This window comes from Cellulophaga sp. RHA_52 (assembly GCF_007827205.1).
GTDB classification, from domain to species: domain Bacteria; phylum Bacteroidota; class Bacteroidia; order Flavobacteriales; family Flavobacteriaceae; genus Cellulophaga; species Cellulophaga lytica.
In genome coordinates, this window is record NZ_VIRZ01000001.1 from 2,090,172 (window position 1) to 2,205,514 (window position 115,343).

A 115,343-nucleotide genomic window follows, 5' to 3' on the forward strand; every position below is an offset into this window, starting at 1 on the left:
CAATACTCTAATGTGTACAGAACAATTAAGGGAGATTTACTAGATACTTTTAATGAAAAAGGATCTGCTTATGGCAGAACTTATAACTTTAAATATTACCCAGTTCGTATAGATTTTATTTTGGCGAGCAAAGAGTTTGAAGTTATCGCACATAAAAATTATGATAATAAATTATCAGACCATTTTCCTGTAATGGCTAGTTTTAATTTAAGAATTAATAAATAAGCAGTCTACAAAATCTGCAAGCATATGTAGTAATAATGCTATGCCAAAAATTCTTGTTTTCTTAAAAAATAATAAAGAAATATATATACCCATTGCCCAATAAGTATGTAATGGATGAAAGTTAATGCTGCATCTATTGGCTTCAAAAATAGGTGTGGCAAGTAAGTGGTCTAAATCTATTAAAATAGCAGCTAAAAGTATTATAATAGCCCTTAAGCGTTGCTCTTTGTAAAAGAAATAACCAATTACAATAGGCGCTATAAAATGTATACCATAATGTAAGCAGAATCTAAGCATTTTTAAATGCTATATTATGGTTTTGTAAATAGGTCAATGCATTTGTTCCTTCATTAAACAATAAATCTAATATGCTACAGTTTTCTATAAAACCATTACGATCATTAAATACCTGAAAATAATTTTCTTGCTTAAAGTCTATTTTATTTTTAGATGATATTAAAAAGCGCCCATCTATATAGTCTTTAGGTTCTTTTTCAAAAGTAGTAGTTTTCTCTTGTGGCATATCAATTTGCAAACAATCACAAATTAGAGCAGTGGTTTCTAAATTTAGATCTAGTAAAAAGTTATGTTTTTTTTCATAAAACGGAGCAATTTCGTCTTCATAAAACTCAAAAAAAGCAGATGTTCTGTAGGCTGTTTCTAAGGTTCTCCAATGTTGTCTTTGCCAAGCATAATCATTTTCTACCCTTACATCTTTGTATTTTTGCTTGCCTTTATCTTTGCCAACGTGTTTTATAGGTATGTTTAGCATATGTTTGCCTACATCTGCAGAAATATAAGACCTATTTCTAAAGGTTTGTTTTTGGTAATTATCATTTACTTCCCAACATACATTGTTGTTTGCTATAGCAACAAAATTTGCAATATTTAAAAAATATCCAGGATGAAGTAAAACAGACATTATATTTATATGTTAAAGCAATTAAAGGTGAGTACATAAGTATATCTACATCTTCACCTTTGGTAATTTTTATTTAGTGTGTTGTTAACTGGTTTTCTTTTTCTTTTTTCTAAAATAGTCAAAAGCAAAATACGCTACTAATATTAGTAAAAAGTACTTTAAATAAGAAACTGGTTCTCCAGAGCCACCAACAGTGGTAAAAAAACGGTTCCAACGAGGTTTCCAGTTTGCAAAACCATCATTAATACCATCTATACTCATCCAAATAAATACCGGTTTACCTACAATATGGTTTTCTGGCACAAAGCCCCAGTATCTACTATCTTCAGATTGGTGTCTGTTATCACCCATCATCCAAAAATAATCTTGTTTAAAAGTATACTTATCTGCTACACTACCGTTTATAGTGATTTGGTTGCCAGCTTGTGCAAGAGTATTGCCTTCATACTCTGTTATTATTTTTTTGTAAAGCGGCAAGTTTTTAGCGTTCAAGTTAATTGTAGCACCAGCTTTAGGAATGTAAATAGGTCCTAAGTTATCTTCTGTTCCTGCTAAATTAGCATTTTGTGGAAATATTTTTGTTGATGGCTTTTTAAAGCTAAATTTAGTAACACTTTCTACAGCTGTTAATTTCTGAATCTTTTTAGCTTCTGCCTCAGTAAGGTTAAAAAGGTTCATATTTCTTACGTCTTCAGCTTTTAAATAGTTTTTTATTTTATCACTTGCAAAACTTCCTGTGTAATAGACATAAGCAGAATCTTGTTTAATTTCATCTAAACTTGTGCCTTTTTCCATTAGTTCTGGCACATTGTTTTTTTGTAAAACCTCTTTAGGTATGCGTATGGTATAGCCAGTAAAGTTTTTTCTGCCTAAAGCGTTAAGAACATTGTTGTCTAATGCATTTTTGGTAGTTACTACATGAAAAAACATCGGTTTAGCTCTATCTGGCAAAATTGTTTTTTCTCCGTTAATATGTACATAACCATCTACAACAGAGATAGTGTCGCCTGGTACGCCAACGCAACGTTTAACGTAGTTAGATTTTTTGTCTATTGGTTTTCTTACTCCCTTTTCTTTTACAAAAAATTGCCTTACTGTATCTGCTGGCCAGCTAAAAACAACAATATCATTTCTTTTTATCTTTTGAAAACCAGGTAATCTAAAATATGGTAATTGTGGTTTGTTTAAGTATGATTTTAATCCTACAATTGGTAATGTATCATGTACCATAGGAGCGGCAACTGTAGTCATAGGTGTGCGTGCCCCGTAATGAAACTTACTTACAAACAGAAAATCGCCAACTAAAAGCGTTTTTTCTAATGAAGATGTAGGGATTACGTATGGTTGTATAAAATAAGTGTGTACAAAAGTTGCAGCTACAATAGCAAACACAATAGAGCTTACCCATTCTCCCAATCCTGTAGTAGGGTGTAGGCTTCTGTCTTCTATGTATTTAACATCTAATGCGTAATTTACGTAATAAATGTAAAACCCAAGTGTTAGTATCACCAACCAAGTATCTACTAAGCTATTTTTACCATAACTTCTTATGGTTTCAACCCATATAACAGGAAACATTAAAAGGTTAATTATAGGTATAAATAGAAGTATAACCCACCATTTTGGTCTTCTAATAATTTGCATTAAAACAATAGCATTGTATACTGGTACTGCAGCTTCCCAAGCTTTTCTGCCTGCTTTTACATATAATTTCCAAGTTCCTAAAAAGTGTATTACTTGTATAATTAGGATAAAAATGATCCACTGAGTTATATTCATTTTTTTATTTTATGGTTTAAAACCTATTGTTGTTTTAAAAGTTAATATTTAAAACTAAATTATTTTTTGCAAAACCGTAAACTTACGGTCGATTTTTAACTTTTAATTAAGCTCCAGAACATCTTTCATAGAAAAAACACCAGTTTTACCTACAATCCACTCAGCAGCTATAACAGCGCCAAGAGCAAAACCTTCTCTGTTGTGTGCAGTATGTGTAATATCTATACTATCTACTTTACTGTTGTAGCTTACAGTATGTGTACCTGGTACTTCAGGTATTCTTTTTGCTACAATAGGTATATGATTTTCATCAGCGTTATTAAGTTGCCAGCCTTTGTATTTAGAGTGTTCTAATACGCCCTCAGCAAGTGTAATTGCCGTTCCGCTAGGGGCATCTAATTTTTTTGTGTGATGAATTTCTTCCATAGTAACATTGTACTGCTCTAAAGACTTCATCATTTTAGCTAAGTAGCTATTTAATTCAAAAAAGATATTAACGCCTAAGCTAAAGTTAGATGCATAAATAAAAGCACCTTGCTTTTGCTTGCATAACGTAACAGCTTCATCATACCTGTTTAACCAACCAGTAGTACCAGATATAATAGGAGTGTTATTGTTTATGCATTTTTCAATATTGCTAAAAGCTGCATCTGGTAAGCTAAAGTCTATAGCAACATCTATATTAGAAAAGTCTATTTCTTTAGTGTCTGCATCAATTTTAGCAATAATAGTATGGTTTCTATTAATGGCTATTTGTTCTATCATTTTCCCCATTCTTCCGTAACCGAACAAAGCTATATTCATACTTAAAATTTTATTTGTAGAGCAAAACCATAATTAGGATCTGCTGTAATAGTGTTGTATTCTAAATAAGGTTTAATGTTAAAGCTAAGGTTGTCATCAACATTAAACTGTCTTAAATGTGCTTTTACATTGGCTTCAATAATATTTAAAGCATAAAGTCCAATTGTAATTAGTAGTGATAAATCTCTGTCTTCTTGGTAGCGTTCTTGTGCTCTTTGTAAATCATCATCATCTAACCTTGGGTTTCCTGGGTCAATTTCTTGCCCATTAAAGGCATAAAACTCATCATCCATAAAACCAGCTTTTCTTCTTTTAAAAGCATCTCTGGTTCTGTTGTATTGCTTGTTATTAAAACTGTATGCATATACACCAGTACCTATTGCAGCGTAGACCAAAGGAACTTTCCAAACGTCTCCGTTGTAAACTTGTCCTAAACCTGGTAATATGGCAGAATAAAAAGCTGCTTTACTTGGTTCTAAAGGGTCTATTCTTTGATTTTTACTTATAAAAGCTTCATCTACAAGTACACCTTTACCTTTTAAATCTTGCGCAATAGAATCTTTCTCTTGCTTAGGTTTTTCAAGATCTTGAGACCAACCTAAAGCAACAAAAAAACTAAAAAATAGTATAGTAGTTAGGTTTTTAAGCACCAGTAATTAATTTTTTTAATCGATCAAAATCCTCTGCAGAAGTAAACGAAATTGTAATTTTTCCTTTTCCTTTTTCTGTAGCAGTTACGGCTACTTTGGTGGCTAAATGTTTTTCTATTTTAGCAGAGCCTTCTTTTACAAAATCTGGAGATTTAGTAGTTTTTTTTGCAGTAGGTTTTGCAGACTTACCACCTTCTTGGTGTTCTTTTACAGCTTTTTCAGTTTCTCTTACAGATAAATTATTGGCTACAATTTTCTCGTACAAATCTATCTGATCAGATTTTTTCTCAACATTTATTAATGCTCTACCGTGGCCCATACTAACAAAACCATCTCTAATTCCGGTTTGTATAATAGGATCTAATTTTAAAAGACGTAAATAGTTTGTTATGGTAGATCTTTTTTTACCAACACGCTCACTCATTTTTTCTTGAGTAAGTTGTATTTCGTCTATTAATCTTTGGTAGGATAATGCTATCTCTATAGGATCTAAGTCTTGCCTTTGGATATTTTCTACCAAAGCCATTTCTAAGGATTCTTGGTCGTTAGCAATTCTTATGTATGCAGGTATTGTTTCTAAACCAAGTAGTTTAGAAGCTCTAAATCTACGTTCACCAGAAACAAGTTGGTACTTGTTAAATTCTAATTTACGTACAGTAATAGGCTGTATAACACCTAGTTCTTTTATAGATGTAGAAAGTTCTACTAAAGCTTCTTCATTAAAATGAGATCTTGGCTGAAAAGGGTTAACTTCTATTAAATCTAAATCTAATTCAATTATATTACCAACAACCTTGTCTGCATTTTTATCATCAGCAGAATTAATATCATTTTCAGGATCTTTAAGTAAGGCAGATAAACCTCTACCAAGAGCCTGTTTTTTTGTTGCTTTCGCCATTATACTTTCTCCTTATTTTTTTTCATTATTTCGTTTGCCAAATTTAAGTAATTGGCAGCACCTTTACTACTGGCATCATACTTAATAATGCTTTCACCGTAACTAGGAGCTTCACTTAATCTAACATTTCTTTGTATAATAGTATCAAAAACCATTTCGGAGAAATGTTTTTTAACTTCTTCTACTACTTGGTTAGATAATCTTAATCTAGAGTCAAACATTGTAAGTAGTAAACCTTCAATATCTAATTCTGGATTATGAATTTTTTGCACACTTTTAATAGTATTTAACAATTTACCAAGTCCTTCTAATGCAAAATACTCACATTGTATTGGAATTACAACAGAGTCAGACGCTGTTAGTGCATTTAGCGTTAAAAGTCCTAAGGAAGGAGCACAATCTATAAGAATATAGTCGTACTTATCTTTAAGTTCACCAATTGCTTTGCGCATCATATACTCCCGTTGTTCCTTGTCTACTAATTCTATCTCAATTGCAACTAAGTCAATATGAGACGGAATTAAATCTACATTAGGAGATGTGGTAGGCATAATTGTTTCAGAAGCAGATTTGGTGTGCTCTAACAATTCATACGTACCAACTTCAACACTTTCAACATCTATACCTAAGCCAGAAGTTGCGTTTGCTTGGGGATCTGCATCTATTAGCAGTACTTTTTTCTCTAGTACGCCTAAAGAAGCTGCAAGATTAACAGAGGTGGTTGTTTTTCCAACTCCACCTTTTTGGTTAGCTATGGCTATTATTTTGCCCATTGTCATAGTAAGTTTAGTGAGGCTAAAAATACACTTTTTTACGACTATATAAAACCGAAGTTGTTAATAGTTTGTAAATAAAAAGCAGCTATACACAGCTGTTTTTGTTTTTATAGCGCCAAAATTACGGTTAAATATTAATTTTTTAACTCATTTTCAGCGCATTTTATTTTAAAACAAGGGCAAAAAATTATGCCATTAAAATTTCTAAAATTTGAATAGCTGCATCACTAATTTTTGTTCCAGGTCCAAAAACAGCAACAGCTCCTGCGTCAAACAAAAACTGGTAATCTTGTTTAGGCACTACACCACCAACAATTACCATTATATCTTCTCTGCCGTGTTTTTTAAGTTCTTTAATAACTGCAGGTACAAGAGTTTTATGACCAGCAGCTAATGAAGAAACACCTAATATATGTACATCATTTTCTACGGCTTGTTTGGCAGCTTCTTCTGGTGTTTGGAAAAGTGGACCTATATCTACATCAAAACCTAAGTCTGCGTAACCAGTAGCAACTACTTTTGCACCACGGTCATGACCATCTTGTCCCATTTTAGCAACCATAATTCTTGGTCTTCTTCCTTCGGTTTCAGCAAAAGCATCTGCCATTGCTAAAGCTTTTTTAAAGCTTTCATCGTTTTTAATTTCTTTAGAATACACGCCTGTAAATGATTGTATTTTTGCTTTGTGTCTGCCATAAACTTTTTCTAAAGCATCACTAATTTCTCCTAATGTTGCTCTGTGTTTAGCAGCTTCTACAGCTAAAGCTAGTAAATTTTTATTAGGTTCTTTACTAGTAGTGTTATTTTTACTTTGTTGGGCAGCTTTAGTTAAATTTTCTAAAGCTTGCGTAACTAACTTAGCATTTCTGGTTCTTTTAATTTGTGAAAGTCTCTCTACTTGTTGCTTGCGTACTTGCTCATTATCTACCTCTAAAATGTGTAAATCATCTTCGTTCTCTAATTGGTATTTATTTACACCAACAATTACATCTTCATTACTATCTATACGAGCTTGTTTTTTTGCAGCGGCTTCTTCTATTCTCATTTTAGGTATACCAGCCTCTATAGCTTTGGTCATACCCCCTAATTCTTCCACCTCTTCAATTAGTGTCCAAGCTTTTTGTGCAATTTCTTCAGTAAGTTTTTCTACATAATAACTACCAGCCCAAGGATCTACCGTTTTTGTAATTTTAGTTTCTTCTTGCAAGTAAATTTGTGTGTTACGTGCAATTCTAGCCGAAAAATCTGTTGGTAGAGCAATTGCTTCATCCAAAGCATTGGTGTGTAAACTTTGCGTACCTCCAAAGGCAGCAGCGGCAGCTTCTATTGTGGTTCTGGCAACATTGTTAAATGGGTCTTGCTCTGTTAAGCTCCAACCACTAGTTTGGCAATGTGTACGTAATGCTAAAGATTTTTGATTTTTTGGGTTAAATTGCTTTACCAGTTTAGCCCATAGCATACGGCCAGCACGTAGTTTTGCAACTTCCATAAAATGGTTCATTCCTATAGCCCAAAAGAAAGATAGGCGAGGAGCAAAACTATCTATATCCATACCAGTTTTTAGTCCGGTTTTAATATATTCTAAACCATCAGCTAAGGTATAAGCAAGTTCTATATCTGCTGTTGCACCAGCTTCTTGCATATGGTAGCCAGAGATACTTATACTGTTAAATTTAGGCATAAACTGGCTAGTGTACTCAAAAATATCTGCAATAATTTGCATAGATGGTGTAGGTGGGTAAATGTATGTATTACGCACCATAAACTCTTTTAGAATATCATTTTGTATAGTACCTGCTAATTGGTCTAACGCAACACCTTGTTCTTGTGCAGCAACAATATAAAACGCTAAAATGGGCAAAACAGCACCATTCATAGTCATAGAAACCGACATTTTATCTAGCGGAATACCACCAAATAAAATTTTCATATCCTCTACAGAGTCAATGGCAACGCCAGCTTTACCAACATCTCCAACTACACGTTCGTGGTCACTATCATACCCTCTATGCGTAGGTAAATCAAAAGCAACAGATAACCCTTTTTGGCCAGCAGCTAAATTACGTCTGTAAAAAGCATTACTCTCTTCTGCAGTAGAAAAACCAGCATATTGCCTTATTGTCCATGGTCTACGCACATACATAGTAGAGTATGGGCCCCGTAAGTTTGGAGCCAAACCAGCAGCAAAGTTTAAATGTTCTACGCCTTTTAAATCTTGTTTAGTGTATGTTTTTTTTACAGGAATACCTTCTGCAGTGTTAAAAATTGAAGTATCAGATTTTTTAGCACTGTTATCTATATTTAGTTCTAAGTGTTGTAAATCTTTTCTACTCATCTTTTAATCTGTTTTGTTCTAGGCTTTCTGCCAATCTCTTTTCAATAATTGGTTCTATTAAAGTTTTACGTGCATTTGTTTTTACAAAAGGGTATAACTCTAAGTCTTCATTAATTTTGTCTTCCTTATTTTGATATTTATTGGTACCAACCAAAACTTCTTTTTCTGTATTAAAAAGTTCTTGTTCTTTAGCGGCACTTTCTTTTATTTTTTTCTGTACTTGATGAGATTTTAAGTTTGATAAAAACCCGCCTGTTGCTTCTACAGATTTAAAAAGTTCTAACGCTTTTTCTGCTAATTGATGCGTTAGAGACTCTATATAATATGCACCATCTGCAGGGTTATTTACCACATCTAAATAACTTTCCTTTTTTAAAATAAGTAATTGGTTACGTGCAATACGTTCTCCAAACTCATTATCTTTATGGTAAATAGCATCATAAGCTAAGTTGTAAATTGTATTTGCACCACCCATACTTGCTGTCATACATTCTGTAGTTGTACGTAGCATATTTACATTATAATCGTACAACGTTTTATTTCGTTTACTAGGCAGAGCTAAAATAGTACAGTCTGCATTTGTGTTGTATTCTGCAGTTAGTGTTTTCCATAATAAACGTAAAGCTCTAAGTTTTGCTATTTCAAAAAAGTAGTTGCCAGATACGCTTACAGTAAATGTTATATTAGGAATGGTACTGTTTTTAAAATGATTTAAGTACTCATTTGCGTGTGCCATTGCATAAGCTAGCTGTTGTACCATTGTTGCGCCTGCATTTTGGTATGTGCTAACGTTTACACCTATAGTATTTTTAGTGCTGGTAATTGCAGCAATTTTATCTAGTTCTTGGTGATCTTTAGCAAGGTTGTAAAACCAGTTTCCAGAGCTAGCTAAATTACCAATAATATCTATATTGTAATGCACGGTTACAGATTGGTCTTTGGTAAATGCATCAATTTTGCTAATATATTCTGATGATAAAAACTGTAAGAAAAAATAAACCGTTCTGTTTTTAAGATCAATGTTTTTTAAAAGCACATCAATCTTAATACTATCATTTGGTATGGTAAAAATTAAATCTTCTGCACCTCTGTCTAATACATCTAAGGCTTTTTTGTTTGAAGCATTTTCATTTTGCACAAAAATAGCCTGACCAATATTCCAATCTGGAGTATTAATATTTGTAGTTTTTCCGTCTAAATCATCTATGTTATAAAACGGCTTAACTTTAATATCTTCTGGAGATTTCCAAACTAGTGTGTTGTTATAGTCAGCACCTTTTAAATCTACCTGAATTTTTTGTTTCCATTCCTTGGTAGTCACTTCAGAAAAATCATTAAATAATTTTGTTTTACTCATCTTCTTTAGTTTTTATGCTGTCTTGGTATTCTATTAAATAAATTTCTTCATCTTTCTTTTTAAGAAAGTATTGTTCACGAGCAAATTTCTCTAACTCTTTAGGGTCGCTTAGTTTTTCAATAATTTTTTTATCCCTTGCTATCTCATCCTTTAAGTATTCTTTTTGCTTTTCTAAACTTTCAATTTGGTTTTGCAATTCGTTGTGGATAAAGAGCGAGTTTGTATCAAAAAAAATCATCCAAATAACAAAAACGGTGAGTACTAGCACATACATATTTGTAGCTATACCAAACCATTTTTTATTTCTAAGCTTTTTAAATATCATCTAAAAGTTACACTAATTTTTCGTTTATAATGGTACGTACAATATCTATAGCAACTGTATTGTGTTTGTTGTTAGGTATAATAATATCTGCATACTCTTTACTAGGTTCTATAAACTCTGCATGCATTGGTTTAATAGTGCTTTGGTATTTTTCTAGAGTTTCATCTAAATTCCAGCCACGTTCATTAACATCTCTTTTTATACGTCTAATTAAGCGCTCATCAGAATCTGCGTGTACAAAAATCTTAATATCCATCATTTTTCTAATTTCAGGATCTGTCATAATTAAAATACCCTCTACAATTACTACTTTTCTAGGCTCTGTAGGCACAGTTTCTGCTGTTCTGTTACACTCTAAAAAAGAATATACAGGCTGTTGTATTGTATTACCTTGTCTTAATTCTTCTAAATGTTGCTTTAATAATTTAAAGTCTATAGAAAGCGGGTGGTCAAAATTTGTTTTTCTTCTTTCTTCTAATGGTAAATGAGAAAGATCATTGTAGTAAGAGTCTTGAGAGATTACGCATACTTCATCATCTGGTAATTCATTAATAATCTGGTTTACAACAGTTGTTTTTCCGCAACCAGTACCACCAGCTATCCCAATTATTAACATAAATTTAATTTTTTTTGTCAAAAATACAATTTTGCAATTATATATTTTTGATTATTACGTTTAGTATTGATTTTATTACGTTAAACGCACTTACTTTAACTTAAAATTTAATGTTGTTAGCCTGTTATTTTAAAGCAAGTAAGTTATTTTTGCAGGATGCAAAAAAACTCTTCAAAAAAACAGTTTGAATTTGTAGCCTTAATGGCATCGTTAATGTCTATTGTGGCTTTAGCAATAGATGCTTTGTTACCTGCAATTTCTTATATAGGAGAAGCTATAAATAGTGTTGACCCCACAAAAAATCAGATGTTAATTACAATGATATTTTTGGGTTTAGGTGTTGGTCAATTGTTTTTTGGACCGCTATCAGACAGTTATGGTAGAAAACCAATAGTGTATACAGGATTTACCATATTTACTGTAGCTAGTATTGTTTGCGTAAATGCAACATCTTTAGAGGTTATGATAGTTGGCCGTATTTTTCAAGGAATAGGGTTGTCTGCACCCAGAACTATTACAATTTCTATAATTAGAGATATGTACAAAGGAGATTATATGGCAAAAATAATGTCTTTTGTAACGGCCTTTTTTATTTTAGTTCCTGTTGTAGCGCCAGCGGTTGGAAAAACTGTATTAAATATGTACAATTGGCAAGCTATATTTTATGTGCAATTATTTTTTGCTTTAATTGTATCTATTTGGTTTTGGAAAAGACAAAAAGAAACGCTTAAGCCAGAATTTAAAATTCCGTTTACGTGGTCTATTTTTTTAGATGGATTAAAGGAGTTTGTAAAACATAAGGAAACTATTGCTTTTACATTAATATCTGGATTAATTACTGGAGCCTTTTTGGTTTATTTAAGTGCGGCTCAACATATTTTTGAAGATCAATTTAACTTGGTAAATGAGTTTCCGTATATATTTGCTGGTTTGGCAGTATCTATAGGTTCTGCAACTTTTTTAAATGGTACATTGGTATTACGCTTTGGAATGCGAAGATTAATTTTTATTGCACTGAGTTTGTTTTGTGTAATAAGTATAACATATTCTATTTTATTTTGGGGTGCAGCAAACCCACCTTTACCAATTTTAATAGGCTTTTTAGCAATACAGTTTTTTTGTTTAGGGTTTATTTGGGGTAACTCTAGATCGGTAGCAATGGAGCCTATTGGGCATATTGCAGGTGTTGGTGCTGCTATAAATGGTTTTGTGTCTACTTTAATATCTATACCAATAGCAACCCTAATAGGTAGTTATGTGCATACAACAGTATTACCTTTGTTTGTAGGTTTAGCTGTTTGTGGTAGTTTATCTCTTTTTGTATTTATGCTTATTAAAAAAACAAGAACAGCTGCTTTGTCTAAATAAGTTTTACTGCGGAATATATATTACACCACAACTAGAATCTTTTTTAGCACCAGTAACAGAGGCTAATGCATTTGGTTGCTCTAAATGACGCAATACTCCCATAAAAGCGAAAATTAATGCTTCTTTAAATTCTATTACAGTTTTAGATGTGGTATCTATTGTAAAACTAGTTCCTAATTTACTTTTTAAAGTATTCATTAAGAAGCCATTTAAAGCACCGCCTCCAGTAACTAATAATGTGTTATTTTTTTTTGTAGATGCAGCCAATAAATCATTAGAAATGCTACTACATATATGCTGTATTAAAGTGTGTAAAATATTTTCTGTTGTGTCTTTAGTATTTTCTAAAACAGGAATAATTTCTTTTTTAAACCACTCAAATCCTGTAGATTTTGGGTAATGTAGTTTGTAGTAGGTTAGGTTATTTAAAGTATAAAATAACTCCTTATTTAAAACACCACTTTTAGCGAGTTCCCCATTTTTGTCGTAAGCTAAATTTATTTTATTGGTAATATAGTTTAAGGCCATATTAGCTATGCCTATATCATAAGCTACTCTTTTATTGTTTTGTTGAAATGATACATTGCTAATACCTCCTAGGTTAAGACAAAAATCATATTCAGAAAATAAGAGCATATCGCCAATTGGCACCAACGGGGCACCTTGTCCGCCAAGGGCAACATCATTACTTCTAAAATCACAAATAGTTTTTATGCCGCAGACATTTGCCAAATGTTGTCCAGATCCAATTTGTAAAGTAAAACCCTTTTCTGGTTTATGGTGTGTAGTATGTCCGTGACTAGCGATAAAGTCTACTTGTAAATTATAGTTTTTAATAAATAAATTTACCTGTTCCCCTAGCCAAGAGCCATAAAAGTTATGCAGCTCTGTAAACTCTGGAACAGCTAAATTTATAGCATTTTTTAATTGCGCTTTAAATTGAGGCGTATAATCTACACTTTTTGTGTTTAGGATTTTAAATTCCCAATCTTTATCCTTTTTTAAAAACTGACAATACGCAAGGTCTAAACCATCTAAAGACGTGCCAGACATTAACCCTATTACGTTGTATGTATGCATAAATTAATCTATTGAAACGGATAGTTTTCCTTTAGCATTTACCTTTTCTAAAAAATGTTCTGCAGCATATTCCTGAAAAACAGGAAAGTCTTGGTATGCAACTATTATATTTTTAGCATTACTAGTATCTATTGTAGTTAGTACATAAGGGTTACCAAATACATATAGTATTACATTTTTTGTAGCCATTAAATTGGTTAATAACTGTAATTCATTATCAGAAATTCCAAAGTTATTTTTAGGTTTAATACTTGGCGGATATAAAGCTACAACTATATTTTCTTCAGTTTTTACAGCTTCTTTTATTTTAGATACTGTAGTTGTGGTTGTGTTGTAGCTAGTAAATTTTAATTCTTCTTTTATCGTATTAAAAAAAAGATTCTCTTTATTACTAGTTATCTCAATACCAGCAAATCCATCAGACTTAAAATTAGTAATCGTATTGGTGTCACCTTTAACAGCAGTTAAACTTTCTGCAGCTAATTTTGTGTTTAAACTTTTTGAAGTGTAATACTCTTTAGACGGACTAACAACAGTATTCATTGCTTTTTCTTTAAGCTGCCAAACTCTTTTAAAGCTTTCTTCAATTTGTTGCTCTGTGGCATTTTTTAAAATAGTAGCAATACCTTCTTTAGTATTTTCTGCAAAACATAGTACATCATTACCAGCATCAAAGGCAATCCACTCCAATTCTCCTTTGGTAGGGTATAGTTTAGATACACTACGCATATTTAAGGCGTCAGAAATTACTACATTATTAAAATTCATTTCTCCTCTTAAAAGTCCTTTTATTGTTTTTTTAGATAGGGTAGTAGGTGTATTTTTTTCTTCGGTTAGTGAAGGTACAGCCAAATGGCCTATCATTACGCTTTCTATTCCGTTATTTATAAGTTGCTGAAAAGGGTATAACTCATTTGCTAATAAAGCTTCTTTGGACTTATTTATTACAGGCAATCCAATGTGCGAGTCAGTAGCTGTGTCTCCGTGACCTGGAAAGTGTTTAAGACAGCTAATAATACCTTGGCTTTGCATACCATTAACAAAAGCAATGGCATTTTTAGTTACTAGTTCTTTGTTTTCTCCAAAAGACCTATAGCCAATTACCGGGTTTTTAGGATTGTTATTAATGTCTACAACAGGAGCCAAGTTCCAATGTACACCAGCATCTTTACAATCTTTAGCAATGTTTTTGCCAACTTCATATATCAGAGAATCTTTATTCTGCATTGCACCAAGTGTAATAGCATAAGGGTATTGCGGAGTATTGTCTACACGCATTGCCAATCCCCATTCTGCATCAATAGCAATTAGCAAAGGGTATTTAGCAGCTTTTTGGTATCTTTTTATTAAAGATTTTAATCTGTTTAAACTAAGTGTGTCGCTTTTATTTTGTGCGTCGTTGTTAGCAGCTGCGCTAGTTCTACTTTTAAAAAAGCAAAGCGCACCAATGTTTTGGTCTTTTATAAGTTGTTCTAGTTTTACAATTTCTTCTTCAGTGTCGTTAATATAAGCAGCAGGCATAAAAAGTTGTCCAATTTTTTCTGCTGTTGTAAGTTGTTTTGTAGCTGCTGCATAAGCTTCTATTATGTGTAAACTTTTTGGTTTTTCATTTTGGGTAATAGCTGTTTTTTTAGGTGTATTGTTGCAGCTGATAAATAAAATTAATACAAGAAAAAAAGAAATTTTGTTGGTTTTTAAGTCAAATAAAATTTTAGGGTAATTAAGCATAATGTAATAATGTAAGTTGTTATGCTAAAATAGGTTTTTTATAGGTTGATATTAAATCGACTTTTAAAAAAAACTAATTAAAAAAGATAAAAAGGGTTAAATTTGATAAAAATTTAGAATAACAACCACACATAATACATGTTAGACTACACTAAAGTTACCGAAACTTCATCAAACTATACAGATTTAGAATTAATGAATACTAGTACCATTTTAACTAGTATGAATAATGAAGACAAAAAAATTGCAGATGCTGTTGCATTATGTATTCCTGAGATTACAAAACTGGTAGATGCATTAACAGAACGCTTTAATAAGGGAGGGCGTTTATTTTATATAGGTGCAGGAACTAGTGGAAGGTTGGGTATTTTAGATGCTTCTGAAATACCGCCAACTTTTGGATTGCCACACACTAAAGTTATAGGTATAATAGCGGGTGGCGACACAGCAATTAGATTGCCGGTAGAAAATGCAGAGGATAATAAAGAGCAAGCTTGGAAAGATTTACAAGCTTACGGCATTAACCAGAATGATACCGTTGTGGGTATTGCGGCGTCTGGTACAACACCTTATGTAATAGGAGGCGTAACAAGAGCTAAGGAAAACGGATTGTTAACAGCTTGTATTACTAATAACCCAGGCTCACCACTAACAAAAGCTGTAGAAATTGCAATTGCGGTTATGGTAGGTCCTGAGTTTGTAACTGGTAGTACACGTATGAAAAGTGGAACATCACAAAAATTGGTGCTTAATATGATTTCTACAGCATTAATGATAAAAATAGGTAGGGTTAAAGGAAACAAAATGGTAAATATGCAGCTTAGTAATGATAAGTTGGTAGACCGTGGAGCTCGTTATGTAGTTGAAGAGTTAAATATTCCTTATACAGAAGCTGAAACTTTACTTAAAAAGTACGGATCAGTAAAAAAAGCAGTAGAGTCTTATAAAAAATAATCATTTATAATTTATTTTTTAAAGTTATAAATGAAAAAGGTGCATTTGCATTACGTTTTATAATTTTAGTAGCAATACATCAAAAAAAACAATAAGTTTAAAAACACAGTAACACATTATAAATATATGGGTTACTGTGTTTTTTGTTTTACTTATGTTGTAAATAAAACAAAATATAGTGGTTTAGGTTCTTTGTTTTTTAGGTTGTAAAGTTAAAAAATGTTCTTATTTTTGTAGTTAATTACTTACTGTTTAAAGTTGTGTTATATGGCGTTAACTGTTGTATAATGTACTTTTATAGATTAAATACATAAAATAGGACACTATTTTACATTTTTTGACGTTAATATAGACCTAAGAGTTATAATGATTTAAAAATACAGTTTTTACAAAATTACTCTAAAGTTTATAGCAATTCCCCAAGTTGCCATAATCTTTACAAAAATTGACTTAACCTATGCAACCAAGTAAAAGAAAACTTGCGTTATGTGCTATGCTATTAGTTTTTGGCTTTATAGTATGCACTACCGCTATTGCTAATCCTAAAGTATACGGCTTTATAACAGACGTAATTACTTTTGACGATGCTTTATTTAAAGCATTAACATTGGAGGAGAAAAAAGAAACTCCTGCCAAAGAAAAAGTTAACCTCATATCACCAACAAAGAAAAAAACGGTTAAAGCCAATACGTTGGCAACGCCTGTAATGTTTGCAACTATTATTAATGGAGCAAACGAAGAGAGTACTTGTCCGGATGATGGTAGTACACTTGCAAAATTTTTCTTGTGTGGTACAGGAGATGATAGAACAGTATCATTAAGTACTTCAGGTAGTACTTATGTATGGCAAAAATTGGGGTCTGGTTGTTCATTTGTTGGTTCAGATGATTGTCCTACATACAACAGTGCTTGTAGTGGAGATTGGGTAACAGTAGGTAATGATCCTACGTATTTGTTAGACGCCAGTAATACAGGTGTAGAAGGTGAATATAGAGTGCGCGTAGACTCTGGTGTTTACTATCACTTTAGAGTAACATCTAACCCTTTAGACCCTCAAATTACATCAAAAAATATTATATGTGGTAACCCAGGAAATATAGAGGTTACTAATGTGCCAGCAGGATATGAATATAGTTTAAATTCTGCTTCAGGGCCTTTTCAAGATAGCCCTTCTTTTGATATTACAACACCTGGTAACTACCAAGTGTTTGCTCAGTTAAAAAATGCACCAGCTACTTCTTGTATTTTTCCATCAGAAATAGTAACAATTACTGAGGAGTCTATGACAGTAGATGTTACAAAAACAGATATTATTTGTAGTGGAGAAAAAGGAAATATTGGTGTGTCAGTTTCTGGAGCTACTGGTTTTTACAGTTACAGACTTTTAAAAAATGGTGTAACATTAGATACTTTTGGACCTAGTGCAAATACAAGTCATACTTTTAACAACTTAGGATCAGGAACATATTCTGTTCAGGTAGAAACTAACGACTGTGATGTAACTGTAACAGAAATTGCAGGAGACCCTATTACTATTGGTAATGGTTTAGCGCCTATAGAGGCTACAGCTTTTGCAACCGACAGTTTTGGTTGTGGCGCAACAAGTGTAGATGTTACTTTAGATGTGTCTGGAGGAACCTCTCCTTACCGTTATAGTTTAGATGGCGGAACAACTTATAGTACAACTTTTGCTAGTTCGGTTGTTTTTGCTGTTAGCTCTGCAGGTACCTATAATATTTTGGTAGAAGATGTTAATGGTTGTACAAAAGACGCTGCTGTAGAAGTACAAAATATACCACCTCCTGTATTTAATGTAACAGCAGAAGATGCCAATTGTGGTGGCGCAAATAATGGAAGGTTAACAATTAATGTAACAAATAGTAATGGGTATGCTTTAGAATATAGTAATGATAATGGTGTAACTTTTCAAAACAGTAATGTATTTTCTAGTTTGGCTCCAGGATCTTATGATGTTGTAGTAAGGTATCAACAAGATACTTTTGTGTGTACAACAGCACCAGTATCAGAAAGTATAGGAACTCCTTCATCAATATCATCATCTACATCAATAACAGCACAACCAAGTTGTGGAAATGAAAATGGAGGAGAAATTACATTTACACCTGCAACTGGTGGTACAGGCCCTTATGAGTATAGTATAGGTTCTGGTTTTGTAACTGGTACTACTGTTTTTCCTGGTTTATCTCAGGGAAGTACATATACACCACAAGTTAGAGATGCTAACGGTTGTGTAGAGACGCTACCAGATGTAACTTTTGCAGCATTAAACAAGCCTACAGATATAGATTTTACGGTATCTAGCATAGACTGTGGAACTGGTACAGCAACTGTTAGTTTAGCAGTAATAGGTGGTGGAACAATAACAGATTATGAAATTATTGCACCAAGCTCTGTATCTAATGGGACAAATAATGTTTTTACAGGTTTAGGAATAGGAAGTTACACTTTTAGAGTAACAGATGCAGGCGGATGTTCTTACACAGAAAGTTTTGCTATTAATGATATTAGTTCTATAAAAGTTACTGCACAATTACAAGACAACGTTACTTGTGTGGGAGATTCTGATGGTCGTGGACGCTTTGTTGTAGATGGTTTTGCATCTACTTATCGTTATCAAATAGATGCAAATCCTGTGGTAACAGGTCAATCAGACAACTTTATAAGTGTTAGTGGTTTAGCTGCGGGTAGTTATACAATAACGGTTACAGATGAAGAAACTAATTGTGTAGAGACTGCAACACTTACTATTAGTGAGCCATCTGCACCATTAACAATGGCACCTACACTTACACCAATGAGTTGTGCTAATAATAATAGAGGTTCTATTACTGCAAACGCCACTGGTGGTTGGGGTAGTTATAGCTATACTTTAGAAAGACCAGGAGCTTTGTCTGATATAGGTCCAAGAAATAATTCTAATTTCACAGGCTTAAGTCAAGAAGGAGATTATGTTTTAATAGTTGAAGACAGTGAAGGATGCTCTACAAGTTATAACTTTACATTAACAGCATTAAGTTCACCAACATTAACGATAGATACTAGCGCGTCAGATTTTTGTTTTGATAGTATAGATGCGGCAACTATAAATGTAACAGCTTCTGGAGGTGATGGTAATTATGAATATAGAGTAAATGGTGGTGCTTGGTTTGCAGGTACTGCAAATGAATCTATACCTGCACCAGGTCCAGGTAGCTACCAAATACAAGTTAGAGACGGTAATGGTTGTACAGATTTAGTAGGCAGAAATATTAGACCAGAAATGACTACAACTGTAGCCATACAAAAAGAGTTAACGTGTAGTTTAGTTCCAGGAGACGGAGATGCAGAAATAAGAGTAAATGTATCTAGCGGAAACACACCATATCAAACTTATGAGGTAAGTTTTAATGGATCAGCATATAGTCCTGCTGTAGGTTTTACAGGTTCTTCATTTGTTTATACAGCAGCTGTAGATGGTACATATCAGTTTAGAATAACAGATAATGAAACTTGTACGGTAGAAACAAACGTAATTACACTTAGTCCTACAGAGACTATTGCGGCAACGGCTAATGTAACAGATCCTACTTGTGGAGACGATGCTACAGGTAGTGTGGAGTTGGTTCCAGATACTACGGTTGGTGTTCCTCCTTATCAATATAGTTCAGATAATGTAACATTTACAAACCAACCTGTATTTAGTAACTTATCTCCTGGTAGTTATACATACTACGTAAGAGATAGTAGAGGTTGTGATGTAGCAGTTCCTTTTACAGTTGGTCCTGCAACACCTGGAGTAGATGCTACAGTAGATTTTGTAGGTCCTACTTGCGGTGTAACACCTGCAGACGGAGAAATAAATGTAACAGCAGTGTCTAACGGTACAGCTCCTTACACTTATACTTTATTAGATACAGCAGGTAATGTATTAGCAACTGTAGGTCCTACGGCAGCAACTACAGCAAATTTCCCCGGTTTAGCAGAAGGAGATTATGTAGTAGAAACTAGAGATGCTAGCACTTGTGAAGATAGAGATGTAATTAATTTAAGGCAAAATAATTTAACTATAACACCAATTCCAACAATAGGTCCAGATTGTTCTACGGCTTTTACTTTTCTTGTAGATATTGCAGGTGGTACAGCACCTTATTTAATTGGTTTGGTAGGAGAAACATTGGTGTCTCCTAATGTAGATGCAGATACGCATGATTTTACAGGGCAGGTTGAGTATGGAATAACATATTTTGTAGAGGTTTTAGATGCAGCTGGTTGTACTCATATTCAGCAAATAGATCCTATTCCTACATTAAACCCATTAACAGTAGATGCAACATCATCTGCGGCTTCTTGTGCCACTCCAGATGATGCAGATGTAGATTACACAGTAGACGGTTTACCTAATGGTTCAGATATTATAATTAGTTTAACAGATACAGATACTGGAGCTATAATTAGTGGTCCAACTACAGTAAATAATGTGACTTTTCCTTATACAGGTACTTTTACAAACTTACCTATAGGAAATTATCAGGTAATAGTTACAGAAGATACTGGTGTTGCAAATTATTGTAATGCAAGTGCCTTGGTTTCAATAACAAATGATAACCCAACACCAGTTGTGGAGCGTAATACAAATGCAACCTGTTTAAATCCAAACGGACAATTAGTTTTACGTGGAGTAGGTGGGTCACCAGCATATAATTTTGGAGTAGTGCCAACAGGAGATCCTGCGCCAACTCTTACAACAAATAATATATACGATTTACCTCCTGGAACTTATGATGTTTATATAGAAGATAGTAAAGGTTGTACGTCTTTATTAGCTGGTGTAGTAATAGCTACGGATCCAGCCTTGGCAGATCCATTAGTAGATGTAACTAACCAATGTTTTGCTGTAGCAAATTATACTATAGATGTTACTTCGCCTTTAACAACACCAGGCGGACCAGAAACTACGTTTCAATATGATATTGGTAATGGTTTTCAAGATAGTCCAAACTTTACAGTACCTAATGCAGGTACATATACTGTAACGGTTCGTGATGGTAATGGTTGTACAAGTAGTACGGTTGTAGAAGTGTTTGATTTCTTCTCAATATCTGCAAGTGCATCATCACAACCATCATGTAATAATGCAGACGGTATAGTAGAAGTAGAAACTACAGGTGGTAGTGGTAATTTTAGGTATGAATTAGATGATGGCACAACCACTACAACTCATGAACCAACAGACACAGATCCTGAAATTTTTACAGGTTTAGCTCCTGGTAGCTATACTATAACAGTAACAGATTTAGATTCTAATACAACTCCATTATGTTCAGATATTACCACGGTAGAAATTATTACTGTAAATACACCTGTAATTGATACTACTGTTGTAGAAAATGTTTCTTGTAACGGAGCAGATGATGGTAGTATTACCGTAGAGTTAGACCCTGCTTCTGCTACAGATGCACCATTTACATATAATATTTATGTAGGTACTAGCACAACACCATTACAATCTATAGAAGATGCAACTTTTGAAAACCTTGAACCTGGAACTTACCAAGTAGAGGTAGTTTCGGAAAGAGGTTGTGCTGTAAGGTCTGGAAATATTGTTGTTAGTGAGCCAACTGTTTTAGAGGTTACTCCAGTAGCACCAGATTTTACATGTAATCCTTCTGCAAACTCATTTAGTACAACAACTATTACTATTTATACAGATGATAACGGAGATGGTACAGGAACTGATACAGGTAATGGTGACTATAGCTACAGTTTAAATGATGGAACTCCTTTTTATGATGGTACTAACTTTCAATCTTCTAATACTTTTGAAATTATAGATAGAGGAGTAGACCAAACTATAGATGTTATTGTAAGAGACGGTAAGGGCTGTGAAACAACAGAGACTATTACAATAGCTACGCCAACAGACTTAACTTTTAACTTTAATATGTTAAATCCTATTACTTGTGATGCCACAGGTTCTGGAGCCTCGGCAGGTCAATTAGAAATTATTGTAGACCAAGGTCCAGGTAATTATGAAGTACAAGTGTTACCATTAGGATCTCAGCCAGCTCAATTTTCTAGCGGATCAGATCGTGTTGTTTGGGATGTTACTGTACCAGGAGATTATATTTTTGCAGTAAGAGATATAGATAGTGGTACCTGTTTGTTTGTAACACCAACAGCTACAGTGCCAGATTTTAATGTTATAAATGCCGTAATTAATGAAGTTAAACCTGTTTCTTGCTTTGGAGTAAGTGATGGTGAAATAAGTATAGAGGTAAACGATTATAATGGAGCTTATAATTATGAGGTATTTTTAGTAGATAATACAGGAACAGAAGTTACTACAGGTGTTACAGGATCTTTTGATACTACAGCACCGATAGCAACACCAGAAATTATTACGGGCTTACCTGCAGGTAACTTAATTGTTAGGGTAGAAGCTTTAGAATCTCCTTTTTGTGATACAGCTAGTAATACTGCGCCAGTTAGGTCTCCAGACAGAGCATTAACCACTATGGCAGAGCAAACAGCTTACGTTACTTGTCAGGTTCCAGGATTAGGAGAAATTACAGCAACATCAGACGGTGGTTGGGGTACTTATGAGTATCAGTTAGAAAAAGAAACAGCAACACCAGGCACATATACTGTAGAGGTAGCTTATGGCTCTTCTCCAATATTTAGTAACCTATCTGAAGGAAATTATAGAGTAAGCAGTAGAGATGCTGGTGGTTGTATTGTTTTTGATGATATTACACTGAGTTTACCAGTTGCTATTAATGCAGATATAGAAATTGTACAACCATTACTTTGTCCTGGAGCAAATGATGGTGTAATTAGAGCTTTTAACGTAACAGGAGGTGAAGATTTAGATGGTGATGGTGAAGAGTATTTATTTCAATTAAATAGGTTAGATAGTTCTGGTGCAATTACAAATACAAGTGGACTACAAGAATCTGCTACCTTTCCTAATTTACCTTCGGGGTATTATACAATTACTGTTTTTGACGGTTGGGATTGTAGCTTTACTACGCCACAAATTTATATTGTAGACCCAGAACCTGTAGAGGCAGAGTTAGTAGAAATTACACCTCCTGGTTGTGGAGACTTAGGAAGAATAGGACTTAGTGTTACAAACCCAGTTGCTGGTATGGAGTATTTTTACAGAAGATCTGGAACAACAGACGCTTTTGTAAGCTTTGGAGGTCCAGATGTTACATCTGTTACCATTACTATTCCAGATATTGACGCAGACCCAGGACCATTTCAATATGATGTTCAAAATGGAAATGGTTGTCCAGAACAGCAATCTAATGAAGTTGGTTTAGATAAAGCACTTCCTTTAGTTGTGGCATTAGATTTAGTAGATGCAGAAATTAAATGTCAGGGTGAAGCAACAGCTATAGTAAGGTCTGAAGCTTTTGGAGGAATAGGAAACTACAATTATACACTAGTTAATAACGATTTAGGTGGTGTGCCAACAGCACCAACTGCAGCAGACATTGTTAGACCAGAGCAGTCTTCTGGAGTATTTAGAAACTTAAGTCCTGGTACATACTATGTATATGCAACTAGTGGAGGATGTTCTGCAATATCTGATATTATTGAAATAGAACCAAAAATACCATTAGAGGTTATTATGTCTGAGGCAAACCCAGTAAGTTGTACAGGAGATTTTGATGGTAGTATTAGAATTGAAGCAAGAGGAGGTACAGGCCAAATTAAGTTCTCTATATCAGATACTTTAAGTGAGTTTTTTGTAGGTGATGAAGATCCAAACACAATTACTTTTGAAGACTTAGCACCAGGTACATATTCTGTTTTAATACAAGATGAGGTTGGTTGTAGTATTTTAAGAGAAATAACAGTTGAAGAACCAGAGGTATTAGTTGTTGCAGATGTAGATACTACACCAGAGTTGTGTATTAATGCTGCAGATGGTACAGCTACACTTTCTATATCTGGGGGAACACCTTTTGTAGACCCAGTTACTGGAGATGAGTATTATGAGACAAGTTTGAACTCTGCAGATCCAGCTGATTTTGTAAGAAACGATGATTTATTCTTTGATAATTTAGCAGGAGGCGAAACTTATGTTGTCTTTATTAGAGATGCTAATTTGTGTGATACTAACGCTGTAATTAATATAGATTATGGTGTAGATTTAACAGCAACACCAATAATAGAGTATGGTTGTAGTGGTATATTCCCTTTTAGTACAGTTACTATAGATATGGCAGATAGCAGTGTAATGTCTAATTTAATGTTTTCTTTAGATGTAGATGATATTGCAATGGCAACTACACAAAATGTCTTTGGAGATTTAGAGCCAGATACAATGCATACGGTATATATTTACCACAGTAATGGTTGTTCTACTTCTGTAGACTTTACTTTAGATGCTTATGATCCGTTAACTCTTTCAGCAATAAAAACAGGACCTAATGAAATAACTGCTTTAGCGCAGGGCGGATATGGAGGTTATACTTACTTTTTCCAAGGAAACTCTCAAGGAGATAATTCAATTTATCAGCTAAATGAAGATGAAACTGTTACCGTACGTGTAGAAGATGCACAAGGTTGTGTAGCTGAGGTTAAGTTAGAGTTTGAGTTTACTGGTAAAATAGACATACCTAATTTCTTTACACCTAATGGAGATAATGAAAATGATAGATGGGCACCTAAAAACAGAGAGTTTTTTCCAGACATAGAAATTATCATTTATGATAGGTATGGTAGAGTTGTAGCAAGGTTAGATGATGTTACATCTTGGGATGGTACTTATGAAGGTAACGAAGTGCCAACAGGAGATTATTGGTATGTAGTTAATGCTAATGATAAGGAGAAACAACGTTATGTTGGTCACTTTACACTATACAGATAGTAAAAAAAAGGCGCTTTTTAGCGCCTTTTTTAGTTAATAGAATCAAAAGTATTGGGTAATTTTGTACCTAAAGTTACTTACTGGTATGAATGAGGAGAGATTAAATACGGCATCACACGCAATAGGTGCTGTTTTTGGGTTAGTTGGTTTATTTGTGTTATTGTATTTTAATACTAATAAAACTACGTTTGCTTTTTTTAGCTTGGTAGTATATGCAGTGTCAGTAATAATGTTGTATACCGCATCAACTTTATACCACGCAGCTACAACAAAGGCTTTAAAAGAAAAATACAGAATTCTAGATCACAGTAGTATCTATGTTCTAATAGCAGGCACTTATACACCAGTGGCTCTAATAACGTTAGAGAATGGTAATGGCTGGCTTATTTTTTGGGTAGTTTGGGGTATAGCCATTGTGGGCATTATTCTAAAACTATTTTTTACAGGTAGGTTTGAGGCTTTGTCATTATTACTTTATTTAGCAATGGGTTGGCTTATAGTTTTAGACTATTCTAGTTTAGTTGCAAACGTAAGTTCGTTGGCGTTAAACTTATTGTTTTTAGGAGGAGTATTTTATACAGTAGGAATTGTATTTTACGCAATACGCAAAATACCTTACAATCATTTTATTTGGCACCTGTTTGTTTTGGCAGGTAGTGTGGCACACTTTTTCTTTATATTAACGCTAATTTAGTCTGTTTTATCCTTTAATAATGTCGCTATAATCTTCAAAAAAAGCTTCAAACTTTTGCATATTTTCATTTAAGAAAACCATTGTCTCTTGCCAAGTGTTTTTGTTGTGTATGCTAACATTTTCTTTAATCACATAAATTCTAGAAATTTCTTTTTTGTTATCTAAAATGTAAGCGTCTGTAAAAATAGCATCAGGTAAAAAATCTGTAGTAATAATAGATTTTAAGGAAGATAAATTTTCCCAAGTATCTATCTGCTTTTCTAAATCATTATGCTCTAAATCTAAAGTTACCATTGCAGTTTTTTTATCAAAATAAAACTTAAAAGATAAATTTTTAATTCCTGTATTGTAAAGTGTCCATTTCCTAGGAAACGATTTTCCAAAAGAAATCCAGAACTCTTCACGCAATTTTTTAGACTCTTCTCTACTAAACATATCTTAGATAAAATAAGCAATAGCTATACCAAAAATAATAACTAATAACTTTCTTAAGTTAAACTTATGACCTTCTGAGCTTTCAAACAAAATAACTGTAGAAATATGTAGTAAAACTCCAATAACCAATGCTGTAATTTGTATATGGTACGTCTTTAAAAAAGTTAAATTGGAACTTAATAAACTACCTAATGGTGTCATAAACGCAAATAGCGTAATAAATAATACTGCCTGTGCTAGTTTAATTTTAGAATTAAGTAAAAAAATACTTAAAATTATAGCAATAGGAATTTTATGAACCAATATGCCATACACAAAGTTATGATTGTGGTGGTGTCCTAACGGCATACCTTCTAATAATGAATGTATAGATAAACTAATAAAAAGCATCCAAGGTAAATTAACACTATCTATATTAAGGTGCACGTGACCGTGTTCTGCTCCCTTAGAGAAAAACTCTAAAAATATTTGCAACAAAATACCAAGCATTATAAATACACCAACTTGTTTAGGGTCTCCGTGTTCGTATACCTCAGGAAAAAGTTCAAAAACTGTTATAGCTAATAAAAAAGCCCCACTAAAAGCAAGTAGTAACTTAAATATTTCTTTATTTTTTGGTTTGGTAACGTAGACAAAAATAAAACTAAGCAATACCCCAAGAATAGGTAATATATAAATCATAAATAAATTGGTGTTACACAATTTTGCAGACAAAATGTAATAAGGGGCAAAATTAATGTATTTTTGCGTATTCTTTAAGATACCTATGGATAATTATAAAATGATAGCCAAAACCTTATTTGGTTTTGAAGAGATTTTAGCAAAAGAACTACGCAATTTAGGCGCAGTAAATGTAAAAGAAGGCGTACGTTGTGTCTTTTTTGAAGGAGATAAAGGTTTTATGTACAAAGCAAATTTATGCTTGCGTACAGCTATTAAAATTATAAAACCTGTAACTTCTTTTAAGGTGTATAATGAGCAAGATTTATACAGGAAAATGTATGCTATAGATTGGGGAGAGTTTTTAACTACAGATACTACTTTTGCTATAGATACTACCATTAAGTCTGATATGTTTACGCACTCCTTATACGTGTCTCAAAAAGTTAAAGATGCCATTGTAGATAAATTTAGAGATACAGAAGGCGAAAGACCTAATGTAGATGTTAAATTCCCAGATGTACGTTTTAATATACATATACAGAATGATACTTGTAATGTAGCTTTAGATTCATCAGGTAGATCTTTGCACCAACGTGGTTACAGAACAGCAACCAATATTGCGCCAATAAATGAAGTTTTAGCAGCTGGTTGTTTGTTATTAAGCGGTTGGGATGGTCAGTGCGATTTTATAGATCCTATGTGTGGTAGTGGTACTTTTTTAACTGAAGCTGCTATGATTGCTTGTAATATACCAGCTAACATAAATAGAAAAGAGTTTGCTTTTGAAAAATGGTCTGATTTTGACGAAGATTTGTTTGATAAAATTGTAGACAGTAGCTTAAATAAAACAAGAGATTTTCATTTTAAAATAAAGGGGTTTGATAAAGCACCTTCTGCTGTACGTAAAGCTCAAGATAATGTAGAAAATGCTAATTTAGATGATTATATAACTGTTGAGCGTAAAAACTTTTTTGATACAGAAAAAGAGGTAGACGGTCATTTACATATGGTGTTTAACCCGCCTTATGGGGAACGACTAAATATAGAAATGGAAGAATTTTATGCAAGTATAGGAGACACGTTAAAGCAAAAATACCCAGGTACAGATGCTTGGTTTATAACTTCTAATCTTGAAGCATTAAAACACGTAGGTCTACGTCCGTCTAGAAAAATAAAAGTGTTTAACAGTCACTTAGAATCTAGGCTTGTGAAATATGTAATGTATGAGGGAAGTAAAAAGGCTAAGTTTAATAAAGATAGGGAGTAACCTACTAAAATGTAATATTAGTAAAAGGGAGCAATAAACACTGTTTATTGCTCCCTTTTACTAATAAAAAAGACTGTTTTAGTTACTATCTTTTAGGTTTTGGGCCTTCTTCAGGTTTTGGCTTTTCTTGCTCTTCTAAAGGTTCTTTTTTCTTCTTTTTAGCTCTTTTATATAAAGGTATTAAATAGCTTAAACTGTAATTATATCCTGTGCCAAAATTACTACCTTCTGTTGTTTTATTAAATCCTGGTATCCAGATATTTGCAAAACCATCTGCTGTTTTGTTACTTAGTAAATACCCCAAACGAACACTAGCACCCAAATATAAATTTTTAAATATCTCTACTTTAGTACCTAAAACAAACTCTAACCAAGATGCATTTAAACCATCAAACTCAGATAAGTTTTCTGTGCCAGGTAAAAAATCATCTTGCCAATACCTATTACTATCGTAAATTTGGTAACTGTTTATTTTGTGTTTAAATGTGCTATACGCGTATCTACCACCAATGTATATAGAATTGTTCATACCATACCAATTATCATATACATTTAAATCTACACCTAATTTTAAGTAACTACCCGTAGTGGTAAAATTAAAATTGTCCTCATCTCTGGTATTTTCTTCGTTACCAAGTTCTGCTGCAACGTATAGGTTTTGAGATAATCTATAATCCCCTGTAATTTCTAAACCCTTGTAATCTTCTCTGTAGAAATTCTGGGCAAGCCTATTTAAGTCAACACCCAAACGTATACCGTATGGTTGCTCATAAACAAGCGTATCCTTTTTGTTTAAGTCAATGGTTTTACTCTGCGCAAAGCCATTAAAAACAAAACTAAAAATACAAATACTAGTGATAAATTTTAACATGTGTTACGGCTATGTTTTCTACTGTGGTTTTTACTACTTCTACGTTTTTAATCCAATTTTCTGCATCTTCAGTAAGTGTACTAGTTAATTCATTGTAATGAATAACATAACCGCAGGCTCTAGAAATATAAACTTCATTGGTTGCATAATTAAATGTTACGGTATCTGTATTACCAGTTTCGTCTCCATCTTCATTATCAGCAGAGTTAGAAATTAAATTATAGGTTGTGGTGGTTTCATTTGCACGCAAAGGAACACTAACGGTTGTTAAGTCAGTCCTGTCTACAACTGTGTCTACAGTGGTATCTTGACCTTCACCAACAACTCTAAGTTTAGTAACTGCTTTTTCAGTTTCTTCTTCAGCTTCAAAATCATAAAAATTTACAATTAACAAAGCAGTGTCACCATCTACGCAAATATCATCTTTTTCACAAGATGTAAAGCCTGTAAACAGAAGAATTGCAGCTAATAGTCCTATTTTTTTCATCAATATATAGTTTGATTTCTTTTTAATTTGGAACAATTATTATGCCCTCTTTTTCAAAAGTACAACATTTTCTACGTGATGCGTTTGCGGAAACATATCTACAGCTTGCAGTCTAGTAATTTCATACATATCATTCATTAACTCCAAATCTCTTGCTTGTGTAGCACTGTTGCAACTTACGTAAACCACTTTGTTAGGGGCAATAGCTAAAATTTGCTCAACTACATCTTTGTGCATACCTTCTCTTGGTGGATCTGTAATAATTACGTCTGGTGTACCGTTTTTAGCAATAAACTCTGGATTAAAAATCTTTTTCATGTCACCAGCATAAAAAACAGTATTATCTATTTTATTATGCTTAGCATTTGCTTTAGCATCTTCAATAGCTTCTGGTACAGCCTCTATACCAACAACCTTTTTAGCTTTTTTAGAGACAAATTGAGCAATAGTTCCTGTACCAGTATATAAATCATATACTAGTTCATCACCGCTAAGTTCTGCAAAATCTCTAGTAATTTTATACAACTCATATGCTTGTTCTGAGTTAGTTTGATAAAAAGACTTTGGGTTTATTTTAAATTGAAGACCTTCCATTTCTTCAAAAATATGATCTCTACCAGCAAAACAAACAATGTCTTGATCGTAAATAGTATCATTTTGTTTTTGATTAATTACATACAATAAGGCAGTAATTTCTGGGAAAGTAGTAGCCAAGTGATTTAAAAGTGCTTCTCTATTTTCTTTATGATCATCAAAAAACTGAATAAGTACCATAATTTCTCCCGTAGAAGAAGTACGTATCATTAAGGTACGTAATTCACCAGTGTGGTGTCTAGGGTTAAAAAATGTCATATTATTTTTGGTAGCAAACTCCTTGGTCTCTAACCTAATTGCGTTAGATGGATCTGCTTGTAAATGACATTTTTTAATATCTAGAATTTTATCCCACATTCCAGGAATATGAAACCCTAAAGCATTACGGTCTTCAATTTCCTTATCTGATTTTACTTCATCTAATGTTAACCATCTGCTATCAGAAAAAGAAAACTCCATTTTATTGCGATAAAAATATTGTTTTTCTGACCCTAAAATAGGAGTAATGGCAGGTAATTGTAAGTGTCCAATTCTGGTTAAATTATTTTCTACCTCTTTTTGCTTGTAAAACAATTGATGCTCATAGCCCATATGTTGCCACTTGCAACCACCACAAACGCCAAAATGTTCGCACTGTGGTTCTGTTCTTTTATCAGATAAGGTATGGTAATTTATAGCAGTACCTTCAAAATAAGCCTTTCTTTTTTTTGTGGTTTGTACATCTACAACATCACCAGGCACGGCGTTGTTTAAAAAAATTACACGTCCGTCAGGAGCTTTTCCTATAGTTTTTCCTTTTGCACCAGCATCTACTACTTCTACATTCTCAAAAACTACTCTTTTTGTTTTTCTTCGCATAGCGCAAAAATAGTAGAATTATTTGTTATCTAAATACTTGCTTATTATTAATTATGAATAAAATTGAGGCTAAATTTAGTTTGATAATTTTAATGTTATTTTGATAAATTATAAATTATAGAGGAATTAATTATTAATGTCTTAAATTTTTTATGCTCCAATAGCAATTTGTAATTTGCAAAATATTAAAAAATAAGGTTGATTTCTCTCCTTTAAGCAGGAATCGTTTAAGTTTTATATTTAAAAGAATTAGATTATGTCAATTATTCAAGGATCGGCATCTGCAGACGCAATTGCATTAGAAGAAAAGCACGGAGCTCACAATTACCACCCTTTACCTGTTGTATTAAGCAAAGGAGAAGGTGTGTATGTGTGGGATGTGGAAGGTAAGAAATATTACGATTTTTTATCTGCTTATTCTGCAGTAAATCAAGGTCATTGTCACCCAAAAATTGTAGGTGCAATGGTAAACCAAGCACAAACATTAACACTTACCTCTAGAGCATTTTATAATGATATGCTAGGTAAGTTTGAAAAATTTGCAACAGAAACATTTAACTACGATAAGTTATTACCAATGAATACAGGTGCAGAAGCTGTAGAAACTGCACTAAAATTATGTAGAAAATGGGCATATGAAGTAAAAGGTATTCCTGAGAATGAAGCAGAGATTATTGTTTGTGAAAACAACTTTCACGGACGTACAACCACTATAATTTCATTTTCTAACGACCCTGTTGCTCGTAAAAACTTTGGCCCATACACTAGTGGTTTTATTAAAATTGAATATGATAATTTAGTTGCTCTTGAGGCTGCTCTAGAAAACAACAAAAACGTTGCAGGCTTTTTAGTAGAACCAATACAGGGTGAAGCTGGAGTTTATGTGCCAAGTGAAGGGTATTTAGCAGCAGCTAAAGCTTTGTGTAAAAAACACAATGTTTTATTTATAGCAGACGAAGTACAAACGGGTATTGCACGTACAGGTCGTTTATTAGCTACATGTGGTAATTGTACTTGTGCAGATAAAAATTGCTCTGGAACTCCTGAGGTTAAAGCAGACATTTTAATACTAGGGAAAGCATTGTCTGGTGGTTCTTATCCAGTTTCTGGTGTTTTGGCTAATAATGATATTATGAACGTTATTACTCCTGGTAACCACGGTAGTACATTTGGTGGTAACCCTGTAGCAGCTGCAATTGGTATTGCTGCTTTAGAGGTTGTTAGAGATGAAAAACTGGCAGAAAACGCTCAGATTTTAGGTGAGTTGTTTAGAGAAGAATTAGGGAAATTTATAGAAACTAGCGATTTAGTTACGTTGGTAAGAGGTAAGGGCTTATTAAATGCTATTATAATTAATGATACAGAAGATAGTTCTACTGCTTGGGATATTTGTATGGCATTAAAAGAAAATGGTTTACTAGCTAAGCCAACACATGGTAACATTATTAGGTTTGCACCACCATTGGTAATGACTAAAGAACAGTTGTTAGAGTGTGTTGCTATTATTACAAAAACTTTAAGCGAGTTTAAAAAGTAATAGTCACTTTTAAATAATAAAATAGAATTAAAGCACGGCTTTTTCTGTGATGGTTAACGTCATAGAAGCCGTGCTTAATTTTGCGTTAACACCAATAGGAAACGTAAAATTTGCAGGTATATGGCCAAACGACATACCATAAACTGCTGGTATATTAAGTGGTTGTAGTCTATCTGTAATTACTTCTTTTAAAGTAAATGTTTTTGTTTTTTTAGATGTCTCACAACCAGCAAAAACACCCAATACTAGTCCTGCTGCATTTTTAAAAGTTTTACCTTCTATTAATTGCGTTAACATACGGTCTATACGGTAAGGAGATTCTTCTACATCTTCAATACACACAATTTTATTAGTAAAATCTATTTCATGTGGTGTACCAATTAAGGCATTAATTAAAGTTAAGCTACCACCAACCAAAACACCTTTAGCATTGCCTGGTGTAATAACATATCTATTGTATTCTGTATTTTCTTTTTGCTCTTCAGTTAAGTCAGAATTATGAATTACAACACTTTTTTTAGGGTTAATAACCAGTTGTTCTAGCATAGAAATTCCGTATTCATTATCTAGTGTAGTGCCAACAGGTCCGTGAAAACCAACCAAGCCAGTTTCTATATAAAAACCGTTTAGTAAGGTTGTAATATCACTAAAACCAATAAAAACCTTAGGGTTATTTTTAATGATTTTATAATCTATCAATTGCATAATGCGTGTGCATCCATAACCGCCACGCGCACATAATATACCATCTATATTCGGGTTTGCAAACATTTCATTAAGGTCTGCGGCTCTTTCTGCATCTGTATTACTAAAATATCCGTAATTACCAACAATACGTTCTGTGTGGTATGGTATAAACCCCATTTTGCGTAGTGTAGTTTTAGCATGTTCTAATCCTTCTGAAGAAACCGCATATCCAGGTGCAACTAAACCAATTGTATCTCCCTTTTTTAACTGTTTTCCTTTTAGTAAATTGTTATTTTTAGGAATATAGCTAGTATTACTAATGGTAATAGGTAGCAAGCTTGTTGCAGCAGTACCTAATGCAGTTGCAATAAATTTTCTTCGTTTAAGCATAGTAGCGTAGTCTAATTTTAGAACTAATATACACTTTTTAAGGTTTTACAGCAGAACTATCTTTTTTTGTTCTTTTTAACTGGCGTTTAATTTTTTTTATCGCAGATTCAATAGATTTTTCTGGTTCTATAATATTATATTCTCCCCAAAAATTAGGGTCTGAAAATCCAACAGCTTCATCACCTAGAATAATAGACATTTTAACTTTGTTTTTACCTTTAGGTAAAACATTACTTGTGTTTTTCTCCCAATCTGTAACTGCCATTTCACAACTCATACTATAAACTGAGTTAAATAAACGGCTATCCCAATCAATTTTAAATTCTAAAATAGCGCTACTGTAGCTGTAATACCATTTGTTATTTTTTTCTCTGTAATCTACCCGGTAAGCAACATCTGTTGGCCATACTTTAGCTCTATTAGGCTTTTTGCGCACAAAAAGTTTAGCAGCCTTTTGTTTGTCTATAATATTTAAAGAATAAATAGCACTGGTAAGTATTTTTTTCTCTGCATCTATATATAATTTTCCTTTGTATAGCGGTTGGTTGGTATTGCTATTTTGTTTAAAACTGATAACGTAAATTAACTTGTTGTTTATACGGGTAGTGTGGTCAAAACTAAAATCATAAAAGGGTAAAACATCTAAGCCAAAAATATATTGCGGATACTTCATTACATCAACATATAATGCATTAAATGGGCCACCTTGTAATTTTAAAGCAAGGGTATCCATTTTAGAGTAGTTGGTGCTTTTCCTTGTTTTGTAGAGCTCAACAACATCTTTACGAGAGTTAGAGTATGGAGCTTTATAAATGTTAACTACAGCTTCAGAAAGCGATATGTTTTTTCTTCTTTTTTTAATGCTTTCTCTATAAAAAGCTGTCATTACTGTAGGGTCTTCAAAATAATTTTCACCTCTTTTTTTTAGGGTTTCTAAAACCAATGCTTTTGGATCTTTAGGAGCAGAAATATTTATTTCGCTTAGAGCAGTAACTGTTATGTCTAAAAATATTTTATTGTTGCCAGATTTTTTTAATGTCTTTAAGTCTATTTTTTTTGTTTTATATCCTAAAAAAGAGACAACCAAATCACCTGTAGATATTTCATTAGGAACTTTTAAAGAAAACTTACCTTCAGCATTACTAATACTACTAATATTAGAGCCGGCTATAGATAAAGTAGCAAAAACAAGAGGTTTTTTAGAGTCGCTATCTAAAATTTCTCCTTTATATTGATTAAATTCCTGAGCGTTTACAGTTGGTAATCCTAAAAAAAGAAACATAAAACAGAAAAGAAAAGAGTAAAAGACCGACAATTTTATGGGTTTAGTATGTGCGAGTATCATAGCAATAGTTTTTTAAGTGAGTTAGTTATATACAATCAGAGTCTTTTAAATATACGTTTTTTTAACATATATTAAGGTTTTTTTAGCAATGATTTATCATAATCTATGTCTAAAATAAGAGGGAAACTTACAAATGAATGCTTAGTTTTATCGTTTTTTTACACAGTTTTTTATATATAATAGATAAGCAAAGAGTTTTATCTTTGCATACATATAATCGTATTTATGAAAGTCAGCAATATTCCGTACCACAAAACAGGTTACTTCTCTAGTTTAATGTGCGATTATTTAGAAGAGAAGAAAGAGTTACAATCTTTTTACAACAGATTTCCCAACTTAGAGAATTTTAAATTACAGATTGAAGAAAAGTCTAAAAATTTTCCTGATAGAAATAGAGAGGTACTAGCAAATGCATTAGTTAACCAGTATGCAAACATTACTACATCAGAAAAAACTAAAACAAATATATCTTTATTAAAAGAACAAAATACATTTACGGTAGTAACTGGTCACCAGCTAAATTTGTTTACTGGCCCCTTGTATTTCTTATATAAAATAATATCTACAATTAATTTAACCGAGGAGTTAAAAAGGACGTATCCAGAACAAAATTTTGTTCCTGTGTATTGGATGGCAACAGAGGATCATGATTTTGATGAAATTAACTACTTTAACTTTAAGGGGAAAAAGATACAGTGGAATAAAAATGCATCTGGCGGAGTAGGAAGGTTAAATACAGAAGGTTTAGACCAAGTGTTTAATGCTTTTTCTAGTACTATTGGTGGAGGTAAAACAGCAGAAGAGTTAAAAACTTTATTTACAGAAGCTTATTTAAGCCACACTAATTTAACAGCAGCAACACGGTATTTAGCAAATGAACTTTTTACCAGCTACGGTTTAGTTATTGTAGACGGAGATGATAAGGAGTTAAAAAAAATGCAAATACCTTATGTTAAAGAAGACCTTTTAAACCATACAGGATTTTCTAAGGTAGAAGAAACAAATGCAAGACTTAGTGCAGTTTCTGATAATTATAAAATACAGGTAAACCCAAGAGAAATTAATTATTTTTATTTGGTTGATGATGTAAGAGAACGAATTATAAAAAAAGATGATTTATACCTTGTTAATAATACAGAAATAACATTTACTGAAGAAGCTATTTTAAAAGAGCTAAACGAGTTTCCAGAGCGTTTTTCTCCAAATGTTGTTGGTAGGCCACTTTTTCAAGAAATTATATTGCCAAACCTTTGTTACATAGGTGGCGGCGGAGAATTGGCATATTGGTTAGAACTTAAGACATATTTTGATAGTCAGAATGTAACTTTTCCAATGTTATTGCTGCGTAATTCTGCTTTGCTAATAACAGAAAAGCAATCAGAAAAACTAAATAAACTAAACGTAAGTATTGAAGACTTGTTTTTAAAACAAAATAGTTTAGTAAATAAAAAAATAAGAGAAATATCTAACATAGATATAGATTTTACACCTCAAAAAAAACACCTAGAAGAGCAGTTTAAGCAGTTGTACACGCTTGCAGAGCAAACAGATAAAACTTTTTTAGGAGCAGTAAAGGCTCAAGAAGTAAAACAAAAAAAAGGATTACAAGCTTTAGAAGATAGGTTGTTGCAAGCACAAAAACGCAAGTTAAAAGACCACGTTATACGTTTAACAGATATTCAAAATCAGCTTTTTCCTAACAAGTCTTTACAAGAAAGAAATCAAAACTTTTCTGAGCCCTACTTAGAGTTTGGACCAAGTTTAATTTCTAATTTAATAGCAACTTTAAAGCCTTTAGACGGCAACTTTTTAATATTAGAATTATAAATTAAATGCACAAGATAGATTTAGGTTTAGTAGAAATGACAATGGATGTAATGAAATACGCCATTGATAGAATATCTGCAACTGAACGAGGAGTAGGAAAACCAGTTAAAGCTAAAGAATTAAAGGACTTGGTTGGTGAAACTATTACTAATAAAGGTATAGGCGGTGAAAATGCATTTAATTTATGGAAGAAACATTTGGCTAATGCAAATGTACAAATAGACCATCCTAGGCATTTAGCGTTTGTACCAGCATCACCAACTAGAGCGGCTGTAATGTTTGATTTGGTTACTTCTGCATCTAGTATACACGGAGCTTACTGGATGGAAGGTGCAGGTGGTATTTTTTGTGAAAACGAGGCAATGAAATGGATTGTTTCTTTAACAGGTATGCCAGAAGGCGCTTTTGGTGTTTTTACAAGTGGTGGTACGGCAGCAAACTTATCTGCATTGGTTACAGCAAGAGAGCATTTTAGAGAAAAAGAAGAAAACAGAGGAAAAAAAGGCTTAATTATAGCATCAATTGGTGCACACTCGTCTGTAAAGGCAATGGCCAAAGTTATAGACGTAGATATTCTTTTAGTAGATTCTGAAGAAAGTTTACATCAATCAGAATTAGAAGAAACAATTGCTGGTTTATCTGTAGAAGAGCGTAACAGACTATTTGCAGTAGTTGCAACTGGAGGCACAACAAATGCTGGTATTATAGATGATTTAAGTGGTATAGCTAACGTATGTAAAAAAGAAAACTTATGGTATCACGTAGATGCAGCTTATGGTGGTGGTGCTTTAGTTGCAGATTCTGTTAGGCATTTGTTTAATGGTATAGAGCAAGCAGATAGTATTACTATAGATCCACATAAATGGATGTTTTCTCCGTATGATTGTGGAGCAGTACTTTATAAAGATATGCAGTTGGCTAAAAATGCACACTCACAACAAGGGTCTTACTTAGATATTTTTAAGGATGAAGGAGCTCATGGTTTTAATCCAACAGACTACCAAATACAGCTAACACGTAGAGTAAGAGGACTTCCTTTATGGTTTTCATTGGCTATGCACGGTACAGATAGGTATAAAGAAGCAGTAGAACGCGGATTAGAACTTGCGCAAATTGCGGGTAAAATGATAGAAGCACACCCAGATTTAGAATTGGTAAGAGAGCCAAGCTTGTCTTGTGTGTTGTACAGAAGAAAAGGTTGGCAACCAGAAGATTATACGCATTGGACTTATGAAAACCATAAAAAAGGGTTTGCCTTGGTAACACCAACTAAATATAAATTAGGCAATACTTATGAAACTGTTTCTAGGTTTTGTTTTATTAATCCGGATACTACAGAAAAAGACATTGAACAAATCTTAAAAACAATGGAGTAAAATTTCAATAGTTTCGTTTAGCTTTTTTATAATTAAATATTACTTTTGCGCATGCAACATGACAAGGTATTAATTTTAGACTTCGGATCGCAGTATACACAACTTATTGCGCGTAGAGTTAGAGAGCTTAACATCTATTCCGAGATTCATCCATTCAACAAAATTCCAACAAACTTAGAAGAGTACAAGGCGGTTATCTTATCAGGTAGTCCTATGTCTGTACGTTCAGATGATGCTTTTCATCCTGACTTAAAAGGTATTAGAGGAGAAAAACCAATGCTAGCAGTGTGTTATGGCGCACAATACTTAGCACATTTTTCTGGTGGCGAGGTAGCCCCTTCTAACACAAGAGAATACGGTAGAGCAAACTTAAGTTTTGTAAAAGAAAATGAAACTTTTCTTAAAAACATAAGCGCAGGTAGCCAAGTTTGGATGAGTCATAGTGATACTATTAAATCTCTACCAACAAACGGAACATTGCTTGCAAGTACGCATGATGTACAAAATGCAGCATATAAAATAGAAGGTGAAACTACATATGCAATACAATTTCATCCAGAGGTTTACCACTCTACAGATGGTAAACAATTATTAGAAAACTTTTTGGTAGACATAGCAAATGTTAATCCAGATTGGACACCTAATGCTTTTGTAGAAGAAACAGTAGAAGCGCTACAGCAAAAAATTGGAGATGATAAGGTTGTTTTAGGTTTATCTGGAGGGGTAGATTCTTCTGTAGCAGCAATGTTATTGCATAAAGCCATAGGAAAAAACTTATACTGTATATTTGTAAATAACGGTTTATTACGTAAAAATGAGTTTACAGATGTATTAGAGCAGTACAAAGGTATGGGCTTAAATGTAAAAGGTGTAGACGCTTCGGCACGCTTTTTGGATGCATTAGCTGGGTTAAGCGATCCAGAACAAAAGCGCAAAGCTATTGGTCGTGTATTTATAGAGGTTTTTGATGATGAAGCTCATCAAATACAAGGAGTAAGCTGGTTAGCACAAGGTACAATTTATCCAGATGTTATAGAAAGTGTTTCTGCAACAGGAGGGCCAAGTGCAACAATAAAAAGTCACCATAATGTAGGAGGCTTGCCAGATTTTATGAAACTTAAAATAGTAGAACCATTAAAAGCTTTGTTTAAAGATGAAGTAAGGAGAGTAGGAGCCTCTATGGGTATGGCAAAAGACCTTTTAGGGCGTCATCCTTTTCCTGGACCTGGACTTGCAATTCGTATTTTAGGTGATATAACACCAGAAAAAGTAGCTATTTTACAAGAGGTAGATGCTGTATTTATAGGAGAACTTAAAAAAAGTGGCCTATATGATAAGGTTTGGCAGGCCGGAGCCATACTTTTACCCGTAAATAGTGTAGGAGTTATGGGAGATGAGCGTACCTATGAAAAATGTGTAGCTTTACGTGCAGTAGAAAGTACAGACGGAATGACAGCAGATTGGGTAAACTTACCATATGAGTTTTTACAAAAAGTGTCTAACAATATAATAAATAAAGTAAAAGGTGTAAATAGAGTAGTTTATGATATTAGTTCTAAACCGCCTGCAACAATAGAATGGGAATAATTATGAATAGTAAATTTTTTAAAACAGTTCTTTCTTTTTTGTTAATTCTTTTGGTTACAGCCAATTCTTATGCTCAAAAGTATAAGACACACCCTGTTAAAAGAGGAGAATCTTTAGAGAGTATATCTAAAACATATAACGTATCTATAGAGGATATTTTGGTCTATAATAAAGAGATTAAAAAGGGGCAAAAACTGACTCCTAATACTATATTAATTGTTCCGTTAGATAAAAAAATGGCAGATGTAACGGCTTCTTTGTCAGGTGATAAACCTGTAACGGTTACTCAGGTTAAGCAAGAGAAACCAATTCGTTTTATAGAACATAAAGCTAAGAAACGAGAAACTTTATACAGTCTTGCTAAACAGTACAATGTTACAGAAGATGACATTAAAAGATATAACAAACAATTATATGCAGAGCAATTAAAAAAAGGAACTGTTTTAAAAATACCTGTTTATAAAAAAGAGGTTGTAGATACTTCTGTAACTACAACAACTAATTCTGTTTCTGAGGTTTACGAAGATACTCCTTATAAGTTTACAGATTATAAAGTTAAAAAAAGAGAAACATTATATGGTATTTCTAAACAATTTAAAGTTTCTCAGGATCAGATAAAAAAGTACAATACAAGTTTGTATTCTGATGATGTAAAGAAAGGGATGATATTAAGAATTCCTCACTTTAAAAAGGTAGAAATTAAAGAGGTTGTTTTAAAGTCTTATATAGTAAAAGCTAAGGAAACACGCTGGAGTATAGCAAATAAGTATGGTATTACTGTAGATAGCTTGTTGCTACTAAATCCAGATTTACCAAAATCTTCTAATTATTTAGCAGAAGGGCAAGAGCTTAAAATACCAGAGAGAAATATAGTTGTTAGAGATAGCTTGGTTAAAACTGGTTCAGAAAAAGTGCCAGATTTTATAACCTATACTGTACCTGCAAAAATGAATTTTTATAGGTTAGAAAAGGCTTATGGTGTTACAGAAGAAAAAATAAAAGAGATTAATCCTCTAGTAAAGGAAAAAGGGCTTCAAGAAGGAATGAATATAAAAATTCCAACTTTAAAAGGTCAGTCTTCGTCAGATACACAAGTTGTAAATTCAGAAAACTTTATATTTTACGTAGTTCGTCAGGGGCAAGGAGAAATGTCTTTGTCTAGAGATTTAGGAGTATCATTTAGTGAGCTAATAGCATTTAATCCAGCTTTAAAAGATGGTATTAAATCTGGTATGGTTTTAAAGCTACCAAAATCTAGAAGTACCAACTTTACAGTTAAAAACTCTTTAATTTTACCAAAAATTAATTTAGTAGATAGTATAAATGTTGCGGTAAGACCAAAAGTTATGGTTTTATTACCTTTTAGATTAGACAAAATAGATGTAAATAATTCCTCTATAGCTAAAAAGGATATTGATAAAAGACTCGACACTAAAATTAGTTTAGGTTTTTACTCTGGTATGCAATTGGCATTAGAAACAATTAAGAAAAAAGGAGTTTCTGTAGATGTTACTGCCTTTGACACACAGTCTACTAAAAGTGTAGATAGAGTTAAAGAAATTTTAGCACAAGAAAATATTGCGAATTATGGAGCTATTATTGGTCCTTTAGATCCGCAATCTATACAAGAGGTAGCTAAAAAAACTGCAGGTTTACAAATACCTGTTGTGTCTCCTAACTTAACAGAGCAACAAATAGGATTTGGTAATACGTTTTACACTTTGCCATCTAATGAGGTTTTAAGAGCTAAAATTTTAGACTATGTTTCTAGTATTTATACCAATCAGAATATAGTAATTATAGCAGACTCTAAACATAAGGAAGCCTCTGATGCTATTATGGCAAAGTTTCCTAAAGCCAAAAAGGTTAGCTTAATTAAAGACTTAACTATTAATATAAATAAGTTAAAATATTTATTGTCTAAAAAGGTAGATAATTTTGTTTTTGTAGAGACTAGTAATTTGGCACTTTCTAAGCACGCCACATCTGTTGTAAACTCTTTAAATGCTAAGGATACAAAAGTTAGAATGTTTACCACAGACCTAAATAAAGCTTTTGATAGAGATGATGTAGATAACTTACTTTTATCTAATTTAAACTTTACATACCCATCTGTAAATAAAGAAATTACTGATGAAGAGTTTAATAAAATGTACAGATTTAAATTTGGAGCAAATCCAGATAAATACGCAGCAAGAGGTTTTGATATTATGTATGATGTATTGTTAAAACTAGCTTATAAAAATGATTTGTTTGAGGTATCTAAAATAGTAGGAGAAACAGAGTATATTGCTAATAAGTTTAATTATGTAAACAAGCAAAATGCAGGGTTTACTAATACAGCTGTTTATATTATGCAGTATAATGATATGAAAATTGAAGAAGTAGAAAAAGTAGTACCTAAAGTATAATTGGTATGTCTTTCTTTAAAAAAATAGTTTTTTTACTATGTATGTTTTTAGTTGCTAAAGGCATTGCACAAACTGAAGAAACTATTGTTTGGAGACCAAATTTAAGACTAAATTGGTCTAATTTTAAAGATAAAGCATCAATTAATAATAGAGCGGCAGCTATAACAGCTAGTGGTATCACTTATAAGTATACCACATATTTTGATAAAAAAAAGGGCAATAGATTCACATATGAAGTTGTTGCCCTTTTTTACCCAAATAAATCTTGGTATAAACCAGAGTTATGTACAGATATCACCTTAAGTCATGAGCAATTACATTTTGATATTGCAGAGATTTACGCGCGTAAAATGAGACTTAGCTTAAGTAAAATTAAACCTTCTAAACATACCAGAAATCAGGTGAAAGATATTTATGCCGCTATTAATAAAGAATTAAATACTTATCAGGATTTGTATGACTCAGAAACAAATTACTCTAGAGATATAGAAAAACAGCTTTTATGGCAAACAAAAGTTAAAAAACAACTTCAGTTAAAATAATTTAGATAATAAAAAAGCGACACCCAGTGTCGCTTTTTTATTTTTATCTTATTGCTTAGCTAATGTAATTACCAATGTCCCTTTAGTGTCTAAATCTACACCTCCAGTTGTTACAATCCTATTTACTTCGGTTTGTATAACAAGAGTTTCATCAGTTAAGCTAATTACTCTATAAGTTCCGTTTACAGTGTCATTAGCGTCAAGTTTTAGAGTGTCATTTTCTAATGACCAATCACCAGAACTTAGCGGACTTTCAGATGTTATGGTTTCTGTATAATCAGTTCCTAAAAACGAAAAATTAATTACAGTGGTGTATTCACCTGTGCTAATAATTGTATTAGGGTTTTCTGTAAATGTAGCTGTAGAGTTTTCGTTAGTAGAATTTGCTGTATATTCTAGCGGATAGGTTTGGTTGTTAACAACAGTAGTGGCTGTACCATTATCAATAGTAGCACTCACCAATACCCAAGTACCAAGCAAAGGAGATTTTACTTCTGCTTCATCTGCAATTAATGGGTTTGTGCCTGCATTTACTTCATCAATATTAATTATTCCGTCAGCATCACAGTCTAAGTTGTTCCAAGTTTCACTAGTGTCAACTGTTTGACTAGCGAGTAAAAAAGAGCAGTTACTTAAAGGGTCTGTACTATTGATTAGTTCTGTGCCATCAATTACACCATCCCCATCTGTATCAACAATTAAAGGATTTGTTTTATTTGCTTTTTCTTCTCCATCCGTTATTCCATCATTATCTGTATCCTCGTTATTTGGATCTGTACCATCTATTTTTTCATCTCCATCATTTACGCCATCATTATCCGTATCAGGAATTAATGGATTTGTTGAGTCTGTTTTTTCTTCTCCGTCACTTACACCGTCGTTATCAGAATCAGCATTAGTAGGATCTGTTCCATCTTTATTCTCGTCTTCATCCGTAACACCATCATTGTCTGTGTCTAATTCAGAATTGTTTGAGTCAGTGTTTTCACTTTGTTCAATTAAATTAAACAATTCTTGACTATCTTTGTCACAAGAATTTAAAATTATTAATAATAAGAATAGGGGAATTAAATTTTTCATAGTTGTTCTGGTTAATTGTTTTTCAATTTGTAAATATACTAATGAATTTGCCTTTTTTTAATGTAAGTTGTTGAACTTCTTTTAAATGTACGTTTAGAATTTACTTTTAGACTTTTTAATTATGTTAAAAAACGATAACCAAAAACTTATAGAATTGGCTCATTACAGAATGCCATTTGGTAAATACAAAGGAAGGTATTTGGTAAACCTACCAGAACCATATTTGATATGGTTTAATCAAAAGGGTTTTCCTGACGGAAAACTAGGTGTTTTGTTAAAATCTATGTTAGAAATTAAAATAAACGGATTGGAAGATATCATTCTAAAAATTCAGAAAGATTTTCCTAAAGAATAGACTGCTTTTGTAATAGCAATTTGCTATTTTTGCTTGCGTTAAGAAAACAACCTAACGCTACATGGCAAACACTAAGTACATATTTGTAACCGGAGGGGTTACATCATCTCTAGGAAAAGGAATTATAGCAGCATCTTTGGCTAAATTATTACAAGCTAGAGGTTACAGAACTACCATTCAAAAATTGGATCCTTACATTAATGTAGATCCAGGAACATTAAACCCTTATGAACACGGAGAATGCTACGTTACTGACGATGGTGCAGAAACGGATTTAGACCTTGGGCATTATGAACGTTTTTTAAACGTAAGAACTTCACAAGCTAATAATGTTACTACTGGTAGAATTTACCAAAGTGTTATAGAAAAAGAACGTAGAGGAGAGTTTTTAGGTAAAACAGTACAAGTAGTTCCTCATATTACCAATGAAATTAAAGAACGTATACAAATACTTGGTAAAAGCGGAGATTACGATATTGTAATAACAGAAATTGGTGGTACTGTTGGTGATATAGAATCTTTGCCATACATAGAAGCAGTTAGGCAATTACTATGGGAGCTAGGAGATAATAATGGTATTGTAATACATTTAACATTAGTACCATACTTGTCTGCTGCTGGAGAATTAAAAACTAAACCAACTCAGCACTCTGTTAAAACATTAATGGAAAGTGGTATTAAGGCAGATATTTTAGTTTGTAGAACAGAACACCAAATCTCTGATGAAATAAAGCATAAGTTAGCATTGTTTTGTAATGTAAAAAGAGAGGCGGTAATACAATCTATAGACGCATCTACTATTTATGATGTGCCTTTACTAATGCAACAAGAAGGTTTAGATACTGTTGTTTTAGAACGATTAGCATTGTCTGATACAGAAAAGCCAGATTTAACTACCTGGAATCAGTTTTTAGAACGTCATAAAAATCCAAAAAATCAAGTTACAATTGGTTTAATTGGTAAGTATGTAGAATTGCAAGATTCTTATAAATCAATTTTAGAAGCTTTTATACACGCAGGAGCAGAAAATGAGGTAAAAGTTGAAGTAAAATCTATACACTCTGAGCATATTTTAGGTAAAAATATGGCAGAAGAATTAAAGGGGTTAGATGGTATTTTAGTAGCACCTGGTTTTGGGGAAAGAGGTATAGAAGGTAAAATTGAAGCTGTACAATATGCAAGAGAAAACAAAATACCATTTTTAGGTATATGTTTAGGTATGCAAATGGCAGTTATAGAGTTTTCTAGAAATGTTTTAGGGTTAGCAGACGCTAATTCTAAAGAAATGGATGAAAAAACACCAAACCCTGTTATTAACTTAATGGAAGAGCAAAAAACTGTAGTTAACAAAGGTGGTACTATGCGTTTAGGTACTTGGGCTTGCCATTTAGAAGATAATAGCCTTGTTAAAAATGTGTATAGTGGTAAGGCAGATATATCTGAACGTCACAGACACAGGTATGAGTTTAATAATAAATACAAAGACCAAATAACAGCTGCTGGCTTACAAGCTTCTGGTATTAATAAAGATACAGGTCTTGTAGAAATTGTAGAGCTGCCTAAAGATATTCACCCTTGGTTTATTGGTGTACAATATCACCCAGAATATAAAAGTACAGTTGCAAATCCTCATCCTTTATTTGTTGGCTTTGTAAAAGCTGCTCTTGAGCATAAAAAACAATAAAAAAGTGCCACTTTGGCATAAAGTGTACATTTGGACATATATTTGCAAATTGTAATTTATTATTAACATAACTAGATTTATAGTGTTTGCTATAAAATCTTTGACATATTAGAATGGAAGAAAAGAAATTTGATGCAAAAACCTTAATTGGGTTTTTACTAATTTTTGGATTGTTTGTTTTATGGTTTAATACCACACAACCAACTGCCGAGGAACTAGAAGCACAGAAAAAAGAACAACAAAAAACTGAAGCTGCCACAGTAGATAACAAGCAAGAAAAAGAAACTACTGCTCAAGAACCAGTTTTAAATTTATCAGATTCTACAGCGGTTGCTAATTACAAAAGTAAAATAGGAGCTTTTGGGTATACACCAGCTTCAGAAGGAACAACTGTTTTAGAAAACAATGTTCTTTATTTAAGAATTAGTAACAAAGGAGGACAAATTGTAGAGGCAAAGATGAAAAACTTTGTTACTTATGATTCACTTCCTGTACACTTAGTAAAAGACAATAACGCAAGTTTTGGATTAACTTTTTCTACATCAGATAATAGAGTTTTAGATACAAAAGATCTATATTTTGAACCGTCAATCTCTAAAAATGGTGATAATACCGTGCTTTCTATGAAAGCTAAAGTATCTGCTACAGACTTTTTAGAATACAGATATGAGATTAAACCAGATGAGTACTTGTTAGATTTTAATATTCGTTCTCAAGGTTTAAACGGAGTATTAAACAGCGCTGCACCAATTGCTTTAGTCTGGAAGCAAAAAGGAATTAGACACAGTAAAAGTGCTACATATGAAAATAGATATACCCGTTTAACATACAACCATGATGATGGTAATATTAGTAAATTATCAGAAAGCAGTGATGATGAAGAAGAAGAGGTAGATGTTAAATGGTTGTCTTACAGGCAACATTTCTTTAGCTCTATATTAGCTACAGATAAACATTTTGAAACAGCTAAATTAAGTTCTGTAAACTTAGTTGAAGATGATACACCAGAAACAAAATTTACTAAAGAGAATACAGCTGTATTACCTTTAAAAGCAGATGCCGGTGAACTATCTTATAATATGAACCTGTATTATGGGCCAACAGATATTAAAGAACTATCTAAATACAAAGAGCTAGGTTTAGAGGACTCTATACCTTACGGTTGGGGAATATTTGGTTTTATAAATAGATATGTGTTTACGCCAGCTTATACTTTTTTAAGTAGCTTTTTACCTTACGGTATTGCAATTATTGTAATGACAATTTTGGTGCGTTTATTAATGTCGCCAGTAACCTACAAGTCGTACTTATCACAAGCAAAAATGAAGGTTTTAAAGCCAGAGATTGCAGAATTAGGAGAGAAGTACAAAGACAATCCAATGAAAAAGCAACAAGAAACTATGAAGCTTTATAATAAAGCAGGGGCAAGCCCAATGAGTGGTTGTTTACCAGCTTTATTACAATTGCCAGTTTTTTATGCCTTGTTTATGTTTTTTCCAACCTCTTTTGCGTTGCGTCAAAAACCATTTTTATGGGCAGACGATTTATCATCTTATGATATTATAGCAGAATTACCATTTCACATTCCATTGTACGGGGATCACGTTAGTTTATTTCCAATATTAGCATCTATTGCCATCTTCTTTTATATGATGATGACATCTGGACAAAATATGCAACAGCAGCCAGGTATGCCTAATATGAAATTTATTCTTTACCTATCTCCATTAATGATGTTAATATTCTTTAATAGTTACGCAAGTGGACTTAGTTTGTACTACTTTGTATCTAACTTAATTACAATATTTATTATGTTGGCAATTAAGAAGTTTATTATAGATGAAGATAAAATACACGCTAAAATTCAGGAAAATAAAAAGAAACCTAAGAAAGAAAATAAGTTTCAGAAGAAAATGCGTGAAATGATGGAGCAAGCAGAAGAGCAAAAAAAGAATAGATAATAGTCTTTTTTAAATTATATTAAAAATCCTGCTTCAGTTTTGAAGCAGGATTTTTTTGTTATGTATTCTTTAAATAAAAAAAAGCTCCTATTTCTAGGAGCTTTGAGCACTAAGTAGGTTAAACTTAGTAACATTTGGGACTCCAAAGATGCAACCTATTAAAAGGTTAAAAAATGTTTAGTTGTAAAAGCTGCATTTTTGTATGTTAAGCAGAGTCATTTTGTTGTTAAGTTTTCGACTAAGTTTTTAGTCCGTTTTTAATCGGTTTTAAATATCGATAAACGGTATATTTCTTTATGAAAAATTAAAGATTTATGGGTGTTAATAGAAATACAAAGCATTTTAGATTTTTGTATTTTTGCAATTCAGATTATAAAAAATGAAAAAAGTAGTAGTAGGACTTTCAGGAGGTGTAGATTCTAGCGTTACAGCTTATCTTTTAAAAGAACAAGGTTATGATGTTATAGGGCTTTTTATGAAAAATTGGCACGATGATTCTGTTACCATTTCTAATGAATGTCCTTGGTTAGAGGATAGTAATGATGCACTAATAGTTGCAGAGAAATTAGGTATTCCTTTTCAAACAGTAGATTTAAGTGCAGAATATAAAGAACGCATTGTAGACTATATGTTTAATGAGTATGAAAAAGGAAGAACACCAAATCCAGATGTACTTTGTAACAGAGAAATTAAGTTTGATGTGTTTATGAAGATTGCAATGCAATTAGGTGCAGATTATGTAGCTACAGGACATTACTGTAGAAAAACTTCTTTTATAAATGAAGAGGGTAAAGAAATACATCAACTTTTAGCTGGTAAAGATGGCAATAAAGATCAATCGTATTTTTTATGTCAACTTTCACAAGAACAACTGTCTAAAACGTTGTTTCCTATTGGAGATTTACTAAAGCCAGAAGTACGAAAAATTGCAGCAGCTAATGATTTAATTACAGCAGATAAAAAAGACTCTCAAGGACTTTGTTTTATAGGTAAAGTGCGTTTGCCAGATTTTCTTCAGCAAAAACTAAAACCAAAACAAGGTGTAATTGTAGAGGTTTCATCTTCATTAGAACAATACAACAATGCAATACCAGAATTTGCAACCAAAGAAGATGAATTGGCTTTTTACGCAACAAAACCAGTTTATAATTTAAATGATGGTAAAGTTGTAGGAGAACACCAAGGTGCACATTACTTTACCAAAGGACAACGTAAAGGTTTAGCTGTTGGTGGTACCAAGGAACCTTTGTTTGTTATAGAGACAGATGTAGATGAAAATATAATATATACAGGGCAAGGTAAAAAGCATCCTGGGTTATACCGTAAAACACTTTTTGTATCTAATGAAGAGTTACATTGGGTACGTACAGATATGGCTTTAGAGGTAGATGAAACTATGGAGGTTATGGCACGTATACGTTACAGGCAAGCTTTACAAAAAGCAACATTGTATAAAGTAGATACTGGATTGTATGTAGATTTTAAAGAAGAGCAGTCTGCAATGACAGAAGGTCAATTTGTTGCTTGGCATATTGGTGATGAGCTAATAGGCTCTGGGGTAATATCATAATTATAAAAGTTGAAAAAAATAAATATGCAAAACAGAATAACATCATTATTTAATATTGAATATCCTATAATACAAGCAGGAATGATATGGGCTAGTGGTTGGAAATTAGCTTCAGCTGTTTCTAATGCTGGTGGCTTAGGAATAATTGGTGCGGGTTCTATGTACCCAGATGTTTTAAAAGAGCATATTTTAAAATGCCAAAAAGCTACAGATAAACCTTTTGCCGTTAATGTGCCAATGTTATACCCTAACGTAGAAGAAATAATGAAAATTATTGTAGACCTAGGTGTTAAAATAGTTTTTACTTCTGCTGGTAATCCTAAAACTTGGACAAGCTTTTTAAAAGAAAATGGTGTTACGGTAGTGCACGTTGTTAGTAGTTTAAAATTTGCATTAAAGTCTGAGGCAGCCGGAGTAGATGCTGTTGTTGCAGAGGGTTTTGAGGCAGGCGGACATAACGGTAGAGATGAAACTACTACTTTAGCCTTAATACCAGCAGTTAAAGAGCAGCTAAAAATACCATTAATTGCTGCTGGTGGTATTGCAACGGGTAAAGCAATGTTAGCGGTTATGATTTTAGGTGCAGATGCAGTGCAAATTGGAAGCAGATTTGTGGCTAGTGAAGAGGCTTCATCTCATCAACTATTTAAAGAAAAAGTTGTAGATGCTAAAGAAGGAGATACTCAATTAACTTTAAAAGAATTGGCCCCAGTACGTTTATTAAAAAACAAATTTTTTAATGAGGTGCAAAATGCATATAGTAAAGGAGCTACACCAGAAGATTTAAAAACCTTGTTAGGTAGGGCAAGAGCTAAAAGAGGAATGTTTGAAGGTGATATGGAAGATGGCGAGTTAGAAATAGGCCAGGTTGCTGCTATTATACATAAAATTATGCCTGCAGCTGACATTGTAAAAGAAATAGTAACCGAGTTTAACTTGGCAAAAACACAAATGGCTAACTTGTAATTAATAGTGTAAAGATTTAAAATAGATAAAGGCATCTAGTAGTCTACTACCATACCAAGAAAAATATTCGCCGTCTACCAACTCAACAGTTGTAGATGGCATTATTTTTTTTATTTCATCTATATGATTTCTTTTAAAAGGATACGGCTCAGATGATAATAAAATAGAGTCTGGTTTTAATTCTTTTAAAGCTTCTAAGGTTGTTTCTGGATACCGTAAGCTATCACTAAAAACATTATCATAGTTATTAAGTGTAAGCATATGATTTATAAAAGTATTTTTGCCTGCAGCCATATATGGTTCTTTCCAAATTAAGTAAGCTACTTTTTTACGTGGTTTGTCTTTTATAAAATCTTTAAAGGTATTTGCTTCATTTCTTATAGTGCTAACAATTTTTGTGGCACTAAACATTTTATTAAAAATTGTGCCATATTGCATTATTAGCTCTAAAGAATCTTCTAAATCATTAATATTAGATACGTGTACAGGGTAAAGTTTTTCTAGCGCTTCTACAATTTCTTTTGTGTTTTCTTCTTTATTACACAAAATTATGTCTGGTTTTGCAGCTTCAATTTTAGCTAAAGATATTTTTTTTGTGCCGCCAACCACTTTTTTAGACATGCGTAAGTGTTTAGGGTGTACACAAAATTTAGTTACCCCAACAATATATTCTTCTAGACCTAAATCTACCAATAATTCTGTTTGTGAGGGAACTAAAGAAACAATACGTAATGGCTTTTTAGGGCAATTAATTTGCCTTCCCATTTGGTCTATAATCTGTTGCATAAAAGCAAATATACCTTAAAAATTAGGGGATGTCATTATATATCATCAGGAAACAAGAAAAAGCTTTTAAGTATGTCTTTAAGTCCGTCTGGTGTTAGTGGTTTACTTTTAAAATCGTTAATTTGTGTAAAGCTTAAGGCTCTTTCTTTATCATCAGGATTTAATGATGTTGTAAGCATTACTATAACGGTTTCTGCCATTTGGTTTTCTTCAAGCTTTTTGTATTCTTGTAAAAACTCCCACCCATTCATTATAGGCATATTAATATCTAATAAAATTAAACTAGGCTGTGGATATTTACCATCAGTCTCTGTTTTTAGATAATTTATTGCTTCTTCACCATTGGTTTTTACAATGATATTATCTGTACAGTTAACTTTTTTAATGACCATTTTATGCAAAAAATTAGTTGCATCATCATCATCTATTAACAATATACTTTTTAGCTTGTTCATTTTTGTTTTTTAATAGTAAATTTAAATTCGCTTCCCTTATTAGGTTCAGATATTACCCATATTCTGCCTTCATGCATTAATACAATTTTTAAGCAATGAGCAAGTCCTATTCCTACACCATCATAAATGTCTTTAGAATGTAAGCGTTGAAACATAGAAAATATTTTATCCTGATGCTTTTTTTCTATGCCAATGCCATTATCTTTTACACTAAACTCCCAATATTCTCCAATATCTTTTCCTTGTATTTCTACTACAGGTGCGTTTCCTTTTTTTTGAAACTTAATTGCATTGCCAATTAAATTTTGAAAAAGAATACGTAATTCTGTTTTTTGCCCATAAATTTTCGGTAACTTTTTATGTTTAATAGTGGCATTTATATCGTTTAAATTAGGCTGTATTTCTGCAATAATATTTTTTACAAGTTTGTTGGTTTTTACTTTGGTAACATTATTTTTTACTCCAATTCTAGAGTAATCAAAAACGGCTTTAATAAGTAGGCTCATTCTTGTGGTAGCTTGTCTAATAAAATTAAGATAGGTTTTGCCATTTTCGTCTAACTTATCTGCATATTCTTCTTTAAACAGTTGTGTAAAATTTAGTAATGTACGTAGTGGTTCTTGTAAATCATGAGAAGCAATAAATGCAAACTGTTCTAGTTCTTTATTTTTTTGACTAACAACATAATGGGCATTTTTTAAGGCTGTAACTCTTATTTGTTCTTTTTTGTGGGCCGAAATGTAATCTAGCATAATACCAATAAAAGGTATAGCGTAGGATATTGCCTTTAAGGTGTGTGCAATGTTAAAATTAGAATCATGTAAATTCTCAGATCCAAAGGCCATATACATTTGTGTAGCAATTGCGGGTATCATACTCCATAAGAGTGTGTTAGAAAAAACACTATTTTCTTTTTTATTTAACTTCGGAAATAAGTAAATAGCCATAAATAAGAAAAGAATAAGCGAAATTAAATCATACGGTCTTGTTACAAAACTGTTATGAAATGTTGTAATTGGTAAGGACTTGCTAGATGCTACAAAGTACATAGTTAAATATGCTAAAAGCACAAAAAATAAGGATACTAGTAAAACAAAACGTCTTCCTCTTTTAGGAATCATTCTTTTTTCTTTTATAAGAAAAATGCTTGCTCCAATAATTAAAATAACACTATTAAAAATTCTTGAGAGCGCCCAAGTAAAGGGTAAAAAGTTATCGTTAGTAGATGCAGAGTCTATTATATTTACAGCAGCTAATGCATGAAAACCATCAATAAAACCAGCACAAAGTAGTGCGGCACCAATTATAGGAGTTGTAGGGTTGTTGGTTATTCTGTATTGTATAAAGGCTAAAATTGCAGTAGATACAGCAATACAAATAGCTGTCCATTCTAAAATTAAGTGAGTAAAAGTACCTCTTAAATGAGTTAAAATTAAATTTTGAGACGCATCATCCAAGACAACTTTATCTCCACTGGCATCTAAAACTACGTTTATACTTCCAAAATTAACTCCAGCTAGCTGAAGAATAAAAGGAATAATACATATAACCAGTAGTGTTACAACTAAAGTTTTAGAGAACTTTAGTTCTTTTGTTATGGGGGGAGTTTTCATATGTAAATAAATACCTACACTAAAAATAAGTAATAATAGTAAGGTATTAAGTGTTTTTATAACTTATTTTTTTATTAAATAAGTTTAGCGGTTATAATTCTTTAATATAATTATTAACTATTTCTAAAGCTTTTTCAGCCTCATCATTATGTACATATAAATCTTGCTCTCCAGGTATAGCTGAAGCAAAACCAGCTAGTCTTCCTGATTCTGACTCATCTTTAACAACGCCTTCAATATTTATTTGTAGCAGCTTTTCTAAAATAGCCTTTACGTTAAATTGGTTTCCGCTATATATTTTTTTGTAGTTAGTTTTTAACATAGGTTTTAGTTCAGGTTTAAAATATATAATATACGGAAAAATAAAGAATTTTTATTTTAAAACCTGTCTTTGTAGTATTTTTTTTAGACCAAACTTGTAAGTGTTTCTTTTACAGTGGTCTGTTTTGTAATATAAGAGGTGCTAGGCAATGTTTTTAGACTAATTGTCTACTATTTTAGGAAGTATAAAGCATTTGTAAATAACATTTTATTATAAAAGTCCTCTCGCCTTAATTTCTAAATATTTATTAATAGTATTAATTGTTAGTTCCTCTGGCTTGGTAAGTATAGTTTGTATGCCATATTGCTGCAGTTCTTTCTGCATTAATTTTTTATCCATACTAAATTTTTCTGCAATAGTTTTGTGGTAAATACCTTGTAAGTCATCAGCACTAGTATTTATGAGTTCTTCTAGCTCGGTATTTTCAAAAAACACAACAACTAAAACGTGCTTTTTGGCAATGGCAAGTAAAAAAGGTAGTTGCCTACGCATAGCTGTAATGTGCTCAAAATTTGTGTAAAGCAGTAATAAACTTCTGTGATTTACTTTTCTTTTAATATGCGCGTAAAGCAATCCAAAATCTGAGTCTGTGTACTCTGTAGAAATATTGTAAAGCTTTTCTAGGATAGAGTTTAAATAAGTTGGTTTTTGTACAGCAGGTAAAAAAGTCTCTATGTTTTTAGAGAATGATATCATCCCAGTTTTATCATTTTTTTTAAGAGCTACATTAGAAAATGCGAGTGTACTATTTATAGCATAATCTAACAGTTTTAGACCATTAAATGGCATTTTCATTACTCTGCCAGTGTCTATAACAGAATAAATTGGTTGCGATTTTTCATCTTGGTATTGGTTTACCATTAACTGGTTACTTTTTGCTGTTGCTTTCCAATTTATGGTTCTAAAGTCGTCTCCTGGAACGTACTCTTTAATTTGTTCAAACTCTTGGGTATGTCCAATACGTCTAATTTTTTTCATTCCAAATTCAGATAATTTATTGCTAATAGCTAAAAAATCATATTTCTGCATTTGTATAATAGACGGGTAAACAGGTACCATTTGGTTTTTTAAATACAAGAACCTACGTTTTACTATGCGTAGGGGAGTAGAGGCATAAATATTTAAATTACCAAAATAATATTCTCCACGTTCTACAGGTCTAACTGTATATTCAAAAATTTTAGGTTCTTTTTTAGTAAGTATGGTGTTGTATTTAAAATCTCTTTTTTGAAATTGAATAGGTAATTCCTCTACTACAGTGATACCAGTTTTAAAATCGTATGTGCTTATAAATTCCATAACAATAGGGTTATGGTCACTGTTTGATAATTTTTGAGGCAAGCTTCTGCTGGCTTTTACACTGTTTTTTGTAGCGTAAAGTAAAACAATATCAAACAAAAACATTGCTAACAAAACCATAGTACAAATCCACGCAATAGGGTATAGCCATTTGTACCAGTATGATGTCATAAACATTGCTGCTAGTATGGCTAGGTACCAAAAAAAGGTATTGTGTATGTAAAACGATTTTAAAAAGCGCATGTAGTATTATCTAGGTATTTCTACAGATTCAATTATCATATGCACAACACTTTCTGTTGTCATACCTTCCATTTCGCGTTCTGGAGTTAAAATTACTCTGTGGTTTAGCACAGGCTCTAACGCCTTTTTTACATCTTCTGGAGTAACAAAATCTCTACCGTTAATAGCAGCAAAAGCTTTAGCGGCGTTTAAGGTAGCTAAAGAGGCTCTAGGAGAACCACCAAGGTATAGGTGTGGGTGGTTACGAGTTTTTGAAATTATCTCTGCTATGTAACGCAGAATTTTAGCTTCTACAATTACATCTTGTATGTTTTTTTTATACTCTTTAAGTTTATTAGGAGAAAGTATATCATTAATTAATGTTTGTGGCTTAGCTCCTTTACGTTCATGATGAGTTGTAATTATTTTTATTTCTTCTTCTAAGTTTGGGTACTCTACTTTTATTTTAAACAAAAAACGGTCTAATTGTGCCTCTGGTAATGCGTATGTGCCTTCTTGTTCTATAGGGTTTTGGGTAGCTAAAACCATAAACGGAGCTTCCATTTTGTATGTTTTACCATCCATAGTAACTTGTGTTTCTTCCATAATTTCAAACAAAGCGGCTTGTGTTTTAGCAGGAGCTCTGTTTATTTCATCAATTAAAATAATGTTAGAGAAAATGGGCCCTTTTTTAAATTCAAACTCAGAAGATTTAACGTTAAAAATAGAAGTACCTAAAATATCACTAGGCATAAGATCTGGAGTAAACTGTATACGACTAAAATCTGTTTTTAAAGTTTTAGCAAATAATTTAGCAGTAACTGTTTTTGCAATCCCAGGGACACCTTCAATTAACACGTGGCCATCTACTAAAAGTGAAACAATTAACAACTCTACAAAACGGTCTTGACCAATAATTACTTTAGCCAGCTCTTGTTTAATACCTGTTACGGCATTTTTTAAATCTTCTAGAGGTATTCTATTATCAAAATTGATATCGTTATTTGCTTCCATTTGCTTTGTCTTTAAATTGTTCTATTTTTTTATCTAATGCTAACAGCTCGTCATTAGTTATGCTGTGTTTATTCATAAGATTATCTAAAAAAAGAAATAAATTTTTAATTTCTTCCTTTGTATGAAAACTTCTGGCAGAGACTGTATTGTAAAAATCATCATTCTTTTCTAAAGTATTTACATGAAATTTAGATCGTACAAAATCCATAAAAAAGTTAATCTTATGTTCTGCAATTTCTTTTTGCCTGTTTTTTTGATAATACATATCTGCTATGGTACGTGTAAACGCCAAAGTCTGATTTTTTAAAGGGGTAACCACAGGTATAGCTCGTTGTTTTCTTTTTCCTTCAAAAAACACATAAAATAAAGCACCAATTAGGGCTATGTAATAGGCCCATTTTAATTCTTTAGCACTTAAAAATATGCGCATTGGTGAAGTGTAAAATGTTTTGCCCGTTTTATGATGATTATCTACATACACATTTTTAGTAGTATCTATATAAGCCAATAAAGAAGATGTAAAGTCTGTATTATTTTTATTCTCTAAAATGAAATAATTGGTAAATGCATAAGGGAAATGATTTAAAATAACAGTTCCGTCACCGTAATTCTGCTTTATAATATTTGCATTTTTTATAGATATGGTTTCAAAATTATCTATAACTCCTAATACTTTGGTATTTAATGTGTCTATTTTAGAAAAATAAGTTACATCAGATTTTTTACTAAACACTATAGGTTTATCACTTTTTAAAGAAGGATTAACCAACTGCATATAAAAGTGATGATTTATATCATTTGTATAAAGTGTTTTAGAGCTAAAATTAAGCTCATCTTTTAAAGCGTGACTAAAACTAGAGCCAGCTAAGTATAGTGTATTTCCTTTGGCGGTCCACTCTAAAAGTTTTTTAACTTCACTTTTGTCTATATCTAGGGTGTTGTTTATTAAAACATAAGTGCCAGAAATATTGTTGTTTTTATTTAAAAAAATATAAGGAGGTTCTTGCACTGCGGTTATTTTATCACCTAATCTTTTTTCTAAAATATCATTAAAAACCTTTGTTCCAAATGGTATTTTATGGTGTGTAGTAAAAGAAGGAAACCAATTAACTTCTTTTGGTTTATTGTATTCCAAAGCTAAGTAAGTAACAAATGTTACTACTAAAATTATTATATATGATTTTCCTTTTTTTATCACTTTTTGGTAATACTATTTTGTAGTTTAATAAACTCAGCAGCTGCTTTATTGTATTTTGTTTCGTCTATTGCAAAATCTCCATACCAAATATAATCATATAACCTAGTTATAGTTACAAAAGGTTTAGCGTAAGTAGAGTTGCTTAATTCTTTTTGGTAATCGTCATTAGTTTTTTGTAATTGCCAGTCTATAAGATCTTTTTCACTCATTATTTTTAAGATATACAAGTAGTAATATCTAATTGCTAACCTGTAGTTTTTATCTTCTAATGCATTTTTTATTAACTGCTGAATATCTTCATTTTTTATAATGTTTTCTTCTTCAGATAAGGTAACAGCACTCTTGTTCTTTTTAGATAAGCTTATGCTGTTCATATTTGTTTTTAAAAAGAATAGTACAGCAACTACAATTAAAATAACCAGTAGTAAATATGGTAATAGACCTAAAAAAGCAGACAAATAGCCAACAGCTTTTTCACCTCCAAATAGCCATTGAAAAAAGCGCAACCAGTAAGAGTATAACCAAGTTTTAAATTTTTCCCACCAAGAGTTATCTGCTTTTTCTAAGGTGTAATTATAGCTAGAGTCATCTTTATAGGATTGTAAGTCTTCTTCTGTAATTTTCTGTACAGGCATAGAAGCATCATCATACTCTACATTGGTAGAGTCTTGAAAACTGTACGCAGATATAGAAAAAGTAATGCAAATAAGTAAAGAAAAAAGAAGCTTTTGCATATTAAAGATTGGTAGAATTACCTAAATTTTGAATACGCTCCATTGTTCCAGTTAAATTTTTTCTTTCGTTTAAATCAAAATATATAAAAGCGCCAGCAACAACAGTTATAATACTTAATAGGTATTGAAATAAAGCCGTTATAGTATTTATGGCTATTCCTATTGGGTCTATTAAAGTGTCTCCCATATTACTAGGATCTATTTCTGCAGAAAACACACCCATTTTTGCATACATATAAATTGCAGACGGTACACTAAATGCGTAACCTGCTACGGCAACAACAATACCAACAACAAGCATAGTGGCAAATGTTATCCACCAATAATCTTTAATTAAACTAAAACTATAGCTAAAAGCATCACCAACAGGTTTTTTATTAAAAATTAAAATACTAAAAGATAGGGTTAGTGGTACATACAAATATATTCCAGGTATTAAACAAAGCATTAAACCAAGACCCACACAAATACCTACTAAAAATGCTAATCCTATAAACTTCCAAAAAGTACTATATACTTCAGATTTTATCTGATCAAAATTAATAACTCCGTTGTTTTCTACATAATTTTTTATATAGTGTAAGGTAACGGACTGTGCCATTGCATAAGCTGCTCCCATAGATAAAATAAATACCAATGCTGCAACAAAAACCATTAAAACGTTAGTTACTTCATTAGAGCTTTCAATATTAAAATTCATTAGTCCTCCCACGGTATAAGCATAAAAGGCATTGCAAATTAAAAATATGACTAAATAAGGACCGGCTATTTTAAAAAAGGTATTAAAAAATGGTTTTAACTGAGTTCTTAAAAAAGCAAAAGTATCTCCCAGAATCTCACCTAAGTCTCTTTTCTTTTTAAACTCTACATAATTATTGTTCTGCATGGTTGGTTTTTTTGTGTAATAAATAAGGGTAAATAACGTAATAATATAAAATTAAAGCTAACGAGCTTGTAATAATTAATATTGCAAGCCAGTCTGGCATTTCTGTATGTCTGGTTACAAAGCCTTCTAAAAAGCCAGCAATGATAAAGAATGGTACTGTAGATAACATTATTTTTAATCCGTTTACAGTGCCTCGTTTAAAAGATTCTAACCTTGTATATGTCCCAGGAAAAAGAATTCCTTTAGCTAAAACAAGTCCGGCGCAACCAGCAATTATAATTACAGATATCTCTATAGTCCCGTGTATCCAAATGGTACGTGCAGACTCCCATAGCAGGCCTTTTTCATAAAACATATATTGGAAACTGCCTAACATAATGCCATTTTGCATCATAATAAACAAAGAACCTATACCAAGTAAAATACCATAAATAAAAGCCATTATAGCTACTTTTATATTGTTAATAGTAATGCCTAAAAACATTTTAAATTCAGTTTGTTGTTTGTAAACAGCCATAGGGTCATCATTAGCAATATTTTCTAAAGTCATATTTACATATCCATCACCTAAAAATGACCTAACAAAATCACCATCATTAGCTGCAGAGAAAACTCCTACTGCGCAAAAAAATGTAAAAACAAGAAATGCAATTAGCAATTCACGACGATTGTGATAAAATAATGTAGGAAATTCTGTTTTCCAAAAGCTGATTATTCTGTTTTTTGGTTCTTTTTTTGTCTTATATATCTTTTGATGCGCCTCTGAAGCCAAAGAATTTAAAAAAAAAGCAGTGTTGCTACCAGGGTAAAAAGTCTTAGCATAGCTAAGGTGATCGGTAATTTCAATATACAAATCAGACAATTTGTTTGGGTCAATTTCCGTTTTCTTTGCCAGGACACTTTCAAAAGTAGTCCATTTGTCTTTATTTTGCTTTACAAAGGCAGCTTCGCGCATTGGCTTTTAAGATTTGTACCAAAGAAACTAAAATATGAACGAAATTCAAATAGAAACTGCTCAAAATATTAGCATTCATCAAAATGCTGCACATTTGGGTGATAGGATGCTAGCCTATATTATAGATAGCATTGTTATTTTTGTTTATACGTTATTAATGATTCTTTTACTGGTATATATGAACATTACTTTTGAAGATATGTGGCATTTGTATTTAATTGTAACATTGCCAGCTTTCTTCTATTATTTGTTGTTAGAGTATTTTATGAATGGCTCTACAGTTGGTAAAAAAATAATGTCTATAAGAGTTGTAAAACTAGATGGCTCTACACCAAATTTTTCTAGTTATTTTATACGTTGGATTATGCGTATTGTAGATGTGGTAATGTCTTCAGGAGGTGTTGCGGTACTTACAATATTGTTAAGAGGTAACGGACAGCGATTGGGAGATATAGCAGCAGGGACTACAGTAATTACTGAAAAGAAAAAGGTAAAGCTGCAAGATACTATGGTAGCTAACTTACCAGATACTTATAGACCTAGTTACCCACAAGTAACCGTTTTTAAAGATGCAGAAATGCAAACCATTAAAGAGCTGTTTAACTCTGCAAAACGCAATGGAGACCATAATGTTATTGTTTCATTATCAAAAAAAATAAAAGAAGTAACCAATATAACAACCCAAGAGAAGCCTATAGATTTTGTAGCAACTGTTATAAAAGATTACATTTACTACACACAAGAATTATAGCGTATGTTTTATTTGGTTATAGATATTTTAGGAACCATAGCGTTTGCAATATCTGGTGTGTTGGTAGCAATGGATAAAAAACTAGATCCTTTTGGAGTTTTTATAGTTGCTTTTGTAACAGCGGTAGGTGGTGGTACTTTAAGAGATTTATTATTAGGTAATACACCAGTTACATGGTTATTACAACCCATTTATATTTACACTATTTTAATAACAGTTGTGTTGTCTATATTGTTTAGGAAGCAATTAAAATACTTAAGAACATCTTTATTTTTGTTTGATACTATTGGTATTGGTCTGTACACATTAGCAGGTGTAGAAAAAGGTTTAGACGCAGATTTATTACCCGTAATGTGTATTGTAGTAGGTACAATAACAGCTTGTTTTGGAGGTGTTATAAGAGATATTTTGTGTAATGAAATACCTGTAATATTTAGAAAAGAGGTATACGCCACGGCTTGTATAATAGGGGCAAGCAGTTACTTTTTTTTAATAAAGTTACCCATAAAACCCAACTACATTTATGTAGTTTGCATTTTAATTGTAATAACGGTGCGTTTGTTGGCTGTTAAGTTTAAAATTGCCTTACCAACAATATACCCTCCGGTAGAAAGCAAAAAGTAGTTACTTTACAACCTCGGCTTTAATAATAAAAATGTTTTGCTTAGGCCAATCGCCTTCATCTACAGGTTGTCTGTTAATTAAATCTACCACATCCATACCTTTTATAACTTTTCCAAAAGGAGTATAATCTTTATCTAAATGGTAAGACCCAGGCTTTGTAACAACAATAAAAAACTCATAAGGAGAAGCTAACTTATGTGGGTTGTCATTTTCACTACTAGGCATAGATATAACACCTCTATGGTGTTTGTGTCCTTTTTTTGTATCTGGAGGCAATAAATACCTGCCAATTTCACCTCTTTTTTTAGCGGTTTTTCTGTTGTCAGCATTACCGCCTTGAATAATAAAATTTTTAACTACTCTGTGAAAATAGGTGTCGTTAAAATATCCTTTTTTAGTTAGGTAAATAAAATTTGCCTTGTGGTAGGGTACATTATCAAAAAGTTGTAATGTAAAACTACCAAGGTTGGTTGTAATTTTTACTTTATCTTCTTTTAATGTTTTGTTGTATTCATAAAAAAAAGGAATAGCATTTTCTTCTGTAAGTACAAATTTTTCTTCTTTTTTAGTAACTTTAGAACTGTCTACTGCAACAGTATCATTTTTAACTTTAGTCTGTTTAACTTTTTGTTTGGGTTTGGGTGTATTGTTGCAACCAGTAGTTAAAATTAATAGTAATAGTATAGCGTAAGATAGTATCTTTGTATTCATGAATTTTGATGATTTTACCAAAAGAATTTCAAAAATAAAGAATCTTCCATTATTAGGTGAAGAATCTCATAACAAAATGGCTCCGTCTATTAGAATTGATGAGCTAAGTAGAATGAAAAACCAACGCGATAAAGCACGTAAGGCAGCTGTTATGGCATTATTTTATCCTACAAAGGAAAATAGTACTAATTTGCTGTTAATGTTACGTAAAACCTATAAGGGTGTACATTCCAATCAGGTTGGTTTTCCTGGAGGGAAAGTAGAGAAAGAAGATGAGAATTTGTTGCATACTGCTTTAAGAGAAACTTATGAAGAAGTTGGTGTGCCTCAAAATAAAGTTCAGGTTATGGGCAAATTGTCTTCAATTTATATACCTCCAAGTAATTTTGAAGTTCAGCCTTACATTGGTGTGTATCCTAACCCTACGCCTTTTGTAATACAGGAGTCAGAGGTAGAGCATTTGGTAGAGGTTTCTCTACTAGATTTTATGGATGATAGTAAAATTAGTACTCAAAATTTAACAACTTCTTATGCTAAAAATATTGATGTACCTGCTTTTAAATTAAATGGTTACGTGGTTTGGGGAGCAACTGCAATGATTATGAGTGAACTTAAAGAGCTACTAAAACAATTGTTATAATTATATAAATTTGTAGATTTGGCAACACAACAATAATTATGGGTTTATTTAAAAAGAATCCTTTTGGGCATATACTATTTTTAAAAAAATGGTTAATACGCGTTGCGGCAGTAATAACACACCGCAGGTACAAAGGGTTTAATAAATTAGAAATAGAAGGATCACAAATACTTAGAGATTTGCCAGATAAAGGCGTGCTTTTTGTGTCTAATCATCAAACTTATTTTGCAGATGTGGTAGCAATGTTCCATGTTTTTAATGCTAGTTTAAGCGGTAGAGAAGATTCTATTAGAAACATAGGTTACATTTGGAAACCAAAGCTTAATATGTATTATGTAGCTGCTGCAGAAACAATGAAAAAAAGTCTTTTAACTAAGATTTTGGCTTATGCAGGTTCTATTAGTATACAGCGTACTTGGCGTGCAGACGGGCAAGATGTAAAAAGGCAAGTAAAAATGAGTGATATATCTAACATTGGTACTGCTTTAGAAGATGGTTGGGTTATTACTTTTCCGCAAGGAACAACCACACCTTGGAAACCTTTACGTAAAGGAACGGCGCATATTATAAAAAAATATAAGCCAATAGTTGTGCCAGTAGTAATAGATGGCTTTAGACGTTCTTTTGATAAAAAAGGTTTACGTATTAAGAAAAAAGGTATTTTACAATCTATGGTTATAAAAGAACCTTTAGATATAGATTATGAAAACGACTCTTTTGAGTCTATTATAGATAGGTTAGGACACGCTATAGAGCAAGATCCGTCTTTCTTAAAAGTAATCTCTAAGGCAGATTTAAAAGCTTTGGAAGAAGAAAACGAACTTAGAAAGTGGAAGTTAGATTAGTTTTAGCATTTAACCTCTTTAGAAAAAACAAAAACCATCTGTAAAATTCAGATGGTTTTTTTTTGGTTATAAAAAGGGCAGTTTGGTTTAAATTTCCATTTTCTTTAGTTCAAAGTAATTTCTATTAAGCTTTTTAAGTAATAATCCATATAGTAAAAAGTAGATTAATGCAAAAAGTACGGTTGTTACTAGTGCAACCACAATAAAAGTAATTACCATTATAGATTTAAACTTCTCTGGAGATATACCTTGTGGTAACTCTTGGTTGTATACAGTAGTAAGCATATTTGGGTCAAAATAAACAGTAAAAGCTTGTGCAAGCATTGTAAATAATAACATTCCTAAGCTAAATATTATATAGTACTTTACAGTTTTTCTTGTGCGTATAATGTTTTTCATTAATGTTTTAGAGTCGTCTAAAACAGATATTTCCTTGTATCTTTTGTAAAACTGAAAAATAAAATAAAAAATACATGTGTATTGTATAAAAGTTACAACCATAAAAAATGTGCCGTAGGCATTGCCGTAGTACATTTTTGATACGTGCTCTCTTGTGCTAGGAAAAATAAAAAGTATATTAGGTAGTAAAAACTCTAAAATACTAATTATAAATATCCACTTTACGATAGAAGAAGATCTCTTCCATATCATTTTGTAAATATCATTGTAAGACAATTTAGGAAGCTCATCTCCCTTTTTTTGCCAATCTTTTTTTAAGATATCCAATTCATCCATATATATTAAGGATTTAAAATGGTTTTTAATTTTTTCTTTATTCTATTCATCTTTACTCTGGCATTAACCTCAGAAATACCTAGTGTTTCAGATATTTCCGCATAGTCTTTATCCTCTAGGTAAAGAAACACTAATGCTTTGTCTATGTCTCCTAGCTGCTTTACTGCTTTGTACATTAATTTTAGTTGTAATTCTTCTGTTTCATCATATTCATCGGCCTTAATTTTAAAAATTACAGACTCATAACTTTGTGTACTTACTTTTCTTTTAGATTTTCTGTATAATGTAATTGCAGTATTTAACGCAACTCTGTACATCCAGGTACTAAACTTAGAGTCACCTCTAAATTTAGGGTACGCTTTCCATAACTGTATTGTTATTTCCTGAAACAAATCATTATGAGCATCTTTATCATTAGTGTATAGTGTACAAACCTTGTGAACAATATTTTGGTTGTTCTCTAGTTCTGTTACAAAAGCATGTTCTAATTCTTTACTCACTTTTTAAGTAGATAGTTGTAGCCTGTTAGTAGTTGTAATTTTGTATTTGTTACAAATAAATTTAAAATTATTTTCTAGGATGGTAGTTTTCAATAACTTGGCTTAAGTGTTTTCTATCTATATGTACGTATACTTCAGTTGTTGTAATACTTTCGTGACCTAACATTTGTTGTATAGCTCTTAAATCTGCTCCGTTTTCTAAAAGATGTGTTGCAAATGAGTGGCGTAGTGTATGCGGACTAATTGTTTTTTTTAACCCAATGGTTTCTGCAAGTTGTTTAATAATTGTAAAAATCATTGCACGGGTTAATTGCCTACCTCTTCTGTTTAAAAATAAAATATCTTCAAACCCTTTTTTTATGTTTAGATGATTTCTTATTTCATCCTTATATATATTAATGTACTTTTTATTAATGTTGCTAATAGGAACAAAACGTTGTTTATCTCCCTTTCCTGTAACTCTTATAAAGTCTTCTTTAAAAAATAAGTCAGATAGTCTTAAGTTGGTAAGCTCAGATACACGTAGACCGCAACCATACAATGTTTCTAACATAGCTCTATTGCGTTCACCTTCTGGTTTACTTAGGTCAATTGCATCTATTAAATTGTTAATTTCCTCAACAGACAGTGTATCTGGCAGCTTTCTTCCAATTTTTGGAGCTTCTATTAAATCCATAGGATTGTCTGCTCTGTAATCTTCAAAAATTAAATAATTAAAAAAACTTTTTAGGCCAGATATAATTCTAGCTTGCGACCTAGGGTTAATACTAGCAGAAATTTCATAAATAAATTGCTGTGTAGTTTCCTTTGATATAGAAATAGGAGATTCGGTGATGTTTTTTTTGTTTAAAAATGTAATTAATTTTTCAACATCTAAAACGTAATTCGTAATAGAATTCTCCATTAACCCTCTTTCAATTTTTAGAAAGTGTTGATAATCAGTTAATCCCTGTCTCCATTTCATATAGGTTAAAATTAAGTTAATAATTTGGATAAAAAAAGAGTTTTAAAACCCCTATTTTTTATGTTTCTTACTCATCACAAATACTTACATTTACACAACAAAAATTGTAAGTAAACAAAATTAACAAACTATGTTTACTGCATAATTATAAACTAAAAATTAAAATTATTTTTATGAAAAAGTTATTTATTGTAGCTATCACAGCTCTAGGATTTACTTTTGCTGCACAAGCACAAGATGCAGCTACTTCTACTAACGGTGGTCAAACTGCTCAAGGTAAATGGTTAATTGAAGCTAATACTGGTTTTGGTGGTCAAGCCGGGACTCAAGCGGCTAGTACTTCTTTTGGTTTAACATCTGTAGATGGTGAAACTGCTTGGTCTTTAGGTGCTGAAGGTGGTTACTTTGTTGCTGATGATTTAGCGGTAAAAGTTGGTTTAGGTTACCAAGACTTAGGGGATGATGGAAGTGCATTTTCTTATAAAGTTGGTGCTAAATATTACATCGCTAGTATGATTCCTGTACAAGTTGATTATACAGGTACGAGTATTAAAGATGTAGATGAAAATCCTAGCTTTTTAGGTTTACAAGGTGGTTATGCTATTTTCTTAGGTGAAAATGTTAGTATTGAGCCAGGTTTACGTTATAACATTGCTTTAAACGATGACTCATTTTCTAATGAAGATGTTTTCCAATTAAACATAGGTTTCGCTTTACATTTCTAAGCAAAAACTCACTAATAGTATTAAAAGCTGTCTAATATTTTAGGCAGCTTTTTTATTTATAATCTAATTTTGTTAATTAAATCTTAATTTAATGCTAATACTACAATACTTGTAAGTAGGTTAAAATATTTGTTTATGTTTACGGTATAATTATAAACTAAAAATTAAAAATTAAAATTATTATTTATGAAAAAGTTATTTATTGTAGCTATCGCAGCTTTAGGATTTACTTTTGGAGCACAAGCTCAAGAAGGTTTTGGAGCAGGTGTTAATTTAGGTATTCCAATGGGAGATTTAGATGATTTTTATGGCTTTAATGCAGGTGTTGATATACAGTATTTAGGTGCTGTTTCAGAAACTTTTTATGCCGGGGGTACTATTGGGTATTCTCACTATTTTGGTAAAACTTATGATGCAGGTCCTGGTATTGAAATAGAGCAAGAAGATATTCAGTTTTTGCCAATTGCTGCAGTAGCTAAATTTATGATTACAGAAGATTTTTCTGTAGGTACAGATTTAGGTTATGCTCTTGGTCTTAAGGAAGATGTAGATGGTGGTTTTTATTACCGTCCTAAATTAGGTTATAGAATAGCAGATTCAATTGAGCTTAACTTATCATATGCTGGTATTAGTTTAGAAGATGATATAAATGCATCTACTTTTAACATAGGATTTATGTTTCAGTTGTAAAAATAACTGATATAGAATATTTAAAAGGAAGCCAATTGGCTTCCTTTTTTTATGCGTAATATTTAGTATTTTTACCATATGAAAATACTTATAATCAATGGGCCAAACCTAAATCTTTTAGGTAAAAGAGAGCCAACAATATATGGTAAGACAACGTTTGTAGATTATTTTGCTAAGCTACAACTTAACTTTAAAAATGTTGAGCTTAGTTATTACCAGTCTAATATAGAAGGTGAACTTATATCTAAAATACAAGAAGTTGGTTTTTCTTATGATGGTATTGTACTAAATGCAGCTGCTTACACGCATACATCTATTGGTATTGGAGATGCAATAAAAGCTATAGAAACCCCAGTTGTAGAGGTGCACATCTCTAATACATTTGGGCGTGAAGAATTTCGTCATCAATCTTATATATCTCCTGTTGCTAAAGGCGTAATACTTGGTTTTGGCTTACAGAGTTATGACTTGGCTATACAGAGTTTTTTAGCTACAAAATAAAGTATCTATAATGCATAAAACATATTTTAACTGGAGTAGTGGTAAAGACTCTGCCTTGGCATTGTATAAGATGCAACAGTCTAATGCGTATAAAGTAGATAGACTTGTAACTTCTGTAAACTCTACATTTAATAGGGTATCTATGCACGGTTTGCGTTTACCGCTTTTAGAGGCGCAAGCAAAAGCAATTGGTTTGCCTTTACAGACCATTATGTTAAATGCAGATGTGTCTATGTCTAGTTATAATGAGGTTATGAAAACCACAATGCAAGGTTTAATTCTTAAAGGTTATACACACGCAGTTTTTGGTGATATTTTTTTAGAAGATTTAAAAAAGTATAGAGAAGACAAACTCAAAGAAGTTGGAGTAAAAGGTGTTTTTCCGCTATGGAAACAAGACACAAAAGTGTTGCTTAAAGAATTGGTGCAATTGGGTTTTAAAGCAATTACAGTTTGTGTTAATGCTAAATTGTTAGATGAGTCTTTTGTTGGTAGAGAGGTAGATGAAAGTTTTTTTAATGATTTACCAGAGAATGTAGATCCTTGCGGAGAAAACGGAGAGTTTCATACGTTTGTGTATGATGGACCTATTTTTAAGCAACCTGTGAGTTTTACAGTAGGCGAGAAAGTTAAAAAAGGATATGCGCCAACGACTAACAAAGATGACAATTGCTTTAAAAAAGATGAAGATACTACTTGGGATACTTCCTTTTGGTATTGTGATCTTCTTCCTAATAAGTAAAAAAAAGCCCTACGCTTTTAATGCTTTAGGGCTAAAATATTTTTCTTCAATATAAAATGTTCCAAAGGGTAGTAATGACGCTATAAATAAGATAGCGTACCTTTTAATTCCCCATTTTAGATGTCTGCATACAAAAAATGCTAATATGGCATAAGCTATAAATAGTACACCGTGTGCATTACCAATATAAATGTTAGGGGCTTTAATATCTGCCATATATTTTAAAGGCATACCAACACCAAATAATAATAGGTAGGATATTCCTTCTAGTATGGCAATAAGTCTAAATGCTTTAATCATATTTTTAAATTTAAAAAAGCCTAAAACCTAATTGTAAAAAACGCTTAGACTTTAGGCAATTTATGTATAAGTTTAGTTAACTATTACAAGTGTATAACCTCGTCATAAGCGTCTGCTACGGCTTCCATAACAGCTTCACTCATTGTTGGGTGCGGGTGTATCGCTTTTAGTATTTCATGACCAGTAGTTTCTAGTTTACGTGCAACAACTGCTTCTGCAATCATATCTGTAACACCAGCGCCAATCATATGGCAACCTAACCACTCACCGTATTTAGCATCAAAAATAACTTTTACAAAACCATCTGGAGTGCCAGAGGCTTTTGCTTTTCCACTAGCAGAGAATGGGAATTTACCTATTTTTAAGTCAAATCCTTTTTCTTTTGCTTGTTTTTCTGTTAAACCAACAGAGGCAACCTCAGGAATACAGTATGTACAACCAGGAATGTTACCATAATCTATAGGTTCTACGTGCATACCTGCTATTTTTTCTACACAAAGAATACCTTCTGCAGAAGCAACGTGTGCTAAAGCTGGTCCTGGAGTAACGTCTCCAATTGCGTAGTAACCAGGTATGTTAGTTTGGTAATAATCATTTACCATAATTTTGTCTCTGTCTGTAGCAATACCAACGTTTTCTAAACCAATGTTTTCTATGTTAGTTTTAATACCTACAGCAGATAAAACAACATCTGCTTGTATAATTTCTTCTCCTTTGCTTGTTTTTACGTAAACACTAACTCCGTTGCCAGAAGTATCTACTTTAGTAACCTCTGAAGAAGTTTTAACTTTAATGCCAGCTTTTTTAAAGCTACGCTCTAATTGTTTAGAGATATCTTGGTCTTCTACAGGTACTACATTAGGTAAATATTCTACAACTGTAACCTCTGTACCTATAGAGTTGTAAAAGTATGCAAACTCCATACCTATTGCACCACTACCAACTACTACCATTTTTTTAGGTTGTTCAGGTAAAGACATTGCTTCTCTATATCCTATAATTTTTTTACCGTCTTGCGGTAAACTTGGTAACTCTCTACTACGTGCGCCAGTTGCAACAACAATGTGGTCTGCGCTATATTCGGTTTCTTTACCATCTGCATCTTTAACAGCTATTTTTTTACCAGCTTTTAAAGTACCGTAACCTTTTATGACTTCAATTTTGTTTTTCTTCATTAAAAATTGAACTCCTTTACTCATCCCTTCAGCAACACCACGACTACGCTTAATAATGGCTCCAAAATCTTTATCAACATTTTCAGCATTCAAACCATAGTCACCAGCGTGTTTTAAATACTCAAAAACCTGAGCAGATTTAATTAATGCTTTGGTAGGGATACAACCCCAATTTAGACATACACCGCCTAAACTTTCTTTTTCTACAATAGCTGTTTTTAAACCTAATTGTGAAGCTCTAATAGCAGTTACATAACCACCTGGTCCACTACCTAAAACAATAACATCAAAATTGCTCATATATATACTTTTTTTTGTCTCAAATTTTAATCTCACAAATGTACAAAACCAATTAGCAATTAGCAATTACCAAAATCTATAAATATGAATAATAACATATTGCTAACTTTTTAGTACTTATCTTTATATTTTATACATAAAAACAAACACTATTTAATGATGAAAACAACAAAATTTGCTTTTTTACTGCCATTTTTAATGTTTGCAGCAATTGTGCAATCACAGTCTAATGACGTAAAAATACAAGTAGATAAGCTTACGCCGCAAATGTATATGTTAACAGGGCAAGGTGGTAACATAGGTGTTTTTGTTGGAGAAGAATATGTGTTAATGATAGATGACCAGTTTAGTAGGTTAAGCACAAAAATAAAGCAGGCAATAAAAAGCATTACAACTAAACCAATTGTATACTTGCTTAATACGCATATGCACGGAGACCACACTGGTGGCAATGCTAATTTTAACAACCAAACAACTACTATAATTGCACATCAAAAAGTTAGAGAACGATTGGTAAATGAGAATGAAAAGGCATTTTTGTCTAAAAAAATAGATTCTGTTACCGCACATAAGAAATTACCAGAAATTACATTTTCTGATACAATGTTGTTATATGATGCAGATGAAACTATAATGGCTATTCATGTGCATAACGCACATACAGATGGCGATGCGCAAATTTATTTTAGTAAAAATAATGTATTGCATATGGGAGATACCTATTTTTCTGGTAAATACCCTTATATAGATTTAAACCGTGGTGGTAGTGTAGGAGGTTATATAAATGCATTAAAGAAAGCGGCTATTTTAGCTAATGAAGACACAAAAATTATACCTGGTCACGGAAAATTATCAAATAAAAAAGAGTTAGAAAGTTATATTTTAATGTTAGAAACCATTTATGTTAATGTGAAGAAAGAAATTGGCGCAGGTAAAAGCCTAGAGCAAGTAATAGCTAATAAGCAAATTACTGCTAATTATGATGCTACTTATGCGTGGAGTTTTATATCTGCAGAAAAAATTAGAGAAACATTTTATAAAAGCTTAATGAATAAGTAGTGGTTATTTCCCAAACATTTTTTTGTTAAACTCTTCAGATTTTCCTGCAGGTATAGATAGTGATTGCCATTTTTTACCTTTTAACATTCTGCCAACATATGCAATTTGGGCAATGTGGCCAGCATAGTGTGCTAATTGTCTGCTAACTGCTGCCATTACAGAATGCTCTACAGCTCTAATTTTAATTTTAGTATTAAAATTGTCTTCGTTTATATTATCTATTGCAGTAAATAAGCAATCCCAACCCTTGTTCCAGTGTAGCAGCATTTCTTCCTTATTTTGGTATGGAGCAACAAACTCAGATTCTCTATTTCGCCATTCTTTTTCTCCGTCTTCTGTAAAAAAGTTTGTCCACCTGCTGAGCATATTACCTACCATATGTTTTACAATTATAGCTATACTATTGTCTGCTTCACCATAAGTCCAATGCAAGTCTTCATTGGTAAGCTGGTCAAATGTTTTTTCTGCCATTGTTTTGTTTCGGTTAAACTCAAACAACATACTTTCTTTATAGTCATCAACAAAACTCATTCTTATTTTTTTAAAGACGGATTAAAATTTAAACTAGCAGAATTTATGCAGTAACGTTGCCCAGTAGTTTCTTGTGGGCCATCATCAAAAACGTGACCTAAATGTCCGCCACAATTAGCACAAACGGTTTCTACTCTTGTCATACCATGACTAGTGTCTTTTATGTATTCAATAGCGCCTTCTACTGCTTCATCAAAAGAAGGCCAGCCACAACCGCTTTCAAATTTATGATCCGCTTCAAAAAGTTTAGCATTACAGCCTTTGCAATTGTAGCTTCCATCTTTAAAATGAAGATTAAATTCGCCGGTGTGTGGGTATTCTGTTCCTTTGTTTCTTAAAACGTTGTAAGACTGTTCAGGAAGCAGAGCTTTCCATTCTTCTTCGGTTTTTTCTACTGTATATTTTTTACTCATTATTTTGTAGGTGTAAATTTTAAAGCAGCGCCATTAATACAGTGTCTTTCTCCTGTTGTTTTTGGTCCGTCGTTAAAAACGTGACCTAAATGTCCGCCACAAACAGCGCAATGTTCCTCAGTGCGCTTGTATCCAATTTTATAATCAACATCAAAAGCTACATTGCCTTCTATTGTTCTATCAAAACTTGGCCATCCCGTACCAGATTTAAATTTATGTTCGCTTTTAAATAAAGGTGTATTGCATGCAGCACAACTATAAATTCCTTTTTCTTTAATATTTAATAGTTCGCTAGAAAAAGCACGTTCTGTACCTGCTTTACGCAATACGTTATATTGTAATGGAGTTAATTGAGCTTTCCATTCTGCATCTGTTTTTTCAACTTTAGCTAAAGTTTGTTTTTTTGTGGCTTCCTTTGTTTTTTGCGAGTTTCCTTTGCAACTTAAAAATAGGGCTACTACACTTAAAATTAGTAATTTCTTATACATCATCTTTATATTTTAAGGTTATTCAAATTTAGTCGATTTTAAACGCAATTCCTATCAAATTTAAGACATAAAAAAAGCCTCTACTTTTAAAAGCAGAGGCTAGTTATATTGTGTAGTATTTTTACTATAAAGAAACGTGTATGATATTTTCTTCTTTAGTATCTAAAATGCCCATAACGTCATTAATATTTCCGGTATCTAGTTTACCATTTACAGCTTCTGCAGGTAAAATAGCAACTCTAAATATTTGGTTTGCCGTGTCTGCAGTGTTTAGGGTACCTAAATCAAAGTCCGATTCTAAAAAGAACCTAGCATCTGCAAAAGTATGATCGTAATTATAAATTAAAGTACCTTGGTCTAACAATCTAGTTTGAGGCATTAAACGCCAAACGTCTATAGGTTGTCCGTCCGTTCCATCTACTTGTTCCCATAAAATATACACTAAAACAACGTCAGATTCAAAAACTTCAACAGTGTTAGGGAATTCAAAGGTTAATTCATAATTATTTTCATCAGAGAAAGTTCCGCTAACTTCATATATATTTCCTGTAATGTTTACACCATCTAATCCATCTACACCGTCAATTCCATCAGACCCGCTACAAGCCGTTAAAATTATTGCAAATATTGCTGCTACTGCTAAGGTAATTTTTTTCATAATATATAATTTGTTTCGTTTTTCTTTTTTTTGAATGATTCAAAAAGCGTTCCAAATTTAAAATTAGAGAATTTATTTTGTAATTAAACTAAACAATTGAGATATTATCTATGATATTATTAAGACATAGAATATTTTTGTATTTTTAAAAACACACTAAACACATTACTATTATGAGAAAAATATTTTTAGTATTAACTATTTTTATAGCGGTTTCTGCTTGTAAAACAAATCCGTTTACAGGTAAAAAAACATTGAATATGTATCCTAACAGTTCAATATTTCCTACTGCTTTTGCGGAATATGATCAGTTTTTAACAGAAAACAAAACAATAACAGGTACTAGCGAGGCAAAAATGATAACTTCTGTTGGGCAACGTATAGCCTCTGCTGCAGAACGTTGGTTAACGGCAAACGGCTATCCGGGTTATTTAAAAGATTATAAATGGGAATATAATTTGGTAGATGATGCAACTGTAAACGCTTGGTGTATGCCAGGTGGTAAAATTGTTTTTTACACAGGTATTTTACCAATTTGTCAAGATGAAACAGGTATAGCTGTTGTAATGGGGCATGAGGTAGCACATGCGTTAGCTGATCATGGGGCGCAGCGTATGTCTGCAGGACAGCTACAACAAATTGGAGCAGTTGCCGGTAATGTTTTAATTAAGGACGAAGGAACAAAAAATACATTTAACCAAGCATATGGCATAGGGTCCCAAGTAGGGGTAATGTTACCTTTTAGTAGAGGTCATGAAACTGAAGCAGACCGTATTGGATTGCAAATTATGGCTATTGCTGGTTATAACCCAGATGAAGCAGCAGAGCTTTGGAAAAGAATGAAAGCAAATAGTGGAGGACAGTCTCAGCCAGAATTTATGAGTACGCACCCATCTAACGACACAAGAATAAATAACTTAACACAATGGGCACCTGCAGCTAAGGAAGAAGCCAAAAAATTTGGAGTAACTTCTTTTAAGTAACATTGGCGTAAAAGTAAAATTCATTAATAATTGTATATTAGAGCTGTTCAAAACTAAATTTGAACAGCTCTAATTTTTTTATTTATGACCAGTATTGCATTAGTAAAAGGAAGCAAAAAACTTTTAAACGCCTGGGCCTTTTATGATTGGGCAAACTCTGTTTACAGTTTAGTTATAGCATCTGCAATATTTCCTATTTTTTATGGAGCCCTATTTAGGGCTGCTAACATAGAAAAAGTAACCGTATTTGGCGGCGAAATTGCCAGGGCTCCTTTAATTAGTTATACCACATCATTAGCGTTTGTTTTTATAGCTATTATTACACCTTTAATTTCTGGAGTAGCAGATTATTTAGGAAATAAAAGGATGTTTATGAAGTTCTTTTGCTATTTAGGAGGTGTGTCTTGTATTGGTTTGTATTGGTTTTCATTAGAAAATATATACTTTGGTTTGGTTTGTTTTTTTATGGGGTTGGTTGGTTTTTGGGTAAGTTTTGCTATAAACAATTCTTATTTGCCAGATGTTGCGCATCCAGAACAAATGGATGCTATTAGTGCCAAAGGTTTTTCTATGGGGTATGCGGGTAGTGTTTTGCTATTACTTTTTAATTTACTTATGGTAATGAGGCCAGAAATTTTTGGTATTGAGACAGATACTAATGGTATTGCAGAACTTAAAGCAATGAAGTATTCTTTTGTTACTGTTGGTATTTGGTGGATAATTTTTAGTCAATATACATTTTATTATTTACCAAAAGGTAATAAGCAAGAAGGTGACCGCAGTAATGTAATCTTAAATGGTTTTAAAGAATTAAAAGGAGTTTGGGGGCAACTTGGAAGTCAGGTTAAATTAAAGCGTTATTTAATAGCTTTTTTTGTGTATAGTATGGCTGTGCAAACAGTAATGCTAATTGCTACTTATTTTGGAGAAGAAGAAATTGCTTGGGGGACAGATAAAGAGCGTACAACAGGCTTAATAGTTAGTATTTTAGTGATACAAATAGTTGCCATTCTTGGTGCATTAGTAACAGCAGCAGCATCTAAAAAGTTTGGAAATGTAAAAACACTTGCAGTAGTAAATATATTATGGGTAGTAATATGTGTTTATGCCTTTTTTATGGTAACACCTATAGATTTTTATATTGGTGCAGGCTGTGTAGGTTTGGTTATGGGTGGTATACAAGCATTATCTAGGTCTACTTACTCTAAGTTTTTACCAAATACTAAAGATACTACGTCTTTTTTTAGTTTTTATGATGTTGCCGAAAAAATTGGAATTGTAATTGGTACTTTTTTATACGGTTTTGTGGCGCAAGTTACAGGTAGTATGCGTAATGCTATTGTGTTTTTAGCAATATTTTTTATTGCAGGGGTTGTATTGCTTTTACGTGTAAATAAGAAGTAATCAATACAGTAGTATTTGTAATAAAAAAAAAGAGAGGTTGTAAATAGCACCTCTCTTTTTTTTGTTTATAGTTTTTTATCCTTTAGAAACACCACCAGAACCAGAGGTTTTACTTTCTATTTTTTTAGGATTACCTCTGTATTTAATATCTCCAGAACCAGATACTCTAGCGTCTATAGTTTCTTTTGCAGTTACCTTAATATCTGCAGAACCAGATACTAATGCTTTTACATAGTCTGCTTCTAAATCATATGCAGAGATGTCTCCAGAACCAGAAACTCTAACTGTAAAGTCGGTAGCAGAGCCACTAAGATTTATGTCTCCAGATCCAGACATACTAGCTTTTAGTTCTTTTGTTTTAACTTTTAGGTTTATGTCTCCTGAGCCAGATATACTAGTTTCAAAAGTATTACTTACTAATGTTGTTTTGCCAATAATATCTCCAGAGCCAGATAATGTGGCTTCATTAATATGTTCTACAGGTACGGTAACTAATAATTTACTGTTTCTAGATGGAGATAAATTCATCCCTTTTTCAGCTTTAATCACAAGTTTACCATTCTTAACTTCGGTTTTAATGTGGCTTATAATATTTTCATCTCCGTGAAGTGTAATTTTTCCTTCTTTACCATCTACAAGTTCTACATCAAAAAAACCAGATACAGATATTACTTCATAATCACCTACATTTCTAGAGTCTGTAATAATGTTTCCGTTTCCTTTAACGCGTTTGCCCCATTGTGCATTTGCTGTAATTGCTATAGATAAAGCTAAGCTAAGTGTTAGTATTTTTTTCATAGTATGTGTTCTTGTTAATTTTTATGTATTGATATGCTTCCGTACTCGGTAGTTATGTTTACAAAGTTATTGCTGTTTTCTGATCCGCAAGAGCCTTTATAATTTTTTTGTGAGTTTTTAACTTCTTTTAAACTTAGGTTGCAATTGTCTACACCACTAATTCCTCCGTATGAAGATTTTAGGTTAAACTTAAAATTATAATTGTTATTGTACCCAACCTTAACACCTGTGTAATCTGCATTTATTATTACGTTGCCACAGTTTTCTGTAAGTTCAGAAATTTTTATAGAACCATAATCTGCATCTAAAGTGACGTTTCCGTTTACTTTACCAAGTTTTATACTAATGTAATCTCCACTACCTTTTATATTTTTAGCTTGGTTTACAGATATGCTACCATAATCACTAGTGTAGTCTATGTCTTGCGCGTTAATTATAGATGCGCTAGTATAGTCTGTGTTTAATATTAAGTTGCCTGCTTTAGTAATAGTAAAACCAGAATAGTCTGCATTAATTTTGGCGCTGTTAACGTAATCTATTTCAGATTTAGAGGTGTAATCAAAATTTAAGTTGTTGTTGCGTCCTCTTAATTCACCAATATCTAGCCTACCATAATCACAGTTTATGGTTGCGTGGCCATCAATCCTATCTAAAGTAATAGAACCATAATCATTAGTTAAGTCTATGTTATTTTTAACAGGTAGTTTAATAGTGTAGTTAATTTGCATATTAACGTTGTTGCTATTTCCCCAGCCCCAACTGCTGCTTTTGGCTATGTTGGTTTTAGCAGAAACGGTACTGCTAGACCCTTCAAAATTTACGGTAATATTGTCTAGTTTACGCTGAACTTTTTCTTCGTTATTACCACTAGTTTTAATATGTACTTCTATTTCTATACGGTTTTGATCCCATGAAGTAATATTAAGGTTGCCGTATTTGTTGTTAACTTTTAGTAATGCATTAGCATTAACAGTAAAGTTTTTTTTAATGGTTTTTTCTTTTGTGTATTTGCCTTTGTCATTATTGGCAGTACTTAGAAAAGGAATGGTAAGTAAGAGTAAAGTTATAATCTTATAGTGTAAAGTTTTCATCATTATAGTTCTTTAAATTTTTAATAGTATCAATTTGTTCCATAACATCTTTTACAAGATCTATTCTGGTTTGGTAATTGGTTATTATGGCGCTTAGTATAAGTTTTGTGTTGCCGCCGTTTACAAGGTTTTGTTCTAGTTTTTTATAGTCATTTTCTAATTTAGTTAACTGTAAAAGAGTATCATCTATAATTTTTTTAGTACTAGGAGATGTTTCTTTTTTTAATTCATTTACCTGATTATTAATTAAACTTGCAAAGTAAAACTTGGTTTCAGTTATTTCTGGGGCTATTTCTGCAATTTGCTCGTTAGTAGTTTGCTTTTGGTAAAAATATGAGAAACCTATTGCACATAAAAAAGCTATAGATGCTGCAATAGCAAATGGTCTCCAAGAGCGTTTATTATGTCTTTTGTTACTAGTGTTAAGCTTCTCTATAAAATTAGCAGTGTGTGTGGTACTAGGTTCTTGAGTGTCAAAACTACCTTTTAACTCTTTAAATAAATTATCTATATCTATATTGTTTTTCATATGCAAGCGCTAGTTAATTGTTTACGCAAACTTTCTTTAGCTCTAGAAATTGTAGTTCTACAATTTGCATAGCTAATATTCATTATTTCACTTATTTCTTCATAGTCATACCCTTCAATTAAATGTAAGGTCAAAGAAATTCTATAATTGTCTTTCAATTGTTTCATGGCGTCCATCACTTTTTGAGCCTTCAATTGTGTTTCACCATTATCTATTGTACTACTATCATTATCTTTGACCCTGTACATTATGTCGTCTAAAGCAACTTCTGTGTTTTTTTGTTGCTTTCTGTATTGGTAAATACTATTGTTAATTACTATTCGTTTTAACCAAGCCCCAAAAGCTACTTCACCTTTATAGGTATGTAATTTTGTAAAGGCACTTAAAAACGATTCTTGCATTATATCCTCTGCTTCAGCGCTGTGTTTTACAATTCGGTATGCAGTATTGTGCATTGCTTTATAATACCTATTATAAATCTCTAGTTGTGCACTTTGCTTACCTTCTTTGCATTGTAGCAATAAAGTATTGATATGTTCTTTTTGTTGGCTCAAAAAAATGTATGGTTTGTTTTATAGATGATAGATTAATTTAATTGTTACAATTTTTTTTAATTCTGTTTGGTATTGGCATAAGAATTGACTTTATATAGACAATTAAACTACTGCACAAGCTACGTAATATGGGCTTTTGCAATGTATTTATAAAAATAACTAAATTTAAATAATAGATTTCTGTTTTTATTTTATGACAGAATGACTGAAATATAATTATGCGAGATTCAGAATTTGACAATTTGGCGCTACAAGGTATTAATGAAGAAGCAGAGCTTATACCATTATTAACACCTGAAGACGAGGAGGAAATGAGCAAAGAACAATTGCCAGAAATGTTACCTATTTTACCATTACGTAATACGGTACTTTTTCCGGGTGTTGTGGTGCCAATTACGGCAGGCAGAGATGCTTCTATACACTTAATTAAAGACGCTAATGAAGGGTCTAAGGTTATTGGTGTAGTTGCACAAAAAGATGAGCAAACAGAAAACCCAGGAATAGATGATATACACACTTTAGGTACTGTTGCCAGGATATTACGTGTTTTAAAAATGCCAGATGGTAATACAACAGTAATTATACAAGGTAAAAAAAGATTTGAGGTTGCAGAAGTGTTAACAGAAAAGCCTTATATGACAGCAACTGTACGTGAGGCTAGTGAGGTTAGGGCAGAGGAAGATACGCCAGAGTTTAAAGCCATTATAGAGTCTATTAAAGATATGGCTTTAAAGGTAATATCAGAGAGTCCTAACATACCTAGTGAGGCTTCTTTTGCTATAAAAAATATAGAAAGTAACTCATTTTTAATAAACTTTGTTTCATCTAACTTAAGACTGCCGGTTAAAGATAAACAAGAGTTGTTAGCGATAGAGAATTTAAAGGAAAGAGCTTTGGCTACCTTAAAATTTATGAATGTTGAAATGCAGAAACTGCAACTTAAAAACGACATTCAATCTAAGGTGCGTACAGATATGGACCGCCAACAACGAGAGTACTTTTTGCACCAACAAATGAGAACCATACAAGAAGAATTGGGTGGTGGCGCTACTGCAGAAGATGAACTAACAGAACTTAGAGAAAAGGCAAAAGACAAAAAGTTTACCAAAAAAGAAAGAGAGTACTTTAATAAAGAACTAAGTAAAATGCAGCGTATGAATCCGCAAGTAGCGGAATATGCAATACAGCGTAATTACTTAGACTTTTTTGTGAGTTTGCCATGGGGTGAATATTCTACTGATAAGTTTGATTTAAAAGCGGCTCAAAAAATATTAGACAGAGACCATTATGGCTTAGAAGATGTAAAAAAGAGAATTATAGAGTATTTAGCAGTGTTAAAACTGCGTAATGATATGAAATCTCCAATTTTATGTTTATACGGACCTCCTGGTACGGGTAAAACATCTTTAGGTAAATCTATTGCGGAGGCTTTAGGTAGAAGCTATGTTAGAATGTCTTTAGGAGGCTTAAGAGATGAGTCTGAAATTAGAGGTCATCGTAAAACTTATATTGGTGCAATGCCAGGTAGAGTTTTAAAAAATATTAAAAAAGCAGAGCACTCTAATCCTGTTTTTGTTTTAGATGAAATAGATAAGTTATCTAACAGTCATCAAGGAGACCCTTCTTCTGCTATGTTAGAGGTTTTAGATCCTGAACAAAACAATGAGTTTTATGACAATTTCTTAGAAGTTGGGTATGACCTGTCTAAAGTAATGTTTATTGCTACAGCTAATAATTTAGGAGCAATACAGCCTGCTTTAAGAGATCGTATGGAAATTATTAACGTATCTGGTTATACTATTGAAGAAAAGGTAGAGATAGCTAAAAGGCACTTGTTACCTAAGCAGTTAAAAGAACACGGTTTAAAGCCTAAAGATTTAAAAATTGGCAAAGCACAATTAGAGAAAATTGTAGAAGGTTATACAAGAGAATCTGGTGTGCGTACTCTAGATAAACAAATAGCTAAAATGGTGCGTTATGCAGCAAAATCTATAGCTACAGAAGAAGAGTATGAGGTTAAAGTAACTAATGAAATTGTAGAAAAAGTTCTTGGACCTGCTAGGTTAGAAAGAGATAAGTACGAGAATAATGATGTTGCAGGTGTTGTAACTGGTTTAGCTTGGACAAGTGTAGGTGGAGATATTTTATTTATAGAGTCTATTTTATCTAAAGGTAAAGGCGCTATGAATATTACTGGTAACCTAGGTAAAGTAATGAAAGAATCTGCAACCATAGCTTTAGAGTACATAAAATCTAATGCAGATTATTTTGGTATTAAAGACGATATTTTTGACAAGTACAATGTTCATATACACGTGCCAGAAGGTGCCACACCAAAAGATGGTCCTAGTGCAGGTGTAACAATGTTAACCTCATTGGTATCATTATTTACACAGCGTAAAGTTAAAAAGAGCTTGGCAATGACAGGTGAAATTACACTACGTGGTAAAGTGTTGCCAGTTGGTGGTATAAAAGAGAAAATATTAGCGGCTAAAAGAGCAAGAATTAAAGAAATAATTTTGTGTGAAGATAACCGTAAAGATATTTTAGAAATAAAAGAAGAATATTTAAAGGGGCTTACTTTTCATTACGTAACAGATATGAGTCAGGTTATAGATATTGCTGTTACAAACCAAAAAGTAAAAAATCCTAAAAAAATCTAGATTACAAAAGGCTATTTAATTATATTTAAATAGCCTTTATTTAAGTACATTATTATGAAAAAAATAACAATAGCTATAGACGGGTATTCCTCTACAGGAAAAAGTACTATTGCTAAACAACTGGCAAAAGCTCTTGGCTATGTGTATGTAGATACAGGCGCAATGTACAGAGCTGTAACTTTATTCGCCATAAGAAAAGGTTTTGTGTCAGAAACCAGTGAAGATTTTGAATCACTTATAGCTGCATTACCTAGTATTAGCTTAAAGTTTGTGCATAATGAAGATTTAGGCTTTTCAGAAATGTATTTAAATGATGAAAATGTAGAAAAAGAAATAAGAACGTTAGAGGTGTCTAAACAAGTTAGTAAAGTTGCAGCTGTAAAAGAAGTACGTACTAAACTTGTAGAAATGCAAAAGGCAATGGGTAAAGAAAAGGGCATTGTTATGGACGGCAGAGATATTGGATCTGTTGTTTTTCCGGATGCAGAATTTAAGGTTTTTATGACGGCTTCTCCAGAAACCAGGGCGCATAGGCGCTATAAAGAATTGTTAGATAGGGGAGACGATGTTACTTATGATGAGGTTTTAAAAAATGTTAGAAGCAGAGATTATATAGATTCTAATCGAAAAGAATCACCATTAATTTTAGCAGAAGATGCCATTGAGTTTGACAATAGTGATATGGGACTTATAGAACAGTTTGAGCGTATGCATAATTACGCATTGCGCATTATAGAAAAACAATAATATAAAAAAACGGCAATCTAAATTTAGATTGCCGTTTTCTTTTAAAACCACTGTATTTTATAAATTTGGTATTACCAAAACTTGGTCAGGGTGTATAACGTCAGGATTTTTTAGAAGATTAGTATTTGCTTCAAAAATCTGTTTGTATTTCATAGGATCACCATAATAGTGCTTTGCAATTTTACTTAAAGATTCGCCACCTTGTACAGTATGTCTGTGGTAAACAGATTCATCAGCAACAGTAATGTTAGCTTTAACATCTGCAGGACTATCACCACCAATTTCTTTAATTTTATCCCAAATTAGGTTTTTTTCGTACTGTGTAGCAGCCTGCCCTTTAATTTTTAAAACGCCACTTTCTTCAGTCACATCTCCGTCTTTAATGGCTAATTTTTCACCAAGGTCTAAAACAGACTGGTATTTCGCTTTTACGCTCATAATGTTTATTATTTATAGTTAATTAATAATGCCTAATATAGTAAATATTACATCAATTTTAAAGTAAAAAACTTAAAAAAGCAATCCGTTTTTGTAATTGCCTGAAAATTAGTTAAAAAGAGTGTTTGTTTTACTAGAGAATAAGTTGTATTTTTGCAGCCCTTTTTAACGGTAGTATAAGAGGAAAAGGGATTAATTAAAACTTATATAACATCTTTTGTAGTGGTAGTATAACTCTTATAACGCTGCAAAATACAAATTTTAATCAGCAAATGGCTGAAGAGAAAAACAACGCCCAAGTAGAGGAATCTACACAGGCACCAGAAGTAAAAACTGCAACACCTAAGCAAGATCCAAAAGAATTTTTGGCAAGTTTTGATTGGGATAAGTACGAAGAAGGAATTGAGCGCGTAGACGATTCTAAATTAGAAGAGTTTGAAGCAATGGTTGCTGAGAACTTCGTAGATACTGCAGATGAAGAAGTAGTTACAGGTAAAGTTGTTCATTTAACTGAGCGTGAAGCTATTATTGATATTAACGCTAAATCTGAAGGTGTTATATCATTAAACGAATTCCGTTACAATCCAGATCTTAAAGTTGGTGACAACGTTGAGGTTTTAATTGATATTCGTGAAGACAAAAGCGGGCAATTAGTATTATCTCACAGAAAAGCTAGAACAATTAAGGCTTGGGACAGAGTTAATAATGCTTGTGAAAAAGAAGAAATCGTTAATGGTTTTGTGAAGTGCAGAACTAAAGGTGGTATGATCGTAGATGTATTTGGAATTGAAGCATTCTTGCCAGGTTCTCAAATAGACGTGAAGCCAATTAGAGATTACGATCAGTATGTTGGTAAAAACATGGAATTCAAGGTTGTTAAAATTAACCAAGAATTTAAGAACGTAGTTGTTTCTCATAAAGCTTTAATTGAAGCTGATATTGAAGAGCAGAAGAAAGAAATTATTGGTCAATTAGAAAAAGGACAAGTATTAGAAGGTGTTGTTAAAAACATTACTTCATACGGTGTGTTTATTGACCTTGGTGGTGTAGATGGTTTAATCCACATTACAGATCTTTCTTGGTCTAGAATTAACCACCCTAATGAGGTAGTTGAGTTAGATCAGAAAATGAATGTTGTAATTTTAGATTTTGATGATAACAAATCTAGAATTCAATTAGGTCTTAAGCAGTTAGAGAAGCACCCATGGGAAGCGCTTAGCGAAGACATGAAAGTTGGTGACAAAGTTAAAGGTAAAGTAGTTGTTATAGCAGATTACGGTGCGTTTATTGAAGTTGCTGAAGGTGTTGAAGGTTTAGTACACGTTTCTGAAATGTCTTGGTCTACTCACTTACGTTCAGCTCAAGATTTTGTAAAAGTTGGTGATGAGATTGAAGCTCAAATCTTAACTTTAGATCGTGATGACCGTAAAATGTCTCTAGGTATTAAGCAATTAACTCCAGACCCTTGGACTGATATTACTTCTAAATACCCAGTACACTCTAGACACAAAGGTATAGTACGTAACTTTACTAACTTTGGTGTGTTTGTAGAAATGGAAGAAGGTATAGATGGTTTAATTTATATTTCTGACCTTTCTTGGACTAAGAAAATTAAGCACCCATCTGAATTTGTAACAGTAGGTGAAACTTTAGAAGTAGAGGTATTAGAGTTAGATGTTGATGCACGTAAACTTAGCTTAGGTCACAAACAAACTACAGAAAACCCTTGGGATAAATATGAAACTGAATTTGCTTTAGACTCTGTTCACAAAGGAACTGTTGATGAAATTGTAGACAAAGGAGCAATTGTTAACTTTAACGAAGATATTGCAGCATTTGTACCTACTCGTCACTTAGAAAAAGAAGACGGTAAGAAAATTGCTAAAGGTGAAGAAGCAGAATTTAAAATCATTGAATTCAACAAAGAATTTAAGAGAGTTGTTGCTAGTCACACTGCAATCTTTAGAGAAGAAGAGCAACGTAATGTAAAAGCAGCTGTTAAAAGACAATCTGCTGCAGCTGATGAAGCTAAACCAACTTTAGGTGATGCTAACGAGGCTTTACAAGCGTTAAAAGATAAAATGGATGCTGCAAACAAAAAGTAAGCAAACATTTTAATAAATTTAAAAAGGTCTAAACGTAAGTTTAGACCTTTTTTTATGCTTTTTTAGAACATAAATTATTGATAATGTATAACGTAAACACCATCAACCTAAAAAAATAAAAGAATAGTTAAAATAAGAGTTTACTTTATTTAACTAGTTTACATATAAATTCCTATTTTTGTAAAACAAAAGCCTCGGTATCCTAACCTATGAGTAAAAAAGTACTACTTTCCTCAAAAGAAATCCAAATCATATTACATAGATTGGCTTGTCAGTTATTAGAAAATCATACAGATTTTAAAGACACCGTTTTAATTGGTTTGCAGCCTCGTGGTACCTATTTAGCAAAAAGACTAACAACTATTTTAACACAAGAATATGGTGTTAAAGAAATAAACTTAGGCTCGCTAGATATTACATTTTATAGGGATGATTTTAGAAGAGGAGAAAAAACTTTAGAGGCAAGTAAAACCCACATTAACTTTTTAGTAGAAGATAAAAAAGTGGTTTTTATTGATGATGTACTTTATACAGGACGCAGCATTAGATCTGCTTTAACAGCAATACAATCTTTTGGTAGACCTGCAGAAATAGAATTACTAACCTTAATAGACCGCAGATTTAGTAGACATTTACCAATACAACCTAATTATAGAGGTAGGCAGGTAGATGCTATTAATGAGGAAAAGGTACAAGTACTTTGGCAAGAGAATGACGGGCAAGACATTGTCTATTTAATAAATGAATAAAACAACGAAAATGAGCGAGTTGAGTGTTAATCACTTATTAGGAATAAAATATCTTAACAAAAACGATATTAATCTCATTTTTGAAACCGCAGACCATTTTAAAGAAGTAATTAATAGATCTATAAAAAAAGTACCTTCTTTAAGAGATATTACTATAGCAAACATTTTTTTTGAAAATAGTACAAGAACAAAGCTTTCTTTTGAGTTAGCAGAAAAAAGATTGTCAGCAGATGTTATAAACTTTTCGGCATCACAATCATCTGTAAAAAAAGGAGAAACGTTAATAGATACTGTAAACAATATACTATCTATGAAAGTAGATATGGTTGTTATGAGGCACCCAAACCCAGGTGCAGGTGTGTTTTTATCTAAACACGTTAAAGCAGCTATAGTTAATGCCGGAGACGGAGCTCATGAGCACCCAACACAAGCATTATTAGATTCTTACTCTATAAGAGAAAAATTAGGAGATGTAGGAGGTAAAAACGTTGTAATTGTTGGTGATATTTTACACTCTAGAGTAGCTTTGTCTAATATACTTGCTCTAAAATTACAGGGGGCAAATGTAAAAGTATGCGGTCCAAAAACATTAATTCCAAAACACATAGAGTCTTTAGGTGTAACGGTAGAAACAGATTTGAGAAAAGCACTAAATTGGTGTGACGTTGCAAATATGCTGCGCGTACAAAATGAGCGTATGGATATTAGTTATTTCCCTTCTACTAGAGAATATACCCAGCAATTTGGAGTAAACAAAGCTTTGTTGCAAAGTTTAGATAAAGAAATAGTAATAATGCACCCAGGGCCAATAAACCGTGGTGTAGAAATTACTAGTGATGTTGCAGACTCTAATCAATCTATAATCTTAGATCAGGTAGAAAATGGTGTAGCTGTGCGTATGGCTGTACTTTACTTGCTTGCATCTAAAATAAAATAATTTACTATGGTTTTTGATAAAGATGGTACAACAACAATTGTAGACCAGGAGAATATCTCTTTGGCTAAATTTTTAGAAAATTTAAACAACGCTTACGAGAAAATAAAAAACGATAATATTATTGTAAATCTTTTTTCGTTTACAGCATTAACAAGTTCAGACGTGTTAGAGTTTTTAGACTTGTCTAATACACACAGAGGCTCTAATAAATCTTTTGTGTTGGTTACTAATAAAGTTTCTTATGATGATGTTCCAGAAGAAATATGTGTGGTGCCAACCATTAAAGAAGCAAGAGATATTATAGAAATGGAAGAAATTGAACGTGACTTAGGCATTTAATTTTCAATTTTACATTGTATTGTAAGTAAATTTATTTGCCATACAGTTAACTTATCAATTACAACTAATTTGCAATTAACAGTACTAGGTTGCCACGCAGCCACGCCACGCACACTAGCAAATCCTACATCACAAACATTAGAGATTAAAGGGCATTTATTTTTAATAGATTGTGGAGAAGGTACACAAGTGCAACTTAGAAAAAGTAAGCTTAAATTTTCTAGAATTAAGCATATTTTTATTTCTCACTTACACGGAGATCATTTTTTTGGACTTCCGGGCTTGGTGTCTACCTTTAGGTTGTTGGGCAGAGAAAAAGAATTGCACGTTTACGGTCCTAAAGGTATAAAAGAAGCAATTACTATTTTATTAAAACTTGGGGATTCCTGGACAAATTACCCGTTATATTTTCACGAGTTAACGAGTAAAGAATCTACCGTAGTTTTTGAAGATGATAAAGTAAAAGTATCTACCATACCTTTAAACCACAGAATTTATACAAACGGTTTTTTGTTTCAAGAAAAAGAAGCAGAGCGTAAATTAAATATAGAAGCAGTAGCTTCTTATGAAATAGATAAGTGTTATTATCAGAAAATTAAAAACGGAAAAGATATTATTCTAGATAGTGGTGCAATTGTGCCTAATAAGGAACTTACTTTTAATCCGCCTAAGCCTAAAAGTTATGCATTTTGTAGTGATACTGTTTTTGAGCCAAGTATTGTGCCTATTATAAAAGGAGTAGATGCATTGTATCATGAAGCTACTTTTTTAGACTCTGAAGCAGAACTAGCAACAAAAACAAAACATTCTACAGCTAAACAAGCGGCAACAATAGCAAAGCAAGCAAATGTTGGTGCTTTGGTTTTGGGGCATTATTCTACACGTTACAAATCTACGAACTTATTTAAACAAGAGGCAGAAGAAGTTTTTACTCCAGTGTTATTAGGAGAAGATGGTAAGGCATTCGATTTTTAAGACTCTTTACTGTTATCAATTTTTTAAGTTTTATCTTTGCCGGCTTTTTAGAGTATAAATAGGTGTAAATTTATGTTGTAATAACACAACTAACATATTGTATTATACTGTAAAAGCTAATAATAAATCTTATATGGAGAAGTTAAGAGGGGTGCTATATGTTCTTATAGGTGCGGCTAGTTATGGTGTGTTGGCAACGTTTGTTAAAAAGGCTAATTTAGAAGGTTTTAGTACTAGCGGATTAAATACATTACAGTATTTAATAGGTTTTGTAGGGGTAGCACTATTGGCATTACTTAGTAAAAAGAATCGTGCAGTTACAAAAACTAAAGAAAATAAAAACGGGAAGCTTAAGCTCGTACTTTTTGGTACAGCTGCAGGTTTAACAAGTTATTTTTATTACTTAAGCCTTAATTATATTCCGGTTTCTGTAGCTATTATTTTTCTTATGCAAGCCATTTGGATGGGTGTTGTTTTAGAAATGATTTTAAGTAAAAAAGTAGATAAGCTTAAACTGTTTGGAAGTTTATTAGTGATTGTAGGTACTTTATTTGCCGTTAATGTTTTTAATGAAAGCAAGGCTATAGATCCAACAGGTTTTGTTTTAGGTGTAATGGCAAGTATGTGTTATACTGCTACATTATATGCATCTAACACTATAGCTGTAAGTTTACCTAATATGGTTAGGAGTAAGTATTTGGTTTTAGGTGGTTTGTTAATTGTATTACTTATTTGGAATACAGATTTACTAACAGAATTTGATTATGCAAGTTGGAGTTTTTGGAAATACGGATTGTTTTTAGGTTTTTTTGGTGCAGTATTGCCGCCAATAGCGTTTAACAAAGGGTTTCCAATTACAGGAATAGGTTTAGGTAGTATTTTAACCTCATTAGAAATACCTGTTTCTATTTTAACAGCTAGTATAATTTTAGGAGAAGAAATTAAAGGTGTACAATGGTTTGGGGTATTTATAATTATAGTATCTGTAGCAGTTATTAATTATAAGAGTATTTTAAACGATATTAAAAACACTAAAAACCAGTCTGCTTCTGCTTAAATAATTGCTAAATTTGTAGTGATAAAATTGTAATTGTTAAAAGTAGAAAAAGTATAATTTTTACAATTTAATATTAGAAATTACACTATGAAAAAGGATTTAGGAGACTACAGAAAATCATACCAAAAAAGCGAACTGTTAGAGAGTGGTATATCAGACAACCCTATAGAGCTGTTTCAAAAATGGTTTTACGAGGTAGAAGCTACAGATGGTGTAGAGGAACCTAATGCTATGACAATTTCTACCATAGGATTAGATGGTTTTCCTAAAAGCAGAGTAGTATTGCTAAAAAAATACACCCATGAAGGTTTTATTTTTTATACAAACTATAATAGTGAAAAAGGAAAAGCAATAGCTAGTAATCCTAATATGTGCATCTCTTTTTTTTGGCCAAATTTAGAAAGGCAAGTTATTATAAAAGGAAAAGCAGAAAAAATAGCAGAAAACTTATCTGATGGTTATTTTGAATCTAGACCAGATGGTAGCAAGCTTGGCGCCATAGTGTCAGACCAAAGTACAGTTATACCTTCTAGAGCATATTTAGAGCATAAATTAAAAAGCTTAGAAGAGGAATATAATGGTAAAGAAATAGAAAGACCAAAACACTGGGGAGGATATATTGTAAAGCCTGTTTCTGTAGAATTTTGGCAGGGAAGACCAAATAGGTTACATGACAGAATAAGATATGAGTTGCAAGAAGATTACAATTGGAAGATAGAAAGACTTGCACCATAAATGGTCTAGAAGTAATTTGTATATTTGCACCCCAATAAAAAATGCTGTAATTAATTAAGGATGAAGAAGAAAGTAGCTTTTTACACACTAGGTTGTAAACTAAACTTTTCAGAAACTTCTACCATTGCACGTAGCTTTGTAGATGAAGGTTTTGATAGGGTAGATTTTGCAGAAGCTGCAGATATGTATGTTATTAATACGTGTTCTGTAACAGAAAATGCAGATAAAAGATTTAAATCTATTGTAAAACAAGCTCAAAAGAAGAATCCAGATGCATTTGTTGCGGCAGTTGGTTGTTATGCACAATTAAAGCCAGAAGAATTGGCGGCGGTAGACGGTGTAGATTTGGTTTTAGGTGCAACAGAAAAATTTAAAATTACAGATTACATAAACGATTTGTCTAAAAATGATTTTGGAGAAGTACATTCTTGTGAAATTGAAGATGCAGATTTTTATGTAGGTAGTTATGCAATAGGAGATAGGACACGTGCATTTTTAAAGGTACAAGATGGTTGTGATTACAAATGTACCTATTGTACAATTCCGCTTGCTAGAGGAATTTCTAGAAGTGATACATTAGAAAATGTATTAAAAAATGCAGCAGAAATATCTGCAAAAAATATTAAAGAAATTGTACTTACCGGTGTAAATATTGGCGATTATGGTAAAGGTGAGTTTGGCAATAAAAAACACCAACATACTTTTTTAGATTTAGTTAAAGCTTTAGATACCGTAAACGGTATACATAGACTTAGAATATCTTCAATAGAACCAAATTTATTAAAGAATGAGACTATAGATTTTGTGTCTAAAAGCAATTCTTTTGTTCCGCATTTTCATATTCCGTTACAGAGTGGTAGTGATACTATTTTAAAATTAATGCGCCGTAGATATTTAACCAATTTATACATAGATCGTGTTGCTAAAATTAAAGAAGTTATGCCGCACGCATGTATTGGTGTAGATGTTATTGTTGGTTTTCCAGGAGAAACAGACGAGCATTTTTTAGAAACATATCACTTTTTAAATGAATTAAACATATCTTATTTACATGTTTTTACTTATTCTGAAAGAGATAATACGGTTGCTGCAGAAATGGATAATGTAGTGCCTAAAAACGTTAGGGCTAAGCGTAGTAAAATGTTAAGGGGTTTATCTGTTAAAAAGCGTAGAGCTTTTTATGAAAGTCAGCTTGGTAGCACCAGAACTGTTTTGTTTGAGAGCGAAAACAAAGAAGGTTATATTAATGGTTTTACAGAAAATTATGTAAAAGTAAAAGCGCCTTGGAACCCAGAGTTGGTAAATACGTTACATACAATAACGTTAACAGAAATAGACGAAGATGGTTTAGTACGTTTTGATTTTGTAAAAACTGAAGTTGTGGTGTAATTAAGAGAAGGAGTGAAGTACGTAATTATTAAAAAATAAAAAAAGGTGCTTTAAAGCAGAACAACTTTTAAAGCACCTTTTAATTTTTTTAGATACGTATACCAATAGGTAACATTTCTTTGTAGAGTCTTTTGTTTCTTCTTAAAAAGCTAGCAACATCTGGGCTAGTAGGTACTACTCGCATATTCTTTTCTTGAATATCGTTTAAAACAGCTTTAATAAAGTCTTCTTTAAATTCTGTTTCAATTATTTCCTCAGGAATAATTAGTTTTGTTAAAAACACTTTACGTTCTTGTGAAGAGTATTCTAATTTAGCTAAATGCCCATTAACTCTAGTTTCATACTGACGTAAAAAACTATTGTCCTTAATTTCTACTGCATTCATATAGTATATGGTTTTAAATTGAAGTTAAAATATGCGCTATTGTGTTCTAAAATAACGATATTTAGTATCGTGAAATCATTATATATTTTAAAAAATAAAATGATGACAACCTAACAAAGTTACGTTAAAAATACGTAAAAACCTAGTTTTCAATTTACTAAAGATTTAGTTGTTATAATATATGCTTAATGTTTACTTAATGCCCGGTATGGCGGCCAACCCATCAATATTTAAAAATATTAAATTACCAGAAGATACATTTCATCAGCATTTATTATCTTGGTTTATACCCAGTAAAGGGATGAGTTTAGAAGAGTACGCTATAAAAATGTGTACTAAAATTACTGAAGCTAACGTTGTATTAATAGGTGTGTCTTTTGGAGGTGTTTTGGTGCAGGAGATGGCCAAGCACATAAAAGTTAATAAGGTCATAATTATATCTAGCGTAAAAACAAAGTATGAGCTTCCAAGGCGTATGCGTTTAGCAAAATATACTAAAGCCTATAAATTACTGCCAACAGGTTTGGTAACCAATATGGAAGTATTAGCAAAATATGCTTTTGGTGAGACAGTAACAAAGCGACTAGAATTATATGAAGAGTATTTATCTGTTAATGATAAGTATTATATAGATTGGTCTTTGGAGCAAATAATAAATTGGAATCAGGAAAAAAGTGATCCAAATTTAATACACATTCATGGAGATAGCGATCCTGTTTTTCCAATAAAACACATAAAAAACTGTGTAACAGTGCCAAAAGGAACTCATATAATGATAATAAATAGGTTTAAATGGTTTAATGAGCATTTGCCACAAATAATTTTAGAATAGAATAGGTATTTTAATACCTTTGATAACAATTGAATTAAAAAGAAATAGATAGAAGATGAAAGTAGTTAAAAGTATATTGATGTTTTTTGGAGTAGTTTTTGTTGCTGGTGCTTTAATGTTTGCAGTGCAAAGCAGTGCTGTAATACCACAAGAAACGGATGAAAACACAGAGGAGGTGTCTCCAGAAAACGCATACAAAATTACATCTATAGAAATTCCGGAAGATTTAAATTTTGCAGGAGAACCTGTACCACTTACAGACCCTGAGGTTATGGAGCGTATAGATCGTGAGTTTTTGGTAAATACTTACTGGCAATCTAATGCTTTGTTATTAATGAAAAGAGCAAACAAATACTTTCCTATTATAGAACCAATTTTAGCTAAAAACGGAGTTCCGGATGATTTTAAATACCTAGCGGTTGCAGAAAGCGGATTGCAAAATGTAGTATCACCAGCAGGTGCAACTGGGTTTTGGCAAATTATGAGAGCTACTGGAAAAGAATACGGTTTAGAGGTTAATAGTAATGTAGATGAGCGTTACCATATACAAAAATCTACAGAGGTTGCTTGTAGATACTTAAAAAAGTACAAAGAAAAATTTGGTAACTGGACGTTAGCTGCGGCTTCTTACAATGCAGGAGCAGGGGCTATAAATAAGTATTTAACGCAACAAAAAGTAGACTCTTATTACGATTTGCTTTTAGGACAAGAAACAGGTAGATACCTTTTTAGAATTATGGCTATAAAAGAAATATTATCTGCACCAGAAAAATATGGTTTTGAAATTTCTGAAGAAGACATGTATAAAGCAGTACCTAGCTTTACGGTAGATTTAGATGTTCCTGTAGCTAATTTTGCAGATTTTGCTAATGAGTATGAAATTAACTACAAAATTTTAAAAAGACATAACCCTTGGTTAAGGGAGCCACATTTAAATAACAACTCTAGAAAAAAATATACTATAGAGATTCCTAATAAAGGATATTATAAAGTAGATTAAATTATTTATTATTAAATTAAAAAGCCCTTTAAACAATGTTTAAAGGGCTTTTTAATTTAATGTGTATTGTTAAAGTAAATTAGATTTTCTTCATTTGTTGCTTCATCATTTTTATTTGATCTGCAAGCATACCTTGTTTGTCTAACTTTTTAGCTTCGTTTAAAAGCATTGTAGCTTCTCTTTTACGTCTTTTTTGCATAGCAATACCTGCTAAGCTCAACTTAGCCATAGCAACGTCATAATCCATTGTTAAGCCTAATTTTAAAGCTTTTTTAAAGTACTTTTCTGCTTGTGTTAAATTTGTTTGCGAAAAAATAATACCATGCAAATAATTGTAATAGCCTTGTTGCTTAACAGTTAAAGCACTTTCTGGATTTTTTATTTTAGTTAACCATTTTTGAGTTCCAGCAAGATCTTGCTTTCTCATTCTTAAAAAGGCAAGTAAAATAATTTCATTTCTAAAATAAAGAAATACAAATACAAGAGAAAATAAGATAAGGGCAATACCATTACCTATGTTGCCTTCTATAAATTGATATACTGCGTATGCTATTATTAAGGCTGCTATACCTATTTTAATGTTTTTGTTGAACATATTGTTATTATTCTATTGTTTTATAAATAATTGTTGATGTAATTGTTGTTGGTATTTTTTGGTCACCTAGCATTGGTATTGTAGAGTTACCATCAGATGTGCCTGTAACTTCCATAGTGTTAATAAAACCAGTTTTAGCATTAGCTGTTACTTTAGTGGTTTGCGTACCTGTTAAATCCATATTAGCATTTGCATCTTTAACGGTCATTACAACATCTGCAGTACAGCTTAGAGTTGTTGTGTTGGCATCTTGCGCATCTAGCGTCCATTTGTTTTTGGTATTTAACTTTCCAGAGTATTCATTTTCCCAAGTATCACCAACAGCAACTTTGTTTGCAGCGTTAGGGTAAATGTATGTCATTTGTTTAAAGCTATTGGCTAAACCTTCTGTTCCGTATTCTTTTCCTAAAGAAGTTTTTATGGTAGCTAAAGTAGTTGCATCTGTAATACCAGAAGCATCCATCATTTTAGTTACTAATTTGTCTCCGCCATCAACATTTGTAATATTACCGTTACTAGCCAATGTGATTTTTACAGGAACATTTAAAATAGAATTAAACATTGTAGACTGTATGTCTCCTTCTTTAACTTCTTTAGCTTTTACATCCATTAAAACCCCTTGTAGGTTAGATGTCATTTTCATATTAAGATCTGTAAAAGACATTTCAATACTATAGGCACCATCTTTTTTTTCTAAAACTTTCATCTTATACTCGCCTGTAATATCATTGGTAAGCTCGTGAGACATACCTTGCATTTCTTGGGTAATAACTTGTTTAGCATTTTGTTGCACAATAAAAACATCGCCAACAGAAAGTTTGTACTCTAATTTAGTTTGTGCATTAATGCTTGTTAAACACAGTAAAACCGAAGCAAGGAAGAATAATTTTTTCATTTAAAAATAGTGTTATAAATTTGCAAACGCAAAAGTACTAAAAACAAACTAAAATATTTTATTAATTAGGTTTGCTATTGAAAAAACTCTTTGTATATTTGCGCCCAGCTTTTATAAAGCTAATTATTTAAGATTATATATTACACTATTATAAAGATATTCTATTATGCCGAAAAGAACGTTTCAACCATCAAAAAGAAAAAGAAAGAACAAACACGGTTTTAGAGAGCGTATGGCTTCTGTAAACGGAAGAAAAGTTCTAGCTAGAAGAAGAGCTAAAGGAAGAAAAAAACTTACTGTATCTTCTGAATTGAGACATAAGAAATAATGATTATATTTATCATAAAATAATTAAGGTGTTACTTTTTTAAAGTAACACCTTTTTTTTGACTATATCGTAGCAAAAAAAATAAATTACACCCAACACAGTAAAAATTAGTTATAATGCCAAAAAGAGAAGACATTAAATCTATTTTAATAATAGGTTCTGGACCAATAGTTATAGGACAAGCGTGCGAGTTTGATTATTCTGGATCACAAGCACTGCGCTCTTTACGTGAAGATGGAATTGAAACAATCTTAATTAATAGCAACCCTGCTACAATTATGACAGATCCTACAATGGCGGATCATATTTATTTAAAGCCATTAAATACCAAATCTATTATAGAAATCTTAAAAAAGCACCCTAACATAGATGCTGTTTTGCCAACAATGGGTGGGCAAACAGCGTTAAACTTATGTATAGAAGCAGATGAAAAAGGAATTTGGGAAGATTTTAAAGTAGAAATTATTGGTGTAGATATAGACGCCATTAATATTACAGAAGATCGTGAAAAGTTTAGAGAGTTAATGCTTAAAATTGGTGTTGGTATGGCGCCACAAGCAACAGCAACATCTTTTTTAAAGGGTAAAGAAATTGCTCAAGAATTTGGTTTTCCGCTTGTAATTAGAGCTTCTTACACATTGGGTGGGGCAGGAGCATCTATCGTTTACAAACCAGAAGATTTTGATGAATTACTTAGTAGAGGGTTAGAAATTTCTCCTATACACGAGGTAATGATAGATAAAGCTTTATTAGGTTGGAAAGAATATGAACTAGAGCTTTTAAGAGATAAAAATGACAATGTTGTAATTATCTGTACTATAGAAAATATGGATCCAATGGGGATACATACAGGAGATAGTATTACGGTTGCACCAGCAATGACACTTTCTGATTCTACTTTTCAGAGAATGAGAGATATGGCAATTAAAATGATGCGTAGCATTGGTGATTTTGCCGGTGGATGTAACGTACAGTTTGCTGTTAGTCCAGATGAAAAAGAAGATATTATAGCCATAGAAATTAACCCTAGAGTATCTAGATCTTCTGCATTAGCTTCTAAAGCTACTGGTTACCCTATAGCAAAAATAGCGTCTAAATTAGCAATTGGTTACCATTTAGATGAGTTAGATAATCAAATTACAAAATCTACTTCTGCTTTATTTGAGCCAACTTTAGATTATGTAATTGTAAAAATACCACGTTGGAACTTTGATAAGTTTGAGGGGTCTGACAGAACTTTAGGTTTACAGATGAAGTCTGTAGGTGAGGTTATGGGTATAGGACGTTCTTTTCAAGAAGCATTGCATAAAGCAACACAGTCTTTAGAAATTAAACGTAATGGTTTAGGTGCAGATGGTAAAGGCTATACTAACTACGATCAAATTATACAAAAACTAACTGTACCAAGTTGGGATAGAGTTTTTGTAATTTATGATGCTATACAATTGGGTATACCGTTAAGCAGAATTCATGAGATAACTAAAATAGATATGTGGTTCCTACGTCAGTATGAAGAATTACATAATTTAGAAAAAGAGATTTCTAAATATACAGTAGAAAGCTTACCACGTGAGTTATTATTAGAAGCTAAACAAAAAGGTTTTGCAGACAGGCAAATAGCGCATATGCTAGACTGCTATGAGAGTGAAGTTCATAAAAAGCGTTCTGCCCAAGGTATAAACAGAGTATTTAAATTGGTAGATACTTGTGCAGCAGAATTTAAAGCTATGACACCGTATTACTATTCTACTTTTGAAGCAGAAATAGAAACTGCAGACGGTAAACGCTATGTACAAAATGATAGTGTTGTTACCGATAAAAAGAAAATTGTAGTATTAGGTTCTGGACCAAACAGAATAGGACAAGGTATAGAGTTTGATTATTGTTGTGTGCACGGTGTTTTAGCAGCGTCTGAATGTGGATACGAGACTATTATGATTAACTGTAACCCAGAAACGGTTTCTACAGATTTTGATACGGCAGATAAGTTATATTTTGAACCTGTTTTTTGGGAACATATTTATGATATTATTCAGCATGAAAAACCAGAAGGTGTAATTGTACAACTAGGTGGGCAAACAGCATTAAAACTTGCTGAAAAACTATCTAAATACGGTATAAAAATTATAGGTACTAGTTTTGAGTCTTTAGATTTAGCTGAAGATAGAGGTAATTTTTCTAAAATGTTATTAGAGAATAATATACCTTTTCCTAAATATGGTATTGCAGAAACGGCAGATGAGGCATTAACACTTGCAGATGAGTTAGATTTTCCTTTGTTAGTTAGACCTTCTTATGTATTAGGAGGGCAAGGGATGAAAATTGTAATTAACAAGCAAGAGCTAGAAGAGCACGTTGTAGACTTATTACGTAAAATACCTAATAACAAATTATTATTAGATCATTATTTAGATGGTGCAATAGAAGCAGAAGCAGATGCAATTTGTGATGGTGAAGATGTTTACATAATTGGTATTATGGAGCATATAGAGCCTTGTGGTGTGCACTCTGGTGATTCTAACGCAACATTGCCTCCTTTTAACTTAGGAGAGTTTGTAATGCAGCAAATTAAAGATCATACAAAAAAAATAGCCTTAGCATTAAATACAGTAGGTTTAATAAACATACAATTTGCTATTAAAGATGATATGGTTTATATTATTGAAGCAAACCCAAGAGCCTCTAGAACAGTACCTTTTATAGCAAAAGCCTACAAAGAGCCTTACGTAAATTATGCAACTAAGGTAATGCTAGGAGAGAAAAAAGTAAAAGACTTTAATTTTAATCCACAGTTAGAAGGTTTTGCTATTAAACAACCAGTATTCTCATTTAATAAATTCCCTAATGTAAATAAAAACTTAGGACCAGAAATGAAGAGTACAGGAGAAAGTATTTTGTTTATAGATAGTTTAAAAGATGATGATTTTTATAACTTATATGCAAGACGTAAAATGTATTTAAGCAAATAAAAATATTACATACAGTAAAAAATCCCTATTAGAACATTTTCTAATAGGGATTTTTTTATGGAATAAAAAGAAACCCCAAGAGGGAGAGAAAAATTCTCTTCCCTAAGTGGGGTTAGTGTAACGTGATTGTAACTGTTTGTTTTTTAATTGTGTAAAGGAAGTATGTTGTAGATTGATTTTTCTCCTTTTGTTATTGTTTTAGCCAGTTTTTGAAAATTTTCTTTCTCAAGATCATCAGGGTTCCATGCGTTACGTCCTTTTTCAAAATCACTATAATAAGTATCCCAGTCTTTGTATTTTTCCTTAGCTAGTGTTAATGTATTAGCCAAAATACTTAAGCATTCTTCTTTGGTTAAATAATCTGCAGCATACCCCATACTTACATTATTTGCAATTCTGGCATAATCCCATGATTTGTACTTGTATTCTCTAGTTTTAAGTTCTTCTGTAGTTTTTAATAAAGACTCTTTAGAATTAATGTCCCAAGCACTTTCTAGTATTCTTATAGCACCAGAGCTGTCAGACTTATCAAAAGGGAAAACAAAAATTTCACTATAAGCAGAAACCAATTCACTGTTACTAGTGTAACCTGCATTAGTCATCATAGTTTCTACATCACTTAAGCCGCCATAACCGTTAATAAAGTATATGCCTCCAAGCATAAAACTACTTAAGGTATCATCTTTTAAGTTCTTAGAGTCTGAGCAAGAAACGGTACTTAAAACTGCAATAAAACATAAAGAAAGCAATTTTAAGGATTTCATTATTTTCATAATTATAGGTTTTTATTAATATAATAGTGTTCTTTTATTATATGGGCTAAGGTATAACCTAGTTGTAAGCTTTATTAGAGCGGATGTATATCTGCTTTAAGTTAATATATATTCGTCTATAAACGTTATTGTTTTTGTGTGGTTTATTTTTATTTACGTGTAGTTCTGGTATATATTGTAGTAGTACTATTGGTTAAGTAAGCGCTCTACAAAATCGTTTTTACGTCGTGCAGAAACGGGTATTTTTTCACCAGATTTTAGAAAAATATAACCGTTTTTATCATACTTGTCTACAAAACTTAAGTTTACAACATAGGATTGATGTGTACGCATAAAGTTTTTTTCTGGAAACTGATTTTCAAATTCTTTTATAGGTTTAGATGCTATGTAAGATTTGCCATCATTTAAATAAAAAGTAGTGTAACCTTTGTCTGATTTGCAATGTGTTAAAAATTTAAATTCTATTACCTGTAGTCCTTCTTGTAAGCGTAAAACTAGTTTTTCTTTTTTTCGATCTATCATTTCAGACTTTACAACTTGCAATTGTTCTTGCGCAACTTCAATTTTGGTCTCTATAGCTTTATCAATAGCAGCCTCTAGCTCTTCAATATCTACAGGTTTTAAAATGTAATCTACAGCTCCGTTTTTTAGAGCCTGTAAGGCATATTGCTCATAGGCAGTAATAAAAATTACATTATATTTTAAATTGGTAGTTTGTTCTAAAAAATCAAAGGCGTTGCCATCTAGTAAATTAATATCTAAAAAAATTAAATCTGGTTTACAAGCATTGGCAACAACCACAGCTTCTTTTACAGACTCACATTCACCTAGTATTGATATTTCTTTATTTAAGGACGTTATCATTGCTAATAGTCCTTTTCTAATATATAATTCGTCTTCTACAATTAAAGCTTTAAGCATCTTCTTGTTCTATTTTATATGGTAAAGTAAGTGTTACAATTGTACCTTGTTCATTAAACTCAGACCTGTCTTGTATAGTTAAACCAGTTTCTACATGCAACTCTTTAGACATTATTTTTAATCGTTCTGCTGTAATTTGTGTAGAAACAGATTTTTTAGATTTTTTGCCGCTTTTAGACGCATAAATACCAAGGCCATTATCTTTTATGATGCAAATAAGTTTGTTATCTGTAAAGTTAATTTGATGTTCAATTTCTGCGTTTTCAAAATTAGTATTAAATCCGTGTTCAATAGCGTTTTCTACAAAGGGCTGCATTAGCATTGGAGGCACAGAAATACTAGATGTATCTATATTTTCATCAACTTTTAATAGATATTTAAAGCTATTTTCTCTACTCATATTTTGTAAGTCTATATAATTTTGTAGAGCTTGTAGTTCTTCTTTTAAAGGCACAAGTTTTTCTCTTGAGTTTTCTAAAATTATACGTAGTAGTTTAGAGAATTTTGATAAATAAATTATGGATTTTTTATCTTCCTTATTTAAAATCATTCCCTGTATTACAGACAAGCTGTTAAATATAAAATGAGGAGTCATTTGTGAACGCAGCAGTCGTTGTTCTGTTTGTATTTGTACGTGTGCAGTTATAATGTTACGGTATTTAAAAATAAATAATACAGCCAGTAGTATTACAATAAGTACAACAAGTAAAAAAGCACCCCAAATTTTCTGTTTTTCAGCAAGAGCTAGCCTGTTATCTATAATTTTAACTTGCTTTTTTAAGGTAGTTTCTCTGCTATTTGCAAACTCTAATTGTTTTGATGATGTTTCTAAAGCCTTTATTTTTTCACTTATTTTTTGCTTAAAAATAGCTTCATTTACAGCTTCAATAGTATCTATATACTCTGCAGCCTCATCTAGTTTTTGCTGATTTTTATAGAGTAAAAAGTAGTTGCTATAAATATTTTTTTTATTGTAAAGTGTAGCGTTTTCATTTTTTGCTAAAGAACTAATAGCAGAATCTAAATAAATTTTAGCTTTTTTGTATTTCTCTTGTTTTAAATAGGCAAAACCAATGTTAGAATAGTTTACATTATTATCTCTGTTAGAAATTTGCATTGTTTTTTTTAAGTATGTAATTGCCTCATCCCATTTTTCTAACCCCATTAAAGTTAAAGCATAGTTGTTTGTAAAAAGAGGAAGTTTTCTGTACTTAGGTAGTGTAATTTTGTTGTAAGTTTCATGTGCTTTTTTGTACTCATAATTATGGTAGTACATCATTCCCCATTTAAAACAAAGCTTTTGAAATTCAATAGAATCTTTTTTTCTAAAAACAGGAGCTACTTTTTCACAATATTCAATACCTTTAGTAATATCATTAAGATCTATAAGGTTTTCTGCCATTAAGTTAAAAGCTCTAACCAGGTTGGTTGTATCTTTTAAGCGCATAGCTTCCTCTGTCATTTTATTAGAAAAAACCAATCCGTTAGAGTATTGCCTGGTTCTACCGTAGGATTTAGTTATATAAAATAACTCTTCTAAACTTAATTCTGTTAATTCACTTTTTTTGGTAAGTGTATCAATAACAGCCTCAAAATCTCTAGCCTCAAAAAGTTCTTTTGGAGATTGTTGAGCTTTTAAACCCGTGTATATAAGGGAGCACAACAAAAATGTGATAATAAACTTTAACTTCTTCATAAATAGGTAGGCTATTACTTTTTCTTTAAGTGATAAAAATAGAATTAATTTTTAGATACCTTTAGATTAATTATGGTGTTTTTGGTTTGATGTTTAATTAATTATAAACTTCTTGGTCTATAACACTTTTTTTATAAGCTTTAAAAGCAAAAAAGATAAATACTAGCGTAATTAGACTACCTAGAATAAGACTGTTTGTAGCTCCTAAAGACTCAGAAATTGATATAAGTATTCTTTTTAAACCTCTTCTAGAGCCAGATACAGTTACATTTTCACCAGCTTCTGGTTTTAGTGCACTATCATATAAAGCAAAAGTTAATAATGCAGCTACCAAACTGTATAAGGAAGGTTTTATCCAAGCTTTGGTTTTTTTCTGAACTTTGTTTTTAGAAAAGTTTGTTTTAGATACTAGTGTGTTTAATATATTTTGGTATTCTTCATCTGTTTTAAAATCTAAGTATGCTTTTTCATTTTTACCCTTTTCTGTAAAAAATACCTGAAAACCTAAATCTTCCTTAAACGGAACTATTTTTTGAATAGCAGTATACTCAAAAGTATGTTGTGTATTAAGTAATCCTTTTTTATCAGAATCTAATTCGGTATTAAAAGCTTCAAGCGTTTTATAATCCTCATCAGACAATCTAACTTTAGAGTCTGTAAGTAGAATGTTTTTAATGTATGTAGCCTTTGTATTAATTATAAACTGTTGCATTAAACTAAATTTTTCAATTTAAGTTAAATGTATTGTTTACTACCTACTTACAATAGTACCAGTATATATTTGGAGGGTTTTAATATATATATGTAATTACTTTATAGCAATTTTTACGTTTTCTTTTTCTAAAGAATCTAAAAAATCTTCTACTTTAAAGTTTGATGACTCAAACGTGTTACTTCTTTTAAAGGCTTGTTCTTTACGTCTAATACTGCGCGCAAACCTACGTATGCCTTGTTTGTCTTCTACCAATAAGCCAGGTACAACAAGACTTTTACCGTGTGCATCCTTAGCAACCATTGTAAAGTATGATGAGTTACAATGTTTTTTTACACCTGTAGTAATATTTTCAGATTCAACCCTTACGCCAACGACCATAGATGTTCTTCCTGTATAGTTTATAGATGCTTTTAAGGTTACCAGTTCACCAACTTCTATAGGATTTAAAAAGTCTACCCTGTTTACAGATGCAGTTACACAGTAGCTCCTAGAGTGTTTAGATGCGCAAGCAAATGCAATTTGGTCCATTAGGTTTAAAATGTAGCCACCATGTACTTTACCACCAAAATTAGAGTGAGATGGTAACATTAATTCTGTAATAGAAACTTTAGATTCACTTGCTGTTTTAAATGTACTCATAATTTAATTTCTTATGTGTGGAGATTGTTCTTTAGTAACCTCTGTAATAAAATATTTAGTATCTCCTAACCAAGCAAAAGTAGCATAACGCTCTACATAAGTAACCTTTACGTAGTTACCTTGGTAATCTTTAAGCTTTTCTATAATATCCTTGTCTTTGTCTAAAACCGAAAAAGAAAATATTTGTGCGCCAGAAATACCTTGACTAATTTCTCCTTCCCAAGTTTTAATAACCACACCTTTATGACTAAATTTAATAAGTTCTCCAGACCTATAACCTTCACTAATTGGTACGTAGTAAATAAATGCATAAATAGCAGTAAATACTGCAACAATAATTAATAATGTAATTGCTAAAGCTTTTTTCATTAGTAGTAGTTATATGGTTGTTAATTGTTTAGTTTTAATTGTCGTTATGGTTGTCTATAGCACGTTTTAAAATAGGTTCTGGAATAGATTTTTTAGCTTTTGCACCCATTTTTTTAAGCTTTTCTATAGATGTAATAATGTTTCCACGGCCTTCTACCAACTTGTTCATAGCCCCTTTATACTCATTTTTAGCTTCATCCATTTTTTTACCAACCTTGGTTAAGTCGCCAACAAAACCCTCAAACTTATCATATAACGCGCCAGCTTGCCTAGCAATTTCTATGGCATTACGTTGTTGTTTCTCATTATTCCACATAGTATCTATAGTACGCAATGTGGCTAGTAAAGTAGCAGGTGTAACAATAACTATGTTTTGCTCAAAAGCCTTATTATATAAATTGTTGTCATTGTTTATTGCAACAGCAAAAGCAGGCTCTATAGGTACAAAAAGCAACACAAAATCCGGACTCTCCATTTCGTATAAATCTTCATACTTTTTGGCAGACAATTGGTCTACGTGCTTACGTAAAGATACTATATGTTCTTTTAAAAATTGTTCTTTTTCTGTTTCATCATCAGCATTTACAAAACGCTCATAGGCAGTTAATGATACTTTAGAATCTACCACCATTTTTTTGTTATCTGGTAAATTTATAATAACATCTGGCAGTACTCTAGAGCCATCTTCTCTGGTAAAACTCTGTTGTACACTGTATTCTCTGTCTTTTTCTAAGCCAGATTTTTCTAATACACGTTCTAATACCAATTCTCCCCAATTCCCTTGCATTTTACTATCGCCTTTTAAAGCTTTGGTTAAGTTTTCTGCCTCTTGGGTAATTTTAAGGTTTTGACTTTGTAGGTTTAATAGCTGTTCTTTTAAGGCAGAATGTATACTGATGTTTTCTTTTTGACTTTCATCAACTTTTTTCTCGAACAACAGAATTTTTTCTTGCAATGGATGCAAAATGTTTTTAATATTTATTTGATTTTGTTCTGTAAACTTAGTACTCTTTTCATCTAAAATTTTATTTGCTAAGTTTTCAAATTCTTTTGTAAATTTTTCCTGAAGCTGTTCTACCTCTTGCTTTTGCTCTGTATTTTTAAGCTGAAGATTTTCTATGTCTGCTTGGTACCTAGTAATTTGGTTTCCTAAGTGCTCTTTTTCTTCACGCAATGCATTTTTTTCATCCTCTAAAGACAAAATTTTATTTTCTAAAGCAGTAAGGTTTTGGTTTAAAATAGATTCTCTTTCTAATATAGCACTTTGGCTAGATTTAGTTTTTAGGTTCTGAATGTAATTTCCTAAAAAATAACCAGCAACAAGGCATATTACAGCAACTAAAAAGTAAATTAAAAAATCGGTCATAATGTAAATAGTGTCTATAAAAAAGTAAAGATAAACGTTTTGTTTGTTGTTTTCTTTAAAGCCTAATAGAAGTAATTAACATCTAATAAATAATATTATATTTTATACTTAAACAACCTTAAAACTAGCACTTTTTGCATCAAAAATAATAGTGTCTTTAGGGAAAAGGGCATCAAATTTATTAGTGGCTATTAAGTTTTGTGGTGTGCCAAAATGACTTTCGTTTTTATCTAGAATTAAAATTTTATCACACAATTGTAAAGCAACTTCAATTTCATGAGTGGTAAACAAAATAGTTTTTTGGGTTTTGTGGGCTATGTTTTTTAATAGTTTTAAAATAGTTGCCTTGTGGTATAAATCTAGGTGAGATGTTGGTTCGTCTAACAAAATAATAGAAGTGTCTTGTGCCAAGGCCCTTGCAATCATTACTTTTTGTAATTGTCCGTCACTAAGTTCGTAACATTTTTTATGTTGTAACTCTTCAATTTGCACCAAAGAAATGGCTTCTGTAATTTTATCTTTATCTGTAGTTGTAAGCGTACCAATCCAATTGGTGTATGGCTGTCTTCCTAGGGCAATAACTTCTAAAACAGTTAAGTTTTTAGAAGCTATTTTTTCTGTTAACACAACACTTATTTTAGCAGCTAATTGTCCTGGTTTGTAGTCGTTAATTTCAATAGCATCAATACTAATAGTACCACTAAGTTTAGGTTGTACATTACCCAAAGTACGTAGTAAAGTAGATTTTCCTATGCCGTTTACGCCAACAATAGCCGTTAACTCTCCTTTTTGTAAAGCAAAATTAATATCCTTAGAAATAACATTTTGTTGTTTTTTAGAGCTGTAACCAACACTTAGGTTTGTTACTTGTAGGGCTATATGTTGTTGTTCTTTTTTGATGTTTTTTACAATTTATAAATTTAAAATACCATTTTCTTTTTACGTACTAAAAGCCATATTACTACAGGAGCACCAATAATAGAGGTAATAGCGTTTATAGGTAATACATAGGCGCTAGATGGTAATTGTGCAATAGTATCGCACAGGAGCATTAAAATAGCACCGTATAACAGTACTGCGGGTATTAGTATTTTGTGGTTTGTAGTATTAAATACTTGTCTGGTTAAATGTGGAACAGCCAAACCTATAAAAGCAATAGGACCTGCAAAAGCAGTAATACCACCAGCTAACAAACCTGTAGCTACAATAATTAAAAAGCGCTGTTTTTTTATGTCTACACCAAGGCTACGCGCATAGTTTTCTCCTAATAAAAAAGCATTTAAAGATTTTATAGTAAAGATGCTTATAAAAATTCCTATACCAACTATTGTTCCTAACAAACCTAATTGGGACCACGATAAATTACCAAGACTACCAAAAGACCAATAAATATACTGTTGTAGTTGCTCTGCGTCTGTAAAGTATGATAATACACTAACAATAGCAGCAGTAATGCTGCCAAACATTAAGCCAATTATTAAAAGAGCCATAGTGTCTTTTACTTTAGCAGCAACAACAAGTACAGATAATAATACTAAAAAACTACCAGTGCTAGACGCTATAGCTAAAGTTACATTATTTACAACGCCAAATGTAAAAACACCAGATAATACTGAGGCTCCCATAATTAAAATTGCAGCACCCAAGCTAGCACCAGAGCTAATACCCAAAACAAAAGGTCCCGCAAGCGGATTCCTAAAAAGAGTTTGCATTAATAAGCCACTTAAAGCCAACCCACTACCTGTAAGTATAGCAGTTAAAGCTTTTGGTATTCTATAATTTTTAATAATATACCTCCAAGATTCTTTTTCTAAATCTCCACCAAAAATTACACTTAATGTATCTGTAAATGGTATGGTTACAGAGCCCAAACTTATACTAACACAAAAGCATATTACCAGTATTGCTAGTAATACTATAAAAGCTAAAGTATATTTTTTTTGATTTGGCACGTTATTGTAAAGGTTTAAAAAATGTAGTTTGGTAATTAGGCAAAACCTCAGGATGAAAAATAGAAATAAGGTCTTTTAAAACCAAATCTGGTCTGTTGGGAGCAAGCTCAAAAAACAATACTCCGCCAGTTTCTCCTTTAACTAACGTAATGGTGTATATTTTTTTATTCTTATACGCATCAAACTGGGTGTAATGCTGGCTAGACTCTGCAACTTCTTTATAACTAGAGTTGCTAGATGGCGATATCCAAAAATCGGCTTTGCCAGCTTTATCAAAAACACTTTCTATACTTAAACCAACACCACCAGTTTCTTGCAAATCACTCCATAAATAATTAGCGTTTGCATCTTTTAAAAATTGAGCCATCCAGCTTTTTCCGCCAGCTACGTGCCATAAATCTTTATATAAACCGCCAGTTAAAACGCTAGGTCTATTGGTTGCTTTTTTAGCTAAAGCTTTAGCATTATTATAATCTGTTTCAATAGTTTTAAAAATTGAATCGGCTTTAGCCTCAGCGTTAAAAAACGGAGCAAAAAACTTAATCCATTCTGCTTTGCCAAGTGGAGTTTCTTCTGTCCAATCACCATTAAAAACAACAGGAATATTAGAGCGTTGTAAGGTGCTGTATGTTTTATTGTTATTGTCTATGCCAAAACCAACTACCACATCTGGATTTAAAGCAATAACCATTTCTGTGTTTAAAGATTCGTTTACGCCTAATTCTTCAATTTTACCTTCATTAATCAATGTTCTGGCATTAGTAGAAGAAATATAGTCTGTGTTAGGAAAACCTACTAATTTATCTAAAACACCAAGAGATTCTAATGCAGGTATATGCGTAGTAGATGTAGCCACTAGTTTTTTAATAGGAACGGTTACAATAGCATCATAATCGTTTTTATTTAAGGTAATTGTTGCTGCCTTATCTTTAGGAATTAAAGCATAAGTAAAAGCAGATTCTGCATTTGGCCAAGGAGATGTGATTTTTAAAATTGTAATACCATTTGCTTGCTTAGTTATGCTAAAACCTTTGGCATAATTAAGCTTTATGTTACTTTCTTTTTGTGTGGTGTTAGGTAAAGGTTTTTGAGCCTTTTCTTTACAAGCAGCTAATAGTATAAAACAACTTAAAAATATGGATTTTAAAATTTTCATTGGCTATAAATTAAAGTCCAAAAGTAGTGTAATTTAAATTTGAATAAAAAAATTGAGTAAAAAGGATTACTTTTGCGCCGAATTTTGGTTCTGCTATGTAGCGTAGTAAGATTAAAAGGGAATTTGGTGAAAATCCAAAACTGTTCCCGCAACTGTAAGCTTAGTTTACCAAGGGTAAATGCTTTTTGTAACTACAGATCCACTGTCTAATATTAATGATGGGAAGGAAAGCAAAAAGACGCAAGTCAGGAGACCTGCCATATTCATTACCAGTTTATATAAAAATCCTCGGGTTAAGGATGTTTAAATTATTATAATGAATAAAAAATATTTGTTTTCTGTACTGTGTTTTTTCACAGTCTTATTTTCTTTTGCTCAAAAAAAGGACAGTACTGTTGTTTTAGACGAAGTTATTTTAACAGATGCTAAATTATCTCAGTTTTCTGTAGGTAATAAAAAGCAGGTGTTAAAGGATTCTGTTATAAGTAAGACCAATTCTTTTACAGACTTACTAAGGTATAATAGTACAATTTACTTTAAAGAAAATGGTTACGGTATGGTTTCTTCGCCATCTTTTAGAGGAACAAATGCGCAACAAACAGCAGTTATTTGGAACGGAATAAATATAAATTCACAGCTAAACGGCCAAACAGATTTTAATACCATAGTAACTTCTAATTATAACAATGTTACTATAAAAAGTGGTGGTGGTAGTGTGCAATATGGTAGTGGTGCCATAGGCGGTAGTATTCATTTAAATAATTCATTTAGTTTTAAAGAGCATCTAGATAATGAGTTACGAATTGGTTATGGAAGTTTTGATACACAAAGTACTAATTACAAACTTTCTTTAGGCTCTAAAAAACTATCATTAGATTTTGGTGTAAATTATAATTCATCTAATAACGATTATAAATACTTAGGAACAGACCAAAAAAATGAAAATGGAGCTTATGAAAACGGAAATGTAGATCTTAGTTTTGGGTATTTAATTTCAGATAATAATATTTTAAAACTATACCATAACACGTATTTGGGCTCTCGAGATTTCTCTGGAACGTTATTAGCAAAATCTAATGAAAATTACAAGAATACCAATGTAAGAACAATGTTAGAGTGGAGTAATTTTAACGATAAAAAAGTTAGTCGTTTAAAATTAGCACATCTTTATGAAAAATATAAATACTTTGCTAATAAAGATAGGCCAGAATATGCTTTTGGTTATGCAAACTCTTATTTGTTTAATTATGACTATAAGTATACGTTTTCTAGTGTTGTGTTAAACGCCATTATAGATAATAATTATACAGATGTAATTGGTAGAAATATAGAAAAATCTAATAGAAATATTACGTCTGTATCTATTTTAATGCAACACCAATTAACTAAAAAACTAAAATATAGTTTTAATGTTAGAAAGGATTATACAAGTGATTTTTCAAGTCCGTTTTTGTTTGTTTTTAACGGAGAGTATAACGTATCTAATTTATATAATATAACACTAAGCGCATCTAAAAATTATAGAATACCAACTTTTAACGATATGTATTGGCAAGGAGCAGGTAATAAAGATTTAGTGCCCGAAACTTCTGAGCAAATAGAAATTGGTAATTACTTTAATTTAAAAAATGTTCGTTTTAACGTCCTAGGGTATTACACAAAACTATCAGAAATGATACAATGGAGACCTATTTCAGGTGAAGGTTGGATACCTGTTAACGTAAAAGATGTTACACAGTATGGAGCAGAAGCAGAAGTAGCAGTAACAAAGGACATAGGACAAAGTAAATTAGTGTGGTTAACTAATTACGCATATACAAAATCTATAGACGATAGTAACGACAAACAGTTAATGTATGTTCCTTTACACAAGATAACATCTAACCTGGCTTTTAGTTATAAAAAAGCTGAAACTTACATACAGTTATTAAGAAACGATTTGGTATACACAACTACAGATAATAGCATTGAGTTACCTGGGTATACTGTGGCAAATTTAGGAATGAGTTATGATGTTGTAAAAACAGCTAAGAATACTACTTCTTTAGAGGTAAGAATTAATAATTTATTTAATAAAGAATATCAGAACACGGCATTTAGACCTATGCCAAATAGAAGCATAACAGTACAACTAACAACTAAATTTTAATATTATGAATATGAAAGGTAAAATAGCATCTTTACTAGCTTTAGGGGTTTTAATTATTTCTTGTGAGAGTGATGATAACTCAGTAGATCTACCAAAAGGAGAATATGACAATGGAATTTTAATAACAAACGAAGGAGCTTTTTCTGGAGGTACGGGTACTGTTGATTATATTTCTGATGATTACTCAGTTACAGAGTCAAGTATCTATAATAAAGTTAATAATGAAAACTTAGGTACAATAGTACAATCCATAGGTTTTAATGGTGAGGAAGCATATATTGTAGCAAACGTTTCTAATAAAATTTCAATTGTAAATAGAAATACGTTTGAGAAATTAGGTGAAATAACCACAGGTCTTAATAACCCACGTTATTTTGCGGTTTCAAATGGTAAAGGATATGTTACTAACTGGGGTGATACTGCAGATGAAAATGATGATTATATTGCAATTATTAACTTAAGTAGTTTTGCTATAGAAGGTACTATTCCTGTAGTGTTGGGACCAGAAAAGCTTTTGGCGCAAAATAATATTTTATATGTAGCGCATTCTGGAGCTTACGGAACAAACAATAAAGTTTCTGTAATAAATACTATTAATGATGAAGTTTCCAGAACTATAGACGTAGGAGATGTGCCAAACTCTATGCAAATAGAGGATGGTTATCTTTGGGTGTTAGCTAGTGGAAAACCAAGTTACTTAGGAGAAGAAACAGGAGGTGTTTTATCTAAAATTAGTTTAAGAGATTATGCTGATATAATTAATTATAATTTTGGAGTAACTGAGCACCCTGGATCTTTAGGTATAGATGATGAAGAGTTTTATTATGGTCTAGGAGGAGCTATATATAAAATGAATATAGAGGATACAGAGCTGCCAACTACTGCTTATATTGAAAATATTAGTTACTACAATATGACTATTTATGATGATAAAATGTATGTAACAGATGCTAAAGATTATGCAAGTAATGGGTCTGTATCTATATATGATTTAGAAACTAAAGAGTTAGAACAAACATTTGATGTAGGCCTTATACCAGGAGGAGTTTATTTTAATTAAGAACATCACAATTACACATAAAAAAAGAGCTTGCTGTTTAGCAAGCTCTTTTATTTTTAAAGCAATGATAAAACCTAAACTATTTACTAGTAGGCTTAATATCATTTGGCATAATATACATTTCAGAACTAAATTTAGGGAATTTAACACCTTCTGTAACATTGGTAGCGTTTGCATCTTTTTGTAAGTCGAACTTACCAGCAGTACCAAGCATATCATCTAAAGCAGCACGTAATAATACTTCATTAGTATCACCAAAAGGTTTTATATTTTTGTAGTATTCATATTCTTTAACTTCTACATCAGGTACAAAACCATTTGTATAATCACTTTCATTATTAGCATTATAAATTTGGAAAACAATTGGCTGCATGCCTACAGTGTGTTTTGTACTTCTGTTATCTAAATCTGTATATGGTTCTGTGTTAGAATTACCTGGTGCATCTACAACAGTAATAGAACCTTCATTTTTACCAGTTGTTTTTTCTCCAATAACCTTAACATTAATGTAAGGTCTTAATCCATTTATAATCATTTCACTAGCAGAAGCTGTTCTTTCTGTGCCTAAAACATAAAGTCTAGTTATGCCTGTTAATCTATTCATATCAGTTGCTCCAGAATATGCTCCTGTTGTTTTGTCATATAAAAAAACATCTTCAAAAAACGGATAAACACTGCTATTGTTGGCATCTCTTTTTGCGTTGTATTTTAACTCGGCAAAAACTTCACCACTAACTGTATTTGTTTCTGCAGTAGCTTCACCATAAATCATACTAGCCAATAAAGCAGAAGATAAAACAGAGCCACCACCATTGTATCTAAAATCTAAAATAAGTTCATTAACCCCAGCAGCTTTTAATTCTCCAAAAGCATCGTTTAATTCTCCGTTGTACGTACCACGGAAACCTTCGTAAACAAGGTATCCAATTTTACGGCCTCCTTCTTCTATAACGCTTGTATGGTGAACAGGGTTTATAGATAAAGTTGCAGCTGTAAGTGATTTTTCTTCAGTTTGTGTTAAAGCATCTGTTTCCGAAACGGTTGCTAAACCTAACGTTACACTTTCTTGAGTGTATAGTTTATTAACAATAAGATAATTATCAATAGTCATTACCTCACCATCAACTTTAGAGATGATATCACCTCTTTTTAATCCAGCTGCTTCTGCAGGTGAACCTGCAGCAACAGAGCCTATAACTTGTACAACATTATCAGTTGCACCAACTCTTACTAAAGGCCCTCTAGTAATACCGTAAGTAGTACTAATACCATTAAAACTCGCTAGCTGCTCATCTACATCCTCTATAAACCAAGAGAAATCATCTACTACGTCTGGTTTGTATATTAAAGAGTTAAACAGAGCTTCTTCAGTAGTTTTTGCATCACCAGTTATTTTAATACTGTTTAAATATGTATAAAAAGAATCTTGGTCATCATCTTTTGTATCTGCTAGGTTTGGAACGTCTTCTTGCCAAAAATACCAATGGTTTAATCCTTTCCAGATAAATTCGTTTATTTCATTGTTAAGTGTTACTGCTTGTGGTGTTTCTCCGCCGCCATCATCATCATTTTTATCACAGGATGTTAAAAATAAAAACAACCCAGATAATAGAATTACTGTTTTTTTCATAATAGTTATTTATTTAGTGTAAGAACATAGCTAGTCGCAACTATTGTTCCATAATTTTACACATATATTAAGTATGTGTTACATACGTTATATATAGTGTGTCGGTTTACAATGCTGTAAATTACTGACAACTTTTACAAAAAAAAATTTTTTTGTAACAAAAATCATTCTATGTCGTCTTGCTTATATAAACCTAGTAATAGTGTTTGTAACAACAACCAAACTAAAAAATGAAACAATCAGAATTTCTAAATGTGGTAATGCCTTTTAAGGATAAACTGTTTAGACTAGCCAAAAGATTACTAGTCTCTACAGAGGAGGCAGAGGATGCCACCCAGGAAATACTGTTAAAATTGTGGTCTAAAAATGACCGTATGAAGGGATACGCAAATGTTGAAGCTTTTGCTATGACAATGACAAAAAACTTTTGTTTAGACAGGTTAAAATCTAAACAAGCTAGTAATTTAAAATTGGTGCATAGTAATTATACAGACAGTAATGCATCTTTACAACGACAAGTAGAAGCGCAAGACAGTGTTAATTGGGTAGAGAAAATAATGGAGAGTTTGCCAGAACAACAAAAAATGGCACTGCAACTAAGAGATGTAGAGCAGTACAGTTTTGAAGAAATTGGCAAATTACTAGAGATGACACCTGCAGCAGTTAGAGTTGCATTGTCAAGAGCAAGAAAAACAGTGAGACAAAAATTAATGGAAAAACATAATTATGGAATTGCATAATATAGAAAAATTATTAGAAAAGTATTTTGAAGCTACCACTACGGTTGCCGAAGAAGAAACATTAAAAGCCTATTTTTTACAGGGTGATGTTGCTCCGCATTTACAAGAGTACACAACAATGTTTACTTATTTTTCTAACGCCAAAGAAGAAACTTTTACCAAGCAGGTACCATTAAAACCTAGAAAAAGAAATTATAAATGGTTATCCGTAGCAGCAGTAGCAGTTTTAGTATTAGGCATATATTTTGGTAATGATTACCGTGAGCAAAAAGAAGCTGAATACGTTTTACAAGAAACTGAAAAAGCATTTAGCCTTATAGCTCAAAACTTAAACAAAGGCACCGAAAAACTGGTTTACCTTAACAAATTTGAAGAAGCAACAAACAAGATTTACAAAACAAATTAAAATTAAATTATGAAAAAATTATTAATCATAGCAGTACTTACTGCGCTACCATTTACAGGATTTTCACAGTCAATTTTTGACAAGTTCGAGGATTTAGATAACGTATCATCTGTTATTGTAAATAAAAGTATGTTTAATCTACTAACTAAGATAGATGTAGACGTAGACGATAAAGACACACAAGACTTTATAGATATAGGAAAAAGTATAAGCAGCTTAAAAGTTTTTATTACTGAAGATAAAGCTATTGGAGCAGATATGCTTACCACAATGAAATCTTACTTAAAAACAGCATCTTTAGAAGAGCTAATGCGTGTAAAAGATAAAGATGCTAATATTAAATTTTATATTAAAAGTGGTAAAGATGAAGACCACGTAAGCGAACTTTTAATGTTTGTAAGTGATGTAAAAGGCGCTAAAATTGACAATCGTAAAATAGAAACTGTTTTAGTATCTATTACAGGAGATATAGATTTAAACAAAATAGGTTCATTAACAAGTAAAATGGGCTTGCCAGAACAATTAAACGAAGTTAAAAAGTAACAACACATATTTCTATCAAGGTTAATAACTAACCTTGATAGTTATTAATAAATAAAAATCATCAATATGAAAAACGGAATAAAATACATAACAGCAGCATTAATTTTGTTGGTTACGTTAGGCTCTTGCTCTTCTAGTCAAAGCCTGCAAGAGTATTACGTAGATAGCAGCGAAAATGATAATTTTTTATCTTTTGATGTTCCTACAAGTATATTAAATATAGCATCTGCAAATTTATCTCCAGAGGAAAAAAAAGCAGTAGAGTCTATAAAAAAAGTGAACGTTTTGGCATTTAATAAAACTACAGATAATGTAGATTCTTATAAAGTAGAAAAAACAAAAGTAAATGCTATTTTAGGGAATAAAAAATACACGCAGTTAATGAAAATTAACTCTAAAATGGCAAAAGGTGTAGTTAAATTTACTGGTGAAGAAGATGCTATAGACGAGGTAATTGTTTATGGTTATAAAGATGATAAAGGTTTTGCATTAATCCGTGTTATAGGAGATGACATGAACCCTGCATACTTAGGTAAATTTATAAGTGCAATGGAAAAATCTGACGTAGATGAAGGAGCACTAAAAAAGATAGGAGATCTAATAGGAAGCTAGTTTTCTAGATTTTTATTTGTTACAAGCCTGTTTAACTATGTTAAGCAGGCTTTTTTTGTTATGAAATGGTAAAATGTTAACAACTGTTAATGTGTTTTAAATTTTTTATAAAATACATTTTATATATTGTACCCAACATTAACTATTTAAACATTAACAATTATGGAGAATCCAGAAAAATGGATGAATTTGGCAATCGAGAAAATAATGGATTATGGCCCAAAAATTATTATGGCTATAATTATTTATCTTGTTGGAGCGTGGCTTATTAAAAAACTTATTGGAGTTGCAAGAAAAGTAATGGCAAAAGGCAATTATGATGAGTCATTACAGAAGTTTTTATTAAACCTTGTAAACTGGGGATTAAAAATATTTTTAATCATTACAGTTATTTCTACTTTAGGAGTAGAGACTACAAGTTTAGCAGCTGTTATTGCAGCCGCAGGTTTAGCTATTGGTTTAGCATTACAAGGCTCTTTAGGTAACTTTGCAGGAGGCGTTTTAATTATGATTTTTAAACCTTACAAAATTGGAGACTTAGTAGAGGCTCAAGGCGTATTAGGTTCTGTAAAAGAAATTGAAATTTTTACAACTAAATTAATTACACCACAAAACAAATTAGCAATAGTACCTAACGGTGCAATGGCAAATGGTAACATTATTAATTATACAGCAGAAGGTAAAATGAGAGTAGATACTACTGTTGGTATTGGTTATGGAGAAGATATGAAAAAAGCAAAACAAGTGCTTTTAGAAATGTTACAAGCCAACCCTAAAGTATTAAAAGACCCTGCACCATCTGTAAATGTAGAAGAGTTAGCAGATAGTTCTGTAAACTTAGCGGTGCGTCCTTTTTGTAAGCCAGAAGATTATTGGGATGTTTATTTTGCAACCATTGAAGGTTCTAAATTAGCGTTAGACAATGCTAAAATTGAAATTCCTTATCCACACGAGGTACAAATTAATAAATAAGACAACCTGTTTTTTTATATAAAGACCGCTATATGCGGTCTTTTTTTTTGTTCAATTTTAAACAAACAAAAACAGTACATAACGTTATCAACAATTAATAGTAATCGTTAATAATAAGTTAATATTAGACAAGTAATTATAATATCTTTTAAATGTAGTTTTATCGCCAACAAACCTATATAAAAAATGATGAAAAATTACCTTAAAGTATTAATTTCCATAGGAATGCTGCTTTTAACGGCCATAGGCTATTGTCAAGTGCCAGCATACTACAACGGAACAGATGTTACACAAACAGGTGGTAACTTAAAAACCGACTTATCTAACTTGGTTACAACAACACAAACAACTGTACTAAGTTATACACCAGGCGTTTGGGACGCTTTAAAACAAACAGATTTAGATCCGGCAAACTCTAATAATGTA

General features: G+C 32.0%; 110 protein-coding genes and 1 riboswitch (2 of these 111 cut by a window edge). Of the genes, 50 read left to right on the forward strand and 60 right to left on the reverse strand.

Features of this window, described 5'->3' with window-relative positions; all coding sequences use genetic code 11:
- Nucleotides 1-225 carry the final stretch of an endonuclease/exonuclease/phosphatase family protein gene (locus JM80_RS09220; protein WP_235183523.1) on the forward strand. 627 nt of this gene lie to the left of the window's left edge, so only the last 225 of its 852 coding nucleotides appear in the window; its start codon lies off the left edge, out of view; it ends in the stop codon at nucleotides 223-225.
- Here the strand turns inward: JM80_RS09220 and JM80_RS09225 are convergent.
- The 11 genes from JM80_RS09225 to udk all read right to left on the reverse strand — a co-directional run bounded on the left by JM80_RS09225 (nucleotide 208) and on the right by udk (nucleotide 10,687).
- Entirely contained in the window at nucleotides 208-522 is a 315-nt protein-coding gene (locus JM80_RS09225; RefSeq protein ID WP_013619836.1) for a DUF6122 family protein, read from the reverse strand. The genes JM80_RS09220 and JM80_RS09225 overlap by 18 nt on opposite strands.
- Nucleotides 515-1,147 carry a WbqC family protein gene (locus tag JM80_RS09230; protein ID WP_013619835.1) on the reverse strand — a complete coding sequence of 211 codons (633 nt, stop codon included), beginning with the start codon at nucleotides 1,145-1,147 and terminating at the stop codon, nucleotides 515-517. The genes JM80_RS09225 and JM80_RS09230 overlap by 8 nt, the downstream gene beginning before the upstream one ends.
- Before the next feature lie 84 nt (nucleotides 1,148-1,231).
- The gene (gene lepB / locus JM80_RS09235) at nucleotides 1,232-2,926 is read right to left on the reverse strand and encodes a signal peptidase I (RefSeq protein ID WP_038504496.1); all 1,695 of its coding nucleotides are present in this window, start codon (nucleotides 2,924-2,926) and stop codon (nucleotides 1,232-1,234) included.
- Between the two features lie 102 nt (nucleotides 2,927-3,028).
- Nucleotides 3,029-3,730, reverse strand: coding sequence for a 4-hydroxy-tetrahydrodipicolinate reductase (gene dapB, locus JM80_RS09240; protein WP_144709839.1), 702 nt, complete (start codon nucleotides 3,728-3,730; stop codon nucleotides 3,029-3,031).
- Nucleotides 3,731-3,732: 2 nt separating this feature from the next.
- Nucleotides 3,733-4,380, reverse strand: a complete 648-nt coding sequence (locus JM80_RS09245; RefSeq protein ID WP_013619832.1) for a DUF5683 domain-containing protein — start codon at nucleotides 4,378-4,380, stop codon at nucleotides 3,733-3,735.
- On the reverse strand, nucleotides 4,373-5,278 hold the full coding sequence (locus JM80_RS09250) for a ParB/RepB/Spo0J family partition protein (RefSeq protein WP_013619831.1): 906 nt from the start codon (nucleotides 5,276-5,278) through the stop codon (nucleotides 4,373-4,375). Before JM80_RS09250 ends, JM80_RS09245 begins: the two co-directional genes overlap by 8 nt.
- Entirely contained in the window at nucleotides 5,278-6,051 is a 774-nt protein-coding gene (locus tag JM80_RS09255; RefSeq protein ID WP_034644607.1) for a ParA family protein, read from the reverse strand. Before JM80_RS09255 ends, JM80_RS09250 begins: the two co-directional genes overlap by 1 nt.
- 190 nt (nucleotides 6,052-6,241) lie before the next feature.
- The gene (scpA, locus tag JM80_RS09260; protein ID WP_144709841.1) at nucleotides 6,242-8,389 is read right to left on the reverse strand and encodes a methylmalonyl-CoA mutase; all 2,148 of its coding nucleotides are present in this window, start codon (nucleotides 8,387-8,389) and stop codon (nucleotides 6,242-6,244) included.
- Entirely contained in the window at nucleotides 8,382-9,746 is a 1,365-nt protein-coding gene (locus JM80_RS09265; RefSeq protein ID WP_144709843.1) for a methylmalonyl-CoA mutase subunit beta, read from the reverse strand. The genes scpA and JM80_RS09265 overlap by 8 nt, the downstream gene beginning before the upstream one ends.
- Nucleotides 9,739-10,071 carry a septum formation initiator family protein gene (locus JM80_RS09270; RefSeq protein ID WP_013619827.1) on the reverse strand — a complete coding sequence of 111 codons (333 nt, stop codon included), beginning with the start codon at nucleotides 10,069-10,071 and terminating at the stop codon, nucleotides 9,739-9,741. The genes JM80_RS09265 and JM80_RS09270 overlap by 8 nt, the downstream gene beginning before the upstream one ends.
- Nucleotides 10,072-10,078: 7 nt before the next feature.
- Entirely contained in the window at nucleotides 10,079-10,687 is a 609-nt protein-coding gene (gene udk, locus JM80_RS09275; RefSeq protein ID WP_013619826.1) for a uridine kinase, read from the reverse strand.
- A 126-nt stretch (nucleotides 10,688-10,813) separates the two neighbouring features.
- On the opposite strand from udk, the gene JM80_RS09280 reads away from it, so the two are divergent.
- Nucleotides 10,814-12,055: a multidrug effflux MFS transporter gene (locus JM80_RS09280; RefSeq protein ID WP_255436850.1), complete on the forward strand. Its 1,242-nt coding sequence runs from the start codon at nucleotides 10,814-10,816 to the stop codon at nucleotides 12,053-12,055.
- Between the two features lie 3 nt (nucleotides 12,056-12,058).
- Here the strand turns inward: JM80_RS09280 and JM80_RS09285 are convergent, their stop codons facing one another.
- Together JM80_RS09285 and JM80_RS09290 are read right to left on the reverse strand one after the other, a co-directional pair.
- A complete protein-coding gene (locus JM80_RS09285) occupies nucleotides 12,059-13,135 on the reverse strand; it encodes an anhydro-N-acetylmuramic acid kinase (protein ID WP_144709847.1) in 1,077 nt (358 codons plus the stop codon).
- A gap of 3 nt (nucleotides 13,136-13,138) precedes the next feature.
- Nucleotides 13,139-14,863 (reverse strand): glycoside hydrolase family 3 protein, encoded by a 1,725-nt coding sequence (locus JM80_RS09290; protein ID WP_144709849.1) that lies wholly within the window; start codon nucleotides 14,861-14,863, stop codon nucleotides 13,139-13,141.
- A gap of 138 nt (nucleotides 14,864-15,001) precedes the next feature.
- Between JM80_RS09290 and murQ the strand changes: the two genes are divergently transcribed.
- The 3 genes from murQ to JM80_RS09305 all read left to right on the forward strand — a co-directional run bounded on the left by murQ (nucleotide 15,002) and on the right by JM80_RS09305 (nucleotide 25,392).
- Nucleotides 15,002-15,817: an N-acetylmuramic acid 6-phosphate etherase gene (murQ, locus tag JM80_RS09295; protein ID WP_013619822.1), complete on the forward strand. Its 816-nt coding sequence runs from the start codon at nucleotides 15,002-15,004 to the stop codon at nucleotides 15,815-15,817.
- Nucleotides 15,818-16,274: 457 nt separating this feature from the next.
- Nucleotides 16,275-24,698: a T9SS type B sorting domain-containing protein gene (locus JM80_RS09300; protein ID WP_144709851.1), complete on the forward strand. Its 8,424-nt coding sequence runs from the start codon at nucleotides 16,275-16,277 to the stop codon at nucleotides 24,696-24,698.
- A gap of 85 nt (nucleotides 24,699-24,783) precedes the next feature.
- The gene (locus JM80_RS09305; RefSeq protein ID WP_013619820.1) at nucleotides 24,784-25,392 is read left to right on the forward strand and encodes a hemolysin III family protein; all 609 of its coding nucleotides are present in this window, start codon (nucleotides 24,784-24,786) and stop codon (nucleotides 25,390-25,392) included.
- Nucleotides 25,393-25,398: 6 nt separating this feature from the next.
- Here JM80_RS09305 and JM80_RS09310 read toward each other — a convergent pair whose 3' ends face one another.
- Nucleotides 25,399-25,827 carry a DUF4268 domain-containing protein gene (locus JM80_RS09310; RefSeq protein ID WP_144709853.1) on the reverse strand — a complete coding sequence of 143 codons (429 nt, stop codon included), beginning with the start codon at nucleotides 25,825-25,827 and terminating at the stop codon, nucleotides 25,399-25,401.
- 3 nt (nucleotides 25,828-25,830) lie between these two features.
- Nucleotides 25,831-26,508, reverse strand: a complete 678-nt coding sequence (locus JM80_RS09315; protein ID WP_013619818.1) for a ZIP family metal transporter — start codon at nucleotides 26,506-26,508, stop codon at nucleotides 25,831-25,833.
- Between the two features lie 85 nt (nucleotides 26,509-26,593).
- Here JM80_RS09315 and JM80_RS09320 point away from each other — a divergent pair, with 85 nt between their 5' ends.
- Nucleotides 26,594-27,757: a class I SAM-dependent RNA methyltransferase gene (locus JM80_RS09320; protein WP_141103694.1), complete on the forward strand. Its 1,164-nt coding sequence runs from the start codon at nucleotides 26,594-26,596 to the stop codon at nucleotides 27,755-27,757.
- An 85-nt stretch (nucleotides 27,758-27,842) separates the two neighbouring features.
- Here JM80_RS09320 and JM80_RS09325 read toward each other — a convergent pair whose 3' ends face one another.
- From JM80_RS09325 to rlmD, 3 genes are read right to left on the reverse strand one after another with little or no spacing between them, the layout of a single operon-like run.
- Nucleotides 27,843-28,628, reverse strand: a complete 786-nt coding sequence (locus tag JM80_RS09325; RefSeq protein WP_144709854.1) for a DUF6048 family protein — start codon at nucleotides 28,626-28,628, stop codon at nucleotides 27,843-27,845.
- Nucleotides 28,609-29,115 (reverse strand): DUF6452 family protein, encoded by a 507-nt coding sequence (locus JM80_RS09330; RefSeq protein ID WP_144709855.1) that lies wholly within the window; start codon nucleotides 29,113-29,115, stop codon nucleotides 28,609-28,611. The genes JM80_RS09325 and JM80_RS09330 overlap by 20 nt, the downstream gene beginning before the upstream one ends.
- 39 nt (nucleotides 29,116-29,154) lie before the next feature.
- Nucleotides 29,155-30,567 (reverse strand): 23S rRNA (uracil(1939)-C(5))-methyltransferase RlmD, encoded by a 1,413-nt coding sequence (rlmD, locus tag JM80_RS09335; RefSeq protein ID WP_034644573.1) that lies wholly within the window; start codon nucleotides 30,565-30,567, stop codon nucleotides 29,155-29,157.
- A gap of 256 nt (nucleotides 30,568-30,823) precedes the next feature.
- Here rlmD and rocD point away from each other — a divergent pair, with 256 nt between their 5' ends.
- A complete protein-coding gene (rocD, locus tag JM80_RS09340) occupies nucleotides 30,824-32,104 on the forward strand; it encodes an ornithine--oxo-acid transaminase (RefSeq protein WP_144709857.1) in 1,281 nt (426 codons plus the stop codon).
- 27 nt (nucleotides 32,105-32,131) lie between these two features.
- Here rocD and JM80_RS09345 read toward each other — a convergent pair whose 3' ends face one another.
- Nucleotides 32,132-33,181, reverse strand: a complete 1,050-nt coding sequence (locus tag JM80_RS09345; protein ID WP_144709859.1) for an LD-carboxypeptidase — start codon at nucleotides 33,179-33,181, stop codon at nucleotides 32,132-32,134.
- 37 nt (nucleotides 33,182-33,218) lie between these two features.
- Nucleotides 33,219-34,463 (reverse strand): carboxypeptidase-like regulatory domain-containing protein, encoded by a 1,245-nt coding sequence (locus tag JM80_RS09350; protein ID WP_255436742.1) that lies wholly within the window; start codon nucleotides 34,461-34,463, stop codon nucleotides 33,219-33,221.
- Between the two features lie 288 nt (nucleotides 34,464-34,751).
- On the opposite strand from JM80_RS09350, the gene bshC reads away from it, so the two are divergent.
- Genes bshC through JM80_RS09375 form a run of 5 tightly spaced genes read left to right on the forward strand, consistent with a single transcriptional unit; the run spans nucleotide 34,752 to nucleotide 42,269 of the window.
- Nucleotides 34,752-36,353 carry a bacillithiol biosynthesis cysteine-adding enzyme BshC gene (gene bshC, locus JM80_RS09355; protein WP_144709863.1) on the forward strand — a complete coding sequence of 534 codons (1,602 nt, stop codon included), beginning with the start codon at nucleotides 34,752-34,754 and terminating at the stop codon, nucleotides 36,351-36,353.
- A 5-nt stretch (nucleotides 36,354-36,358) separates the two neighbouring features.
- Nucleotides 36,359-37,729, forward strand: coding sequence for an aminotransferase class V-fold PLP-dependent enzyme (locus JM80_RS09360; protein WP_034644569.1), 1,371 nt, complete (start codon nucleotides 36,359-36,361; stop codon nucleotides 37,727-37,729).
- A 51-nt stretch (nucleotides 37,730-37,780) separates the two neighbouring features.
- Nucleotides 37,781-39,316: a glutamine-hydrolyzing GMP synthase gene (gene guaA, locus JM80_RS09365; protein WP_034644568.1), complete on the forward strand. Its 1,536-nt coding sequence runs from the start codon at nucleotides 37,781-37,783 to the stop codon at nucleotides 39,314-39,316.
- Between the two features lie 2 nt (nucleotides 39,317-39,318).
- Nucleotides 39,319-41,727, forward strand: coding sequence for a LysM peptidoglycan-binding domain-containing protein (locus JM80_RS09370; RefSeq protein ID WP_186439764.1), 2,409 nt, complete (start codon nucleotides 39,319-39,321; stop codon nucleotides 41,725-41,727).
- A 5-nt stretch (nucleotides 41,728-41,732) separates the two neighbouring features.
- Nucleotides 41,733-42,269: a DUF922 domain-containing protein gene (locus JM80_RS09375; RefSeq protein ID WP_144709867.1), complete on the forward strand. Its 537-nt coding sequence runs from the start codon at nucleotides 41,733-41,735 to the stop codon at nucleotides 42,267-42,269.
- 48 nt (nucleotides 42,270-42,317) lie between these two features.
- On the opposite strand, the gene JM80_RS09380 is transcribed toward JM80_RS09375, so the two are convergent.
- A complete protein-coding gene (locus tag JM80_RS09380) occupies nucleotides 42,318-43,349 on the reverse strand; it encodes a lipocalin family protein (RefSeq protein WP_144709869.1) in 1,032 nt (343 codons plus the stop codon).
- Between the two features lie 121 nt (nucleotides 43,350-43,470).
- On the opposite strand from JM80_RS09380, the gene JM80_RS09385 reads away from it, so the two are divergent.
- The 5 genes from JM80_RS09385 to JM80_RS09405 all read left to right on the forward strand — a co-directional run bounded on the left by JM80_RS09385 (nucleotide 43,471) and on the right by JM80_RS09405 (nucleotide 49,885).
- A complete protein-coding gene (locus JM80_RS09385; protein WP_144709871.1) occupies nucleotides 43,471-43,704 on the forward strand; it encodes a DUF3820 family protein in 234 nt (77 codons plus the stop codon).
- Between the two features lie 61 nt (nucleotides 43,705-43,765).
- A complete protein-coding gene (locus JM80_RS09390; protein ID WP_013619803.1) occupies nucleotides 43,766-45,388 on the forward strand; it encodes a CTP synthase in 1,623 nt (540 codons plus the stop codon).
- Between the two features lie 113 nt (nucleotides 45,389-45,501).
- Complete coding sequence (yidC, locus tag JM80_RS09395; RefSeq protein ID WP_144709872.1) at nucleotides 45,502-47,349, forward strand: membrane protein insertase YidC; 1,848 nt, start codon at nucleotides 45,502-45,504, stop codon at nucleotides 47,347-47,349.
- Nucleotides 47,350-47,728: 379 nt separating this feature from the next.
- Nucleotides 47,729-48,919, forward strand: a complete 1,191-nt coding sequence (mnmA, locus tag JM80_RS09400) for a tRNA 2-thiouridine(34) synthase MnmA (protein ID WP_075694233.1) — start codon at nucleotides 47,729-47,731, stop codon at nucleotides 48,917-48,919.
- Between the two features lie 24 nt (nucleotides 48,920-48,943).
- Nucleotides 48,944-49,885: a nitronate monooxygenase family protein gene (locus JM80_RS09405; protein ID WP_034644565.1), complete on the forward strand. Its 942-nt coding sequence runs from the start codon at nucleotides 48,944-48,946 to the stop codon at nucleotides 49,883-49,885.
- On the opposite strand, the gene JM80_RS09410 is transcribed toward JM80_RS09405, so the two are convergent.
- The 10 genes from JM80_RS09410 to JM80_RS09455 all read right to left on the reverse strand — a co-directional run bounded on the left by JM80_RS09410 (nucleotide 49,886) and on the right by JM80_RS09455 (nucleotide 59,369).
- The gene (locus JM80_RS09410) at nucleotides 49,886-50,671 is read right to left on the reverse strand and encodes an ABC transporter substrate-binding protein (protein WP_034644564.1); all 786 of its coding nucleotides are present in this window, start codon (nucleotides 50,669-50,671) and stop codon (nucleotides 49,886-49,888) included.
- A gap of 35 nt (nucleotides 50,672-50,706) precedes the next feature.
- A complete protein-coding gene (locus tag JM80_RS09415; RefSeq protein WP_013619798.1) occupies nucleotides 50,707-51,126 on the reverse strand; it encodes a response regulator in 420 nt (139 codons plus the stop codon).
- Nucleotides 51,123-52,739, reverse strand: coding sequence for an ATP-binding protein (locus JM80_RS09420; protein WP_013619797.1), 1,617 nt, complete (start codon nucleotides 52,737-52,739; stop codon nucleotides 51,123-51,125). The genes JM80_RS09415 and JM80_RS09420 overlap by 4 nt, the downstream gene beginning before the upstream one ends.
- Before the next feature lie 91 nt (nucleotides 52,740-52,830).
- Nucleotides 52,831-53,061, reverse strand: a complete 231-nt coding sequence (locus tag JM80_RS09425) for a putative signal transducing protein (RefSeq protein WP_013619796.1) — start codon at nucleotides 53,059-53,061, stop codon at nucleotides 52,831-52,833.
- Nucleotides 53,062-53,271: 210 nt separating this feature from the next.
- A complete protein-coding gene (locus JM80_RS09430) occupies nucleotides 53,272-54,603 on the reverse strand; it encodes a DUF58 domain-containing protein (RefSeq protein WP_034644563.1) in 1,332 nt (443 codons plus the stop codon).
- Nucleotides 54,604-54,609: 6 nt separating this feature from the next.
- On the reverse strand, nucleotides 54,610-55,596 hold the full coding sequence (locus tag JM80_RS09435) for a MoxR family ATPase (protein WP_144709874.1): 987 nt from the start codon (nucleotides 55,594-55,596) through the stop codon (nucleotides 54,610-54,612).
- Nucleotides 55,583-56,794 (reverse strand): DUF4350 domain-containing protein, encoded by a 1,212-nt coding sequence (locus JM80_RS09440; protein ID WP_144709876.1) that lies wholly within the window; start codon nucleotides 56,792-56,794, stop codon nucleotides 55,583-55,585. Before JM80_RS09440 ends, JM80_RS09435 begins: the two co-directional genes overlap by 14 nt.
- On the reverse strand, nucleotides 56,791-57,528 hold the full coding sequence (locus JM80_RS09445) for a DUF4129 domain-containing protein (protein ID WP_013619792.1): 738 nt from the start codon (nucleotides 57,526-57,528) through the stop codon (nucleotides 56,791-56,793). Before JM80_RS09445 ends, JM80_RS09440 begins: the two co-directional genes overlap by 4 nt.
- Nucleotide 57,529: 1 nt before the next feature.
- Nucleotides 57,530-58,414, reverse strand: coding sequence for a hypothetical protein (locus JM80_RS09450; RefSeq protein ID WP_013619791.1), 885 nt, complete (start codon nucleotides 58,412-58,414; stop codon nucleotides 57,530-57,532).
- Nucleotides 58,401-59,369: a stage II sporulation protein M gene (locus JM80_RS09455; protein ID WP_144709878.1), complete on the reverse strand. Its 969-nt coding sequence runs from the start codon at nucleotides 59,367-59,369 to the stop codon at nucleotides 58,401-58,403. Before JM80_RS09455 ends, JM80_RS09450 begins: the two co-directional genes overlap by 14 nt.
- 34 nt (nucleotides 59,370-59,403) lie before the next feature.
- Here JM80_RS09455 and JM80_RS09460 point away from each other — a divergent pair, with 34 nt between their 5' ends.
- Nucleotides 59,404-60,120, forward strand: coding sequence for an RDD family protein (locus tag JM80_RS09460; RefSeq protein WP_089118081.1), 717 nt, complete (start codon nucleotides 59,404-59,406; stop codon nucleotides 60,118-60,120).
- Between the two features lie 3 nt (nucleotides 60,121-60,123).
- Nucleotides 60,124-60,744, forward strand: a complete 621-nt coding sequence (locus JM80_RS09465) for a trimeric intracellular cation channel family protein (RefSeq protein ID WP_013619788.1) — start codon at nucleotides 60,124-60,126, stop codon at nucleotides 60,742-60,744.
- Here the strand turns inward: JM80_RS09465 and JM80_RS09470 are convergent, their stop codons facing one another.
- Nucleotides 60,745-61,455: a peptidylprolyl isomerase gene (locus JM80_RS09470; protein ID WP_013619787.1), complete on the reverse strand. Its 711-nt coding sequence runs from the start codon at nucleotides 61,453-61,455 to the stop codon at nucleotides 60,745-60,747. It abuts the gene before it with no gap.
- Here JM80_RS09470 and JM80_RS09475 point away from each other — a divergent pair.
- Both JM80_RS09475 and JM80_RS09480 read left to right on the forward strand, forming a co-directional pair.
- On the forward strand, nucleotides 61,454-62,095 hold the full coding sequence (locus JM80_RS09475; RefSeq protein WP_034644558.1) for a CoA pyrophosphatase: 642 nt from the start codon (nucleotides 61,454-61,456) through the stop codon (nucleotides 62,093-62,095). The genes JM80_RS09470 and JM80_RS09475 overlap by 2 nt on opposite strands.
- Nucleotides 62,096-62,133: 38 nt before the next feature.
- Entirely contained in the window at nucleotides 62,134-62,940 is an 807-nt protein-coding gene (locus JM80_RS09480) for a 1-acyl-sn-glycerol-3-phosphate acyltransferase (RefSeq protein WP_013619785.1), read from the forward strand.
- A gap of 87 nt (nucleotides 62,941-63,027) precedes the next feature.
- Here the strand turns inward: JM80_RS09480 and JM80_RS09485 are convergent, their stop codons facing one another.
- The 3 genes from JM80_RS09485 to xerD form a co-directional block, all read right to left on the reverse strand.
- Nucleotides 63,028-63,675 carry a hypothetical protein gene (locus JM80_RS09485; RefSeq protein ID WP_089118082.1) on the reverse strand — a complete coding sequence of 216 codons (648 nt, stop codon included), beginning with the start codon at nucleotides 63,673-63,675 and terminating at the stop codon, nucleotides 63,028-63,030.
- Nucleotides 63,676-63,680: 5 nt separating this feature from the next.
- A complete protein-coding gene (locus JM80_RS09490; RefSeq protein ID WP_013619783.1) occupies nucleotides 63,681-64,175 on the reverse strand; it encodes an RNA polymerase sigma factor in 495 nt (164 codons plus the stop codon).
- A gap of 67 nt (nucleotides 64,176-64,242) precedes the next feature.
- Complete coding sequence (xerD, locus tag JM80_RS09495) at nucleotides 64,243-65,139, reverse strand: site-specific tyrosine recombinase XerD (RefSeq protein WP_075694225.1); 897 nt, start codon at nucleotides 65,137-65,139, stop codon at nucleotides 64,243-64,245.
- Nucleotides 65,140-65,312: 173 nt separating this feature from the next.
- Between xerD and JM80_RS09500 the strand changes: the two genes are divergently transcribed.
- The 4 genes from JM80_RS09500 (at nucleotide 65,313) to JM80_RS09515 (ending at nucleotide 67,797) form a co-directional block, all read left to right on the forward strand.
- Nucleotides 65,313-65,864, forward strand: a complete 552-nt coding sequence (locus JM80_RS09500) for a hypothetical protein (RefSeq protein ID WP_144709880.1) — start codon at nucleotides 65,313-65,315, stop codon at nucleotides 65,862-65,864.
- A gap of 186 nt (nucleotides 65,865-66,050) precedes the next feature.
- Nucleotides 66,051-66,554, forward strand: coding sequence for an outer membrane beta-barrel protein (locus JM80_RS09505; protein WP_075694223.1), 504 nt, complete (start codon nucleotides 66,051-66,053; stop codon nucleotides 66,552-66,554).
- A gap of 78 nt (nucleotides 66,555-66,632) precedes the next feature.
- Nucleotides 66,633-67,055 (forward strand): type II 3-dehydroquinate dehydratase, encoded by a 423-nt coding sequence (gene aroQ, locus JM80_RS09510; protein ID WP_144709882.1) that lies wholly within the window; start codon nucleotides 66,633-66,635, stop codon nucleotides 67,053-67,055.
- A gap of 10 nt (nucleotides 67,056-67,065) precedes the next feature.
- A complete protein-coding gene (locus JM80_RS09515) occupies nucleotides 67,066-67,797 on the forward strand; it encodes a diphthine--ammonia ligase (RefSeq protein ID WP_144709884.1) in 732 nt (243 codons plus the stop codon).
- A gap of 9 nt (nucleotides 67,798-67,806) precedes the next feature.
- Here JM80_RS09515 and JM80_RS09520 read toward each other — a convergent pair whose 3' ends face one another.
- Both JM80_RS09520 and lpdA read right to left on the reverse strand, forming a co-directional pair.
- Complete coding sequence (locus tag JM80_RS09520; protein WP_013619777.1) at nucleotides 67,807-68,097, reverse strand: DUF3817 domain-containing protein; 291 nt, start codon at nucleotides 68,095-68,097, stop codon at nucleotides 67,807-67,809.
- 83 nt (nucleotides 68,098-68,180) lie between these two features.
- Nucleotides 68,181-69,572: a dihydrolipoyl dehydrogenase gene (lpdA, locus tag JM80_RS09525; protein ID WP_013619776.1), complete on the reverse strand. Its 1,392-nt coding sequence runs from the start codon at nucleotides 69,570-69,572 to the stop codon at nucleotides 68,181-68,183.
- 156 nt (nucleotides 69,573-69,728) lie between these two features.
- Here lpdA and JM80_RS09530 point away from each other — a divergent pair, with 156 nt between their 5' ends.
- Complete coding sequence (locus tag JM80_RS09530; protein ID WP_144709886.1) at nucleotides 69,729-70,631, forward strand: MBL fold metallo-hydrolase; 903 nt, start codon at nucleotides 69,729-69,731, stop codon at nucleotides 70,629-70,631.
- Nucleotides 70,632-70,634: 3 nt separating this feature from the next.
- Here JM80_RS09530 and JM80_RS09535 read toward each other — a convergent pair whose 3' ends face one another.
- The 4 genes from JM80_RS09535 to JM80_RS09550 all read right to left on the reverse strand — a co-directional run bounded on the left by JM80_RS09535 (nucleotide 70,635) and on the right by JM80_RS09550 (nucleotide 72,721).
- On the reverse strand, nucleotides 70,635-71,162 hold the full coding sequence (locus JM80_RS09535; protein ID WP_034644551.1) for a DUF1572 family protein: 528 nt from the start codon (nucleotides 71,160-71,162) through the stop codon (nucleotides 70,635-70,637).
- Nucleotides 71,163-71,164: 2 nt separating this feature from the next.
- Nucleotides 71,165-71,575 (reverse strand): peptide-methionine (R)-S-oxide reductase MsrB, encoded by a 411-nt coding sequence (gene msrB / locus JM80_RS09540; protein ID WP_013619773.1) that lies wholly within the window; start codon nucleotides 71,573-71,575, stop codon nucleotides 71,165-71,167.
- Entirely contained in the window at nucleotides 71,575-72,063 is a 489-nt protein-coding gene (msrB, locus tag JM80_RS09545; RefSeq protein ID WP_013619772.1) for a peptide-methionine (R)-S-oxide reductase MsrB, read from the reverse strand. Before msrB (JM80_RS09545) ends, msrB (JM80_RS09540) begins: the two co-directional genes overlap by 1 nt.
- A 124-nt stretch (nucleotides 72,064-72,187) precedes the next feature.
- Complete coding sequence (locus JM80_RS09550) at nucleotides 72,188-72,721, reverse strand: collagen-like protein (RefSeq protein ID WP_144709888.1); 534 nt, start codon at nucleotides 72,719-72,721, stop codon at nucleotides 72,188-72,190.
- Nucleotides 72,722-72,894: 173 nt separating this feature from the next.
- On the opposite strand from JM80_RS09550, the gene JM80_RS09555 reads away from it, so the two are divergent.
- Both JM80_RS09555 and JM80_RS09560 read left to right on the forward strand, forming a co-directional pair.
- Complete coding sequence (locus JM80_RS09555) at nucleotides 72,895-73,704, forward strand: M48 family metallopeptidase (protein ID WP_144709890.1); 810 nt, start codon at nucleotides 72,895-72,897, stop codon at nucleotides 73,702-73,704.
- Between the two features lie 84 nt (nucleotides 73,705-73,788).
- Nucleotides 73,789-75,108, forward strand: coding sequence for an MFS transporter (locus tag JM80_RS09560; RefSeq protein ID WP_013619769.1), 1,320 nt, complete (start codon nucleotides 73,789-73,791; stop codon nucleotides 75,106-75,108).
- 75 nt (nucleotides 75,109-75,183) lie between these two features.
- Here the strand turns inward: JM80_RS09560 and JM80_RS09565 are convergent, their stop codons facing one another.
- From JM80_RS09565 to JM80_RS09580, 4 genes are read right to left on the reverse strand one after another with little or no spacing between them, the layout of a single operon-like run.
- Nucleotides 75,184-75,906 carry a head GIN domain-containing protein gene (locus tag JM80_RS09565; protein ID WP_144709892.1) on the reverse strand — a complete coding sequence of 241 codons (723 nt, stop codon included), beginning with the start codon at nucleotides 75,904-75,906 and terminating at the stop codon, nucleotides 75,184-75,186.
- A 14-nt stretch (nucleotides 75,907-75,920) separates the two neighbouring features.
- Entirely contained in the window at nucleotides 75,921-76,997 is a 1,077-nt protein-coding gene (locus tag JM80_RS09570; RefSeq protein WP_013619767.1) for a hypothetical protein, read from the reverse strand.
- Complete coding sequence (locus tag JM80_RS09575; protein ID WP_034644547.1) at nucleotides 76,978-77,526, reverse strand: hypothetical protein; 549 nt, start codon at nucleotides 77,524-77,526, stop codon at nucleotides 76,978-76,980. The genes JM80_RS09570 and JM80_RS09575 overlap by 20 nt, the downstream gene beginning before the upstream one ends.
- A complete protein-coding gene (locus JM80_RS09580; RefSeq protein WP_013619765.1) occupies nucleotides 77,523-78,080 on the reverse strand; it encodes an RNA polymerase sigma factor in 558 nt (185 codons plus the stop codon). The genes JM80_RS09575 and JM80_RS09580 overlap by 4 nt, the downstream gene beginning before the upstream one ends.
- A 218-nt stretch (nucleotides 78,081-78,298) precedes the next feature.
- On the opposite strand from JM80_RS09580, the gene lon reads away from it, so the two are divergent.
- Both lon and cmk read left to right on the forward strand, forming a co-directional pair.
- Nucleotides 78,299-80,743, forward strand: coding sequence for an endopeptidase La (lon, locus tag JM80_RS09585; protein WP_144709894.1), 2,445 nt, complete (start codon nucleotides 78,299-78,301; stop codon nucleotides 80,741-80,743).
- A gap of 54 nt (nucleotides 80,744-80,797) precedes the next feature.
- On the forward strand, nucleotides 80,798-81,490 hold the full coding sequence (gene cmk, locus JM80_RS09590; protein ID WP_144709895.1) for a (d)CMP kinase: 693 nt from the start codon (nucleotides 80,798-80,800) through the stop codon (nucleotides 81,488-81,490).
- Between the two features lie 57 nt (nucleotides 81,491-81,547).
- Here the strand turns inward: cmk and JM80_RS09595 are convergent, their stop codons facing one another.
- A complete protein-coding gene (locus JM80_RS09595; protein WP_013619762.1) occupies nucleotides 81,548-81,928 on the reverse strand; it encodes a LysM peptidoglycan-binding domain-containing protein in 381 nt (126 codons plus the stop codon).
- 272 nt (nucleotides 81,929-82,200) lie between these two features.
- On the opposite strand from JM80_RS09595, the gene rpsA reads away from it, so the two are divergent.
- From rpsA to mtaB, 8 genes are all read left to right on the forward strand, one after another.
- Nucleotides 82,201-84,033: a 30S ribosomal protein S1 gene (gene rpsA / locus JM80_RS09600; RefSeq protein ID WP_013619761.1), complete on the forward strand. Its 1,833-nt coding sequence runs from the start codon at nucleotides 82,201-82,203 to the stop codon at nucleotides 84,031-84,033.
- A gap of 209 nt (nucleotides 84,034-84,242) precedes the next feature.
- Complete coding sequence (gene pyrR, locus JM80_RS09605) at nucleotides 84,243-84,782, forward strand: bifunctional pyr operon transcriptional regulator/uracil phosphoribosyltransferase PyrR (RefSeq protein ID WP_013619760.1); 540 nt, start codon at nucleotides 84,243-84,245, stop codon at nucleotides 84,780-84,782.
- 10 nt (nucleotides 84,783-84,792) lie between these two features.
- Nucleotides 84,793-85,719 (forward strand): aspartate carbamoyltransferase catalytic subunit, encoded by a 927-nt coding sequence (locus JM80_RS09610; protein WP_013619759.1) that lies wholly within the window; start codon nucleotides 84,793-84,795, stop codon nucleotides 85,717-85,719.
- Between the two features lie 6 nt (nucleotides 85,720-85,725).
- Nucleotides 85,726-86,058 (forward strand): hypothetical protein, encoded by a 333-nt coding sequence (locus tag JM80_RS09615; RefSeq protein WP_013619758.1) that lies wholly within the window; start codon nucleotides 85,726-85,728, stop codon nucleotides 86,056-86,058.
- A 69-nt stretch (nucleotides 86,059-86,127) separates the two neighbouring features.
- The gene (locus JM80_RS09620) at nucleotides 86,128-87,033 is read left to right on the forward strand and encodes a ribonuclease Z (protein ID WP_144709897.1); all 906 of its coding nucleotides are present in this window, start codon (nucleotides 86,128-86,130) and stop codon (nucleotides 87,031-87,033) included.
- A 133-nt stretch (nucleotides 87,034-87,166) separates the two neighbouring features.
- Nucleotides 87,167-88,090, forward strand: coding sequence for a DMT family transporter (locus JM80_RS09625; protein WP_034644601.1), 924 nt, complete (start codon nucleotides 87,167-87,169; stop codon nucleotides 88,088-88,090).
- Nucleotides 88,091-88,177: 87 nt separating this feature from the next.
- Nucleotides 88,178-88,825 (forward strand): pyridoxamine 5'-phosphate oxidase, encoded by a 648-nt coding sequence (pdxH, locus tag JM80_RS09630; RefSeq protein WP_144709899.1) that lies wholly within the window; start codon nucleotides 88,178-88,180, stop codon nucleotides 88,823-88,825.
- Nucleotides 88,826-88,885: 60 nt separating this feature from the next.
- On the forward strand, nucleotides 88,886-90,214 hold the full coding sequence (mtaB, locus tag JM80_RS09635; RefSeq protein ID WP_144709901.1) for a tRNA (N(6)-L-threonylcarbamoyladenosine(37)-C(2))-methylthiotransferase MtaB: 1,329 nt from the start codon (nucleotides 88,886-88,888) through the stop codon (nucleotides 90,212-90,214).
- A gap of 88 nt (nucleotides 90,215-90,302) precedes the next feature.
- On the opposite strand, the gene JM80_RS09640 is transcribed toward mtaB, so the two are convergent.
- Nucleotides 90,303-90,599 (reverse strand): N-acetyltransferase, encoded by a 297-nt coding sequence (locus tag JM80_RS09640; RefSeq protein WP_013619753.1) that lies wholly within the window; start codon nucleotides 90,597-90,599, stop codon nucleotides 90,303-90,305.
- A 181-nt stretch (nucleotides 90,600-90,780) separates the two neighbouring features.
- Here JM80_RS09640 and JM80_RS09645 point away from each other — a divergent pair, with 181 nt between their 5' ends.
- Together JM80_RS09645 and JM80_RS09650 are read left to right on the forward strand one after the other, a co-directional pair.
- Entirely contained in the window at nucleotides 90,781-91,431 is a 651-nt protein-coding gene (locus JM80_RS09645; protein ID WP_144709903.1) for an alpha/beta hydrolase, read from the forward strand.
- Nucleotides 91,432-91,486: 55 nt separating this feature from the next.
- Nucleotides 91,487-92,431 (forward strand): lytic transglycosylase domain-containing protein, encoded by a 945-nt coding sequence (locus tag JM80_RS09650; RefSeq protein ID WP_034644542.1) that lies wholly within the window; start codon nucleotides 91,487-91,489, stop codon nucleotides 92,429-92,431.
- A 79-nt stretch (nucleotides 92,432-92,510) separates the two neighbouring features.
- Here JM80_RS09650 and JM80_RS09655 read toward each other — a convergent pair whose 3' ends face one another.
- Together JM80_RS09655 and JM80_RS09660 are read right to left on the reverse strand one after the other, a co-directional pair.
- Entirely contained in the window at nucleotides 92,511-93,026 is a 516-nt protein-coding gene (locus JM80_RS09655) for a membrane protein (protein WP_013619750.1), read from the reverse strand.
- Nucleotides 93,027-93,033: 7 nt separating this feature from the next.
- Nucleotides 93,034-93,921, reverse strand: coding sequence for a DUF6263 family protein (locus JM80_RS09660; RefSeq protein ID WP_034644541.1), 888 nt, complete (start codon nucleotides 93,919-93,921; stop codon nucleotides 93,034-93,036).
- A 166-nt stretch (nucleotides 93,922-94,087) separates the two neighbouring features.
- Between JM80_RS09660 and rpmH the strand changes: the two genes are divergently transcribed.
- The gene (gene rpmH / locus JM80_RS09665) at nucleotides 94,088-94,249 is read left to right on the forward strand and encodes a 50S ribosomal protein L34 (RefSeq protein WP_013619748.1); all 162 of its coding nucleotides are present in this window, start codon (nucleotides 94,088-94,090) and stop codon (nucleotides 94,247-94,249) included.
- Nucleotides 94,250-94,365: 116 nt separating this feature from the next.
- Entirely contained in the window at nucleotides 94,366-97,218 is a 2,853-nt protein-coding gene (gene carB, locus JM80_RS09670) for a carbamoyl-phosphate synthase large subunit (RefSeq protein WP_144709905.1), read from the forward strand.
- Nucleotides 97,219-97,361: 143 nt separating this feature from the next.
- On the opposite strand, the gene JM80_RS09675 is transcribed toward carB, so the two are convergent.
- The 10 genes from JM80_RS09675 to JM80_RS09720 all read right to left on the reverse strand — a co-directional run bounded on the left by JM80_RS09675 (nucleotide 97,362) and on the right by JM80_RS09720 (nucleotide 106,805).
- Nucleotides 97,362-97,991 carry a DUF1266 domain-containing protein gene (locus JM80_RS09675; protein ID WP_013619746.1) on the reverse strand — a complete coding sequence of 210 codons (630 nt, stop codon included), beginning with the start codon at nucleotides 97,989-97,991 and terminating at the stop codon, nucleotides 97,362-97,364.
- A gap of 186 nt (nucleotides 97,992-98,177) precedes the next feature.
- On the reverse strand, nucleotides 98,178-98,912 hold the full coding sequence (locus JM80_RS09680) for a LytTR family DNA-binding domain-containing protein (RefSeq protein ID WP_013619745.1): 735 nt from the start codon (nucleotides 98,910-98,912) through the stop codon (nucleotides 98,178-98,180).
- On the reverse strand, nucleotides 98,905-100,608 hold the full coding sequence (locus JM80_RS09685) for a histidine kinase (RefSeq protein ID WP_144709907.1): 1,704 nt from the start codon (nucleotides 100,606-100,608) through the stop codon (nucleotides 98,905-98,907). The genes JM80_RS09680 and JM80_RS09685 overlap by 8 nt, the downstream gene beginning before the upstream one ends.
- A 97-nt stretch (nucleotides 100,609-100,705) precedes the next feature.
- On the reverse strand, nucleotides 100,706-101,320 hold the full coding sequence (locus tag JM80_RS09690; RefSeq protein WP_144709909.1) for a hypothetical protein: 615 nt from the start codon (nucleotides 101,318-101,320) through the stop codon (nucleotides 100,706-100,708).
- Between the two features lie 96 nt (nucleotides 101,321-101,416).
- On the reverse strand, nucleotides 101,417-101,962 hold the full coding sequence (locus JM80_RS09695; RefSeq protein WP_013619742.1) for an acyl-CoA thioesterase: 546 nt from the start codon (nucleotides 101,960-101,962) through the stop codon (nucleotides 101,417-101,419).
- 3 nt (nucleotides 101,963-101,965) lie between these two features.
- Nucleotides 101,966-102,331, reverse strand: a complete 366-nt coding sequence (locus JM80_RS09700; RefSeq protein WP_013619741.1) for a hypothetical protein — start codon at nucleotides 102,329-102,331, stop codon at nucleotides 101,966-101,968.
- A 34-nt stretch (nucleotides 102,332-102,365) separates the two neighbouring features.
- Nucleotides 102,366-103,697 carry a DNA recombination protein RmuC gene (gene rmuC, locus JM80_RS09705; protein ID WP_013619740.1) on the reverse strand — a complete coding sequence of 444 codons (1,332 nt, stop codon included), beginning with the start codon at nucleotides 103,695-103,697 and terminating at the stop codon, nucleotides 102,366-102,368.
- 108 nt (nucleotides 103,698-103,805) lie between these two features.
- The gene (locus tag JM80_RS09710) at nucleotides 103,806-104,609 is read right to left on the reverse strand and encodes an ABC transporter ATP-binding protein (RefSeq protein ID WP_013619739.1); all 804 of its coding nucleotides are present in this window, start codon (nucleotides 104,607-104,609) and stop codon (nucleotides 103,806-103,808) included.
- An 8-nt stretch (nucleotides 104,610-104,617) separates the two neighbouring features.
- Nucleotides 104,618-105,649 (reverse strand): iron ABC transporter permease, encoded by a 1,032-nt coding sequence (locus tag JM80_RS09715; protein WP_144709911.1) that lies wholly within the window; start codon nucleotides 105,647-105,649, stop codon nucleotides 104,618-104,620.
- Nucleotide 105,650: 1 nt separating this feature from the next.
- Nucleotides 105,651-106,805 carry an ABC transporter substrate-binding protein gene (locus tag JM80_RS09720; protein WP_034644534.1) on the reverse strand — a complete coding sequence of 385 codons (1,155 nt, stop codon included), beginning with the start codon at nucleotides 106,803-106,805 and terminating at the stop codon, nucleotides 105,651-105,653.
- A gap of 68 nt (nucleotides 106,806-106,873) precedes the next feature.
- Nucleotides 106,874-107,082, forward strand: a riboswitch (cobalamin riboswitch).
- Between the two features lie 39 nt (nucleotides 107,083-107,121).
- On the opposite strand from JM80_RS09720, the gene JM80_RS09725 reads away from it, so the two are divergent.
- Both JM80_RS09725 and JM80_RS09730 read left to right on the forward strand, forming a co-directional pair.
- Entirely contained in the window at nucleotides 107,122-108,954 is a 1,833-nt protein-coding gene (locus JM80_RS09725; RefSeq protein ID WP_075694204.1) for a TonB-dependent siderophore receptor, read from the forward strand.
- Nucleotides 108,955-108,958: 4 nt separating this feature from the next.
- Entirely contained in the window at nucleotides 108,959-110,014 is a 1,056-nt protein-coding gene (locus tag JM80_RS09730) for a YncE family protein (RefSeq protein WP_144709913.1), read from the forward strand.
- 79 nt (nucleotides 110,015-110,093) lie between these two features.
- Here JM80_RS09730 and JM80_RS09735 read toward each other — a convergent pair whose 3' ends face one another.
- Nucleotides 110,094-111,644 carry a S41 family peptidase gene (locus tag JM80_RS09735; protein WP_144709915.1) on the reverse strand — a complete coding sequence of 517 codons (1,551 nt, stop codon included), beginning with the start codon at nucleotides 111,642-111,644 and terminating at the stop codon, nucleotides 110,094-110,096.
- Nucleotides 111,645-111,874: 230 nt separating this feature from the next.
- Between JM80_RS09735 and JM80_RS09740 the strand changes: the two genes are divergently transcribed.
- The 6 genes from JM80_RS09740 to JM80_RS09765 all read left to right on the forward strand — a co-directional run.
- On the forward strand, nucleotides 111,875-112,384 hold the full coding sequence (locus JM80_RS09740; RefSeq protein ID WP_013619734.1) for an RNA polymerase sigma factor: 510 nt from the start codon (nucleotides 111,875-111,877) through the stop codon (nucleotides 112,382-112,384).
- Nucleotides 112,371-112,790 (forward strand): hypothetical protein, encoded by a 420-nt coding sequence (locus JM80_RS09745; protein WP_013619733.1) that lies wholly within the window; start codon nucleotides 112,371-112,373, stop codon nucleotides 112,788-112,790. Before JM80_RS09740 ends, JM80_RS09745 begins: the two co-directional genes overlap by 14 nt.
- Before the next feature lie 9 nt (nucleotides 112,791-112,799).
- Nucleotides 112,800-113,333: a DUF4252 domain-containing protein gene (locus JM80_RS09750; protein WP_013619732.1), complete on the forward strand. Its 534-nt coding sequence runs from the start codon at nucleotides 112,800-112,802 to the stop codon at nucleotides 113,331-113,333.
- Nucleotides 113,334-113,399: 66 nt separating this feature from the next.
- Complete coding sequence (locus tag JM80_RS09755) at nucleotides 113,400-113,945, forward strand: DUF4252 domain-containing protein (RefSeq protein WP_013619731.1); 546 nt, start codon at nucleotides 113,400-113,402, stop codon at nucleotides 113,943-113,945.
- A gap of 162 nt (nucleotides 113,946-114,107) precedes the next feature.
- A complete protein-coding gene (locus JM80_RS09760) occupies nucleotides 114,108-114,917 on the forward strand; it encodes a mechanosensitive ion channel family protein (protein ID WP_013619730.1) in 810 nt (269 codons plus the stop codon).
- A 186-nt stretch (nucleotides 114,918-115,103) separates the two neighbouring features.
- Nucleotides 115,104-115,343: the start of an endonuclease gene (locus JM80_RS09765; RefSeq protein ID WP_144709917.1), read on the forward strand. The gene runs 5,430 nt beyond the window's last position; only the first 240 of its 5,670 coding nucleotides appear in the window; its start codon is at nucleotides 115,104-115,106; the stop codon falls past the right edge of the window.

Excerpts from the sequence above, each read along its gene's own strand:
- udk (WP_013619826.1), bottom strand. The coding sequence starts at position 10,687 with ATGTTAATAATTGGGATAGCTGGTGGTACTGGTTGCGGAAAAACAACT.
- JM80_RS09225 (WP_013619836.1), bottom strand. The coding sequence starts at position 522 with ATGCTTAGATTCTGCTTACATTATGGTATACATTTTATAGCGCCTATT.
- JM80_RS09555 (WP_144709890.1), top strand. The coding sequence starts at position 72,895 with ATGAGAAAAATATTTTTAGTATTAACTATTTTTATAGCGGTTTCTGCT.
- JM80_RS09250 (WP_013619831.1), bottom strand. The coding sequence starts at position 5,278 with ATGGCGAAAGCAACAAAAAAACAGGCTCTTGGTAGAGGTTTATCTGCC.
- JM80_RS09690 (WP_144709909.1), bottom strand. The coding sequence starts at position 101,320 with ATGCAACAGTTTATAATTAATACAAAGGCTACATACATTAAAAACATT.
- JM80_RS09685 (WP_144709907.1), bottom strand. The coding sequence starts at position 100,608 with ATGAAGAAGTTAAAGTTTATTATCACATTTTTGTTGTGCTCCCTTATA.
- JM80_RS09430 (WP_034644563.1), bottom strand. The coding sequence starts at position 54,603 with ATGCGCTTTTTAAAATCGTTTTACATACACAATACCTTTTTTTGGTAC.
- JM80_RS09535 (WP_034644551.1), bottom strand. The coding sequence starts at position 71,162 with ATGAGTTTTGTTGATGACTATAAAGAAAGTATGTTGTTTGAGTTTAAC.
- JM80_RS09625 (WP_034644601.1), top strand. The coding sequence starts at position 87,167 with ATGGAGAAGTTAAGAGGGGTGCTATATGTTCTTATAGGTGCGGCTAGT.
- JM80_RS09735 (WP_144709915.1), bottom strand. The coding sequence starts at position 111,644 with ATGAAAAAAACAGTAATTCTATTATCTGGGTTGTTTTTATTTTTAACA.
- JM80_RS09720 (WP_034644534.1), bottom strand. The coding sequence starts at position 106,805 with ATGAAAATTTTAAAATCCATATTTTTAAGTTGTTTTATACTATTAGCT.
- JM80_RS09485 (WP_089118082.1), bottom strand. The coding sequence starts at position 63,675 with ATGGATGAATTGGATATCTTAAAAAAAGATTGGCAAAAAAAGGGAGAT.
- JM80_RS09290 (WP_144709849.1), bottom strand. The coding sequence starts at position 14,863 with ATGCTTAATTACCCTAAAATTTTATTTGACTTAAAAACCAACAAAATT.
- mnmA (WP_075694233.1), top strand. The coding sequence starts at position 47,729 with ATGAAAAAAGTAGTAGTAGGACTTTCAGGAGGTGTAGATTCTAGCGTT.
- pdxH (WP_144709899.1), top strand. The coding sequence starts at position 88,178 with ATGAAAAAGGATTTAGGAGACTACAGAAAATCATACCAAAAAAGCGAA.
- JM80_RS09745 (WP_013619733.1), top strand. The coding sequence starts at position 112,371 with ATGGAATTGCATAATATAGAAAAATTATTAGAAAAGTATTTTGAAGCT.
- JM80_RS09330 (WP_144709855.1), bottom strand. The coding sequence starts at position 29,115 with ATGAAAAAAATAGGACTATTAGCTGCAATTCTTCTGTTTACAGGCTTT.
- JM80_RS09500 (WP_144709880.1), top strand. The coding sequence starts at position 65,313 with ATGAAAAAGTTATTTATTGTAGCTATCACAGCTCTAGGATTTACTTTT.
- lepB (WP_038504496.1), bottom strand. The coding sequence starts at position 2,926 with ATGAATATAACTCAGTGGATCATTTTTATCCTAATTATACAAGTAATA.
- rmuC (WP_013619740.1), bottom strand. The coding sequence starts at position 103,697 with ATGACCGATTTTTTAATTTACTTTTTAGTTGCTGTAATATGCCTTGTT.
- JM80_RS09300 (WP_144709851.1), top strand. The coding sequence starts at position 16,275 with ATGCAACCAAGTAAAAGAAAACTTGCGTTATGTGCTATGCTATTAGTT.
- JM80_RS09230 (WP_013619835.1), bottom strand. The coding sequence starts at position 1,147 with ATGTCTGTTTTACTTCATCCTGGATATTTTTTAAATATTGCAAATTTT.
- JM80_RS09450 (WP_013619791.1), bottom strand. The coding sequence starts at position 58,414 with ATGCAGAACAATAATTATGTAGAGTTTAAAAAGAAAAGAGACTTAGGT.
- JM80_RS09515 (WP_144709884.1), top strand. The coding sequence starts at position 67,066 with ATGCATAAAACATATTTTAACTGGAGTAGTGGTAAAGACTCTGCCTTG.
- JM80_RS09445 (WP_013619792.1), bottom strand. The coding sequence starts at position 57,528 with ATGCAAAAGCTTCTTTTTTCTTTACTTATTTGCATTACTTTTTCTATA.
- cmk (WP_144709895.1), top strand. The coding sequence starts at position 80,798 with ATGAAAAAAATAACAATAGCTATAGACGGGTATTCCTCTACAGGAAAA.
- JM80_RS09270 (WP_013619827.1), bottom strand. The coding sequence starts at position 10,071 with ATGATATTTAAAAAGCTTAGAAATAAAAAATGGTTTGGTATAGCTACA.
- dapB (WP_144709839.1), bottom strand. The coding sequence starts at position 3,730 with ATGAATATAGCTTTGTTCGGTTACGGAAGAATGGGGAAAATGATAGAA.
- JM80_RS09360 (WP_034644569.1), top strand. The coding sequence starts at position 36,359 with ATGCACAAGATAGATTTAGGTTTAGTAGAAATGACAATGGATGTAATG.
- JM80_RS09465 (WP_013619788.1), top strand. The coding sequence starts at position 60,124 with ATGTTTTATTTGGTTATAGATATTTTAGGAACCATAGCGTTTGCAATA.
- JM80_RS09370 (WP_186439764.1), top strand. The coding sequence starts at position 39,319 with ATGAATAGTAAATTTTTTAAAACAGTTCTTTCTTTTTTGTTAATTCTT.
- JM80_RS09385 (WP_144709871.1), top strand. The coding sequence starts at position 43,471 with ATGTTAAAAAACGATAACCAAAAACTTATAGAATTGGCTCATTACAGA.
- JM80_RS09560 (WP_013619769.1), top strand. The coding sequence starts at position 73,789 with ATGACCAGTATTGCATTAGTAAAAGGAAGCAAAAAACTTTTAAACGCC.
- JM80_RS09680 (WP_013619745.1), bottom strand. The coding sequence starts at position 98,912 with ATGCTTAAAGCTTTAATTGTAGAAGACGAATTATATATTAGAAAAGGA.
- JM80_RS09740 (WP_013619734.1), top strand. The coding sequence starts at position 111,875 with ATGAAACAATCAGAATTTCTAAATGTGGTAATGCCTTTTAAGGATAAA.
- msrB (WP_013619773.1), bottom strand. The coding sequence starts at position 71,575 with ATGAGTAAAAAATATACAGTAGAAAAAACCGAAGAAGAATGGAAAGCT.
- JM80_RS09460 (WP_089118081.1), top strand. The coding sequence starts at position 59,404 with ATGAACGAAATTCAAATAGAAACTGCTCAAAATATTAGCATTCATCAA.
- rpsA (WP_013619761.1), top strand. The coding sequence starts at position 82,201 with ATGGCTGAAGAGAAAAACAACGCCCAAGTAGAGGAATCTACACAGGCA.
- JM80_RS09615 (WP_013619758.1), top strand. The coding sequence starts at position 85,726 with ATGGTTTTTGATAAAGATGGTACAACAACAATTGTAGACCAGGAGAAT.
- msrB (WP_013619772.1), bottom strand. The coding sequence starts at position 72,063 with ATGTATAAGAAATTACTAATTTTAAGTGTAGTAGCCCTATTTTTAAGT.
- JM80_RS09575 (WP_034644547.1), bottom strand. The coding sequence starts at position 77,526 with ATGAAAAACAATATAGATATAGATAATTTATTTAAAGAGTTAAAAGGT.
- JM80_RS09285 (WP_144709847.1), bottom strand. The coding sequence starts at position 13,135 with ATGCATACATACAACGTAATAGGGTTAATGTCTGGCACGTCTTTAGAT.
- JM80_RS09405 (WP_034644565.1), top strand. The coding sequence starts at position 48,944 with ATGCAAAACAGAATAACATCATTATTTAATATTGAATATCCTATAATA.
- JM80_RS09255 (WP_034644607.1), bottom strand. The coding sequence starts at position 6,051 with ATGGGCAAAATAATAGCCATAGCTAACCAAAAAGGTGGAGTTGGAAAA.
- JM80_RS09760 (WP_013619730.1), top strand. The coding sequence starts at position 114,108 with ATGGAGAATCCAGAAAAATGGATGAATTTGGCAATCGAGAAAATAATG.
- JM80_RS09390 (WP_013619803.1), top strand. The coding sequence starts at position 43,766 with ATGGCAAACACTAAGTACATATTTGTAACCGGAGGGGTTACATCATCT.
- JM80_RS09425 (WP_013619796.1), bottom strand. The coding sequence starts at position 53,061 with ATGTTAAAAACTAACTACAAAAAAATATATAGCGGAAACCAATTTAAC.
- bshC (WP_144709863.1), top strand. The coding sequence starts at position 34,752 with ATGAAAGTCAGCAATATTCCGTACCACAAAACAGGTTACTTCTCTAGT.
- JM80_RS09675 (WP_013619746.1), bottom strand. The coding sequence starts at position 97,991 with ATGAAAATAATGAAATCCTTAAAATTGCTTTCTTTATGTTTTATTGCA.
- yidC (WP_144709872.1), top strand. The coding sequence starts at position 45,502 with ATGGAAGAAAAGAAATTTGATGCAAAAACCTTAATTGGGTTTTTACTA.
- JM80_RS09315 (WP_013619818.1), bottom strand. The coding sequence starts at position 26,508 with ATGATTTATATATTACCTATTCTTGGGGTATTGCTTAGTTTTATTTTT.
- JM80_RS09645 (WP_144709903.1), top strand. The coding sequence starts at position 90,781 with ATGCTTAATGTTTACTTAATGCCCGGTATGGCGGCCAACCCATCAATA.
- scpA (WP_144709841.1), bottom strand. The coding sequence starts at position 8,389 with ATGAGTAGAAAAGATTTACAACACTTAGAACTAAATATAGATAACAGT.
- JM80_RS09650 (WP_034644542.1), top strand. The coding sequence starts at position 91,487 with ATGAAAGTAGTTAAAAGTATATTGATGTTTTTTGGAGTAGTTTTTGTT.
- JM80_RS09325 (WP_144709854.1), bottom strand. The coding sequence starts at position 28,628 with ATGTTAAAATTTATCACTAGTATTTGTATTTTTAGTTTTGTTTTTAAT.
- JM80_RS09700 (WP_013619741.1), bottom strand. The coding sequence starts at position 102,331 with ATGAAAAAAGCTTTAGCAATTACATTATTAATTATTGTTGCAGTATTT.
- mtaB (WP_144709901.1), top strand. The coding sequence starts at position 88,886 with ATGAAGAAGAAAGTAGCTTTTTACACACTAGGTTGTAAACTAAACTTT.
- pyrR (WP_013619760.1), top strand. The coding sequence starts at position 84,243 with ATGAGTAAAAAAGTACTACTTTCCTCAAAAGAAATCCAAATCATATTA.
- JM80_RS09305 (WP_013619820.1), top strand. The coding sequence starts at position 24,784 with ATGAATGAGGAGAGATTAAATACGGCATCACACGCAATAGGTGCTGTT.
- JM80_RS09320 (WP_141103694.1), top strand. The coding sequence starts at position 26,594 with ATGGATAATTATAAAATGATAGCCAAAACCTTATTTGGTTTTGAAGAG.
- JM80_RS09505 (WP_075694223.1), top strand. The coding sequence starts at position 66,051 with ATGAAAAAGTTATTTATTGTAGCTATCGCAGCTTTAGGATTTACTTTT.
- JM80_RS09455 (WP_144709878.1), bottom strand. The coding sequence starts at position 59,369 with ATGCGCGAAGCTGCCTTTGTAAAGCAAAATAAAGACAAATGGACTACT.
- JM80_RS09610 (WP_013619759.1), top strand. The coding sequence starts at position 84,793 with ATGAGCGAGTTGAGTGTTAATCACTTATTAGGAATAAAATATCTTAAC.
- JM80_RS09410 (WP_034644564.1), bottom strand. The coding sequence starts at position 50,671 with ATGCAACAGATTATAGACCAAATGGGAAGGCAAATTAATTGCCCTAAA.
- murQ (WP_013619822.1), top strand. The coding sequence starts at position 15,002 with ATGTTAGACTACACTAAAGTTACCGAAACTTCATCAAACTATACAGAT.
- JM80_RS09595 (WP_013619762.1), bottom strand. The coding sequence starts at position 81,928 with ATGAGCGTAAAAGCGAAATACCAGTCTGTTTTAGACCTTGGTGAAAAA.
- JM80_RS09380 (WP_144709869.1), bottom strand. The coding sequence starts at position 43,349 with ATGAAAAATTTAATTCCCCTATTCTTATTATTAATAATTTTAAATTCT.
- JM80_RS09655 (WP_013619750.1), bottom strand. The coding sequence starts at position 93,026 with ATGTTCAACAAAAACATTAAAATAGGTATAGCAGCCTTAATAATAGCA.
- JM80_RS09755 (WP_013619731.1), top strand. The coding sequence starts at position 113,400 with ATGAAAAACGGAATAAAATACATAACAGCAGCATTAATTTTGTTGGTT.
- lpdA (WP_013619776.1), bottom strand. The coding sequence starts at position 69,572 with ATGAGCAATTTTGATGTTATTGTTTTAGGTAGTGGACCAGGTGGTTAT.
- JM80_RS09695 (WP_013619742.1), bottom strand. The coding sequence starts at position 101,962 with ATGAGTACATTTAAAACAGCAAGTGAATCTAAAGTTTCTATTACAGAA.
- JM80_RS09475 (WP_034644558.1), top strand. The coding sequence starts at position 61,454 with ATGAATTTTGATGATTTTACCAAAAGAATTTCAAAAATAAAGAATCTT.
- JM80_RS09345 (WP_144709859.1), bottom strand. The coding sequence starts at position 33,181 with ATGCTTAAACGAAGAAAATTTATTGCAACTGCATTAGGTACTGCTGCA.
- JM80_RS09530 (WP_144709886.1), top strand. The coding sequence starts at position 69,729 with ATGATGAAAACAACAAAATTTGCTTTTTTACTGCCATTTTTAATGTTT.
- JM80_RS09725 (WP_075694204.1), top strand. The coding sequence starts at position 107,122 with ATGAATAAAAAATATTTGTTTTCTGTACTGTGTTTTTTCACAGTCTTA.
- aroQ (WP_144709882.1), top strand. The coding sequence starts at position 66,633 with ATGAAAATACTTATAATCAATGGGCCAAACCTAAATCTTTTAGGTAAA.
- JM80_RS09420 (WP_013619797.1), bottom strand. The coding sequence starts at position 52,739 with ATGAAAACTCCCCCCATAACAAAAGAACTAAAGTTCTCTAAAACTTTA.
- JM80_RS09480 (WP_013619785.1), top strand. The coding sequence starts at position 62,134 with ATGGGTTTATTTAAAAAGAATCCTTTTGGGCATATACTATTTTTAAAA.
- JM80_RS09310 (WP_144709853.1), bottom strand. The coding sequence starts at position 25,827 with ATGTTTAGTAGAGAAGAGTCTAAAAAATTGCGTGAAGAGTTCTGGATT.
- guaA (WP_034644568.1), top strand. The coding sequence starts at position 37,781 with ATGCAACATGACAAGGTATTAATTTTAGACTTCGGATCGCAGTATACA.
- JM80_RS09565 (WP_144709892.1), bottom strand. The coding sequence starts at position 75,906 with ATGAAAAAAATACTAACACTTAGCTTAGCTTTATCTATAGCAATTACA.
- JM80_RS09550 (WP_144709888.1), bottom strand. The coding sequence starts at position 72,721 with ATGAAAAAAATTACCTTAGCAGTAGCAGCAATATTTGCAATAATTTTA.
- rpmH (WP_013619748.1), top strand. The coding sequence starts at position 94,088 with ATGCCGAAAAGAACGTTTCAACCATCAAAAAGAAAAAGAAAGAACAAA.
- JM80_RS09570 (WP_013619767.1), bottom strand. The coding sequence starts at position 76,997 with ATGAAAACTTTACACTATAAGATTATAACTTTACTCTTACTTACCATT.
- JM80_RS09520 (WP_013619777.1), bottom strand. The coding sequence starts at position 68,097 with ATGATTAAAGCATTTAGACTTATTGCCATACTAGAAGGAATATCCTAC.
- xerD (WP_075694225.1), bottom strand. The coding sequence starts at position 65,139 with ATGAAATGGAGACAGGGATTAACTGATTATCAACACTTTCTAAAAATT.
- JM80_RS09350 (WP_255436742.1), bottom strand. The coding sequence starts at position 34,463 with ATGTTTCTTTTTTTAGGATTACCAACTGTAAACGCTCAGGAATTTAAT.
- JM80_RS09435 (WP_144709874.1), bottom strand. The coding sequence starts at position 55,596 with ATGGAAGCAAATAACGATATCAATTTTGATAATAGAATACCTCTAGAA.
- JM80_RS09730 (WP_144709913.1), top strand. The coding sequence starts at position 108,959 with ATGAATATGAAAGGTAAAATAGCATCTTTACTAGCTTTAGGGGTTTTA.
- JM80_RS09750 (WP_013619732.1), top strand. The coding sequence starts at position 112,800 with ATGAAAAAATTATTAATCATAGCAGTACTTACTGCGCTACCATTTACA.
- JM80_RS09265 (WP_144709843.1), bottom strand. The coding sequence starts at position 9,746 with ATGAGTAAAACAAAATTATTTAATGATTTTTCTGAAGTGACTACCAAG.
- JM80_RS09640 (WP_013619753.1), bottom strand. The coding sequence starts at position 90,599 with ATGAATGCAGTAGAAATTAAGGACAATAGTTTTTTACGTCAGTATGAA.
- JM80_RS09470 (WP_013619787.1), bottom strand. The coding sequence starts at position 61,455 with ATGAATACAAAGATACTATCTTACGCTATACTATTACTATTAATTTTA.
- JM80_RS09415 (WP_013619798.1), bottom strand. The coding sequence starts at position 51,126 with ATGAACAAGCTAAAAAGTATATTGTTAATAGATGATGATGATGCAACT.
- lon (WP_144709894.1), top strand. The coding sequence starts at position 78,299 with ATGCGAGATTCAGAATTTGACAATTTGGCGCTACAAGGTATTAATGAA.
- JM80_RS09375 (WP_144709867.1), top strand. The coding sequence starts at position 41,733 with ATGTCTTTCTTTAAAAAAATAGTTTTTTTACTATGTATGTTTTTAGTT.
- carB (WP_144709905.1), top strand. The coding sequence starts at position 94,366 with ATGCCAAAAAGAGAAGACATTAAATCTATTTTAATAATAGGTTCTGGA.
- rocD (WP_144709857.1), top strand. The coding sequence starts at position 30,824 with ATGTCAATTATTCAAGGATCGGCATCTGCAGACGCAATTGCATTAGAA.
- rlmD (WP_034644573.1), bottom strand. The coding sequence starts at position 30,567 with ATGCGAAGAAAAACAAAAAGAGTAGTTTTTGAGAATGTAGAAGTAGTA.
- JM80_RS09660 (WP_034644541.1), bottom strand. The coding sequence starts at position 93,921 with ATGAAAAAATTATTCTTCCTTGCTTCGGTTTTACTGTGTTTAACAAGC.